This is a genomic window from Stenotrophomonas sp. GD03680, from assembly GCF_029844625.1.
GTDB lineage: Bacteria > Pseudomonadota > Gammaproteobacteria > Xanthomonadales > Xanthomonadaceae > Stenotrophomonas > Stenotrophomonas maltophilia_P.
This window is the reverse complement of record NZ_JAOCKC010000004.1, coordinates 113730-222541: the sequence shown is the minus strand read 5'-3', so window position 1 is coordinate 222541 and position 108812 is coordinate 113730. Positions and strand designations below refer to the sequence as shown.

The window sequence follows — 108812 nt, the reverse complement described above, 5'->3', positions numbered from 1 at the left end:
GTCAAGGTCAAGGTGCTGGAAGTCGACAAGCAGGGCCGTATCCGCCTGTCGATGAAGGCCGTGGAAGAAGGCGAGGGCGCCAGCGCCGAATGATCGACCCACGGTCGATCACGGCAGGTGTCAACCCGGGTTGAGCACCGCCGCTGACATCGCTGGAATGAGAAAGCGGGCTTCGGCCCGCTTTTTCTTTATCCGGCATCCTGAGCGGGCTTGCCGCTATGCTGTTGTCATGGACCTCCTGCGCCTGCTCGACCTGGACATCGACCGCCCGGCGCAGCGCGTGAGCCGGGCCGGTGAGGCCCTGCCCATCAGTGGCCTGAGCTGGACCCTGTTCGACGTGCTGCTTGCACACGGCACCCGTGTGGTGGATTTCGACACGTTGGCGGCCCAGGTCTGGGCACCTGCGGTGGTTGGTGAGGATGCGGTCAGTCAGCGGGTGAAACTGCTGCGGCAGGCACTCGGCGATGACAGCCGTCGGCCGCGCTACATCCGTTCGGTGCGCGGGCGCGGCTATCAGCTGTGCGCCGCACCGATACCGATGGCACCGCCGCCAGTGATCGGATCGTCACGAGGGCGCTGGTGGTGGGCTGCAGCGCTGGTGGCGGTGGGCGGGTTGGCGGTGGCGGTGCTGGCGTGGCCGGACCAGGCTCCGCCCGCCGCAGCGACGTCCCTGCTGCAGCGCGCGGACTATTACGCCGGTATCGGCCAGGCGAGCAACAACGAACGTGCGATCGCCCTCTACCGCCAGGCACTCCAGGTCGATCCCGAATCCAGCGCGGCCCGGCGGGGGCTGGCACGCGCATTGTCGGCGCAGGGATGCCTGTTCAACGGTTCTCCGCAGCAGATGCACGAAGCGCTGGCGCTGGCCGACTCCGAACGTGCACGGGCGCCGCATGACGGTGCTACGTACGCCCTGCGCGGGTATGCGCATGATTGCCTTGGGCGGATGGACGATGCGGTAGCCGACTACGTGCGCGCGATCCAGCTCGATCCTGCGGACGAGCGCACCCGCGCATCGCTGGCCTACCTGCAGCAGGAGCAGGGCCACCTGTCGCTGGCGCTGCGCGCCAACCTCGCACTCAAGGCACCCGAACGCATCCGCTTCCGTGATGTGCAGGTGGCGCGCGAAATGGAACTGCTCGGTTTCACCCAGGCGGCAGCGCAGCGCCATGCGCGCAACTTCCAGCTTTACCCGGACAACGTGTTCGCCAACATCGCGTGGCCGCGCAGCCTGTACGTTGCCGGGGCCGCCGGGCGCGCCCGGGAGGAGCTGGCCATCGCATTGACGCGTGGCACACCACACCCCCAGCTGCTGCGCCTGCAGGGAGAACTGGCATTGCTGGCCGGTGACACCGCGGCGGCGGCCGAGGCGTTCGCGACGGCGCACCGGCTGCGGCCGCAGCAATCGTTGGGAGAGACGCTGGCGGGCCTGTACGGATCGACGGCCATCGATCCGGCATGGGCACGTGCGCGATTGCAGCGCCTGCCGGCGGGGAGGGGTGATGGTTGGGCCGATGCTGCGCTCGAGCGGGCTCTGCTGTTGCAGTCGGTGGGTGATGCGAAGGCCGCCGTGGCCGCGCTGCACCAAGCGGTGGACGATGGCTTCCGCGATGCGGCATGGCTGCGTGCCACGCCGCTGTATGCTCCGCTGCGCAGCGCGCCGGAGTGGGAGCCGCTGCTGGCGCGTATCGATGCGGATGTCGCCAGGCAGCGCGCGCAGGTCCTCGCCGCCGCATGGCGACCCTCCGATCTGTCCGGTCTCAGCGCAGTGCCGGAAGCAGGAACTCAGTGAGAATCCGCCGCGACTGCGGATGGGCGAAGCTGCGGTTGTAGGCTTGGCTGGTGACTACGGCCACGGCATTCCTGTCAGGAATCAGGAAGACATAATTGCCACCGTTGCCGGACATCGCCCACACGGTCCGCTGCCTGCCCTGCACCGTCAGCTGCAGGCCCCACCATTGGTAGCCGTACTCGCTGCCATCGCCAGTGCGGGCCTGTGGCTGGATCATTGCAGCGATGAAATCACGGGGAACCAGTTGCCGGCCATTGCCGCGCCCCTGATCCAGCACCAGCTGCCCCAGCCGCGCCAGGTCGCGGCTGCGGTAGCGCGTGCCGCCGCCTCCCATTCCGATGCCCTCCGGTGAACGGTTCCAGTGGCTCTCGGTGATGCCCAGCGGACGCTCCAGTGCCCGGGCGGCATAGTCCGACAGTGGCATGCCGGTGGCCCTCTCGAGCACGGCGCCGAGCACGAACGAGTCGGCCGTACAGTACGCGAAGGAACGGCCATGAGGGCTGTCCTCCGGTCGCTGCATCCAGGGCGCGAAGCCCTTCACCGGCAGGGACAGGGCGAAGTCCAGCCAGCGCTCGCTCACGTACATGCGCTCTTCGTGGCCGCTCGAGAACGGGTTCTCGTCGTCGCATTCCCACAGGCTGCTCATGGTCAGCAGATCCTGCAGGGTGAGGGCGCGCAGGCGCGGGTCGACGGCGTGGCGCGCGGTGAATCCGGGGAAGTAGTCGTAGACCCGGGCCTGCACGCCCGGCAGCGCCCCCTCGCCGATGGCGGCGCCGATCAGCAGTGCTGTCACGCTTTTGCTGGCCGAGCGCACATCGTGCAGGGTGCCCGCGTCCGCGCCGTTGAAGTAGCCCTCGTAGACGACGTTGCCGTCGACCTGCAGCAGCACGCTGCGGATCTGCTTGAGGTCATCGCGGGCGATGGCCTGCTCCAGGGCGGGCAGGCGGACGGAGGCGGGCGTTGCGGCGCCGGTGGTGTGGGGTATGAATGCCAGCAGCAGAAGGAGGAAGGACATCAACGGACGCATGGTCGGGCTCCATCGGAAAGGAGACTGGATTGAGCCCGGTCCTTCGCTGAAGTGCTGGAAGCGTGTCTGAAGAATTCTGAAGGGCCAGTACCGGCGACGGCAGCGTGCTGTCCTGCCGTGGGGCGTCAGGGACATGCCGATGTCATCCTGCGGGCGTCCGTGCCTGTCCAGTGGACGACATTCGATGAAGCCGCGCCGGGGCGTGATCGGTTTGCTACCGTGGCTGCGCCTTCGAACCGGGAGATCCCATGTTCCGCCAGACCCTGGCCGTCCTTGCCGTACTCGTCACTGCTGCCGTGCCCGGCGCAGTGCACGCTGCGCCGGCGCAGTCGCCGATCTTCGGCGCCTACTACCCCGGTGGCTCGGCCGGGCGCTATCCGGTTTCGAGCATTCCAGCCGAGCGCCTGACGCATCTGTTCTACGCGTTCTCCACCATCGAAGACGGCCGGTGCGCGATCGGTGCGGACGCATCGAAGAACGTTGCCGAGCTGGCTGACCTGAAAAAAGCGCATCCGCATCTGCGCACGCTGATCTCGATCGGCGGCTGGGGCGCCGGTGGGTTCTCCGATGCCGCGCTGACCGAAGCCAGCCGCAGGCGCCTGGTCGACTCCTGCATGGCGCTGTTCTTCGAGCGGCACGCAGGCAGCTTCGATGGCGTGGACATCGACTGGGAGTTTCCGGTCAGTGGCGGCCCGAAGGAACTGGCCCATCGTCCGCAGGACCGGGCCAACATGACGCGCCTGGCGCAGGCGTTCCGTACCGCGCTCGATACGTACGGGCGCAGGGCAGGGCAGCCGATGCTGCTGACCGCCGCGCTGGCCGCTGGCCGGCTGCAGACCGATGGCCCCTATGATCCCGCCGCCAGCTACGACCTGCCGGCGCTGGCCCGGATACTCGATTTCATCAACCTGATGAGCTACGACATGGGTACCGGTTTTTCGGCCGTGTCGACCTTCAACGCGCCATTGCATGAAGTGCCGGCCGACCCGCTGGCGCCGGAACTGCGGCGCTGGAACAACGTGGCCGGTGCGGTGCAGTACTACCGCGAACATGGCGTGCCGGCGGACAAGCTGGTGCTGGGCGTGCCGTTCTACGGGCGCGGCTTCAAGGTGACCGGGGAGACTGCCGACGGCCTGTACCAGGCTTACAGTGCGCCGGCCGATGCCGGCGACTGGCGGGTGATCAAGGCGCGTTACCTCGATCAGCCGGGCTGGACCAGGCACTGGCACCCGCAGGCGCAGAGCCCGTGGTTGTACAACCCGCGGGAGAACGTCTTCATCAGCTATGAAGACCCGCGTTCGATCGGCCTGCGGGCGCAGTTCGCCCGCGAACAGGGGCTGGCCGGTGTCTTCATGTGGGAGCTGACCGGCGACGATGAACAGGCCAGCCTGCTCAACGCGATGCTGGCGCCCTGGCACAAGGCCCGCGTGGGCGATTGAAGGCGCCGCGCTCCGCCGGCATGGCCCGGCGGGGCGGTCAGTCGGCCCAGACGCTGTTGGGGTCGCCGTTGCGCGCCCGGCGTTGGCTGGCCAGCGCCAGGCGCGCAAAGCCGAAGGCCATCGCCAGGGCGACGGCGTCGATCCAGAACAGCGGCCAGTGCCCGGCAGCGGCGGCACGCCACAGCCAGTCACCGTTCAATGCACCATGCAGGACCGGCACCAGCGCGGTCGCGGCCGCAGCGGCCCACAGCAGTTCCCGGGCAGCCTGTGCGGGCCTGCGCAGGAATGCCCACAGCGCGCACGCGGCCCAGCTGCTGAAACAGGCCCAACGGATGCCCGGGTCGACCGCCGCGGGTGCTGCGCGTTCGAGCACCAGCGCCACCACGAACGCCAACGAGATCGCCACGCACAGGCCGATGCAGACACCGACGGTGGCACGCGCCATGTTGACGGCCGCACGCGACTGCTCGGGCTGGCGTCGCTTGCGTCGCGATTCGATCCACAGCAGGTTGCCGGAATAGAACAGGAAGGCGCCGCCGAGCCCCATCAGGAAGTACAACCAGACCACCACGCCGTTGCCGAACTCACCGAAATGAAGCGCATAGGCGGCGCTCAGCGTAGCGTGATTGGCATCGCGCTGGCCCGGCAGCTGCGTGGCCAGCACGTCGCCGGTGGCCACGTCCAGGGCGACCGCCCCCAGCGGGCCCAGCGTGCCGGTGGATTCGCCGGTGATCTCGATGGTGGCCTTGGCGTCGCCACCATTGGCCAGTTTCAGATAGGCCGGTTCGAAGTTGGCCACGCCCTGGGCGCGGGCCACTTCCAGGGCGCGCGCATGCAGGACCTGCAGGCTGCCCGGCGGTGCCGGAACGCCGCTGGCCTCGCGCACCGGAGCGGTATCCATCGCGGTCGGCACGGCCTGCAGCAGTTTGCCATCGAAGATCAGCGGATTGAGCAGTGCCATCTGTACGAACGCCAGGCAGAGCAGGGCGCCGGTAACGGCGAACATCAGATGGAAGGGCAGACTGAGCACGCCGATCACGTTGTGCGCATCCTGCCACTGCTGCTTGAGGTTGCGGCCCGGGCGCAACGCGAACAGGTCACCCAGCAGTTTCGGCAGGTGGATCACCAGGCCGCTGAGCAGGGCCATGCCGTACAGCAGGCTGACGATGCCCATTACATACACGCCGGCCACCGGCAGGCCCAGGCTGTAATGCAGCTCGTTGACCAGTTCGGCCAGACCGGTCTGCGGCGGCGTCGGGCTGCCGGCGGTGTGTCCCGGCCACGCATAGCGCCAGCTGCCGTCATCGGTCTGCCAGTAGGCCAGCGGCTGCGGATGGTCGGTGCCGGGGAAGGTCATGCCGACATGGCGGCGTGCCTCCGCGTGGGCTGCCAGCACGTCCTCGAGCAGGTGCTGTGCGTCATCCAGGTCCGCGGGCAATGCCGTCGCCGCGCCCGGCGTCTGCCACAACGGCAGGTCATGGTGGAAGAGGGTCAGGGCGCCTGCATAGAAGGCCACGAACAGGCCAAAGCCGGCGACCAGGCCGACCCAGGTGTGCAGGGTGGTGAACGTTCGCAGCGTCTGCGAGGAGAACTTCATGGGGACGGTCTCATTGCACCGCACCGGCCAGGCGCAGCAGGCCGAGCACGGCGAAGCCGGCGCCAGCACTGCCGGCCAGGGCCAGCCAGGCGTGTGCGGCGCGGCGGAAGCTGAACGCCCAGAGGGCGGCCAGCATCCACAGCGGGATGAAGGCGATCAGGGCCGGTACCAGGGCGTGCTGCCATGGGCCGGGCGGCAGCCAGGCCACCAGTCCGGTGGCGGCCGCGGCCAGCAGGAAGCCGGCGAAGATGCCGGCGAGGGCGCGGGCCCACATCAGCGCGGCTCCGCGCCGGGGCGGTGCCAAGCGGCGATGGCCGGCAGCAGCATCGCCGCCAGCATCCAGGTGCACAGCATCGCCACCAGCCCGGCGGCGAAGCCCAGTTCGGCCATCCACAGCCACAGTGCGGCCGCAGCGGCAACCAGGCCGATCTGTCGGCCAAGCCGGCCAGCCCGGCGCAGGCGCGGCCAGCGGCAATGCGGCGAGGCGGCATAGAAGGCCGTCGCCGAGAACATCGCAGACAGCACGCCCAGGCTGCAGAAGCCAAGCGTGGAAAGGCCGACAGTGATCATTGCCGGCAGCCTGCGCGGCGCGAGGGCGGCGAACGCGGGACACGGGCGGGGCCGGCGTAGGCCGGTCGGAGCGGGTGGCGCATCACGAGGTCCTGGGGGAAAGCGGGCAGGCTGGCACGGGGCGGGCTGCCTGGATATGGTAATCATTGCGATTTCAGGCTGCCAGCGACGGCCATTCAGGGGCGCGACGGGGAGTGCTTGGGCTTTCCCGCGCACTGGTCTAAAATCGCAGTCATTATCCTGACTGGAACAAGGTGGCCCGCGCCCAGCGCCGGCCGAGCGTGCGACATGAGCACTACCACCGCCCACGGTTGACCTGCCCCCGAAGGCCCTGCGTTCCAGGCGCCCTCGCGGCGCTTTTTTATTGCCCGGGCGCCTGCCCGGAGCCGCTTTCCAGCCCGCAGCGCGGGCCCCCGCACGAAGCCACTGCGATGATCAACATTACCCTTCCCGACGGCAGCCGCCGCGAGTTCGAAAACCCCGTCAGCGTCATGGACGTCGCCCAGTCGATCGGTGCCGGCCTGGCCAAGGCGACCATCGCCGGCTCGGTCGATGGCGTGCTGGTCGATGCCAGCGACGTCATCGATCACGATGCCAGCCTGCGCATCATCACCGCCAAGGACGAGGAGGGCGTGGAGATCATCCGCCACTCCTGCGCCCACCTGGTCGGCCATGCCGTCAAGCAGCTGTACCCGGACGTGAAGATGGTCATCGGCCCGGTGATCGCCGAGGGCTTCTACTACGACATCTACTCCGAGCGCCCGTTCACCCCGGACGACATGGCCGCGATCGAGAAGCGCATGGGTGAACTGATCGCCCAGGACTACGACGTCATCAAGAAGATGACGCCGCGCGCGGAAGTGATCGAGATCTTCAAGGCGCGTGGCGAGGACTACAAGCTGCGCCTGATCGAGGACATGTCCGACGACATCCAGGCCATGGGCATGTACTACCACCAGGAGTACGTGGACATGTGCCGTGGCCCGCACGTGCCGAACACGCGCTTCCTGAAGGCCTTCAAGCTGACCCGCATTTCCGGTGCGTACTGGCGTGGTGACGCGCAGAACGAGCAGCTGCAGCGCATCTACGGCACCGCCTGGGCCGACAAGAAGCAGCTCGATGCCTACATCAAGCGCATCGAGGAAGCCGAAATGCGCGACCACCGCCGCATCGGCAAGCAGCAGGACCTGTTCCACCTGCAGGAAGAGGCGCCGGGCCTGGTGTTCTGGCACCCCAAGGGCTGGGCGCTGTGGCAGGTGGTCGAGCAGTACATGCGCAAGGTCTATCGCAACAGCGGCTATGGCGAAGTGCGCTGCCCCCAGATCCTGGACGTGAGCCTGTGGAAGAAGTCAGGTCACTGGGACAACTACCAGGACAACATGTTCTTCACCGAGTCGGAAAAGCGCACCTACGCGGTCAAGCCGATGAACTGCCCGGGCCACGTCCAGGTGTTCAACCAGGGCCTGCACAGCTACCGCGACCTGCCGATCCGCTACGGTGAGTTCGGTTCCTGCCACCGCAACGAGCCCTCCGGCGCACTGCACGGCATCCTTCGCGTGCGCGGCTTCACCCAGGACGACGGCCATGTGTTCTGCACCGAGGCGCAGATCGAATCCGAAGTGACCGCCTTCCACCAGCAGGCGCTGGCGGTCTACCGGCACTTCGGCTTCGAGGAGATCCAGATCAAGATCGCGCTGCGGCCGGAATCGCGGCTGGGCGATGACGCCACCTGGGACAAGGCCGAGGGCGCACTGCGCTCGGCGCTGGCCAGCTGCGGCGTGGAGTGGCAGGAACTGCCGGGCGAGGGCGCCTTCTACGGCCCGAAGATCGAGTACCACCTGAAGGACGCCATCGGCCGTACCTGGCAGCTGGGCACGATGCAGGTCGACTTCATGATGCCCGGCCGCCTGGGCGCCGAGTACGTGGACGAGAACAGCCAGAAGAAGCACCCGGTCATGCTGCACCGGGCGATCGTCGGCTCCATGGAGCGTTTCATCGGCATCCTGATCGAGCACCATGCCGGCCAGTTCCCGGCCTGGCTGGCGCCGACCCAGGTGGTGGTGGCCAACATTACCGACGCCCAGGCCGACTACGTCTCGGGCGTGACCAAAACCCTTGCGGAGCAAGGCTTCCGCGTCAGCTCGGATTTGCGTAACGAGAAGATCGGCTATAAAATCCGCGAGCATACGTTGCAGCGCGTGCCCTACCTGCTGGTCATTGGTGACCGCGAGAAGGAAAATGGGGCTGTGGCGGTGCGTACGCGTTCTGGCGAAGACCTGGGCAGCATGAGCCTGCAGGCCTTCATCGAGCGGCTCCAGGCCGAGGGCGCGTAAGCAAAGGTCCGGTCCGGGTGCACAGGCACCCGGACCGGTTCGATACCCTTGGGAGAACGTAATATCAGCACCCCTGACAACAAACAGAACCGCAAGAATCAGGAAATCCGTGTGCCGCGCGTCCGCGTGATCGGCAGTGACGGAGAAATGATCGGCGTGTTGTCGCGCGACGAAGCGCTGTCCATGGCCGAAGATGAAGGCCTGGACCTGGTCGAAATCCAGCCGCAGGCCGATCCGCCGGTCTGCAAGATCATGGACTTCGGCAAGTTCAAGTTCGAAGCGCAGAAGAAGGCCAGCGAGGCCAAGAAGAAGACCAAGCAGGTCGAGATCAAGGAAGTGAAGTTCCGTCCGGTCACGGACGAGGGCGACTACCAGATCAAGCTGCGCAAGATGCGCGGGTTCCTTGAAGAAGGCGACAAGATCAAGGTCAACATCCGTTTCCGTGGCCGTGAAATGAGCCACCAGGAACTGGGTCGCGAAATGGCCAACCGGATCGAGACCGATCTGGGCGAGGACATCGTCATTGAATCCCGTCCGCGCCTGGAAGGGCGTCAGATGGTCATGATGATCGCGCCGAAGAAGAAGACCTGAGGCCTGACGGGCCGCCTTCCGGGGCGCCTGGCTGAATGGTTCAGGGTAAGGGGACGCCACTGGCGTCCCTTTGCTTTTGCAGGATGCCGGTGAAATGCCGGCGCAAGGGGTGCTGGGGCTGGTGGCAGGGCGGTTTTGCCTGTATCATGCCCGGCTCGACCCACCCAGGACGGGTCGTACGCCGATCATGGCAGGACGGAAAGAGCGGCCCAGGCCGCCGCCAGATCAGTCAGAAACCAGGGTCAAATCCCATCAAGGACATTGCAATGCCCAAGATCAAGACCAACCGGGCAGCGGCCAAGCGTTTCCGCAAGACCGCCTCGGGCAAGTACAAGTGCGGCCACGCCAACCGTAGCCACATCCTCACGAAGAAAGCGACCAAGCGTAAGCGTAATCTGCGTCAGACGGGCCATGTCCGTGCAGAAGACGCAGGCCGTCTGGACCGCATGCTCCCTTACCTCTGAGGAACTGAAAAATGGCACGAGTTAAGCGTGGCGTACAGGCGCGTCGCCGCCACAAGAAGATTCTGGATCTCGCCAAGGGCTATTACAACGCCCGCCGCAAGGTCTTCCGCGTCGCCAAGCAGGCGGTCATCAAGGCACAGCAGTACGCCTACATCGGCCGTAAGCAGAAGAAGCGCAACTTCCGTTCGCTGTGGATCACCCGCATCAATGCGGCTGCCCGCATCAATGGTCTGAGCTACAGCCGCTTCATGAACGGCCTGCTGAAGGCCGGCATCACCCTGGACCGTAAGGTCCTGGCTGACATCGCCGTGCACGACGCAGCCGGCTTTGCCGCGCTGGCCGAAAAGGCCAAGGGCGCGCTGGCGGCATAAGTCCTTCCCGATGCCGTTGCCGTTCATCCGGAACGGTGTCAGGTCAAGGCAATGCATGGGGAAGGGCGCAAGTCCTTCCCCATTCTTTTTTGGGTCCCGGCGTGGCCACGGCGACGCGGGGACGGCGGTGGCGACAGGGGTCGGCCCTTCGCCTGCCGCGATGGCAGATCGACTGGAGTTCCGGCCCCCCATGAGCGACATCCAATCCCTCACCACCCAGGCGCTGGCCGAGGTGGCCGCTGCACAGAGCCCCGACGTGCTGGAGCAACTGCGCGTGGCCCTGCTCGGCAAGAGCGGCAGCATCACTGCGCAGCTCAAGCAGCTCGGCGCCCTGCCGGCCGACGAGCGCAAGGCCGCCGGTGAAGCGATCAACCAGGCCCGCGACGCACTGACCCGCGCGCTGGGCGAGCGCAAGGCGCTGCTGGAGGATGCGGCACTGGATGCGCGCCTGGCCGCCGAAGCCATCGACATCACCCTGCCGGGCCGCAATGGCGAACGCGCCGGCCTGCACCCGATCACCCGTACCCTGGAGCGCATCACCGGCATCTTCGGCCGACTGGGCTACGAGTTGTCGGAAGGGCCGGAGATCGAGGATGACTGGCACAACTTCGAGGCGCTGAATTTCCCGCCGCACCACCCGGCGCGCGCCATGCATGACACCTTCTACTTCGGTGACGGCCGCCTGCTGCGTACGCACACCTCCGGTGTGCAGGTGCGCTACATGGGCAACCATGCGCCGCCGCTGCGCATGATCGCCGCCGGCAAGGTGTACCGCAGCGACAGCGACCAGACCCATTCGCCGATGTTCCATCAGGTGGAAGGCCTGCTAGTGGACGAGCACTCGACCTTCGCCGACCTGAAGGGCACGCTTGCCGAATTCGTCCGTGCCTTCTTCGAGCGCGACTTCGAGATGCGCTTCCGTCCCAGCTACTTCCCGTTCGTCGAGCCCGGTGCGGAAGTGGACATCGCCTGGCAGCAGCCCGATGGCAGCACCCGCTGGCTGGAAGTGCTCGGCTGCGGCATGGTCCATCCGAACGTGCTGCGCAGCGTCGGCATCGATCCTGAGCGCTACACCGGTTTCGCCTTCGGCATGGGCGTGGAGCGTTTCGCGATGCTGCGCTACGGCGTCAACGATCTGCGCGCGTTCTTCGAGAACGATGTGCGCTTCCTGAAGCAGTTCGCGTAACGCATTCGGCAACGCCGGGCCCAGCCTGGCGGACTCAAACATTCGACGGCCCAGGCGCCTGCGCCGGGTCCACCAGGGTGACAACATGAAATTCTCCGAAAACTGGCTGCGCAGCCACGTCCCCACCCGCGCGTCGCGCGATGAGCTGAGTGCGGTGCTGACCGCGATCGGCCTGGAAGTGGAAGACGTGACCGCGTTGGGCGAGGGCCTGCAGCACGTGGTGGTGGCGCGCATCGTCGAGGCCGTGCGCCATCCCGAAGCGGACCGCCTGCAGGTCTGCCGGGTCGATGCCGGGCAGGGCGAGCTGCTGCAGATCGTCTGCGGCGCACCGAACGCGCGGCCGGGCCTGGTCGCGCCGCTGGCGATGGTCGGTGCGCAGATCGGCGAACTGAAGATCAAGCCGGCCAAGCTGCGGGGTGTCGAGTCCAACGGCATGCTGTGCTCGGCGAAGGAGCTGGGCCTGGACAACGATGCTTCCGGCCTGCTGGAACTGCCCGCGGATGCCCCGGTCGGCCAGGCCCTGGTCGACTACCTGGGCCTGCCCGATGCCAGCATCGAGATCAAGCTGACCCCGAACCGTGCCGACTGTTTCAGCGTGCGCGGCATCGCCTACGACGTGGCGGCCGCCACCCGCAGCCAGGTGCTGGACTTCGCTGCAGCACCGGTCGCCGCCGTCGGCAGCCGCGAGCTGTCGATCCGGCTCGACGCCGGCGCCGAGGCGCCGCGTTACCTGGGGCGCGTCATCGAGGGCCTGAACCCTGCGGCGAAGACCCCGCTGTGGATGGCCGAGCGCCTGCGCCGCAGTGGCGTGCGTCCGGTGTCGCTGCTGGTCGACATCACCCAGTACGTGATGCTGGAACTGGGTCAGCCGATGCATGCCTATGACCTGGGCACCCTGCAGGGCAGCATCGCCGTGCGGCGCGCACGCGCAGGCGAGAACCTGAAGCTGCTCGATGGCCGCGATGCCGTGCTGGACGACAGTTTCCTGGTCGTGACCGATGCTGATCGAGCGGTGGGCCTGGCGGGTCTGATGGGGGGCTTCGATTCCCGTGTGACCGACGCGACCACCAGCGTGTTCCTGGAGGCTGCGCACTTCGCACCGGCAGCGATCATGGGCCGTGGCCGCAAGCTGGGCCTGCACACCGATGCCGGCCACCGCTTCGAGCGCGGCGTCGATCCGGCGCTGCCGCGCACCGCCATCGAGTACGCCACCCGCCTGGTGCTGGACCTGGCCGGCGGCGCCCCGGCACCGGTCACCGAGGCCGTGCGCGAGGCTGACCTGCCCCAGCCGGCCACCATCGCGCTGCGCCGCGCGCGCATTACCCGCGTACTCGGCATCACCATCGAGGATGCCGAAGTGGAGCGCATCCTGCGCGCGCTGGGCATGGAGGTGGTGGCCACGGCCGACGGCTTGCAGGTCACCGCACCGAGCCGCCGTTTCGATATCGCCATCGAAGAGGACCTGATCGAAGAGCTGGCCCGCATCCATGGCTACGAGCAGATTCCCACCACCCTGCCGGGCGGTGCCGCGCGCGTGGCGATGCCGAGCGAGACCCAGCTCGACACCCTCAGCGTGCGTCGCCAGCTGATCGCGCGCGACCTGCAGGAAACCCTCAATTTCGCCTTCGTCGACGATGCGCTGCTGACCCAGTGGCAGCTGCGCGACGATCTGGTGCCGCTGGCCAATCCACTGTCGGCCGAACTGGCAGTGATGCGCCCGTCGCTGCTGCCGGGCCTGGTGGCCACGCTGGGCCGCAACGCCGCGCGCCAGTTGGGCCGGGTGCGCCTGTTCGAGATCGGCCGCGTGTTCGCCCGCCAGGCCGGGGAGGGCCAGCCGGCGCCGCTGGAAACTCCGCGTGTTGCTGCCGCGGTGTGCGGCGATGCGCAGGCGGTGCAGTGGGGTCTGCCTTCCCGCAAGGTCGATTTCCATGACCTGAAGGGTGATCTGGAGTCCCTGGCTGCTGCCAGTGGTGCCTCGCTGGAGTTCCGCCCGTCGAGCCGTGCGCATGGCCACCCGGCGCGCTCGGCCGAGGTGTTCCGCGACGGCGTTGCGATCGGCTGGATCGGCCAGATCCACCCGCGCCTGGCCAAGGCGATGGACATCGAGGCCGACGTCTACGCCTTCGAGCTGGACCTGGAGCCGCTGTCGGCGCGCCGCCTGCCGCGTGCCGGCGAGCTGTCGCGCTTCCCGGCGGTGCGCCGCGACCTGGCGTTCCTGGTGCCGGATCAGGTGGCCTGGAGCGATCTGGCCGCCACGGTCCGCCAGGCCGCCGGCCCGCTCCTGCGCGAGCTGAACCTGTTCGACCGCTATGTGGGCCAAGGGGTCGAGCCGGGATTCAAGAGTCTCGCTATGGGCTTGATTTTGCAGGACAAGTCGCGCACTCTGACGGACCGCGACGTGGATGCGGTGGTGGCCGAGGCGGTCACCGCCATCGAGCGTGAACACCACGCCCGGATCCGCGGCTGAGCGGGCAGCACTCGGGGGTAGCAGGCAATGGCATTGACCAAGGCGGAGATGGCGGAAAAGCTGTTCGACGAAGTCGGTCTGAACAAGCGTGAAGCCAAGGAATTCGTCGACGCGTTTTTCGATGTGCTGCGTGAAGCATTGGAACAGGGACGTCAGGTGAAGCTGTCGGGCTTCGGCAATTTCGACCTGCGGCGCAAGAACCAGCGCCCGGGCCGCAATCCGAAGACCGGCGAGGAAATTCCGATTTCCGCCCGTACGGTGGTCACCTTCCGTCCGGGCCAGAAGCTCAAGGAAAGGGTGGAAGCTTATGCTGGATCCGGGCAGTAACCGCGAACTACCGCCGATCCCGGCCAAGCGCTACTTCACCATCGGTGAAGTGAGCGAGCTGTGCGACGTCAAGCCGCACGTGCTGCGCTACTGGGAAACAGAGTTTCCCAGCCTTGAGCCGGCCAAGCGCCGCGGCAACCGCCGCTACTACCAGCGCCATGACGTGCTGATGGTGCGGCAGATTCGCAGCCTGCTGTACGAACAGGGCTACACGATCGGCGGTGCACGCCTGCGTCTGGAGGGCCCCGATGCCCGCGAGGAATCGGCGCTGAGCAACCAGATCATCAAGCAGGTGCGGATGGAGCTGGAAGAAGTGCTGCAATTGCTTCGCCGGTGACCCAAATCCCGCGTGATCCGCTATACTTCACGCCCCGCCGCACTGGCGGGAACATCGCAGCATCAGTCGGGGCGTAGCGCAGCCTGGTAGCGCATCTGCCTGGGGGGCAGAGGGTCGTCGGTTCGAATCCGGCCGTCCCGACCACTGTGATGGAACAGAAGGCCCGCGCAGCGATGCGTGGGCTTTTTTGTGGGTGAACCGATGGGCGATGCGGCCGTGTACGCCAGCCCATGCGTGACCGACATCCCGTATCATCGCTGCACATCCGATCGCATCGGCTTCTCCTTCCGCCTCTCTTCCGCGTCCGCTGGCGCAGCATGTGGCTGCGGTCACGGGCGTGCAGCGGGTCCGTGGAGGTGGATGCGCGGACCACGACGACCACAGGGGGTTGCGTTGATCAGCAGTACCGTCATTCATCGCTCGGCTGAGGCAGGTGCCGCCGAGGTGCAGGTCCTGGACACCACGTTCAAGGGCAAGCACGTCTTTGTCAGCTGGGGCCTGCGTGGGCCCGAGTTGACCCGCAGTGCCGACCCGGCCGCAACGGTGGCCGCGCGGCGCGCATTGCAGGCCGTTTCCCGGCACAACGAGGGGCCGCGCAGCCCCGAGGTGTTCATCGCCAATCAGTCGGCGGTGGCGATCACGGTCTATCGCTTGTTGACCGAGGCCCGGTCCGGGGATGCGATCTTCTTCCTGTGCGACTCGCAGTCGGTGGTGGATTGGCTGGTCACGGCGCTGGAGGTGCAGGGGGCGGACTGATCGCGTCCGCGCCGGCTGTCTATCCCGCCAGCGCGGCGTCAACCGCTGCCAGGGCGTGCAGGGTGGTGGTGTCGAACAGCGGCACCGCACTGTCTTCCGGGCGTACCAGCAGCATGATTTCGGTACAGCCGAGAATGATCGCTTCGGCACCACGCGCCACCAGCCGCGCGATCACGTCGGCGTAGACCTGTCGCGAGCGCTCGCTGACCACGCCGGCGATCAGCTCCTGGTAGATGATGTCGTGGACCTGCTGGCGATCTTCGGCCTCGGGTACCAGCACTTCCAGCCCGAAGCGACCGGCAAGGCGTCCCCGGTAGAAGTCCTGCTCCATGGTGAAGGCCGTACCGAGCAGGCCTACCCTGCGCCAACCGGCCGCCACGATGGCGGTGGCAGTCGGGTCGGCGATGTGCAGCAGCGGCAACGGGCAGGCTGCTTCGATCTGCGTGGTCAGCGCGTGCATCGTATTGGTGCAGATCAGCAGTACATCGGCGCCACCCGCCTGCAACCGCTCTGCCGCATCCACCATGTGCCGCGCAAGCGCGTCCCAGTCGCCGTCGTGCTGCAACTGCTTGATCGGAGCGAAATCCACCGACCACATCAGCAGCTGCGCCGAGTGCGCGGCCCCCAGGCGACGGCGCACCTCTTCGTTGATGAGGCGGTAGTACTGCGCCGAACTCTCCCAGCTCATGCCGCCGATCAGGCCCAGGGTCTTCATGTGCCGCTCCAGGTGGGGAGGCGACATTGCAGCACAGGCGGGTAGCGATGTCGCCGCGACCGCTGACAGGCGCGATAATGCGGCCATCGATGATCGAGGGCAGGGTGATGGGCGAATGCTGTGGCTGCGGCAGGACGATGGACCTGGCGGCGATGCAGGCGCGTCACCGCCGCGTGCTGCGGATCGTGCTGCTGGTCAACCTTGCCACGTTCGCGATGATGGTGCTGGCCGCCTGGTACAGCCATTCTTCGTCACTGCTGTCCGGTGCGCTGGATAATCTGGGCGACGCGGCCACCTATGCGCTCAGCCTCGCGGTGGTGGGTGCGGGCATCGTCGCCAAGGCACGTGTGGCGCTGTTCAAGGGGCTGCTGATCCTTGCCGCAGCGGTGGCCGTGGCGGTGCAGATCGGTTGGCGCCTGCTGCATCCGGAGGTGCCGCTGTTCGCCAGCATGGGCTTGGCCGCCCTGCTCAATCTGGCAGCCAATGCACTGTGCCTGTGGCTGCTCACACCCTATCGCAACGATGACGTCAACCTGTCGTCGGCCTGGGAGTGCTCGCGCAACGATCTGTACGAGGGCTCGGCGGTGCTGCTGGCTGCAGGGCTGGTGGCGCTGTTCGGTGCGGGCTGGCCCGATCTGCTGGTGGCGGCCGCACTGCTGGTGCTGTTTCTGCGGTCGGCGATGCGTGTGCTGGGTACGGCGTGGTCGGAGCTGCGCGCGGCACGGCAGGTTCATGCGTGAGTGGCCGCCTGTAACCGTCGCATCGGCATCGCGCTGTATGTGACGTCGCGGTGAGCCACCGCCTATGCTGGGACGGTTCTCTTTCGTGGATGGCCGAATGTCCCTGCAGACCTGGTGGTGGTTCCTGGCTACGGTGTTCGTGCTGTGTGGCACCCCTGGACCGAACATGCTGCATATCCTCGGACGCAGCGTCGGCCTGGGATTCCGCGCCAGCCTCCCGGCCATGGCCGGCTGCCTGCTGGCCATGCTGGCGGTACTGGCGGCCTCCGCCGCCGGGTTGAGCGCACTGCTGCACTCCTCACCCATGCTGTTTGAAGTGCTGCGCTACCTGGGCGTGGCCTACCTGGCCTGGCTGGGCCTGAAAGCGTGGCGCGACAGCAGCCGGCCGGCAGCGCCGGTGGACGTTGAGGCCCCGGCGACGGTGCTGTCAGCGGACGGAGCCTGGGCGGTATTCCGCGGCGGCCTGCTGGTGGGCCTGAGCAATCCCAAGCTGCTGCTGTTCGCCACGGCGTTCCTGCCGCAGTTCGTCGATCCCGCGCGGGGGCAGGCCGTGCAGTACAGCGTACTGGTGGCAACCTTCGCCAGCTGCGAGCTGTTCTGGTACGTGATGTATGCCGCCGGTGGCCATGGCCTGCGCCGTTGGCTCGGCCGGCCGTTCGCCCGGCGCTGGTTCGAGCGGCTGGTGGGCAGCGTGTTCCTGGCGTTCGCGGTGGCCCTGCTGCGCTTCCGGCCCCGTTGATCCGTATGCGGCTTCACGCCGCACGCGCGGCTCCCTCACGAGGCTGGCATCGGCTGCGGCCTAGGCTGATCGCACTGTTTTCAGTCCCTGTGGGGAAAGGATCGACATGATCAAGTGGGCCATCATCTTCGCCATCATCGGTGTGATCGCCGGCGTGCTCGGCTTCGGCGGCATCGCGGGTGCCGCGGTGGGTATCGCCAAGTTCCTGTTCTGGGCCGGCATCATCATTGCCGTGGTGCTGTTCCTGCTGGGCATGACCGTCGCGAAGAAGGTCAGCTAGCGGCTGTCTGCGTGGCAGCGCGCGCAGGCGTGCGCTGCCACGCGACACGCGCAGTCTCACGCGACACGCGCAGTCTTCAGTCTTCGATACGTGCGAAACGAGGCTGTGGGCCAAGTGCGCCCGGTACCTGTTCTACGAACATGGCGTACGGTCGCACCCACAATCCGCCTTCGCCATACAGTGCGCGGTACAGCACCATCGGCTGCAGGGTCTCGCTGCTGCGCACGATGTCGATCACTTCATACTCGCCGCCCTTGAAATGGCGATAGCGGCCGCGCGCAAGCGTGGGCAGGGGACTGAGCGCCGTCATGGGTGCGGCACTCATCTGCGCGCCGGCTGTGCCGGCATCGCGCAGTAGGCGTCGATCGCCTCGGCGGTGTTGGCCAGGCCCTGCGCCTGGGCCAGTTCCCAGGGGCGCTCGCAGCGCTGGCTGCGCTCGCACCACTGGTAGCCAGCCGAGCCGATGCAGCCATGGGCATCGCGATCACCGCCGACTACGGGGGCGGAAGTGGCTGCCGCTTCGCGCACGGGCGTCTGTTGCGGTGCCGCGCAGGCGGCCAGGGCCAGCAGCATCGGCGCCAGCATGAGGGCTTTCATCGAGGACACTCCGTGGCCTAAACCATCAGTGTGCGGCGGGCCAGCAGCAGCGGCAAGCGCTCAACTCATCGACGCGCGGATCAGTTCCTCGATCAGGACCAGGTAGCAGGCTGCGAAGTAGAACTTCAGCAGCGTCGAGCGCTGCGGCGGTTGGAAGGTGCGCATGTGGAAGGGGCCCCTGTTGGTGACGATAGTGTGAAGCCAAGCTGACTTCGTGACAAGAATCACGAAAGTCATGGGGTGAACGGGCTCAGGGATGTGACGAAGCGCGAATTCCGATCCGCCGGCGGGGATTTTTCGGACAAATCTGATAGGCCCTGCCTGAAGCGCTCGCTAGCCTGAACAGGTATCGGCGCTCTCACCTCCCGGCGCCGCGTCCATTCCCTCCGTTGGAGTCGATCATGGTGTTTACCGTCCACTGCAATGCCCAGCACTGGTTCGTGCTGGACCCCGAGGCGCGCACCACCGCCTCGTTCGCCCGCGGCGCCGACGCGTTCGATGTCGCCACCGAACTGGCCCAGGAACATCACCGCCGCACGGGCCAGCACTGCATCGTGCGTGTGGAGGCGCTGGGGGGGGCAGTGGATGTACTGCGGATCGGTGCCTAGCGGCCGACCCTGCGGCGCAGTCAGCCGCGGTTGAGCTGTTTGAATGGGGAAAGAACCGACGGTGCGTTGCCCTCTGTGCGCCGCGCCGCGAATCCCGGATGCTTGCCGCCACGCATTCATCTGGAGATCTCGATGGGCAACGCACTCACCTGGCGCACCCTGGCCTGCGCACTGCTGCCGATGCTGGCCGCTGCCGGGGGCGCGCAGGCGCAGAACTATGGTTATGACGACGATCGCCATGGCGGCCGCGACGGGGGCGGCATCGTGCGATGCGAATCGGTCAAGAACCGCAGCAATGAGTGCCGCCTTGAAGGGCGGCCCCGGCTGATCCGCCAGTTGTCCGGCTCGCCGTGCGTGGAGGGCGAGACCTGGGGCCAGTCGCGCTCCGGGGTGTGGGTGACCCGGGGCTGCGGGCCGAGTTCGTCGGCGAGTCGCGTCGTGGCGGCGGCTGGGGTGGTGGATGGGGCAACGGCAATGGCCGCGGTGGCGAAGTGATCGCCTGTCATTCCAATGGCCATCGACAGGAATACTGTGACACCCGCGTCCGCCGCAGCGTACGCCTGATCCGGCAGGACTCCCGCAGTGCCTGTATCGAGGGCCGGACCTGGGGCTGGGACCGCCGCGGCATCTGGGTCAGCGATGGGTGCCGCGCCCAGTTCCAGGTGAACTGATCCTTCTGGCCATCTGCGTCAAAATCAGAAAAATCTGATATTGCTCACAGTTTGAACGCCGTATCGTCTGCAATCAGGGCACGGGTGCCCTGATTGCATCGGCAGTCCGTGCCGGCACCGGTGCACGCCTTCCGCCTTCATCGATACGCTGCCTCAAGGAGTGAGCTGCATGTTGATCCGCCTTCAGTGCGAACAGCGCCAATGGCGTGTTCTGCATCCGGATAGACCGGAGCCGATCGAGTTCCGCGACGGCGCCCGCGCCTTCGATTTCGCCCAGGCCCTGGCCAGGCTGCATTTCGTGGACACCGGGCAGCGCGCCGCCGTGCGCGTGGAAGCCAGCGGCGCGTTCGTGGAAGCGATCAGCTACGGTTGAACAGGGACCGCGCGTCGTTCCGCAGCAGGCGTGGGAAACCGGGCGCCTGCCCGGTTCCACCCGGAACGGTCAGCCCGCCGCGCTCAGCGGAGGAGTGGTGGCAGCCAGCTGCGGCCAGCGCTTGAGCACGGCCGCGCGGATCCCGGCGGCATCGATGCCGGCTTCAGCCAGCAGGTCCTCGCGGCTGGCATGGTGCTGGTAGGCATCGGGCAGGCCGAGATGCAGGATCGGTCGCAGCACCGCTTCGGCATTGAGCAGCTCGGCCACGCCGGAACCGGCGCCACCGGCCACCACGTTGTCTTCGATGGTCACCAGGCCTTCGTGCTGGGCGGCCATTGCCAGCACCAGGTCGCGGTCCAGCGGCTTGATGAAGCGCATGTTGACCACGCTCAGGCCCAACTCGCGGCCGACCTGTTCGGCGGCGGCAACGGTACTGCCGAACGCCAGCAGGGCGATGTGGCTGCCCTGCACGCGCAGCTCGCCCTTGCCGATCGGAAGCGTGGACAGGTCGCTGCCGGCCGCGACGCCGGTACCGCTGCCACGCGGGTAACGCACCGCAGCCGGACCAGCGTACTGCAGGCCGGTGCTGAGCATCTGCCTGCACTCTGCCTCGTTCGACGGGGCCATCACCACCATGTTCGGCACGCAGCGCAGGAAGCTCAGGTCGAGGTTGCCGGCATGCGTCGCTCCATCCGGTCCGACCACGCCGGCGCGATCAATCGCGAACAGCACGTCGAGGTCCTGGATGGCCACGTCATGCACCAGCTGGTCGTACGCGCGCTGCAGGAAGGTGGAATAGATCGCCACCACCGGCTTGCCGCCCTGGGTGGCCATGCCGGCGGCCAGGGTGACCGCGTGCTGCTCGGCGATCGCCACGTCGAAGTAGCGCTGCGGGTATTCCCTGCTGAAGCGCACCAGGCCGGAGCCTTCGCGCATCGCCGGGGTGATGCCGTACAGGCGTGGCTCCGCGGCGGCAGCGTCGCACAGCCAGTCGCCGAACACGTCGGTGTAGGTCGGCTTCTTGGCGCCGGTCTTGGCCACCAGGCCCTTGTCGGGATCGAACGGGCCCACTGCGTGATAACCGATCTGGTCGCCTTCGGCAGGCTCGTAGCCCTTGCCCTTGGTGGTCATCACGTGCAGCAGCTTGGGGCCCTTGGAGGCGCGCAGCGTCTTCAGCGTGGACAGCAGGGCGGGCAGGTCATGGCCGTCGATCGGGCCGGTGTAGTGGAAGCCCATCTCCTCGAACATCGTGGAGGGCACGAACATGCCTTTCCAGTGCTCTTCCCAGCGCTTCACGAAGCGCGCCGGATTGTTCTTCTTGTCGCCCAGGATCTTCTTGCCGCCTTCGCGCAGTGCATTGAGCGTGCGGCTGCCGGTGGCGCGGCCGAGCATCTTGGTCAGCCCGCCGACGGCCTCGGAGATCGACATGTTGTTGTCGTTGAGGATCACCAGCAGATTCGGCTCCGGCTCCATGCCGCCCGCGTGCATCAGCGCCTCGAAGGCCATGCCGGCGGTCATCGCGCCGTCACCGATCACTGCCACGATCTTGCGGTCGTCACCCTGTGACTGGCGGGCGATGGCCATGCCCAGTGCGGCGGAGATCGAGGTCGAGGAATGACCGACCCCAAAGGTGTCGAACTCGCTTTCCTCGCGCTTGGGGAACGGCGCCACGCCGTCCTTCTGCTTGACGGTGTGGATCTCGTCACGGCGGCCGGTGAGGATCTTGTGCGGGTAGGTCTGATGGCCCACATCCCAGACCAGCTGGTCATGCGGGGTCTGGTACAGGTAGTGAAGGGCGACGGTGAGTTCGATCACGCCCAGGCCGGCGGCGAAATGTCCGCCGCTCTTGCCCACCGATTCGATGAGGTAGGCGCGCAGTTCGTCGGCGACCGCCCTCAGCTCGGATTCGTCGAACGTGCGCAGGTCATCCGGCGTCTGGATGTGCGCGAGGCGGGGATAGCGGGCAGAGTCGATCATCATGTTCGCACGTGTTCTGAACGACCATTTTCGCCCTCAAACGGGGGTGGGGCAAGCAAACGCCGCCGTCCGTGACAGGACGGTGAGGGTTGCCGGCCGGCAGGTTCAGGTGCTGAGCTTGGAACGCTTGGGCAGCTGCGCTTTCAGGAACGCCATCTGGTCGGCCAGGATGTTGCGGTTGGACAGGATCAGGTGCTCGATCCAGCTGGGCCGGTAGGGCACCGCCAGCAGCGGCATGCCGGCCTGCTGGGGGGTACGGTCACTCTTGCGCGAGTTGCAGTGGAAGCAGGCGGTGACTACGTTTTCCCAGCAGTCCAGCCCGCCCTTGGACAGCGGCATGACGTGGTCGCGGGTCAGCGAGGGACGGTTGAACTGCTGGCCGCAATACAGGCACAGGTGCGAATCGCGGGCGAACAGGGCCGGGTTGGTCAGGTTCGGGGTAGGGTCGATGGCACGGGATCGCGCGTGGCCGCGCGCGGCGATGATCGGATGCAGGTCCAGGCCACTCTGCAGGCCGCTGAACCGGTTGGTTCCGCCGTGGATGTGCAGGCAGGGGTCGCCAAGGGTCCAGGCGACGGCCTCGCGGGCGTAGAGGCAGGCGGCATCCTGCCAGGTGATCCAGTCCAGTACGCGTCCGTGGGCGTCGAGCGAGAGCAGCCGGACCGAACCGGGGCGGTGCAACGTCGTGACGTTGGGCGATGCTTCGACGCCCGGAGCAGAAAGCGGGGCTCCGGCTTCGATCAGACCCAAGCGTGTAGTGTCTGTCTCCATCGGGAGAACAGCTTATACCTGAATGTTGACGATTTGTGTATCGCCCGTCGGCGATACGCAAATCGCAAGATTCAGGTCCGCGCATTCCTCCTGTCCCCCGCGCCGTTGGCGCGCCCCCCTTAACAAAGGGGGGCTTTTCTCCAGAGGGATCGAGGGCGTTCAGGCCGGGGTCGGATCCCTTTCCGAAGGAAAGGGCTCTGACCCCTCATCCACGCATGGCGTGGATCTACCGGCGGGATGGGCTCAGGCGCCGAAGCGCTCGTCGTCCATCGCCATCAGCGGCGCGGCACCGGCCTGGATCGCGGCAGCATGGCTGAGCGTACGCGGCAGCACACGGGCGAAGTAGAAGCGCGCGGTTTCGCGCTTGCCCTGCGCGAATGCCGCGCCGTGCGCACTAGCGTCGGCGGCGGCGACACTGCGTGCCCACCAGTACGCCAGCACCACGTAGCCGGAATAGAACAGGTAGTCGTAGCTGGCCGCACCCAGCTCGTCCGGGTTGCCGGCGGCGCGCTGTAGCACGTCCATGGTCAGCTTGCCCCATTCGGCGGCCTTGGCGCGCAGCGGGCCGATGAACTCGGCCAGCGCTTCGTTGCCCTCGTGTTCCCTGGCGAAGGCCTCGATCTCGGCCAGCATCAGCTTGAGGCCGGCCCCCTGGCTGGAGGCGGTCTTGCGGCCGATCAGGTCCAGGGCCTGGATGCCGGTGGTGCCTTCATACAGCGTGGTGATGCGTGCATCGCGCGCCAGCTGCTCCATGCCGTGTTCGCGGATGTAGCCGTGGCCACCGAAGCACTGCAGGGCGTTGTAGGTGTTCTCGATGCCCCATTCGGTCTGGCAGGCCTTGGAGATCGGGGTCAGGAAGCTCACCAGGGTGTCGGCGCGCTCGCGCTCGGCAGCGTCGTCGGCGCGGTGGGCGATGTCGATCAGGGTGGCCGCGTGCAGGGCCAGCAGGCGGCTGCCTTCCACCAGTGACTTCACCGTCAGCAGCATGCGGCGCACGTCCGGATGGACCAGGATCGGGTCGGCCGGCCTGTCCGGGAACTTCGCGCCGCTCAGGGCGCGCGACTGCAGGCGCTCACGGCTGTACTTGAGCGCGTTCTGATAGGCGCGTTCGGACAGGCCGATGCCCTGCAGGCCGACGCCCAGGCGCGCAGTGTTCATCATGGTGAACATTGCCTGCAGGCCCTTGTGCGGCTGGCCGACCAGATAGCCCTGCGCGCCGTCGAAGTTCATCACGCAGGTGACCGAGCCCTTGATGCCCATCTTGTGCTCGATGGAGCCGCAGCGCAGCGCGTTGCGCTCGCCGACGTTGCCCTCGCGGTCGACCTTGAACTTCGGGGTGACGAACAGCGAGATTCCCTTTGCACCCGGAGGCGCGTCGGGCAGCTTGGCCAGCACCAGGTGCACGATGTTGCCGGTCAGGTCGTGCTCGCCGGCAGTGATGAAGATCTTGGTGCCGGTGATCGCGTAGCTGCCATCGGCGTTCGGCTCGGCCTTGGTCTTGAGCAGGCCCAGGTCGGTACCGCAGTGCGGTTCGGTCAGGCACATGGTGCCGGTCCAGCGGCCTTCGATCAGGGGCTTAAGGAAGGCGTCGTGCTGCCACGCTTCGCCGTGCTGCTTGAGCGCTTCAATGGCGCCGTGCGAGAGCAGCGGGAAATTGCCCCACGCCAGATTGGCAGCGTTGATCATTTCATTCAGCGGCACGCCCAGGGTGTGCGGCAGGCCCTGGCCGCCCAGCTCGGGTGCGGCGGTCAGGCCGGTCCAGCCGCCGTCGACGAACTGGTCATAGGCCTGCTTGAAGCCAGGCGGGGTAGTGACTTCGCCAGTGGCCTGGTCGAGCACGCAGCCGATTTCATCGCCCACGCTGTTGAGCGGGGCCAGCACGCTCGCGCTGAAACGGCCGGCTTCCTCCAGCACGGCATCGACCACGTCGGCGGTGGCGTCGGTGAAGCCCAGGCGGGCGAACAGCGGTTCGACCTTGAGCACGTCGTGCAGGGCGAAACGGAGGTCGGAAAGCGGGGCGGTGTAGCTGCTCATCGGATACGTCTCGATCAGGGACAGGGAGAGCGGCGCGGTGCGCCGCGATGGAAAGTGGTGTTCAGCGCAGCACGCCCGGCAGGCCCGGCGCCTGGTTCAACGTGCTGCGGCTGCTGACGTCGAAGCTGCGCTGCTTCTTTTCCTGCGGCGTGGCTGTCACCGAACCTTTCAGGCCATAGGCCAGGGTGCGGTTGCCGGCCAGCGCATCGGCCACCACCAGGCGTGCGGCCGAGCTGGGCACCAGGTCGACCGTGATGACGTCGGCGGAGGTGCCGCCGATGGAGATGCCGGGACGGGCCTGCAGGGTGCCGGCTTCGCTGTCGCCGACGCTCAGCGCCAGGGACACATCGTCGAAGGTCATCGGCATCGAGCTGTAGTTCTGCAGGCGCAGCGCCACGGTCCAGTTGCCGTCGGCGCGGACGGTCAGCTGCTGCAGGCTGGCGGCCGGTTCCGAGACGCGCTTGACGATGCCGTCGCTGCAGGCGGCGAGGGCGAGGGTGCACAGGACGATCAAGACGGTACGGAAACGGTGCAACATGGGCGCAAGTCCTCTCAAGGGGGTGCGTTGGCGTAAGCATACTACGGCGTATGGTTAAGTGGATCGCCTGTGGCGACCCGCCGCAGAGGGTAGCGCGTGAAGATGGCGGCCGGGCACGCACAGCGCCGGAGCGGGCGCGTTGCGCGCAGCCGGAGGGCGGCTCAGTCGGCCGGTGCGTCGCGTATCGGCGCCATCAGGCGCAGCGGCGCCAGGTCGTAGCCCATCGCCTCGGCCTTGGCCTTCAGCTGTTCGAACCGTGCGCGGTCCATCTCCGGCAGGCGCGACAGGATCCACAGATACTTGCGGTCAGGGCCGCCGACCATCGCCCACTGGTAGTCCGGATCCAGCGCCAGCACCCAGTAGTCGGCCCAGACCAGCGGCACCCAGCTCAGCCAGTCGGGGACGAAGCGCATCTGCAACTGGCCGGGATGTCCGGCCACGGGCCGGGCCACGCCTTCAGCCACCACGCGTTCGCCGTCGCCATTGCGGCAGGCATTGGTGACGCTGATGCGGCCATCGCGGCGCAATGCATAGTGTGCGGTGATGTCGCCGACGCAGCGCTTCTGGAACGACACGGGCAGGTGGGCGATCTCGTGCCACTGGCCGGCATAGCGGTCGATGTCCAGTGCATCGACGGCACGCACGGGTTCGCTGGCGGTCGCGGACAGCGAAGCCAGCAGCAGGCAGGCGAACAGGGCAGGGCGCAGATGCATCGGCAGACTCCGGCAGGACACTGGAGCGTAGGGGGCGTGCTGCGTGCCGGTGTGAATGTTTCGTCAACCGCCTGCATGGCGCGCCGGAAACAAAAAAAGACCCGCATTTCTGCAGGTCTTCAAGCATGGTGGCCGAGGACGGAATCGAACCGCCGACACGGGGATTTTCAATCCCCTGCTCTACCAACTGAGCTACTCGGCCAGATTGTGCGGCGGACCGCGATCGACAGCGGTGGCCGGAAAAAAAAGACCTGCATCTCTGCAGGCCTTCGAACGTGGTGGCCGAGGACGGAATCGAACCGCCGACACGGGGATTTTCAATCCCCTGCTCTACCAACTGAGCTACTCGGCCACGTGTTTCGTTGCAGCGACGTCGCTGCCAAGGACGCGCATATTACGGAGGTCGGCTGTCTTCGGCAAGCATTTTGGAAAAAAACCTTCACATTGCCGTCTGCGCGGGCGCAAGTGGTTGATCCTGCGTCGTGCCGAGGTGGCGGCGCCGGTCGATGGCGGACGAGGCGGGTGGTCGCGGCGGCGGCGAGGGTCGTCGCCTGCAGCGGAAATCAGCGGGCCGCCCGCATCGGCAAACATGCAGGGGCAAGGCATGCGGCCGCGGTTGCATCAGGCAGGCGATGGAACGCTGTTTTCGCCGCCGCACGCGCCGATCGTCGCGGCGTATTGTCGCCCCTCCTGTCCAATGCTGTCCGCAGCAGAGTCCATCCCATGGCTGATCAACCGACCACCACCCGCATCGTCCTCGCCTCGCGGCCGCAGGGTGCACCGATCGCTGCCAATTTCCGCCTGGAGCAGTCGCCGCTGCCGGCGCCGGCAGCAGGACAGGTGCTGCTGCGCAACCGCTATCTGTCGCTGGATCCGTATATGCGCGGGCGCATGGACGAGGGACCTTCCTATGCGCCTCCCGTTGCCGTGGGTGCGGTGATGGAAGGGCAGACCGTCGCCGAAGTGCTGCAGTCGAATGCGGCGGGAATCGCGGTGGGCGAGTTGTTCCTGGCGCCGGGTGGATGGCAGACCCATGCGGTGCTGGATGCGCAGGTGCTGGGGCGTCGGCTGGACCCGGCGGGCCTGCCGCTGAGCACGGCACTCGGCGTGTATGGCATGCCGGGATTCACCGCGTATTCCAGCCTGCATGAAATCGCCCGGCTGCAGCCGGGCGAGACGCTGGTGGTCGCCGCTGCGACCGGGCCGGTGGGGGCAACCGTCGCCCAGCTGGCCAAACTGCAGGGCGCCCGCGTGGTCGCCATTGCCGGTGGCGATGGCAAGCGTGCCTACCTGCAATCGCTTGGCGTGGATGTGGCGCTGGACCATCGCGCGGCTGATTTCGCCGCGCAGCTGCGCGCCGCCGTGCCGGACGGCATCGACGTCTACTTCGAGAATGTCGGCGGCCACGTACTCGACGCGGTGCTGCCACTGCTCAACGATTTCGCCCGCATTCCGGTCTGCGGCACCATCGCCACCTACAACGCGCGCGGCGTCGAGCATCCCGGGCCCGATCGCCTGCCGGCATTGTTCAGCCAGATCCTGCGGCAGCGGCTGACGGTGCGCGGCTTCATCGTGCACGACTTCAGCCACCTGTGGCCGCAGTTCGAGCGCGAGATGGCGCACTGGCTTCGGGAAGGGCGCATCCAGTACCGCGAGGACGTGGTCGAAGGGCTGCAGAACGCACCGGATGCCTTCTTCGGGCTGCTGCAGGGGCGCAACTTCGGCAAGCTGGTGGTGAAGCTGGACTGAGCCCTCGCCGGTGTCCGCAGGGCATGGCCCGGCGCTGCCACGGCGCGAGAGCCGGCCACGGTCGGCATCCACCGGTCCTGATGGGGCGGCATCAGCCGTTGGCGGCGTTCTCCCGGCGCAGCAGTTCGCGCTTGCGGGCCACACCCCAGGCATAGCCGCACAGATCGCCATCGCGGCGCACCACGCGATGGCATGGCACTGCCACCGCCAGTGGATTGCTGGCGCAGGCACGCGCGACCGCGCGGCTGGAGCGCGGTGCGCCGATGCGCGCGGCAATGTCGGCATACGATGCGGTCTGCCCTTGGGGAATCTGCTGCAGCGCCTGCCAGACGCGCTGCTGGAAGGCTGTGCCGCGGATGTCCAGTGGCAGTGTCGCGCCACGTGCCGGATCCTCGACCAGGCCGATCACCTGCGCCACCAGCTGCTCGTAGCCGCTGTCGGCGCCGACCAGCTCAGCCTGGCGGAAGCGTTGCTGCAACGACTGCAGCAGCGCTTCCGGATCGTCGCCGAGCAGGATCGCCACCACGCCGATGCTGCTGCTGGCCACCAGTACGCTGCCCAGCGAGCTTTCGGCGATGGCGAAATGGATCACCTCACCGCGTCCACCGCTGCGCCATTGCCGGGGCGTCATTCCCAGCAGGCGCGGCGCGTTCTCGTAGAAGCGGCCGCTGGAGCCGAAGCCGGCGTCGTGGAAGGCATCGGTGATGCGCGCCTGCTGTTGCAGTCCTGTGCGCAGCCGATCGGCACGCAGGGCCGCCGCATACTGCTTCGGGGTCAATCCGGTGGCCTGCTTGAACAGGCGATGCAGCCGGGTCGGGCTGCAGCCCGCCAGTTCGGCAAGCTCCTGCAGCGAGGGTTCGTCGAGGCGGGCCTGCAGGTGGCGGCAGACGCGTTCGACGCGGGCATCGGTGGTTGCGATGGCAGTGTCCATGCGTCGATTCTGGCACGTGCCCCGCTGGCGGAAACTCCGTTTCCTGCACGCGCCGGCAGGGCCTGGAAACGGAGTGTCAACGGGGCAGGGGCGCGACATCGTAGGGTCCACTTCACTGCCTGGACCCCGAACATGCGCCTGCACGACAAGATCGCCCTCATCACCGGTGCCAGCGCCGGCATCGGCCGCGCCTGCGCGCTGCGTTTCGCCGCCGAGGGCGCAAGGCTGGTGCTCAACGCGCGGCAGCCGGAGCCGTTGCAGGCGCTGGCCGATCAGATCCGTGCTGCCGGCGGCGAGGCGGTGGTGCATGCCGCCGATGTCGCCGGGCCGGACACTGCACAGGTGCTGGTCGACCTGGCGCAGCGGGCCTTCGGAGGCCTGGACATCGCGATCAACAATGCCGGGATGCTGGGGCCGGGCGTGCCCGCTGCGGAGTTTCCGGTGGACGCCTGGAGGCAGGTGATGGCCACCAACCTCGATGCAGCCTTCCACGCCGCGCGTGCGCAGTTGCCAGCCCTGCTGGCGCGGGGCGGCGGCTCGCTGGTGTTCGTCGGCACCATCGTCGGCCATACCGTCGGCTTGCCCGGCATGGCCGCCTACGCCTCGAGCAAGGCCGGGCTGATCGGCCTGAGCCAGGTGATCGCCGCCGAGTACGGCGCACGGGGCGTGCGTTGCAACGTGCTGCTGCCCGGCGGCACCGACACCGAGATGGGCCGGCAGGCTGCGCCAGACGAGGATGCGCTGGACTTCGTACGGTCGCTGCATGCGCTCAAGCGCCTGGCCGGGCCGGAAGAGATCGCCAACGCTGCGCTGTTCCTGGCCAGCGATGAAGGCAGCTTCGTGACCGGCAGTGCGATGCGCGTGGACGGCGGGATATCCATCAATCGCACCTGAGGGGACGGCCGGCGGCTGCACATGGCGTTCGCGCCGGACTGACCCGTCCGTTACCCGGCGACCTCTAGCGTGGCTCCAGCGCCGGCCTCCGCCGGCGGCGGAGCCACGCATGAGCAGACACGAAAAGGACACGCCCGATCCACGCCAAGGGGTGCAGGAAAGCCGCCAGGACCGGAAGCAGGACGACGTCGCCAAGCAGCGTCCGGGACAGCGCGACCAGCAGGTACGTGACACCCACTCGCGCAGTCCACGGCGCAAGGATGGTGGGCAGGAGCCTGCCTGACGCGTCATTGCTGCAAGCGCCCTCGGCCCGAGCCAGCGGCTGCCCGATGCTGGGTGTGTCGCCACCGGGCTCGGTCATGCGCAGGTCGCGCGTCTCATCGGCCCGTTAGCCCGGGGCGCGCAACGAAAAAGGCCGGACCCTGGGTGTCAGGAGTTCCGGCCTTTTTCATGCCCTGGTGGGCATGTGGATGGTGGAGCCAAGGGGAATCCCGTTACTCGCTACAGGCCTTGTGCTGCAATGGTTTCGATGTGACACGATAGTGACGTGCCCCCAGATGTGCCCCCAGATCACGCGGCTTTCGGCAGACCCCGCTCATCCACGTTGCGGGCCTCCATTTTGGACAGAATCCATGCGTTGATCTCGTCCTCGGACCAGGCGGAACAGTTGCCGCCGAGGTCGATTTGCGCAGGAAACTCGCCGCGGCGGATCCGGTCATAGATGGTGTTCTTGGCCAGCCCGGTCCTTGCGCTAACTTCCTTAAGGCGGAGCAGGTTGGGGACACGGGGCAAGGTGGTCGGGTCGTTCATGCTTCCTCCTTCGGCGCGCCGGCGGCGGCCAGATTGGTGCCGCAGTGGCGGCGTTTCGATACGGGGGCCATGATCCGCTCAGCTTCGGCCCGGTCCCCACGGGATAGTTCGATCAGGGCCAGGCCGCGAGCCTCCCAGGCGCGCACTGTGGCCTTGCTGGCCTTACCGAGGTCGATGCCAGAAAGGCTGGCCAGCACATGCCCCACCTCGCGGAAGTCGGGCACGTTGGCGCCTTGCAGCAGGTCGGCGCTCATGCGGCTTGATCCATTGGGGGCTCCAGGCCTTCGAACAGGTCCGGCATCGACATTTCCCGCTCGGCGGCCTGCAGGTACTTCACCCCATCGAGGAAGTAGCTGGCAGACAGCTCGGCGGCCCGGCCGCGCCGGCGCAGCTTGAGGGCGCGGTACGGGACGGTGAACAGGCCGCCGAAGGGATCGAACACCAGCTCACCAGGGTTGCTGTAGCGCTGGATCAAGCGGTCCACGATGTCGAACTGCAGGGGGCAGATGTGGTTCTCCAGGCCCTTCTTGGTCTGGTCACCGTTGAGTGTCAGCATGCGGTTCACGTCGTGCCACACATCGGGGTGGTGGCTGCCGGGCGCCAGTGACATGAAGTCGGAGGGCAGCGCTCCGCGTGCCTCCAGCTGCTCACCGATGCGCACATGGGCCTCGTAGTCGTAGACCTCTGCCAAACTATGCTGGGTGAAGATCTTGGCCAGCTTTCCCGGGCCCAGCTTGGCCATCTCCTCGGCAGTCATCAGCCGGTTGCCGCTGGAGCGCCAGAACGCATGCGCGTCGACCTGCCACCGCGCCCTGGTGTAGGCGGCTTTCTCCTTTCGCACCGGCTCGTCGGCATAGCCCTTCGAACGGTTGGTCTGCGGCTTCCGCAGCAGCACGATGTACTCCGGGGAGCCGGCGCCCATCTTGGTTCCGTCCTTGCACTGCTCAGACCAGCCCAGGCGATAGGTCTGGTTGTTCTCGCGCACCACGTCCGTGACGACGGTGATCAGGCCCATGTAGTCGAAGCCGTGCTGGCGGTAATGGAAGATCGTTTCGGCATGGAACGGGCTCACGGTCGGGGCGCCCGCGCCGGTGACCGATCCGAACTGAATCCTGTCCTTTACGTGGATGGCGGCGATCCGGCCCGGCTTCAGCACGCGCAGTAACTCCGGCGCCAGATGGTCCATCTGGGCCCAGAAGTGCGCGTTGTCGTCGGTGTGCCCGAAGTCGTTGTAGCTGGGGCTGTACTCGTAATGGTTGGCGAACGGGATCGAGGTCACGATCAGGTCCACGCTATCCTCGGCCATGCCGCGCGTTTCCAGGACGCAGTCGTTGTTGGCCACCGTCCAGCCCTCTCCGCTGGCCTCGATCCGCTCCACTCCGATCGATCGCTGCAGCACCTGCGCCATGGCGGCCTTGCTCAGGCCGTATTCCCGGATGATCTCGCTCATCTTCTCCACCATCTGTTCGTGCCGCTTCCACTTCTCCATGAGGCTGGCCAGCACCTCGCGCTCGCTTTCAGCGTGGACGATCCACACCTCGACGCCGTGCTGCTGCTGGTACCGCTGGATGCGGTGGATCGACTGGATGAAATCGTTGAATTTGAAGCCGATGCCGGCGTACACGGCCAGGTGGCAATGCCGCTGGAAGTTGCAGCCGCTGCCGGCGATGACCGGCTTTGCCGACAGGATCCGGGTCTCGCCGTCGCTGAATGCCACAACCGCCGCCTCGCGCTCATCCAGATCCTGGTCGCCGTAGATGCTGACCGCCTCCGGTACCGCTGCAGCTAGGGCGTGGCGCTCGGCTTCCAGGTCGTGCCAGATCAACCAGTGGTCGTCCGGCCGTGCACCGACGATCTCCTGCACCGCCGCCACTCGCGCCGGCAGGGTGTCGCGCTTCTCGCGGGCGGCATCGATCACCCCCAGCGCGGCATCGCGGAACATCTTGGCCTGGCCGTCCCGTTCGGTACCGGCGCTGCCGTGGTCGACCGGAACCTCATGGAAGTGCACCTGCAGGGCGGGCAGGTCATACCCCTCATCGCTGTAGCCCAGGTCTGACGGCCGCTGCAGGAACAAGGCCCAGCTGGCCACCCACAGCCAGAACTCGCGCTCCTTGTGGGGGTACAGCATCAGGTTGTTCGCCTTAGTGCTGTCGCGCTTGAACCAGCGGGTCAGGGCCTGGCCTGTGTCCATGACGCCCAGGAAACCGGCGTAATGGATCAGCTCCTTGTAGCGGTTCGGGCTCGGCGTCGCGGTGGCGACGAACCGGTACCGGACGTCATCGAACAGGGTCAGGAACTGCTGGTAGGTCTTCGACCCGAAGCTGCGCAGCACCGACGCCTCATCGAGGCTGGCCGCGGTGAACAGGTTGGGATCCAGCTTGCCGTCGCGCACCGATTCGTAGTTCGTCAGGTGCACGCCGTCGAACTCGGGGTCGACCTCGCCGCTGGAGCGCACGAACCGCGTAGCCATGCCCAGCATCGCTGCATCGCGACGGAACTCCTGCCGGACACCCAGCGGGATCACGATGCCGACCGCGCCGCCCTGGTGCTGGCGGGCCAGCCTGCAGATCTCCAGCTGCTGCACGCTCTTGCCCAGGCCGAAGCGCTGGAACAGGGCGCGCCGGCCGCCCTGGCACGCCCACACGACGCTGTCGCGCTGGTGGGGCTTGAGGATCGGGGAAACGTCCTCCGGCTGAACGTCGAAGCCCAGCGACGGGGCGACGCGAACCTTGCGCTCGAGGAAGTCGCGATAGGGGTCAGCCATTGGGCATCTCCTGCGGCAGCAGCTTCTGGTGCTGCACGTGCTCGATGACTGTCTCCCCGCTGGGCAGCAGGATGTGCGACAGGAACGCGGCCTCGAAGGTCAGCATGCCGATCTCGATTGCCGTGACCTGGCCTTTCACCCAGTCGCGCAGGATCGAATAGACGGCCACGCCGCCGATCTTGAGCGCCTTGGCTTCGTGTTCGGCTCGAGTGGCCCGGATCCGGGGGCCGTAAGGATGCTCGCGCAGCCAGGCGGCTGCGTAGCCGCGCGCGCTGGCCTTGAGCTGCACCTGTCGCCCGCGGTGCTCGAACTGGATGAACAGTTCGCCGGTCTCGTAGTCTTCACCGGTGGCGAAGCGCTGGCATCCGAAGGATCGCAGCATCTTTTGGATGTCATTGATCGCGTTGTTGCCGCTGGTGGCGTTCTCGTAGGGGAGGCTCATTTGCCCACCGCCTGGCTGTCGATCCGGGCCCGCGCATCGGTGACCTGTTGCCTCATCGCGCGGCCACTGGCGGCCAGTTCCTCTCGGGAATAGCCATCAACTGAGGCGCAGATGGTTGCCAGCCCCTCAGCGGCCTGCAGCGCCTCGCGCACCGGCCCCAGGTCCACGGCCTGCGCGGGCAGTGCATGCCGCTCCATGATCAGTCGCAGGTCGAGCAGCCGGATGCACACTGTGTCGGCGGCATCAGGGTCCTCCGGGTCCAGCTCGCAAACGTCGCGGATGACCAGCTCGTACCACTCAGGCATCGTCCCCACCGGCTGGCGGGCAGCATCAACGGCCAGTTCTCCGGAATTTCCGGACGGCTTATTTGATGCCATGCGATAGACGGCCCGGTCCCAAGCAACGCCCGACATGCCGCCGTTGTGCTGGCCGCTGTCCACCATCTCGCGGTAGAGGGCATTGAGCCGCGCGTCGATTTCGGTGTCGGTGATCTGCCCCACCGGCTGGCGGGCGGCGAGAGCGTCGGCCTGCCGGTCGATCTTTCCCGCGAACGGTGCCAACGCCTGGCGAAGTCGCGTAGCTCGCTGGGGGCCAAACCAAAGCCCAGTGCTTACCGCGCGGTCGCCACATTCTTCGGTTCCGGCACTAGCGGACTCTACAAGCAGTTCAACACATAAGCGCGCACCTTCCAGCCGGTCAGCCAATCGGCTATGCCCCTTGGCGACAAGCACGTTGCAAGCGCGCGCAAGCACATCGAGCGGGTTCTCGTCCGGTGAGAGGGCCAGCGCATCCCCCTGCCCAGCCGGGGAGGGCTGGGCGGAGAGGGCTGCTTGCCAGCTCTTCCATGTCAGCTGGGCGACCGGATCGGCGTACACGTCCGGATGGACTGAATCGCGGTCGGCCATGATGTTCCCGCCACGGTAGCTCTGAGCATGGGCCCACGCCTCAAACCGTGCCCGCTCGTCCTGACCTGGCTCGCGCGGAACCAGCAGCGCCGGCCCATCCCCGCGCAGCTCGCGCACGCGGTTGGCTACGTCCATCTTGCTCATGCCCGGCTGGCCGAAGAGCGCTTCGGCGATCTGTGCGTCCAGGCGCTGCTCTGCGCCGTCTGCCATCGTGGTGTTCATGCGTGCGTCTCCAGAAGGAATTTGGGGTCGATCTGCCAGCCGGCCTCGCGGGCACCGAGCAGGCGCAGCTCGTTGGTGTCGAACTCGTCCAGGCCGAGCAGCTTCGCGGCGAGCTCGATGTGGGTCGGGGAGATGGGCCGGTCGCGGTAGAAGAGGTCGTAGACGTTGTGCTTCGAACAGCCCCACGCGTCGGCCAGGTCCTGCATGCGCTTGCCTTCTTCGACCAGGTGCCGTTTCAGGTGCGCGCGCACGCTGTCGATCGAGCGGGGGATCCGGATCGGACGGCCACCGGCGGCCATTCCGTTGTTGGCGTGTTGGCGACGGATGCTCATGCGGCGTCCCTCATCAGGCCCATGGCCAGTGCCTTCGCCGTGCGGTTCGGTACCGCGTTGCCGATCTGCTTGGTGATCTCGGTGGCGTTGCCGGCGAAGTCGTAGACCTCGCCCTCGTCATCGAATGAGGTGGCCCGTGCCAGCTCGCGCCAGTGCAGCATCCGGTAGTTGATGTCGATCCGGACCTCGTCGGCGACATCTGCTGCAGCGGCGGCCAGGCCCAGTTCGCCCCGGTTGGCACCGGTGATGGTCGGCAGCGGCTCACCCACGCCTCTTACGCGCTCGCCACCGTGGTGGGTCACCGGCATGGTGAAAGGCTCGGCCAGCGCCAGGGATTCGGAGCAGGTGATGGTGGGCATGGGCTCGCTGGCCGGCCGCATGTCGCCCGTCCGGCCGGTACCGACGTTGCCGCGCATGACGATGGGCTGCGCCATGCTGATGTCGCCACCGGCTGCAGTCGGGGTCGGCAGCGGGCCGTCGAGATCCAGCACGCGGCCGGCGGGGTCCCTGCCGTCGCTGTCGCCGTGCGAGGCGCGCATCAGCACCGGCTCGGCAAGGCCGAATCGGGCCTTGGTGGTGACGGACGGGACCGGCTCGGCCACCGACTGCGCGGTGGCGGTGGCGCCGTAATACTGGGCCACCAGCGGCACAGCCAGCGCCTGGTCGCCGCCCTTGGCGGTGGTCACCGTCCGGATCGGCTCAGCGGCGGAGCGGGGCACGCCGGCGCTGCTGGTGTTCGACGTGGGGACGATGATCGGCTCGACCAGCTGCGGCCGTGCGCAGCCGGGGCGCTCAGCACCCGCGCCGCCGGTGGTGATGGTCGGCAGAGGCTGGTCGAGGTCGCGCGCGGCACCGCCGCTGCTGGTGGCCAGCACCAGACCGACATGGCTGCCGCCGGCGGTGAGCGTGGGCAGCGGCTCGTCGGCGGACTTCGCCGTGGCCTGCAGATGCTGCTCGCTGGTTCCGCGCAGGTGGACCAGCATCGGATCCGCGCTGACCAGGCCCAGGGTCACGGCCTCGGCACGGCTGAACACCAGTCGCGGGGCCTGGCCGTCGAGCAGAGCCTGCACGGCATCGATGTATGGTCGGGGCCAGGAGTACTTCACCGCGCCAGCGAGGATCCGCCGCAGGGTGTTCGGCTTCAGCGGCTTCTTGCGGGTGAAGATGCTCTTGCCGGTCATGGTCCAGTCGATGACCTCGCGGGCGCCACGCCAGCGCGGACGGCTGCCCAGCAGGTCGGTACCGCCCACGCGATCGTGCGTGAACTCCGGCCAGGACAGCCGCTTGCCGTCGCTGCGGCCGATCAGGAAGAAGCGGCGGCGGGTGGTCGGGTCGCCGAAGTCGGCGCAGCAGACGACCTTCCAGTCCACCTTGAAGCCCACGGCCTCCAACGCGGCAACCCACGCGCGGAAGTACTCGCCGCGGCGCGACTTGATCGGCCGGCCGGTGACCAGACTGCACGGGCCCCAGTCCATGAACTCCGGCACGTTTTCCACCAGCACGCGCGCCACGCGCAGCTCCGTGCACCACCGCACGACGTGCCACGGGTCCATGCGCTGCTGGTCGTGCACCGGCCGGCCGCCGCGCGCGCGGCTGTGGAAGACGCAGGACGGGGCAGCCGTGAGCAGGTCCAGGCGACCCTCGGGGACGATGGTCAGCGGCAGGGCCGATTCCAGGTCCGCGCAGTGGATGCGGTCGGCGTGCTCCTTGTGGTTGCGGCGGTTGGTCTCGATGGCGACTGGCCAGTGGTTCACACCGATCATCTGCACCGGCAGGCCCAGCTGGCGCATGGCGCGGGCCGTGCCGTTGGACAGGCCGCCGGCGCCGCAGAACAGGTCGGCCACCAGCATCGGGCGGGTCTTGCGTGCAACGCGGATCTCTGGGGCGCGGGAGCCGTCAGCCATGGTGTTCTCCGTTCAATTCGGCGCGCAGCTGCTCAACGCGCTTGCGCCAGTAGTCGATGGTTTCGTCGCTGCTGCTGCGCAGCGTTTCGTGGTGCCCGAGGGCCGATGCAGCGGTAACCAGGTCTGCGACCAGGCCGGGCCGGGTGGTGCTGGTGCTGCCGCCTGCGCGCAGCTCGGCCACCTCGGCCTGCAGTTGCTGGATGCGCTCGTTGGCCTGGGCCAGCCACTGCCGGTAGGCGTCCTTCGTCGGCTGCCGCATGCGCGCGGGAATGCCAGGATTCTCAGGCGCCGGCACCAGCACCAGGCCGCTCACCCCCGGGCCTCGCGCCTGGCTTCGGCCAGGATCTCGCGCAGGTCGTCCTGCACCTTGCGGTCCTCACCTTGGGCAACGGCAGCGGCCAACGCGCGCTCCAGCGCGTAGACCCGGTCGTTCGGATGGATGTAGGTCATGGCAGAATCGTCTCCAACAGGGACGGGGGTGCAGCGTGGTGGAATATTTCTGGCGGTTGGTGGCGGGTGCGGTCTCTTGCGATCCTCGTGCGCCGACCTGCGTGATCGACTGGGACGTCGTCTCTGCAGTGGCGACAGCGTCCGCAGTGGTCGTGGCCATGGGTGCAATCTGGGTAGAGAACAAGCATCGAAACAGCGAGCGAACCCGGGCTGATAGAATCCGCAAGGATGATCTGGACGCAGCTCTGAGGCGCGAAGAGGCAGAAGCTGAGCGAATTGCCCAAGCTCGAAAATCGCGAGCGAGGCGGCTCGCAAAGATATTTGACCGTGAACTGACTGAGGCAGCTAGGCATCTGACCACGCTGAGCAAACTGCTGGAGGCTGCTACCGCTAAGGACATCTCCCAGTTCGAAAAAATCTATGCAAGACCGTTGGGTCCCGACGTATTTCGGATGCACGAGCGGTTTCTTGATCAGCTTGACGTCTTTCCCGACATGCTGGCCATCTCCATCGTCAACAACATGACCAACTGGTCGAGCATTCCCCTGTTCTCCGAGGGCTTGGCCCAATCTCCCGGTGTCGACCTGCTTCGAATTCGCAACAAGGTGCTGACCGATATCGAAGCGCGCCTGGCACTCTTTGGCGAGACGAAGAAAGAGCTCCTGCAGTACTTCGCCGACCTTCCGGGGCTTAAGTCCTTCACCTTCGATGAGATCCGAACGATGAATGAAGCAGATGCGGAGCGACGCCGCCAACGACGGGAAGGCGGCAGCAGTTCGTAGGTGTGTGAATGAGCAAGGCCTCATGCCGCAACCCCCAACGCCACCAGGTCGATGTCGTCCACCTTGTCGCGCAGGTAGCGGCGCGCGCGGCGAAGGTGCCCGGCGATCACCGCGCGGTCCTGATGGGCGAAGAACGTCAGCTCGTGCATGTGTAGCGCACGGCGGTGGTCTCGGCGGTACAGGCGCCAAGTGATGGCGCTCCCATCCACGGTCGGGAACCGACCCCAGGCGAAGCCCATCGTTTCTTTGGGCGCGCGGCGGGCGATGTGGCGGCTCATGGCGTCACCCCGTGCGCGTCACGCTGATGGTCGGCCAGGCCGATTTCGCGCACCCGGCGCCCGCAGGCGGGGCACGGCACTTTCTTCTGGCGGGCCTGCTCGGCAGTGTGGCGTGCGATGTTCTCGGCCTTGCGTTCTTCCTTCGTCGGCCGGCAGTGGCGGCAGTAGCGGGCGAATCCCTGGCCACAACCCGGCAGGTAGACGCCGCAGCCTTCGCACAAGTCGCCGTCGATCATCATGTCGGCGTACTCACCCATGGCTTGCCCCCTTCTTCCCAGCTCTGCGGCGATCAGCACCACCCTCAACCACCTGCCGGCGGCTGATCGTGCGCCTGTCGATGCCGCTGGTGCCCAGCATCTGGACCTTGTCGCCGGCGGCCTCGAAGCGCGCAATGTCGCTTGCCAGCTTCTGGCGGTCCTCCTCCTTTTCGCGGTCACTCGCCTGGCCGAATACCGGCCGCACGTGAATGCTGCTCATGCTGCTGCTCCTTCGTAGACCCAGCGGCGCACGGTCCCGAACGGGACACCCAGTGCGGCGCTGATCTGGTTGACGGTGTGGCCGCTGGCCCGGAGCTGCCGGGCGCGGCGTTTGGTGGTGACCGGCCAGTACCGGGCGTGCGGCTGGCGCGGTACCGGCATCCCTTGGCAGCGAGCCATGTCCTGGACCGCGCGGGGCGTGCGCCCGAGGGCAGCCGCGACGGTCATCGCGTCGCAGCCCTCCATCTGGCGCAGGGCCCGCAGTTCGCTGGTGCGCCAGAACTCCATCACGCGGCCAGCGGGTACTGGTCGGCCGCATCCTGCAGGCCGTGGATCATGGCCCGGCACATGTCCGGGAACTGCGCCTGGTCGTAGAGCTTCGCGGCACCGGTGGCGTTGATCGGCTTGAACCCCAGCAGGGCCAGCCCATCGGCGCTGATCGAGAGCGGGGCGATGCGCGCGTTGATGTCGCCGAGCTTGATCTTGACCACCTCGCGCGGCGCGGCGTTCGGTGCCGGGGCGCTCGTCACTGCCGTCGGAGCGGTGCGCACCGGTACCGCAGTCGCTGCCGGCGCGGCTGCCACCGGTTCGGTCTGCTGCTGGGCCGCTGCCGTCTGCGCTGCCTGGGCTGCCTGCTCAGCGGCGGCGGCCTTCTGCGCGCGCTCCTCCTCTTCCTTGCGGATCTTCTCGCGCTCGGCGTCCAACCGATCCTGCTCCGCCTGCTGGTGCTGGGAGATGCGCGCCGCCATCAAGTTGCGCAGGTCCTCTGCCGACTTCGTGGAGCACAGCTGCACGCGGTCGGGGAACAGCGCGGCATGGGTGCCGACCTCCATTTCCATCACGCGGATGTTGGCGCGGATCCGCTCGGCTGACTGGCTCGCATCGACCTTCGCGTTGGCGGCGACTGCATCCACCGCTTCCTGCATGCTGGCGAACGAGCGCTTGCCCTTCATCGCGTCGCCGATATCGGCAATCAGCTGCGCCGGCATCGGGATGGCGTGCTCGCCCAGCGTCTCGTTGATGGCCAGCACGTGCTGCTGCACGGCGCGGCGGGCGGCGTTACCGATCTCGGTGCGCCGCTCGTCCTTGCGGGTCTTGACGCGCTTCTCCAGCGCCAAGCGCTTGGAGCGGGCTTCCTCAGCGATCGCGTCGATGGTCTTGAACAGCAGGTCGATGCTCTGGGTCTGGCTGAGGGCATGCTGCTTGGCCGCCTTCAGCTGGTCCTCAATGTCGCCGCACCACTTCACGGTCTTCTCTGCATCGGCGAAGTCCTGGTCGCTGACCAGCTCGGTGCTGATGCCCTGGAACACGGCGATGGCCTGCTCCTTCCATTCGGCGAGGTTTGACGCGGTGACCATGCCGGTCACTTCGATGCGCAGGGCCGGCATCTGGTCCGGGGCGCGGCCGGGGGCCACCGGCTCGGCGACCGGCGCCGGGTCATACGCAAGCACGTCGGCATCGAATTGGGCCCAGCCGGCCACGATCCTGGCGCGTAGCTCCGGGTTCGGGGTGTACCAGCAGTGGCGCTCCTCGACCAGCTCGTCGCCGGCCCACTTCGAGGCCATGAACAGGACGCGCTCGGCGCCGCTGACCATGGCCTGATGCTCCATCTGCACCTGGTAGTGCAGCGGCAGGCAGGCATCGGTGCCGTCCAGCGGCATGGCCAGACGCAGGTCGTCGTTGAGCGACTTATGCTCGAAGGCCGTGTCTTCCAGTAAGGTCAGGCCGTCGAAGCTGGCCGAGAACTTGCCGTCCACACCGACGCAGGGATACAGCTCCTCGCCGATGATGCGCTCTGCCAGCGGCCGGGCCAGGTCTTCGAAGCGGTGGCCGTCGGCGAAGCGCTGCAGCGTGGCAGCGTCGTGCTCGATGGTCGCGCCGGTGGCGAACTCGCGCACCAGTTGGCTGCGGGTTTTATACGGGCTGCAGCCCATCATGGCCGGCGCGTCGCTGGCGTTGAAGTGGCTGGCGCGGTGGGCATGCCATTCCGGCGTGCCCTGGATCAGTTCGACGGTGATCATTCGGCCACCTCCTCAGCCACGGCCGGGCCGGTCCGCTGCTCGCTCTCGGGTTTCTCAGCCAGCGCCAGGATCTGCTCCTTCTGCTGCTCGGTGAGCGTGCCCTTCGTCTGCGCCATCGCGATGATGGCGTCCGGGGTCTTCTTTCCGGCCGCGATAGCCGCTTTCCACTGCGGCAATGCGGCGGTGAACGCTTCCTTGGTATACGGAGGCTTCTTGTCACCACCCGATTGGCCAGACGCTGCTTGATCTGCCTTGTTCTCCATTACGCTCTTCCACGATGCCTCGCCGTCGCGAATCGCACCGTAGATGCCGCGCAGATTGACCAGCTCGGCAGGCGAGCAGGTGTCGAGAGAATGACCGAGGAACTCTGCCAGATCCGCGGCCTTCACTCCGATCTCGCCGAAGGCGTCAGCAATCCGCTTGCGCTCTGCGCTCGGATCAGCCGCGGCAGAGTCCAGGCGAATGGCCTTGATGATGGCCTCGGCTTCGTCCTGCAGGTCCCCCGGGATGATTCGAAGCCCGAGCGTACGGATCGCCTTGGAGATCTGCGCGGAGCGCTTGTTCAGGAGGTCATCATCCGTTGCCGTGACGGTATAGACGTTCCGGCCATAGCTGTTCTTTCGGACGCTGATGTAGCTTCCATCATCAGAGGGGCGTGACCGTTCCACGGTTCGCGTAACGCGAACATCCAGCGGGTAGGTCACGTTGGATTCGAGGTCAGTGACAGAGACGCGGTGGATTTCCTTCGCGTCGTCCTCGTAGACCATAGTGGTCTCGACAAGAACGTTGGTCATGCAGCGAATCGCGACTTCAACGAAGCGAATTCCGAGTCCTTCGACGCCGTCGCCAATCGGCTTGCGGTAGTAGGCCGATTTGTTGTTAGCGAAACTGGGGCGGCGGCATTCACGCAGGAGGTCCTGGCGCACCTGGTCCCAGATGCGCGGCCGTTGCAGCGCCATCACATACCGAGCTTCGACCATGGCCTTGGCCTGAGCGGCGACGGCAGTCGACGCGGTTTCGGATACAGCCAATGTGGTGTTGGTACCGCTGAAATCTTGGCGGGTCGCAATCGCCTGAGCAGGCACGTTCATGTCTATGGTCTCCGGCCGGCGTGGCCGGCGTTGTGGGAATAGGGGGGAGAGGGCCGGTGCTGATCTCCGGCTTGACGGGACTCAAACCCGCCTACGTTCAACGGTCACCGCGCGTCGCTTCGCCAGCATCAACCGGGTCTGCCGGTTCCGCCGTCACCAGCGGATTCGCTTTCGCTACCAGCCCCGAACTACATCGGGGGTTCTTTCCCGGACGTGAGCGCATCAGCCTGCGCATTCCTCTCCGTAGGCGGTCAGGCGGCCAGCTGCTGCTCGGCGACCTTGTGGTACGGGTACTTCTCCGGGAACGGCTTGATGTACGCGGTGAAGTGCTTGCCGATGGATTCGGCGTCCTTGAACGCCTGGAACTCCTCGGCGCTGAAGTTGGCGAAGTGGTAGACCGAGCCCGGGCCGCGCGCATCGCCGCTGCCGCGCTTGAAGCAGATGGCGAGGGTGTTGGTGGCGGCGTCGTGGCCGATGCTGTGGATCTGCGAGCTGTCGACGTCGAACAGCTGGATGCGGCCGGTGGCCGGGGTGGTGCTGGTCATGTTGTGCTCCAGGGCGGGTAGAGGGTTGCCCGTCTTTCCGGGCTGTCAGCCATGCGCCACAGGGGGGGGAGCGCAGGGCGGGGGGATCAGGCAGCGAGGTCTTCCTGCTGCGTGGTTTCATCGGCCTGGCCGGGCTGAAGAGTCAGGACGACGTTTGCGCGGATCAGCGCTTCGGTCAGTTCGGCAACTTCGTCGGGGGTGACGCTGGCGGAGGCCTTGAACGACAGCTCCACGCTGCCGCCTTCCTTCGGGGCAATCACAAAATTCTTGAGCTTCACGTCCACCAGGAAGATCGGCTGGGTGCTGTCCAGCTCACCGTCGATCTGCAGCTCGAAACCCTTGAATTCATGGCCAACCTTGATGGGCTCCAGGCTCGGAATCTTGATCTCGGTCAGGTGGTCGCCGATGGTCGGCAGAGATTGCTGCTCACCCTTGCCCGGCTTTCTGAACAGCGCCTTGCGCAGTTCCTTGTCGAAGTGGTCCAGCACCAGGTTGCTGGTGCTGGTGGTGATGGAAATGTCGACCGCCAAGTGCCGCTCATCGCCATGTTTCTCGATTCGCAGGTTGACGTTGGTGACCGTCGCAGGGATCTTCTTCAGGTGGAACATGTGGACCTCTTCGGTTGAGCCGGGCAGGCCGGCAGTGGGTTACTGCAGGTCGTCCGCCGGCTCACGTGAGGCCGATCCCTGGCTGCTGGTGGAAGGGGACAGCAGTTCGATCAGGTGCTTCCACGCGCCGTAGATGACCCAGATGACCCAGGCGATGAACGCGGCGGCGGCGAAGACGGCAGAGAGGACGTTCCGGAAGACCCACAGGGCCGCGATGGCGGAACCCAGCAGCACGCCGAGGGCAAAGATCGCCAGCACTGCTGAAAGCTGGGCGCGGGTCATGCCATCACCGCCTGCAACATGTCCTGGAAGATCAGTACAGCCGTGCCGCCGACGATGAAGCCGATCAGCGCGCCGTAGACCATGAACTCCGCAGACATGCGGGTGGATTCGGCCAACAGCAGATCCTCAAACTGGGGCGTCTTGTCGCTCATGCGGCCTCCGGGCCCGGCTGGTTGGTGAACTCGTCCCGGAACTGGCGGCGCAGGCGCAGCGCGTTGTCGACCACCGACAGGCCACGATTGCCGAGGCGCTGCTCAGCGTTGAGGCGGCGGAACAGCGGCGCCGGGCTGAGGCCGGTGCTGGCGATCGCATCGCGCACGGCCTGGAACTCGCGGATCTGGCGAACGTTGGTGCTCATGCGGCTTCTCCTTTGACGCGGGCGAGGGCGGCGGCGCGGCGATTCCACGCTTCGCGCGCCGCGAGGAATTCGTTGTGCTTGGAGTGGTCGGCGAGCCATGCCGCGCGGGCACGGTCGTATTCCGAATCGGCGGCGATCAGCTCGGCGACCGCGTCACGGAGTGCGAGGAGTTCAGTGAGCAGGACCTTTGCGTGATCCGCCATGCGGTCGGCGGTGACCTGGCGTGCGCCAAGCTTCACGGCAGCCTTGTCGGCGTGCCTGCCGTAGCGCGCGGCGCGCTCGGCTCGATCCTTGAGTTGGGCATCCAGCATCGCCAGCGCGTTGACTGCGTCGCTCATGCCGCCACCTGCACATCGGCGCCCAGGGCGAACGGGTTGGGCAGGGCACGGTAGGTGTCGATCAGAGCCTGACGGCGCTTCCGCATCGACTCGACCTGGCTCAGGTCCATGCCGGTGTCGGACAGCTCGTCCGGGAACCCGATCATGGTCAAGGCATGGCGGCGAGCCGCCTCCCAGGCCATCTCTTCGGTGGCGCCAGCGAACAGCGCTGCGCGATAGGCGGTCTCCACGCCGGGCATACCCAGGCCAGAGTTCTTCAGGTTGCCGATCAGGACCGGTACGTTCCGGCGCTGGCGGCGGACTTCCACCTCGGGGTGGAGGTCGGTGACGGTGCGGTTGTGGGCGGTTTGGTCCATCTCGGGCTCCGGCGGTCCAGCACGGTGCTGGTCGACGGCCGCAGATTAGGGGGCTAAACGATAGAAGTCAAGCGCCCTAAACGCTATTTGCTAAACGAGGCAGCCCAGAGCGATCCCAAGGCACAAAAAAGCCCCGACAGGCGGGGCTTTTGGATGATCGATCAGGATTGCGTCAAGGGGCTCGCCCCCACCTGGTTTGGAAGTCCTCGCGGAGCTGACTGCAGGCCTTCGCATGGAACTGGAGCATGTCGGGCGTGTACTGCCGATCTGCATTCATCTCCTTGTAGCGTTCCTCGCAAAATTCAATTGTGCGCCGGTCCTTCGCTTGTTCATTTGCCGTGTCTTGGCTTTGGCTCCACGCTCCATTCGATCGCTGGAAGCCGCGGACAAACAGCGCCAGGGAGAACACCGCCACTACAGCGAGGATGATTGCACCCACTGTCATTGGCGTGAACGTTACGGCGCGCGCGGGCGGCGGAATGTGGGCCTTGATCGTGGGGGCTGCATTGACCGGCGCGCCGCATCGTGGACATGCCGCTGCCTTGTCGCTGACTTGATTCCCGCACTCCGCACACTCGATCAGAGCCATCGGTTCCTCCTTGAATTAGCCTTAGAACTCTTCGCCGCGGCGCATGATTGCACCACCAACGATGCGCCCAGCTACATGCAGCGTATCCAGTTCACCTGAAGGGACGACGGCGCTCTGATACTTCGGATTGGTGCTGACAATGTGCAGGCCGTTCGGGAGCATCTGCAACCGCTTAACCATCGTGTAGCCGTTGAGGTTGATGAGGTAAACGCCGTCGCCATCGAAGTAGCGGCGAGCCGTATCGACCATGAGCACGTCTCCCGTGCGAATGTCCGGGTACATCGAATCTCCATGCACCGTGATCAACTGCACACGTCCTTCCTCGGGAAGGAAGCCGATCTGGCTGCGAACCTGCCATTCAGCGACGTCGACCTCGCGGAGGACTGCGGGGAAATCCTGATTCACCATGCCACCTCCGCCGGATGCCTGACCTTCCATCATGTGGAAGCGAACATAACCGGCGGGAATCTCAGGCGCGGAGACAGTAGGCAACGGGCCGGCGTCGCCTCGCATGGGTGCCTCCCCATAGAGCAGCCAGCGTGGCCGAATCGCAAGCGCAGCGCAGATGCTCTCGACGACGTGCGCCTTGATGTTCTCGGGCTGGACCTTTCCTTCGGTCTGCCATTGGCTGACCTGGCCCTTGGTCGTTCCGGCGAGGGTGGCTATCTCCTGCAGGGAGCGTCCGGATTCTCGAACGGCCAGGGCCATGCGGGCGGCGAATGTCTCTCTCATTTAGTGAGCTTAACGAGTTGATCGTTTAGTGAGCTTGTACGAATGCGTTTAGAGCACTACACTCGCGCCATGAACATGACCAAGCGCGCAGTAAGGGAGGCCCTCGGCGGTAAAGACGCCGACGTGGCTCGCTTCTTCGGAGTGACGGCTGGTGCGGTTTCGCAGTGGCCCGACGATGAGCTGCTGCCCGAGGGTCGGCAGTGGCAGGCGAGGGCGTTGCGCCCCGACCTGTTCGGAGACTACCGACAGCCGCCAGCCAACGATCCCGACCACCAAGACGTGGCGGCCTGACCGTGCTCCATGCCCCTCTCCAGCTTTCCCGTGCGTGTGGTGACCGCGGGCCTTGCGCTGGAGAGGGGCGCCTTTCTTCCCTGAGTTGATTTCGTCCATGGCGGCAATGGTGCGCCGCAGAAGTCCGCCAAACCACGTTTAGAGAATCCGCCCATGAACGTACTTGATGCCGCGTATGACACCGTCCACGACTATCCGGGCGGTGCTGGACCCCTGGCAGAACGCCTCACCCGCCTGAACAAGGATGGGGAGCGTGTGCCGATGTCCGAGGCCGTGCTGAACAGCAAGGTCAATCCGAACACCACATCGCACCATCTGACCCTGGCGGAGGCTGATCGCCTGATGGGCCTGACCGGGGACTATCGGATCCTGCACGCCCTCGCGGGGACGCATGGTTTCGTGGTCCAGCGTGTGGAGGCGCCAGAAACGGGCTCGATCATCCACGCGTTGCTGGTGGCGGCCGCCGCCAAGGGCGACCTGGCAGAGACCATCGCTCAGGTCATGGCCGACAACCGCATCACCGGCAACGAGTCGGGCAGGGTCTCCCGCGACGTGATGCGCGTGATCGCGGCCCTTGTGCAGGTGAGCCAGCACGCTGAGGCAGCGGCGGAGCGGGGTGGGGCATGAACGCTACTGCAAAGGCCATGATCCACGTCCGGCAGATTTGGTATCTGGCCGGATGCCTGCTGGTGCTGAAGGGGGCTGCGTGAGCGTCCAGTTTTCCTGGCAGTCTGCCGTGACGAAGTCCGAGTTGGAGGGCACCACGAAGCTGGTGCTGCTGGTGATCGGCACATACATGAATCAGCATGGTGATGGCGCCTTCCCTTCGTATCGGACCATCGCAGCCGGGGCTTCGCTGAACCGTGCGACCGTGATCCGTCACGTGGAGATCGCCGTCACACAGGGGTGGTTGAAGAAGAAGAGCAGGATCCGTTTCGCAGGTCCCTCCGGTCGGCTCGAGGCTGACTCGAACACCTACCAAATTGCGTTCCCGGTAGTCGCACAGGACGACCGGGGTGGTCGCACAGAACAACCACCCCTAGTCGCACAGGACCACCACCCTAGTCGCACAGGACGACCAGGGGTGGTCGCACAGGGCGACCCTAACACCCCATCTTTAACACCCCAAGGAACACAAGAACCCCCCTTACCCCCCAAGGGGGGCGACGACGTGGATCCGAAATCAAAGGGCGGTGGCAAGCCGAAGGCGAAGCGGACGAAGCGCGAGCTGGTCACCTTCCCGAAATTTGTGGAGGCCTGCCGGGCTGCCGGCGAGCGAATGATCCGCACTGACGATCCCATCTTCGACTTCGCTGACGATGCCGGCATCCCGCGGGAGTTCATTGCGCTGGCGTGGCGGGAGTTCGCCCTCAAGCACCGGGACAGCGGCAAGCAGCAGAAGGACTGGCGCGCCCACTTCCGCGATGCCGTGCGCCGGAACTGGTTCAAGCTCTGGTGGTGCCCGCCTGCAGGCGGCTGCGAGCTGACGACCAGCGGCGTTCAGGTCAAGCGCGAACGCGATGCCGAGCGGGAACGTGATCGCCAGGACCAGCAGGAGCAGCAGGCCCAGCAGGAGCAGGCAGCGTGAGCGCGGTGCCCGACTACCTGGACAACGTCGCGCAGCTGCGCGTGCCGCCTCATTCCGTGCCGGCTGAGCAGTCGGTCCTCGGCGCGCTGCTGCTGGTGGGCGAATCGCTGGCTCAGGTCCGCGACCAGCTGGCCCCGGAGGACTTCTATCGCCGCGAGCACCAGCTGATCTATCAGGGCATCTGCGGTGTGGCCGATCTGAAACGCGAGGTCGACGTGGTGACCGTCGGCGACTGGATCATGGCGAACGTCGAGATCGACGCGCAGGAGTTGAATAGCCTGTGCATCGACCTTGCCAGCAGTACGCCATCGGCGGCCAACGTTCGCGCCTATGCCGAGATCGTGCGCAACAAGGCGGTGCTGCGGCGGCTGATCGAAACCACCACCGAGATCGCGAACAGGGCCTACGGTGCCAGCGACGACGAAGCGGAGGAGGTCGTTTCTGCGTCGGCCACGAAGCTGGCGAGCCTCACCGTCAGGTCCAGCGGCAGCGGGGGCCTGGTCATGGTGCGCAGCGGCGTCCAGAAGGCGTGGGACGAAATGGAGGCCCGGTTCCACGGCGAGGGCACGCGGGGCCTGGTCCCGAAGTGGAGCAACGTGCGCCGGAAGATTCCATACCTGGAGCCGACTGATCTGATGGTGCTCGGCGCGCGTCCGTCCATGGGCAAGACCGCGCTCGCCCTGAACTGGGCTGAGGATGCGGCGGCCGGCGGCAGGAACGTCGCGGCCTTCAGCCTGGAGATGTCCGCCTCGCAGTGGAGCCTGCGCCTGATGGCGGCGCACGCTGGGGTCGACCTCAACCGTATGCGCGAGAAGGGTGCACTGACGAACGACGAATGGGCGCGGCTGTCGCAGGCCAGGAACTACATCCAGTCGCTGCCGCTGGCGATCGATGATTGCGGTGCTCTGTCGGTCGATGCCTTGTCCGCGCGGGCATCCCGGATGCACGCCAAGGTACCGGGTGGGCTTGGCCTGATCGTGGTGGACTACCTGCAACTGCTGACCGGCAAGGGGAAGTCGGAGAACCGGAACGACGAAGTGTCGTACATCTCGCGCCGGCTTAAGGGCCTCGCCAAGGACCTGAAATGCCCTGTGATGGCGCTGTCGCAGCTCAACCGCAGCGTGGAGAAGAGCAACGATAAGCGCCCGGGCATGGCCGACCTGCGCGAGTCCGGCGCGATCGAGCAGGACGCCGACGTGATCGCGTTCCTGTTCCGCGACGACTACTACAGCAAGGAAGCATGCGGCGCGCCAGGGATTTCCGAACTGATTGTGGCGAAGAACCGCCAGGGTGAGACCGGCACCTGTTACCTGCAGCATCGGCTGCAGTGCAGTGCGTTCGATGACTACACCGGCCCCCGGCCCAACTACAGCCTGAAGGGCACATCCACCGTCGGCGGTAGCGATGACGACTTTGACGTGCCGGCTTCTGGCCGACGCCGGCGCAGCCGCCACGACATGGTCGCAGGAGACGACGCATGACCGCGATGACAGCAGCAGCGCGGAAGATCCGCGCGAAGCGGGCCAGCCGCCCCATTTACGCCACCTGCATGCGCCTGGTGGATCCGGCAACAGGTGAGGAGCTTGGCGCGTTCGCTCCGAGCAACGACATCGATCGCAGACTGGCCAAGGACCGCGGCTACCGTGTCGGGCATGAGTACCGGCTGGAGATCAAGGCCTCGCGCAATGCCGCGTTCCACCGACTGGCCCACGTCATCGGACACCTGTTGGTGGACAACGTCGAGACGTTCCGTGACCTGGACGCGCATGCCGCGCTGAAACAGGTGCAGCTGGAGTCGGGCATCTGCTGCGAGATGGTGGAGATGGACGCCAGCCCGGTGGTGAAGGCGCTGCTGGATGCGGCCGAGACGGTGTTGGGCGACGGCGCGCGCAAGGTGCTGGCGGCGGTGCTGCCGGAGATCCGCACCATCCCGGTGAAGGTGGCCCAGTCTCTGGCCTTCGATTCGATGGAGGAGGAGGACTTCTCCACGTTCTTCAAGGGCATCACCGCCTGGATCGGTGACCACTACGCGCACGTCATGCTGGACGACGTGCGCGCGGAGTACTGGCGGATGGTCAATGGCCGTCAAGCGGAGCAGGCTGCGTGATCGAACTAACTATCGAGAATCGAATTCAGCTCTGCCAAGGCAAATCTGAGCTTTGTCTGGGTTTCGTTGATCACTTTAGAAACATCATCCGGCTCGTCCATTTCAAACTCTTCCCCAGTATCGTGGTCAACGTAGACACCGGCGTACCTCAGGTAGGAATAGTCGGAGAAGATGGCGATCCGCAGCTTCTGAATGGCAACAATTGCCTCCTGAATGGACTTTCCAGCTTCACCGAGAACGTGCATATCCAAGAGCAGATCATTGAGCGCTGTGGGGACGACCAATCCATCCGTCATAGCGTCGTCGTCGAATTCCGTGTATCCACGGTTCCACCGATATGCAGCCGTGCTGGCGCCGGAAATCATTTCAGTGACCAATGGCTTCAGGACGAAGGCCAAGCCCCGAGCCTTGTATCGTCGGATGCCTTCCAAGCGGCTGTGCTCCTTGGAGGCAATTCTGTTCGGTACCCATACAGCCGCAGATATCGCGAGGAGCGAGCCTACCGCCTGTACCCACGCGGGCCAATCAACATCGATGGGCGGGCGAGGCTGGGGTGGGTGCTTGCTCAACACTGCCCAGGTGACAACCGCCCCGGCGACGCAGGCCATTACCGCAACCATCGCCCAGTCTCTATCCGTCCGTCCCTGTTTCATGGCTTCCCCCTGTCGTTGGCCCGGATTCTACCTCTCGGTGCAGCCGCATGAGGACGAAGAACGCCAAGGCCTTCACGCCGACAGAGAAGCGCCATGTGGATGCGGTGAAGCTGCTGCCCTGCAGCGTGTGTAGCCGACCTGGCCCCAGCGACGCCCACCACATCAACCAGGGCCAGCACTTCACCACCGTGGCCCTGTGCAAGGACTGCCACCAAGGCAGCTTCAACGGCATCCACGGCCAGAAACGCATGTGGCTCGTCATGAAGATGGACGAGCTGGCCGCCCTCAACGTCACCCTTTCCCGACTGCAGCTGAAGGAGGCCGCACGATGATCCACCTGACCCTCCCGTACCCGATCAGCTCGAACCGCTACTGGCGCGCTGTGATCATCAAAGGTCATGCCGTCATGGTCCCGACCAAGGAGGCGAAGGCTTACAAGGCCGAGGTTGCATGGCTGGCCAAGGCTGCAGGGGTCGGCCAGCCCCATGCCGGTCGGATTGCGCTTACCATCCGCCTGTACCCGAACCTGCCGCAGGACTGGGCGAAGCGCGCGCGCCGGGATCCGCACACCTGGGACGACACTGTGCAGTGCATCGACCTGGGCAACTGCGAAAAGGTGCTGTCCGATGCCCTCAACGGCGTGGCGTGGGTAGACGACAAAAAGCACCGCCGCATCCTGCTGGAGCGCATGGAGCCGGATGCCAAGGGCGCCCGCGTCGAGCTGGTCATCGAGCATCTGGCCGCAGAGCCCAGCCTTTTTAGCCAGGCCGCCGCATGACCGGCGCCGAGCTGCGCATGCAGAAGCGGTACCGGTCCTACGTGCAGAAGCACGGCCGATGCTCGGTCTGCCAGTTCCGCATCGCCGGCCCCGCTGGCTTCCACTGCAAGGGCTGGCCTGAGCGGGCCGGTACCTGCGACACCGACCAAAAGCTGCCGGTATTCCGATTCGATGACGCCGTACTGGAGGGCATGCGCGATGCGCAACACTGATCCGCTGACCGAAGATCTGCGACGCTGGGGCCACGCCCAGGTGAATCGGTTTGCACTGAGCCGCGCCGACAGGAGCGTGCATGTCCTGGACAAGGTTCGCGACCACGCCCCGCTGACGCGGGAGCGGGCTATCCAGGATCTGGTTGGCCGCGACGGGACCGACCGACGCCGCCTGATGGCGGCTGGCGCCGGCGTGAAAGGCCTGCGCATCGTGCCACTGTGGGCGGCGGATCCGATTCGCGCCTCCAACGACGCAGATCATCCCCACGACAACCCGGAGATAGCGGTTGATGTAGGTGTCCCCGACGATCTGCGCTGGATCGATCGAGCGCTGGCATCGATGGAGCGGCAGTACCCGATGCGCGCCCTGATCGTTCGGACCGAGTTCACCGTGTCGGCCAGCCAGGCGGTGAAGGCCCGCATGGTCGCGGAGAAGTACAACGGCACGTTGTCGGTCTGGCAGTACCGCCGGGAGCTGCAGCGCGGAGTAGACTTTGTGGGCGGCAGGATGGCCGCGTAGGTGGCCGGTAATGGCGAAGAAAATGCATGTGGCGGATCAAGTCAGTGAGATCTGCCAAGAAATCCGCTCTGCGGTCGAGAGCTATTGGGTTTTCACTGGTATCAGCGAATATGTCGACAATCCGCAGAACCTGAAAGTGAAAGACAGGTTCTGTGAGATCTATATCGTACTGGTGAACAACGCTTTCGACTGCATGATTGTCGCTGTTTTCAATCTGCTCGACCGATCCGGGCGCGGACTCACGTTGGCGAGCATAGCGGCCTCGCTGGAGGCCGAGGGGGCCGATATTTCGGTAACTCGCCAGCTGCGGCAGGTTTACACCCACCATGAAGTTCTGTGGAAGGCGATCTGTCACGTTCGCAACAACGGCGTGGCACACTTAAACGACAAAAAGAGCAGCAGCTCGCATCTTTCCCAAGCAATGCTCGGGACAAAGGAAATCAGGTCGTTCCTCCAAGATGCAATTCTGGCTTTCGACGCACTAGCACCTTACTGCTCTTGGAATGTCGGCCCTCCAAACCGACTGGTTGAAAGCCAAGCATCCCAACTCTTTCACCTTGCGGGCTCTATGTCCGACCAGCTCATAGACGAATGCGCGCGCGATGCGCTTGACAAGTTGCACACCCGAATGCCCTAATTCTGCAACTGTCAAGAATTGTCCCTGAAGCCCCGGCCCTGCGCTGGGGCTTCTGCGTTTCCGGGACCCAGAACACCGATCAACCACCGCGCCGAATCCCCCTCCGCTCGCCGTGAGGCGCTTGGGGCTGGCGTCCACGCAGGCGGGCGGTCTGCGCACGGCCCTTGGAGGCCGGGCAGCGCCTAGGCAGCGGTGGTGATCGGCCCTCTACGCCCGCAGCCCCCCGGACCAACCATACCGTGCATCGAAGCCGGTCGAGGGGCGGGCACCCCCACCTCGCGCGAGGTTCCGCTCCAGAGCGGTGATCGCGCACCTATCGACGGAGACACCATGGTGAGCACCGAAACCGTAGCCGCCGCCATGGGCGCCGGCCAGTACGCCAAGCCGTTGGAGGACGTGTGTATCCAGTTCGGCATCGTGACCGCGCTGCAGAAGGCGCACTTCCTGGCCCAGGTGGCGCACGAATCGGATGGCTTCCGCACGGCCACCGAGTACGCCTCGGGGAAGGCGTACGAAGGCAGGGCCGATCTGGGCAACGTGAAGCCCGGCGACGGCGTGCGCTTCAAGGGACGCGGCCTGATCCAGCTGACCGGGCGTGAGAACTACGCGGCGTTCAGCCATGCCATGGGGCGCGGCGACTACTTCCTGCGAGAGCCGGAGGCGGTGGCGATGCTCCCGTGGGCCGCGGTAGCTGCGGGCTGGTTCTGGAAGCGCAAGGGTCTGAACTCCCTGGCGGACCGCGACGACGTGGTGGCCGTGACGAAGCGTATCAATGGCGGAACCAACGGGCTGGAGGACAGGAAGCTCAGGCTGGCTCAGGCCAAGAAGCTGTTCGGCCTCGCATGATGGCCGCGAAGAGAAAGGCGAAGCTCTCTCCGGTCAACCAGCTGCAGGGCGTGCTGGTGGTGCTGGAGAGTCAGAAGGCCAAGAACCCCACCGCCGAGCTGCTGCTGGCCATCCGCGAGATGGTCAGCGACGCGCTGGCGGTGCTGCAGGAGCCGGACCCGACCAAACAGCGCATTGCGTTCGTGTTGCTCGCGGTCCAGCAGTCCACCCAGGTTGCCGTCAAGGTCGTGCGCGGCAAGCGTCTCACCCGCGTGACCATCATCGACCAGCAGCTCTACCACTGGGCGCTGGAGGAAATCCACTCACTGGCAGGTGCCGCATGACCTTCGCGACCCGCAACATCGGCGCCGCGCGCGTCGGCATCGCCGTGCTGGTGCTGTTCTTGCTGGGGATGGCCATGGCCGCCCTGATCGCGGTGGCCATCCCGCCGGAGAACAAGGACTCGTTCGGCATGCTGATTGGCGGCTTGAACAACGCGACCGGCATGGTCATCGGCTACTTCTTCGGCATGACCCGCAAGGGTCCGGGGGCCTGACGTGAATCGCATCGCCATCTACCTCCTGGTGTTTGTCGCGTGGTCCGCCGGCATGTTCGGTGCCGGCTGGGCCTGGCGCGGCGACCGCGCCGAGACCGGGGAAGCCTTGCAGCAGGCCAGCACCAGCGCAGGCCAAGTCCAGCAGCTCACCGAGACCCGTGCCGTCGAACGCAGCCAGGCCGAGGCGCTGGCCACCATCGGAGCCAAGCATGAAGAAGACCGGACTGCGGCCACGGCCGTCCCTGCTGCTGTTGCTGCTGGCGTGCGTGATGGCAGCCTCCAGCTGCGCGACGACCTCGCCACCTGCAATACCGCTCGCCTGTCCGAAGCCGCCGCCGGCGCCGTCGAACGTGACCAGGCAGCCCAACTACGAGCAGAGGTCGCGGGAGCTCTTGTTCAAATCGGGCGAGACGCGGACGACCACGTCCGCGCCTGCCAGGCAGTGATCGCAACCGACCGGGCCGCGTTTCTGTCGGCCACCTCGCCGCTACCTGCGAGGGCGGCGGCAGTTGATGGCGGTGACCAGTGAAGTCACGGCAAGGATGAGCTGGACTGCAGTGGAGAGGAACTCGTTGCTCAAGGTAATAGCCATGTGCGGTGCTGCTCCGTTTGGGTGAGGACGTAGTACACGACAGCGGAAACCCAATGTTTCGCCGTGAGGTCGACGTTGACGGAACGTGGTTGATCGCTCCACTTCCGCGATTTCCGTTCGCTGCCGAATGGTGGCCTCACCACCAAGCCCACACCACTTGCGGAATTTCCGCCCACGACCATGGCAAAGACCACACCCACCCGGGCAGCGCCGCTGACGCCGAAACAGCAGCGGTTCGTCCAGGAGTACCTGCAGGACCACAACGGCACCCAGGCGGCCATCCGCGCTGGATACAGCGACAAGACAGCCAAGCAGCAAGGCTCACGGCTCCTGACTGAGCCGCGCATCCAGGCTGCGGTGCGCGCCGGCCAGCAGAAGGTGGCCAAGAAAGCCGAGGTGACCGTCGACAGCCTGATGGCCGAGCTGGAGCAGGCCCGCGTGCTGGCGCTGAAGGAGAAACAGGCCAGCGCGGCGGTTACAGCCACGATGGGCAAGGGAAAGCTGGCCGGCCTCCTGGTGGAGAAGCACAAGCACAGCGGTGCGATTGGCACCTACGACCTGAGCAAGCTTTCAGACCATGAACTCGACCGCCTCGAACAGATTCTCGGTCCGCTTGCCGACGCTGGCGGAGATCCGAGCGGAGCGGGCGAGGAGGGCGGCTGATCGAGAACGCGCGCGAATCGCTGAGGACGTCGAAGGTATCCGGGCGCGATCGCAGACGCTGGAGGGCTTCATCAAGGAGCACTGGCGGGTTCTGGAGCCAACCAGACCGCTGAAGTTTGGCTGGGCATTGCGGGCCATGTGCCGGCACCTGGAGGCAGTCACCGAAGGCCGTATCCAGTTCCTGCTGATGACCGTGCCGCCGGGCATGATGAAGTCGCTGCTGATGGTGTTCTGGACGGCGTGGGAATGGGGCCCGGTCGGCCGCCCGGACCTGCAGACGCTCGCCACCTCCTACAGCCAGCCGAACGTCCTGCGCGACAACCTGAAGCTGCGGCGCCTGATCGAGAGCGACCAGTTTCAGGCGGCCTGGCCGATGAAGCTGCGCGGCGACCAGAACGCCAAGGGCAAGTTCGAGAACACCGGCAACGGCTTCAGCGAGGCCCGTCCCTTCAGCTCCATGACTGGTGGCCGCGGCGACCGGGTGAAGGTGGACGATCCGCATTCGACCGAAACGGCAGAGAGTGACGCCGAGCGCAAGACCGCCGTCCGCATCTTCCGGGAGGGCATTACCGACCGCCTCAACGACATCACGTCGTCGGCTATGGTCATCATCATGCAGCGCCTGCACCAGCAGGACGTTGCAGCGGTGGCGATGGAGCTGGACCTGGGCTTCGTTCACCTCAACCTCCCGATGGAGTTCGAGGCAGAGCGGGTCGACAAGGACGGAAAGAAGACCGGCGGCCCGTGCCGCACCTACATCGATGGCGAGCTGTTCTTCGAAGATCCACGTACCGAGGAGGGCGAGCTGCTGTTCCCCGAGCGCTTCCCGCGCGCGGAGATCGAACGGCTGAAGCGGGCGAAAGGCAGCTATGCCTACGCTGGCCAGTACCAGCAGCGGCCCACGCCGCGCGACGGCGGCACATTCAAGCGGGAATGGTTCGAGGTGGTGGAAGCTGCGCCGGCCATTCCAGCTGCACGCAAGGTCAGGCGCTGGGACTTCGCCGCAACTGACCCGAAGGAGACGACCAGCAGCGATCCGGATTACACCGTTGGTCTGTTGCTGGGCGAGATCGGCGGCACCTACTACGTGTTGGACGTTGTGCGCGACCAGGTGTCGCCAGCCGGCGTCGAGCGGATGCTGAAGAACACTGCGCTGCAGGACGGCCGGGCCATCAAGGTCAGAATCCCGCAGGATCCAGGCGCCGCAGGCAAGAGCAACGCCGCGCACCAGATCAGGCTGCTGGCCGGCTGGGACGTGAAGGCGGCGCTGGAGTCCGGATCCAAGGAGGTCCGGGCAACGCCGGTTGAGGCTCAGGCCGAGGCCGGAAACATCAAGCTGGTGAATGGCCCGTGGGTCGCGGCGTTCTTGGAAGAGATCGCCGAGTTCCCCAATGCCAAGCACGACGATCAGGTGGATGCGCTGTCAGGCGCCTTCGCTGAGCTGGTCACCGGCAGCACCTACAACCTGGGGAACGCGCTCTGATGGGCAAGCTCGCACAAATCAAAGACGGGCTGGTCAATCTGGTGGCCAACCTGGGTACGCCGCGCGACAAGGCGGCCTCGACGTTCTACGGCACTCCGACCCTTTCGGAGCAGGAGGCAGACAACGCCTACCGCGGCACCTGGCTGGCGCGGAAGGTGATCGACATCCCGGCGATGGACAGCTGCCGGAAATGGCGCGGCTGGAGCGCCGACCAGAAGCAGATCACCGCGATCGAGGCCGAGGAGAAGCGGCTGGGCCTGCAGCAGAAGGTGCTGAAGGCGATGATCCGCGCTCGGCTCACTGGCGGCGCCGCGCTCTACATCGGCACGGGCCAATCGGACCCTACGCTGCCGCTGAAGCCTGAGTCCATTGGCAAGAGCGGCATCCGCCACATCAACGTGCTTTCAAAGCGCGTGTTGCAGGCCGGCGAGCTGGACCTTGACCCGGAATCGCCGGGTTACGGTCTGCCAGCGCTCTATACCCTGAGCAGCGGCACGGCTGGCCAGGTGCAGATCCATCCGTCGCGGCTGGTGATCCTGCACGGTGCGGAAAAGCCTGATCCGGAGTTCGGCATCGGCGACGGGTGGGGCGATTCGGTGCTGCTGGCGATCAGCAAGGCCATCAAGGACGCCGACGCCAGCTCCGCGAACATTGCGTCGCTGGTATTCGAAGCGAAGGTGGACGTCATCAAGATCCCGAACTTCATGTCCATGCTGGCGGACAAGGAGTATGAGCAGCAGGTGCTTCAGCGGCTGCAGCTGGCGGCCATGGCGAAGGGCATCAATGGCACGCTGCTGCTGGACGCCGGCGAAGAGTATGAGCAGAAGCAGGCGCAGTTCGGCGGCCTGATCGACCTGCTGATGGGCTTCATGCAGCTGACCTCTGGCGCGTCGGACATCCCGATGACCCGCCTGCTGGGCCAGTCGCCAGGCGGCCTCAACGCCAGCGGCGAGAGCGACCTGCGGAACTACTACGACCGTATCAGCAGCAACCAGGAGCTGGTGCTGCAGCCGGCGCTGCAGGTGCTGGACGAGTGCCTGATCCGTTCGGCGCTGGGCCAGCGGCCGCCGGAGGTGTTCTACAACTGGCGCAGCCTGTGGCAAACCACCGACACCGAACGCGCGACCATTGGCAAGACCACTGCGGAGACCATCAAGACCATCTCCGAAACGAGGCTGCTGCCGGATGAGGTGATGTCCACGGTGGCGGTAAACATGCTGACCGAGGCCGGCGTCGCGCCGGGCCTGGAAGCCGAGATGCTCGAGTACAGCAACTCCACCCCGCAGGAATCCACCGATGAGGATGACGACGAGCAGCGCGCCGCCGCCACGCCGGTGACCGACGCTCAGCCGCGATCGCTGTATGTCAGCCGCAAGGTGGTGAATGCCGACGAGATCGTGGCTTGGGCGAAGGAGCAGGGCATCGGAGAGCTGCAGGATGACCTGCATGTGACCGTCGCCTACTCGCGCCAGGCGTTCGACTGGATCAAGGCCGGTAACGCCAACGAGTGGAGCAACGGCGGCAAGGATGAGCTGGTCATCCCCGAGGGCGGCCCGCGCGCGGTTGAGCCGTTGGGTGGTATGTCGGCGGTGATCCTGTTCGCGTCGGCGCAGCTGTGCTGGCGGCATGAAAGCATCATCCGCGCGGGCGGATCGCACGATTACCCGGATTACACCCCGCACATCAGCCTGACCAAGGCGACCGTCGACCTGTCGAAGGTCGAGCCGTACCGCGGCCGCATCGTGCTGGGCCCGGAAATCTTCGAAGAGATCCGCGAGGACTGACCATGGTGTTCCTGACTGATCGTGTCTCGGTGTCGGCTCCACGCCGCACCGCGGACGGCTATCTCGTGGCCGATGCCTACGTGGCCCGCACCGGCATCCAGGAATACCTGGGTGAGGAGTTGGGCAGGCCTGAGCTGCTGAAGGTCAAGGTCTACCGGCCCCCGGAAGAAGTCTTTTCCGACGCGACGCTACGCAGCTTTGCGCACCGGCCCATGACGAATGACCACCCTCCGGAGATGGTCACTGCCGACAACTGGAAGAAGTACGCGGTTGGGCAGACCGGCGACGAGGTTTCGCACGATGAAACCCGCGTACGCGTCCCGCTGGTTCTGATGGACCAGGCAGCCATCGCCGACTGGGAGTCTGGCAAGCGTGAGCTCTCCCAGGGGTACTCGGCCGAGATCGTATGGGAGGACGGCGTAACCCCCGACGGCGAGGCCTACCAGGCCAAGCAAATCAACATCCGCAACAACCACCTGGCCATGTGTCGTCGCGGCCGGGCTGGCTCCCAGTTTCGCATCGGGGATGGGCGCACCCCCGGTGCACCGGATCCGAGCGCCCATCCCCAACCGCAGGAGAACCACATGAGCAACCAGCAGACTCGCATCGTCGTGGTCGACGGCCTGCCCGTCGAGTGCACTGACGCGTCGGCCGCAGCCATTGCCAAGCTGCAGCAGCAGCTCCAGGACGCACACACCGCCGCTGGCACCGCCGCAGCTGCTCACCAGGCGACCATCACCGCGAAGGATGCCGCCATCGCCAAGGCCGAGGGCGAGCGCGACGCGCTCAAGAGCCAGGTCCTCAGCGATGCTGACCTGGACCAGCGCGTCCAGCAGCGCGGCGACCTGGTGGCGAAGGCCAAGGCCGTGCACGACGCCGACTACAGCGGCAAGAGCGACGCCGACGTCCGCAAGGCGGCCGTTGTGGCCAAGCTCGGCGACGCGGCCGTCGCCGGCAAGCATGAGGCCTACGTCGAGGCACTGTTCGACGGCCTGTATGCCCAGGCAAAGCCGCGCGACCCGGTGGCAGTTGCGCTTGGCGACCGTTCCACCCACCGCCAGCCCGTGCAGGACAACGGTTACGCCGCGGCCGTCGCCGCCCTGGATTTCCGCACCGCTGGCCAGAAGGAGGCCTAAGCCATGGCACTGCAGACCAACTACCCGGATACCCAGCCGGTCGCCATCGCTGGCGCGCCGGCCACCATGCTGCCCGCTACCGAGATCTCCCGCACCGTCGAAGGTGCCGCAATCGCCTTCGGCAAGGCCGTGGAGCAGGGCGCCACCGACAAGTCGGTGAAGGCCTTCGCCGGCGGCAAGTACGTCGGCATCGCGATGCTGGATCGTTCGGCATCGGGCCTGACGGTCACGGCGGGCCAGGTCACCGGTCGAGCCACCGACGCGTTCGGCGTGGGCGAGTCCGCCCGTGTCCGCACCAAGGGCGACCTGTGGGTGACCGCCGCAGTGGCGGTGGCCGCCGGCGACGACGTCTACCTCACGGACGCAGGTGCCTTCACCAACGTTGCCACCGACAACACCGCCATTCTTGGCGCCCGCTGGGACACCAGCACCACCGCCGCCGGCCAGCTGGCCGTCGTCCGTCTCGGCTAAGGAGCCCACAACATGAGCGCAATTCCACTGATCGACGCCCAGGCCGCCCTGGGCTTCGTCATCGGCCAGGCTTCGATCATCGAGCCGGGCGTCTACCGCACTGTCTACCCGGACATCCAGTACCGTACCTTGGTACCGGTGGATACCAGCGGCAGCGAGTTCGCCACGTCGGTGACCTACATGTCGCAGGACCAGTATGGCAAGGCCGACTGGATCAATGGCAATGCCGATGACATCCCGAAGGCCGGCACCATCCGCTCGAAGTTCGAGACCCCGGTCTACACCGCTGGTATCGGCTACGGCTTCGGCTGGGAAGAAATCGGCCGTGCACAGAGGCTGGGTATCAATCTGTCCACCGAAGATGCAGCCGCCGCGCGCCGCGCCTCCGAGGAGATGGTGGATCGCGTTGCGCTGCTGGGTGATGCCAGCAAGGGCTTCACCGGCCTGTTCAACGCCGCTGGCGTAACCCCTGTGGCCGCGCCGACCGGTAGCTGGGACGCCACCACCGACCCGCAGCTGATCGTGGCCACGATGAATCAGGCGCTGCTCAACGTGTTCAACGGCACGAACACAGCATCGATCGCCAACACCATGCTGCTGCCGTGGACGAAGTACCTGCTGATCGCTACTCGCAAGATGAGCGACCAGAGCGACATGACCATCCTGCAGTGGTTCCTGGCCAACAACGTATACACCGTGCAGACGGGCCAGCAGCTGACCCTGCGTGGTGTGCGTGGCCTGGATGCTGCCGGCGTCGGCGGCACCACGCGCCTGGTGGCGTACCGCAACGATCCGCAGGTGCTGAAGCTGCACATGCCGATGCCGCACCGCTTCCTGCCGGCCTGGCAGAGCGGCCCGCTGCGCTGGGACGTCCCGGGCGTGATGCGCCTGGGTGGCCTGGACGTGCGCCTGCCCAAGGAAGTCGTCTACCTCGACGGCATCTGATCCGCTTGGCCCCGGCCGTGCGCCGGGGCCTCACTGGAGCGAAGCATGAAGATCACGAACAACCACAAGGGCCCGCTGGGCCTGCCGGACGGCACCATCCTGCCGCCGGGCGAGGCCACCCCCATCGCGAACTGGGATGCCCTGAAGGGCAATGCGGTCGTGCAGGGCTGGCTGAAGGGCAAGATCCTCACGGCCGAAGGTGGCAAGCCCAGTGCGCCGGCACAGGAATCGCTGCTCGGTTCCAACGTGCTGCCGGCCAACATCGAGCTGGCCGAAGGAGTCACCGTGCAGCTGGGCGAAGTGGTGCGTCGGACGCATGAAGCGTCGGGCCTGAGCGTCGCCGACTGGAATGCGCTGGGCAAGGATGACCGCGAGGCGCGGCTGGCCGCCACGGTGCTCGAACTGCAGGCGGCCGTTGAAGCCGAGGCCGAAGCCAAGAAGGGCGAGGGCACTGCCACTGGCGCGGCTGCCGATGCCGAGAAGGCCAAGGCCAGCGGCGGCACGGGCACGCAGAACCCGCCGGCCGCCGACAAGGATGCGCTGCTGGCCCGCGCCAAGGAGCTGGGCATCGACGCGAAGGGCACCTGGGGCGTGCTGAAGCTGCAGGCGGCCATCGCCGATGCCGAGGCCAAGAAGGGCGAGGGCTGACCATGTACGGCACGCTGGAAGGCGCAGACACCTACCACCAGTCGCGCGGCAACGCAGCCTGGGCTGCCGGGACGGATGACACCCGCACAGAGGCACTGGTCCGCGCCACGGATTACATCGACGGCCGGTACCGGGTGCTGCTGGCGTCTGGCCGGTGGGCGTCGATGTTCCCCGGCGTGCGTACCGCCGGGCGGGGCCAGCCGAACGAGTGGCCCCGCACCGGCGCCGTCGACTACGACGGTGATCCCATCCAGCCGGACGAGGTGCCCGACGAAGTGGAGCGCGCTACCTACGAGGCCGCGCTGCGCGAGCTGACCAACCCCGGCAGCCTGTCGCCGGACTACGTGGCAAGCGCGGCGGTGACGAAGGAGAAGGTAGGCCCCATCGAGGTCGCCTACGCCGACGCCAGCGCCGCCGGGCAGGTACCGAATCGACCGGTGGTCCCGGCCATCGATGAGATTCTGGCGCCGCTGCTGCGGACGCCGGCCACATTCCCTGCGGTGAGGGTTGTCTGATGGACGAGAAGAAGATTGTTCGGATCTACTCCGAGAACACCAAGCCCGGGCCCACGGACGAGCTGAAGGTGGTCGTGGGCGACGAGGTGATTCCCTACGTGCAAAAGGTCGAACTTGGCGAGAACGGTGAGCTGGTGCACGGTGACTTCATCATGGCCCGCATCACAGTCGCCGTGAAGCTGGGAAAATGAGCGCGTTCTACAACCGCCTGCAGGCCACGGCAGAGCGGCTGATTGCCCGCTACGGCTATAGCACGCAGCTGGAGCGCGATGGCGCCCCGACCGGACCGCCGCATAACCCGCAGCCCGGCCCGGCCACCCTGCACGACTGCAAGGTGGTGGAGCTGGAATACAGCCTCACCGACCGCGACACCACCCTGGTGCTGAAGGGCGACAAGCTGGGCTTGATCTCCACCGAGGTCGACATCGACCCTGGCAAGGAGGACCGGCTGCTGCTGGGCGGCCAGCTTTACCACTTCATCGACCTGCAGCCGCTGTCCCCTGGCGGGCAGGTGCTGCTCTACGAGTTCCACGCCCGACGCTGATGGCCGACTACACACCCCGCGAGTTGGAACTGCTGGCCCGGCGCCTGGAGCCGGCCATGCGGCGCGCGTTCGAGCAGGCCGTTGCAGGTGTTCGGTCACAGGTGCAGATGAACCTGCTGGTCAGCCTGTTGCAGGCCGGCCAGGTGGATGCGGTGCTGAAGGCGCTGGGCTTTGACGAAGAGAGGTTCTCGCCGCTGGCGGAGCAGGTGCGACAGGCGTTCGCCACGGGCGCCGAGGTCGGCATGAAGGAGCTGCCCACCCTGTCGCTGCGGCAGCAGGTGCGCGGGCGGTACAACCCGGCCAGCGAAACGCCTCTGCTGCGGTTCGGGTTCGACATGCGCAACCGCGGCGTGGAGAGCTGGTTGCAGGCGAACTCCTCGCGCTTGATCACTGGCGTGGTGGAGGATCAACGCCTGCTGGTGCGGCAGCTGCTGACCCGTGGCATGGCGAGCGGCACCAACCCGCGCCAGACAGCGCTGGAGCTGGTCGGCCGTGTCGGCGAGACCGGGCGCCGCAGTGGCGGTGTCGTTGGCCTGACCGCGCAGCAGGCGCAGTTCGTCGCCAACGTGCGACGGCAGCTGGCCAGCGGCGATCCGGGGGAGATGGCGGACTACTTCGGCCGCATGCGGCGCGACAAGCGCTTGGACGGGATCGTCAGCCGCGCCATCAAGGCAGGCAAGCCGGTGGCGCCGGCGGACGTCGAGAAGATCGCCGCGCGCTATGCGGACAGGCTGCTGGCACTGCGCGGGGAGATGATCGCCCGCACTGAGTCACTGACGGCCATGGCCGCTGGCCGGGAGGAGGCGTTCCGGCAGCAGATCGAGAGCGGTCGCCTGGCGCCGGAGAACGTCGAGGGTACATGGTCGGCCACCGGTGACGACAGAACGCGGCACAGCCATCAGGCGATGAACGGCCAGGTGCGGAGGTTCGGCGAGCCATTCCAGACGCCCAGCGGCGCGCTGATGCGGTTCCCTGGCGACACCTCGCTCGGTGCTGGTGCTGAGGAAACCATCGGCTGCCGCTGCATGAAGAAGTACCGGGTGAACATGGCAGCGGAGGTGAAGCGTGGCCAGTAAGTTCGGGAGCCAGGTCCGGGCCTTTGCGGAGAAGGCCAAGGCTATGCAGGGCGTGATCTTCCGCGAGTCGGCCACCAAGCTGATGGAGGAAGCCAACACGCCGGAGGCACGGGGCGGAAAGATGCCGGTCGACACCGGCTTCCTGCGCAACTCTGCGGCCGCATCGGTCGAGGGCATGCCGTCGGACGGCGCGCAGACGCCGGAACTGGTGTTCGCCACCATGGAGCTGGGACAGGCCGTGTGGGCGGGGTGGACAGCAAAGTACGCCATGCGTATGGAGCACGGCTTCCAGGGCGAGGACAGCTTGGGCAGAACCTACGCCCAAGCCGGCAAGGGCTTCGCGCGCGCGGCGGCACAGCGCTGGGACTTCATCGTGGCCGAGGTCACTGCCGACGTGAAAGGACGGATGGGATGAGCGACACCGCGATCTATGACGCATTCGCCACGCTGGTGGGGCAGTTCGCGGACGCGCAAGCCCTGGCGTGTTCCTACCCCGGGCAGGGATTCACGCCGCCTACGGGGAAGGGCGCCCGGTGGCTGGAGCTGCAGTGGTTCCCGAACCAGACCGAGAACTACGGCATCGAAGACGATGGGCCTTCCCTGATGCAGGGATTCGGCCAGCTGTCGGCCTGCTACCGGCCGGGACCGGGGATCATGGTGGGTACCGCGATCACGGACCAGATCATTGCGGCCTTCCGCAAGGGCACGGCCTTCGCCGGGATGTCGGTGTACCGAAAGCCATGGACCTCCAGCATCATCCAGGACCCGGAGCGGGTCATGCACCCGGTCACCATCCCGTGGCGGGGATTCGTTTCGGGGTGGACTCCGGCCATGAGCCCGAAGCCGCCCAACCTGCACCTGGTCAGCAGCAACGAGATCCCGAACGAGGGGGAGCTGCAGGCCATGCGCGATGCGATCACCCGCATGAAGCGGAACCGGCAGCTGCTGGACGAGTTCTGCGCCGAGCAGGCGCGGTTCGTCCGGGCGGAGTACCTGGCCTACGTGGAGGCGGGATTCACCAGGCCGCAGGCCATGCAGCTGGTGGCGGCGAAGTTGGGCCCCGCCAAGAAGTGACGACAGAACCGACTGCAAATTATTCCCGAATCTATTCCAGAGGCCCGCCCACCAGCGGGCCTTTCCGTTTTCCAACGACCCCGCCCCGTGGCGGGTTTTTTACGCCCATCGCGAGGAGATACGGCCATGGCCGAAGCAAAGACCAACGCAGGTTCCAAGCTCCACATCTGCGTTACCCCCCAGAACGAGGATCTGACCGTCGCCGAGTTCGCGGCCCTCACCTATGTGCAGGTGAAGAAGGTCGGCAGCATCGGTGATCGCGGCATCAACACGAACATCGTCAGCTACGACACGCTGGACACCCAGGTGTCGATGAAGGGCAAGGGGATCACCAACGCCGGCGACCCACAGGTAGAGATGGCCGAGGATCTGGCGGATCCGGGCCAGCTGGCCATGCGTGCCGCTGGTGCGCCGGATGTCCCGGACGCCTACGCGTTCAAGATCGAGAACACCGATGGCACCGTCGAATACCTGCGGGGTCTGGTGGCGGGTCCCAACAAGCCCGGCGGCCGCAACGAGGACTTCCGCCTCAACACCTACACGATCGCGCTGAACCAGCAGCCGATCGATGTGCCGGCGCCCGTCACCCCCTAACGAGAACACCCCAGGGGATAGGGCGGCCGCCTGACAAGCCGGACTTGATCCGGCCGGCTTCCCCCGGGGTTTCTATCCGGATCGCTACAAGGATCACGACATGACCGACCTGAGCACCATCGTCGCCGCCGCGCGCACGATCGACATCAAGCACCCCGCCACGGATGCCCCTGTGGGCCTTGTGTTGACCATCCTCCCCGACAGCCATCCGCAGGTGCGCGCCGCATCCCGGAAGCTCACCAACGAACGCATGCTGGGCCGTGGCAAGGTCACTGCCGAGAAGATCGAAGCCGGCCGGATCGACATGCTGGTGGCCTCCGTGGGGGGCTGGGAGTGGCAGGGCGACCTGAACTTCCACGGCGAGAAGCCCTTCTTCGAGGAGAAGACCCTGCGGCAGTTGTTCAAGGAGCTGCCATGGGTGTGCGAACAGGTCGACGCGGCGCTGGGGGACCGCGCCGAGTTCTTTCGCGGAACTGAGCAGGAAGCTGGCTGACGCCGTCTACCTGACCGTCCGGTACGACGTGCCGGACAGCAGGGGGGAGACCCGTCGCACCCGCAACGAGCGCTTCGGAGAGCCATCCCCAGAGGTAAGGGTCCCCGACAGGGGGGCGCACATCTGGGATTGGTTCTGGCAGCTCTCGGCGCGTCGCAGGAGCGGTCCGGAGGCATTGACCTTTGCTGACGTTGGGGAGTGGTGCCGGCTGCTGCTGGTCGACCCGCTGCCGCAGGAGGTGGAGATGCTGATGGCCATGGACGACACCTACCTCAAAGCCGTGCGGGAAGACCAGGCGGCAGCCCAGCAGCGCGCCATCGAGGAAGCGAGGAACAGGAAATGACCGATATCGCAGAGCTGGGCTACAAGGTCGACAGCAGCGGCTTGGTGGAGGGCACCAAGGCACTGGATGACAACGCCGCAGCTGCCGAGAAGGTCAGCGGCGCCACGGATCGGCTGGAACGGGATTATCAGGCCTTGGCGCGGACGGTCGAGCGTTCCTCCAGCGTGTTGGGGGACCGTCTCGGCGGAGCTCTGGACCGCATCGGCACCGGTACCGGTTCAGTAATCACCGAGCTGCAATCCCTCAACCGGACGAATGCCGAGATCCTGGCCTCGCTGGGCGCACTCGATGGACGACTGGCCAGCGCCGCGAGCCAGGCTCAGGCCTACGGTGCGGCAGGCGCCGCTGCCGCCGCCTCGACGGCACAGGTCGCCACCGCCAGTCAGCAGCTGGAGCAGCAGCTGGCCCAACAGGAGGCGCGCTACCGTGCGGTGGCGCAGCAGGCTATGGCCTGGTCGCAGGGCAACCAGTCGGCCAACCTGTCCGAGCGTGCCCTGGCTGAGGCGGCCCGCGAGGCAGCCTTGGGCATCGACTACAAGGCGCGGGCGATGGCTGCCGCAGGGAGTGAGCAGGATCGGATGGCCGCGCGTGCACGGTCCCTTCAGGAGGCAGAGGCGCGCGCCACCAACGAGGCGCAACGGGCCGCGGCTGCCACTGAGGCGCAGAAGATCAACCTGCAGCAGCTGCTCGGCCAGATCGACCCGACCGTGGGCGCACTGAATCGTCTGGCCGCCATGGAAGAGCGTCTGGAACGTGCGCACAAGGCCGGGCTGGTCAATCCGGCGGTGTTCGATCAGTACCAGACCAAGATCGACGCGATGCGCGCGTCCGTGCTGAATGCCACCAACGCGCAGAACGGCATGGGTATGTCGGCCCGGCAGCTGCAGAACAACCTGCGAATGATCCCCATGCAGGTGACCGACATCACCACCAGCCTGATCAGCGGGCAGCCGGCCTGGATGGTTGCAATCCAGCAGGGTGGCCAGCTGAAGGACGCGTTCGGAGGCATCGGACCTGCGGCCAACGCCGTCGCCAGCTACGTCCTGGGTCTGATCAATCCGGTTACCTTGGCCACGGCGGCGCTCGCGGCAATGGCCCTGGCCGCAAAGCAGAATCAGGATCAGCTCTTCGGGTTCCAGCGTGAGCTGATCATGAGCGGGCAGGGTGCTCTGATTGGCGCCGCTGGATTCGAGGAACTTGCCGACAACCTGGATCGACTGGCTGGTGTATCACGCGGAGGCGCCGTTGCTGCTCTGACCGAGACGGCGAAGGCAGGCCGCTTTGCAGGAGAGCAGTTCGAGCTTGTGGCCGGTGCCGCAGCGCGGATGGAAGCGTCAACGGGTCGCTCAGCGGCGGCTACCGTCGACGCCTTCGAGGCAATCGCAAAGGAGCCTCTGGAAGGCCTGCTGAAGCTCAACGATGCGGAGCGGTTCCTCACGGCCGCACAGCTGCAGCGCATCACGACCCTGCGAGAAGAAGGGCGATCACAGGAGGCGGCGAACGAGGCCATCCGGCTCTACGCGAACCACCTGAACGACGTCGCCAGCCGCACGGAAGCGGTGATGCCGGCCATGTCGAAGGGGTGGCGCGACATCAAGGACGACATCGGTAGCGCGTGGTCAGCCCTGGGCGGCTTCACAAACGCCGTGGTCGATCTGGCTGGGGAATGGGGTGTGCTTGCGCGCTTGCCGCGCCTGAGCGATGTGCTGGGGCTCGGACTGGCGGGCGGCACCCTGGTCAAGAACCTCGGGCTGCCGTCTTTCACCGACGCGCTGAATGGCATTGCCGCCAGCGTGCGTGGCCTACCGCCGCTGCCGAAGCCGATCGATGAGAACGGGGCGCTGGATCCGCAGACCGCGCGAGACCTGGCGGCAGTGACGCAGGAGCGCGCTACAGCGGAGCAGGCTGCGGCCGAGGCCATCAATGCCCAGGTCGCTGGGCTCGACCGGGCATCGGCGAAGGAAGCTGCAAGGCTGAAGATCATCGCCCAGTACAACAGGCTGGCCGAAAACGACGCCCGGCATTTCGATGGTTCGATGCAGCGGTTGATCGCGAAGGCTGAAGCGGATGTGGACAAGCAGTTCAACCGTCGGGACGGTATCGGCAGGAGGAACGGCGACGACAGCGCAGCGCAGAACGTGCTGGCGGCAGCCCAGCGCCAGATTGAGGCCAACAAGCAGCTGGTCGACACCGGCATAAAGGTCACCGAGAGCGAGCGCCAAGCGATGGCGATCGAGCAGCTGCTGGCCAAGAGCAAGAACACCATGACCGCGGCCACACGGGCGCAACTGGAAGCGGCCAAGGACGACCTGCTCGCTTCGGGGCAGAAGGCAGTGGCCTACACCAAGGAGAAGGAGGCGGCAGAGGCTCTGGCTCGACAGCAGGCCATCCTGGCGCAGGCGGGGAGCAACCGCGACCGAGCCAACGAACTGGACCTGCTGGGCATGAGCGGCGGATCCGACGGCGTGGCAATGCTGCGCCGGCAGCTGGATATCCAGCGTGAGTACCAGGAAGAGCTGAAGCGGCTGGGAAGCCGCGACGTTGCCCAGGACAAGGCGACGTGGGATCTGCTGGCGGCCAACGCCGACGCCTTCAGAAACCGGGAACTGGAAAAGGAGAGGGCGTTCCAGGAGCAGCGGCTGGCGATGCTGGGGGACTGGCGGCTGGGTGCACAGGTGGCATGGCAGAACTACGCCTTCGACGCCACCAATTACAACCAGCAGGCCCAGGACGCGGTGCAGTCCACGCTGTCGACCACCACCAGCAGCATCGCTACGCAGATTGACGAGCTGATCAGGGGCAACCAGTCCCTGGGCGACTCGTTCAAGAACGTCGCTGTGGACATGGGTAATGCAGTGATCGGTGCCCTGGAGCAGATGGCTGCGCAGTGGCTGGTGTACAAGGCAGTGCAGCTGGCGGTAGGTGAGTCGACGTCGTCAGCGTCTGCGAACACTCTCGTTGGCAATGCTGCCGCCACCGCTGCGCAGGCAGCCTTGGCGGCATACGCCTCGACTGCGGCTATCCCCATCGTCGGCCCGGCAATGGCACCTGGAGCTGCACAGTTGGCGCTGTCCGCGACGGCGCCGTATGTCGCAGCCGTGGCAGCTGCCGGAGCGGTCGGCATGGCGCACGACGGCATCGACTCCGTGCCGAGAGAGGGGACCTGGCTGCTGGACAAGGGCGAGCGCGTGCTGACCGCCGGGACCGCGGCAAAGATGGACGCGACACTGGATCGCATCGCGGCGTCGCGAGCGGCGGGGCCTGGTGCTGGGGGCAACGTTTACGCCCCGACGATCAACGTCAACGGCGACCCGGACGCCAGGACGCTGGCGATGGTGGAGCAGAGCGTCCGCCGCGGCATGCAGCAGAACTACGACCGCATCTCCTCCGAGCTGACCACGGGACAGGGTCGGGTCGGGAAGGGCTTGCGGAGAGGTAACAACGTGTCGCGCCGGGTCACCTGACCTAGCGCAACCATTGCGAGGCCACACATGGCAGCTGCAGTCCCCTATCCGGCATGGCTACCCCTGCCGCTCCGCGACGGCTATGGCATGAAGCCAGTTACGCCGCTGCTGACCTCCCGCTTCCAGAGCGGCGCATCGCTGACCCGCAGGCGTGCCACCAGCACCCCGTCGATGGTGACCCTGTCGTGGTTGCTGACGGACCGTGTGGCGGCGATGTTCGAGAAGTGGGTGCAAGAGGACCTGGTCGATGGATCGGCCTGGTTCCTTTGCAAACTGAGGACCCCCATCGGCGAGGACTACTACCGCTCGCGCTTCACCGCCGATTTCTACAACGGCCCGTATCTGGTCGACGGTGACTTCTGGCGAATCGATGCAACGCTGGAGATGTTCAGAAGGCCGCTGCTGGCGGATGGCTCGACGGCATATCCGGACGCGCTGTTCAACTCGGACATCGTTGACCTCGCAGCGAACAGGGAGTGGCCCGAAGCATGAGCATCCTGGAACGCCTCTATGCATCCGGTGGCCGTGAAGTGGAGCTGGAGACCCTTGCGATCCAGGTAGGCGCACAGACCTTCTACCTGACCAAGGGCTGGGACGACATCACCGCGACCTTGGAGACCGGAGAAGTGGTCACGTTCACTGCCTGCGGCATGGATATCGCCAAGCCGGCACGCAACGCGGATGGGGTGCAGGATCTGCGCTTCGCGATCAGCAACATCTCCGGCGTCGTGAGTACCCAGATCCGCGCGGCTCTGGAGGCCAAGGTTGAGATGGTGGCCACCTTTCGGCTGTACCTCAGCACCGATCTACTGGCCCCGGCACAACGCCCCTTCAGCGTGGTGGTCAAGGGTGGCCAGTGGACCGCCACGGAGGTGCAGATCACCGCGGGATTCATGAACGTTCTGGACACGGCGTGGCCACGCGATCGCTACGTCCTGTCGAAGCACCCTGGACTGAGGTACATGTGATGAACATTGATCTGGAGAAGTACCTTGACGTGCGCTGGGTGCGCGGTGGGCGGCAATTCCCCGAACTGGATTGCTACGGGGTCGTGAACGAGGTTCGTCGTGACATGGGGTTGGAGCCCTGGCCCGACCATGCCGGCGCCACTGTGCAGGAACTGCCAGACCTGGCCGCGGACGCCACGAGCGAACGTAGCGGAAGCGACATGGTCCCCGGCGCGGTGGCGTTCTGCTATCAGGGCAGTCTCGTCCAGCATGTGGCCGTGCTCGTCGAGGCCGACGGTCGCCTAATGGCGCTGGAATGCAACGAGCACCACGACGTTACTGTGCTGCCGGTCGCGCGCTTCGAGTGCCGCTTCACCCGAGTGGAGTACTACGCGTGATCCGAATCTTCCCATCCCGCATGCCCGGCGAGCCGCTGGAGACGCATGATCACGGCCGGACCACTGTGGAAGGCTGGTTGCGCTCGTCGGTCCCGAGCTTCAGCTCGGCCGGGCCGCATCCGATCGAGGTCGAAGTCGCCGGCGTTCCTGTGCCGCCGGAGGCGTGGCCGTCCACATGGATCGACAGCGACACAGACGTCGTCATCTACCCTGTCGCTTACGGCGAGGGCGTCGCCGCAGTCGTGTACTGGGTGGTGGTGGCCGTGGCGGCGGCGTATGCCATCTACATGGCAAGCAACCTGCCTTCCGGCAACCGGTACGGGCAGGGCGACTCCCTCAGCCTGGACACCGCGCGGGCGAACAACGCCAGGCTCGGCAGCCCGATCCGTGAAGTGCTGGGGCGCTATCGGGTCTATCCAGACTACCTGGTGCAACCCGTCTCCCGGTTCATCGATCTGCACAGCTACCAGACCAGCATGTTCGTCTGTGTGGGGAAAGGGCAGCATGTGATCCCGCTGGGCGATGCGCGCATCGGCAACACGCCGATCAGCTCCTTCGGGAGCGACGTGCAGATGACCATCTATCCGCCCGGCGCTGACGTCAGCGGCGATCCGCGGTCGGAGAACTGGGTGAACTCCACCGAGGTTGGGGCGACGGCATCAGGCACGGCCGGCCTGGACCTGAGCGACACCGCGGATGTGTCAACCAGCATCAATGCCGCATCGGTCACGGTCTCGGGCAACGTGCTGTCGCTGAACAATGCGACCGTTACCGGTGCCGATGGCAAGGAGCGGCCTGCCACGGAGGTACCCCCAACCTGGACGGTAGGCGCTGTGCTCACGATCAAGGTCGCCGCGGTGTTCGTGATCAGCACCAGCGGCCTCTACTCACAGATTGCAGGCAGTGCCGTGGACGAGCTGGCCCCATTCGTCGGAATGCCGGTTCTGCTGACCTACAGCGGCGCCGACTATGCACTGTTCGTTGCCAGCTACGCACCCGGAAGCCCGGCGGTGCCTGGTGTGGGCGGCAGTCCGGCAAAGGTCACCGGATCCGCGCCAGCCAGCAGCTTCGATTTCAGCGGTTCGCCGGTCTCCTTCAGCTTCACCTGGAATGGCACCACCTACGGCGTGGCACTGGAGGCGAACTACATCACCATCGGCGTGATGCTGGGTGCCATCAACGATCAGCTGGTCGAGAGCGGTCTGGTGGCCACACAGACTGGCGGCGTGGTGACGGTCGGGGAGGGCTCAAGCCCGTACCTTGGCGGCTCGATCAGCTTCAGCGGGCTGCCCGCCGCAGTGTTCGGCGCCAGTCCAGTCGCCACGGCGGGTGAAGCAACGTCTGGGGGAGCGCCAGCCACGCCCCCAAGGATCACCTTGGCCTACGACAGCGCGGCGGGGACCGCCTTCGGCGGGCTGCCAGTCGGGTCCGCTTCCCTGGCGATGGCTCGCGGACTGAGCGAGTACCGCATTGCGTCCGTGTCTGGCCTCACCCTCTCGGTGGAGCGACTGACCGAAGCCGGGATAGGGGACGCGTCGTGGCCGGGTTGGCTCAGCCGCACGGCGACCGACTACACCGTGACGGGGTTGGAGGAAGGCGAAGAGTGGCTGGGACCGTTTCTGGTTTGCCCCGATGGGGAAACGACGGATGCGTTCGAGTACGACTTCAGCTTCCCCGGCGGTCTGATCTGGTACACGGACAAGGGGAATAAGCGCACCTTCACCGTAACACTGCGCGTGGGCTACCGAGTGTTCGGATCCGGCGCCGCTTGGACCGTGCGCTCGCACACCTACACGGCGACGTCTGAGGACGCGCTGGGATTCAGCGAGAGGGTGACGCTCGGGGCACCTGGGCAGATCGAGGTGCGGATCCGCCGCGTCACCGAGCGGGGAGGCAATTCAGCGCGGGACGCATGCTACTGGCAGGGCCTGCGTGCCAGGTTGTCGCAGCGGCCGAGCCGTTACGACGATCTGACCACCATCGGCCTCACGGTGACGACGGGCACGAAGCTGGCAGCACAGTCGGATAGGCGTTTCAACGTGCTGGCGACCAGGCAGTACGCCACCGGCACCGCACGTACCATCAGCGCGGCGATGAAGCACGTGATGCGTTCGCTTGGCCTCCCCGAGGATCAGATCGACAACTCCACGCTGGACCATCTGGAGGCGACCTACTGGACTCCGCGCGGCGAGTTCTTCGACTACAGCGCTGAGCAGTCAGGCGGTAGCGCGCTGGATGTGCTGCAGCTGGCCGCGCAGGCCGGGATGGGGTACTTCCTGCTGACCGATGGTATGTGTTCGGCGGGGCGCGAGGGGATCAAGACCTGGCGCGGCGCCATCTCCCCACAGAGACAGCTGGAGCCGCTGGCAACGGCATTTACCGCCCCCGGTCCTGACGATTTCGATGGCGTGGACGTTGTCTACATCGATGAGGTCACCTGGGCTGCGGAAACGGTGGAATGCCGCCTGCCAGGGATTGACACGCCAAAGAAGGTGGAGACGTTCGAACTCAAAGGTGTCGGGAGCCGGACGCGAGCCTATCGGTTCGGCATGCGCCGGCTGCTGAAGCACCAGGGACAGCGCCTGACCTTCACCACCAAAACGGAGCTGATGGCCCTGCGGTTCGACTTCGGCGACCGCGTGAAGCTGACCGACGATATCCCCGGGTCCAGCACGATCAGCTGCATGATCGACCACGCCGAGCTGCAGGGCACGCAGGTGCTGATCGAAGTCGGCGAGTACCTGGACTGGAGCCTGCCGGAACCGAGATGCCTCATTCGGTTCCAGGACGGATCGGCATCGACAGTGATCGTGCCGACGCGGGTGGACGATCACACCCTGACCATCGCCGCTTCATCGCTGCCGGCGGAGAACGCCTTCAGCACCTGGATCCTTGATGACCCTACCGTCGATCCGCCGGAGCTGATCTTCTGCGACAGCTCTCGGGTGGGCTATGACGCAGTCCTTTCAGAGTTGACGCCCGGCGATGACGGTTCGGTGGAGATCACCGCGCTGCAGTACTCCCCGGCTTTCTACCAGTACGACGACGCGGCCGCGCCGTAACATCAACGGAGAAACACCACGATGACGACCTTCAACACTGGGAATCCGGTGCCGTCGACCGCTGTCAAGGATTTGTACGACAACGCCGAGAACCTGGATGCCGGCATCAACGGATCTGCTCGGACGTGGGTTGATCGCAGGGGCGAGACCCGTCGCAGCTGGAACGGGATTGAGGCGGATTTCGATGAGTTCCTGGCCAACGGCAGCACCATCGAGTTCCCCACTTGGGCTGCGGCCAGCGCTGCGGCGGGAGCGGGCAGCATCCCCTTGAACCGCCAGGTAGCGGTGATCGGTGACACCGGCAGCCACACCGACCCCGTATCGGGCCAGGAGGTGCCGAACAGCGGCCGCTACATCATGGTCGAGGCTGGGCTGCAGTGGGTTTCTGAGGATGTACTGACGCAAAAGGCGGACAAGCAGGAAGTTGCTGAGGTTGCCGGACGGCTCGTGTCTACCATCACAGGGGAATACATCGAGATCGATGGCGATATGGCCGGCAACGTCGCCTTTGCCGTGCATGCCGATGGCACCCGGGAATTTCTGCGAACGAAGGTGGGCGGCATGACGGTCTCGATGGTGGACTCCAGCACCGCGGCGGTAGACGGCCGCATCGACTGGCATGGGAACTACCAGGAGTGGGCGCAGGGGCTTGCGGGCTACCTGGAGAACGCGCTGCTGGTGGAGATCGACAGCGTGGGGCGAGTGGGGCGGATTCTCTGGGCCGACGGGTCGCAGTGGCCGAGCGGAACGCCCGAGCCGACGCAGTTCGTGCTGGTGGACCAGACATCGCTTCCCAACGGCGCGCAGGGCGAGAATGCCAGCGGCGGTTGGACCTGCACCGGCCTGGACGTGATCAGCACGGGGAAGTGGCTGGGCTGCAGGCTGGTCGGTAACGATGGTCGGGCCTATGAGGGTAGTTCGGGCGGCCAGACGGCGCCGTTCCTGTGCTCGATCGTGTGCACCTCGCCGGACATGCGGCGGATCCTCTGGGAGATTCCCTGCAACACGGCTGCCTTCCCGGGCATCCAGTCGATTCAGGGCGTGGCCTGGGACACCTCGGACGACACGATCTGGTTTGCCGACAAGACGAACAAGATCATCCGCCATATCACCCTGGCGGGCGTGAAGCTGCTGGACGAGATCGTGGTGTCGCACACCCTCAACGGCATTGCCTACCGGCCCGACCTGGATGCGATCTACACCCCGGACGAGGGCACCAGCACGATCCGGCTGGTGTCGTGCGCGGACGGCTCGGTGCTTCGCACCCAGACGGGCATCCACCCGCAGGCCGACCAGCTGCACTACGAACAGGGGCGAAATCGCCTGTGGGCCACGGTGGGCGCCAACGGCGTCGACGGCCAGGCCCTGGTCTATGACGCCGACACGATGGCCCTGCTGGAAACGCACACGCTGAAGGGATCGCAGTCGATCGAGGGCATCTGGTACGACCCGGACGCCAAGGCACTGCTGACCGTCAACGACGGCGGCTTCCACCTTTCCGCCAACCCGCCGCTGGCCCTGGCCTGCAAGTACAACTATCTGTGAGGACGACCCAATGCCCACCATCATTCGCCAGTACGCCGCGCCCGCTTCCTTCCCGGACACGATCATCCTCGACCTGGAACCGCCGATCGATTGGGGTGGCGTGGTGCCGGACGGCCACTTCCGTCTGGCCAAGACGCTGAACTTCGCACTGAACAACCGCATCGCGGCAGGGCTGGATGCGCAGCTCTCGAACGGGGGTTCCTACGAGGTCGACTCGCAATCGGTCTCGGTGGCCACCGGCACTGCGCTTTACGTGCCTGCGGCCGCCAACCTGCCGCTGTCGTTCATGTCGGTGTTCCGGCAGACCGCCGGCGGCGTCAACCAGACGCTGATGGGCAACGCCAACACCTCGGGCGGTGACTCCGCCGGCATCGGTGTCAGCAGCGGCGGGAACCTGGTCGCCTTGGCGCGCGCCGGCAGCACCAACTACGCGGCCAGCCTGCCCAAGGATGGCGGTGATCGCTGGGAGATGGTGGTCGGCACCTTCGACAACCGTCCCGGTGCAGGTGCCAGCATCCTGCGGCTGTACCGGCCGCGCACGGGCAGCATGGCGGAGGTGACCAACGCGACCCTGCCGGCCAGCATCGCCACGCATCGAATCCTGGGCGCTTCGGCTGGCACGTTGAACCAGAGCGTGCGCGGCGCGCTGTCGGCCTACTGGTTCGACCGGGTGCTGGCGCAGGCCACGATCCAGAACATGTACGCCTCGGTCAAGGCATCGCTGGCGACCAGCGGCATCGACATCTGACCATGGCGGCTCCAGCGCGGGGCTGCCTCACTCGACCTGCTGCAGCAGATCCTCGCGGTTGTTCCTGGGCGTGTTGACCGCCCGGCTGACCCGGTAGGCCTCCATGGACGGAGGCTCGCTGGCCAGCAGCATCGCCATCGCATCGTCGGGGCTGGCGGCCATCCACTCATCGATCTGGCTGGCCAGCAGCCACACCGGCATGCGGTCGTGGATGTCGGCCGACACGCCGCTGCTGTCCCCGGTGATGACGGTGAAGGTTCCCAGGTTGCCATCTGGCAGCAGGGGGCTGGTGTCCTCCCACAGGCCAGCCGCCAGCAACGGCTCGGCCGCGTGGATGAACCATGGATCCTTCTTCCCGTCGATAGGGCTGACCGACCATTCGTAGTAGCCGGCCATGGGGATGACGCAGCGCCGCTTCTTGAATGCCGTCCGGAAGGCAGGCTTGGTGGCCACCGTCTCGATGCGGGCGTTGATGGTTGAGCCCTGCAGGCCCTTGGCCTTCGCCCAGAACGGCAGCAGGCCCCAGGCCAGCCGGGTGACCTGCCGGCCTTCGCCGCGGTCCAGGATCACCGACGCCCGCTGTGTCGGGGCGAGGTTGTAGCTGGGCTGTATCTCGGCCAGGCCCGGGGCAAGGTCAGCCAGCTCGGCCTGGCCGAAGTTGACGACGGGGAGCTGGACGAATCGGCCGCACATGGCCGGAGCGTAGACCGGGAGGCTGTGGCCGGGGCGTGTAGGAGGCTACGTTTCCGCGGCGGCTCATGGCAGGAATGCTGTCAAGACTGGCCCTGTGACGGCCGTCCGCGTTAGCATCCCGCCCCCCTCTGGCGGTGCCGGGGCAATTGGATACACTACCCCGCATGACGAGCATCACCATCCCCGGTGGCCTGCTGGTTGCCATCGAGGGAATCGATGGGGCCGGCAAGTCGACCTTGGCCAAAGGCCTGACCGAGCGGCTTCGCGCCCATGGCGTGGCCGTTTCGACCAGTAAGGAGCCGACCAATGGGCCGTGGGGCACCAAGCTTCGTCAGTCGGCTGAATCGGGCCGCCTGAGCCCGGAGCAAGAGGTCGAATACCTGCTGGCTGACCGTCGGGATCATGTGGAGCAGTTCATCGAGCCGGCTCTGCAGCGCGGAGAGGTGGTGATCCTCGATCGCTATTTCCCGTCGATGGTCGCCTACCAGGGTGCCGCCGGGCTGCCGGTTGAGGACCTGTCGAAGGCCAACGACTTCGCGCCCCGGCCACACCTGATGCTTCTGCTCGACGTTGAGCCGGCCACGGGCCTGGAACGTATCCGCGCACGTGGTGATAGGCCGAACCACTTCGAGAACGAAGAGAATCTGGCCCTGTGCCGGCAAATCTTCCTGGGGATGGCCGAGCGCACGAAGTGTGTGATCGACGCCTCAAAGTCGGAGGCGGATGTGTTGGAAGACTCATATGCCCAGCTCATCCGCCAGTTCGCGCAGAACATCGGCGGCCTGTCGCTGGAGAACATCGAGAAGGTCGGCACCCTCATGGAAGGGCGGCTGGCTTAATCCGGTCAGGATTCAATCGCAGCATCTGCGACGCCCAGTCGTATCCTTCCGGCCATGCTTCCCTCGCACGGCCACCATGGTTTCCGCACCGCCCCGATCCCCTCTGGCTGGGTCCAGACCGGTGAGCGCTGGGCGCTCTGGTACAACGGCCGGGAAACGGCCGGCGTTGCCCCCGATGGTGGCGCCGGCGTGCGCCTGTGGATGGAAGGCCAGAAGATGTGGCAGGTGAAGGAAGTGCGCGCGGCGAGCGTCCGGCAGGCGAAGCGGTATGCCGAGCGCTGGTGTGCGGCCAGGCTCTATCCCGACCTGCCTCTGCGCGAGGCCGTCGCCCGGCTGACGGACAGCACCCCGATCCGACTGCCACCGCCACTGCCAGGCCTACCGCCAACGCGTGCGCAGCAGCAACAGGCGCGGCGCCTGGCTGAGTCTGGGGCGCTGGATCTGACACGGATCAAGGAAGCGCTGGAGCCGCGCAAACCGCCGGCGGCGACCAAGCCCAGGGCGAGGGATCCTCAGAAGGCGCGGGTGAGGGCGGCGCTGCAGCAGCTGCGGCGAGGTGTATAGCGGTCAGGCAACCCGTAGCTGCACCACGTTGCCGTCGCGCAGCCGGTCGAGGTAGTCCGCCCACTCCTGCATCATCCTGGCGCGCTCCTCCAGATGCTTGGTTCGGTTATACGCCCGTCCGTCGGGGTCTTTGACCATGTGGGACAGCTGGTGCTCGATGATGTCGGGCCGGAACCCGAGCACCTCATCCAAGATGGTGCGCGCGGTGGCGCGGAAGCCGTGCCCGGTCATCACGTCATCCTCGAACCCCATCTTGCGCAGCGCGGTGTTGATCGTGTTCTCGCTGAGCGGCCGCTTCGGGCTGTTGCGTCCCTGAAACACATACTGCCCTTTGCCCGTGAGAGGCTTGATTTCATTGAGGATGGCCAAGGCCTGCCTCGAAAGCGGGATCAGGTGCTCCCTACGCCGCTTCATGCGGCCTGCTGGAATCAGCCACTGAGCCGCCTCCAGATCGAACTCCGCCCATTCCGCCTTCCTCAGCTCGCCTGGCCTCACGAACACCAGCGGAGCCAACGCCAGCGCCCAGCGCGTAACCTGCCTGCCTCGGTAGGCGGGGATCGCGCGCAGCAGCGGCACCAACTCGCGCGCCTCAGTGATCGCCGCATAGTGGTTTCGGGGCGTCGGCTGCAAGGCGCCGCGCAGGTCGGCCACCGGGTTGCGTTTGGCCAGCCCGCACGCGATGGCGTACCGCATCACCTCCCCGCACTTCTGGATGACCCTGTGCGCCGACTCGATGGCGCCGCGCTTCTCCATCCTGCGGGCCAAGGCAAGGAAGTCGGGTGCCTCCAGCTCGGCGGCCTGTCGGCTCCCGATCCACGGCAGGATGTCGTTCTTCATCCAGGCCTCGACCTTTACCCGGTAGTCGTCGGACCAGATCCGGCCATCCATGAACTCGCGCGCGATCGCGCCAAAGGTCTGGGCTTCCATGCCGGCCTTGGCAGCTGCGGCCGCCTTCTTCTGCTGTCCAGGGTCGATGCCCTGAGCGAGCAGCCGCCTCGCGTCTTCGCGGCGGTTTCTTGCCAGCTGCAGGGGGACCTCCGGGTAGACGCCCAACGCCAGGCGCTTCTCCTTCCCGTCGAAGCGGTACTTCATCCGCCACCAGCGGCTGCCGGCCGGCGATATCTCCAAATACAGGCCACCCCCGTCGAACAGCTTCTGGGTCTTTCCAGTCGGTTTTGCGCGCCGAATCGCGAGGTCGGAGAGTGGGGGCATCGGTTTTAGGGGCGGAGGGCAGATGCCCCAAAATATGCCCCCACCGTCTCACCAGCTGCAACGCATCGCACCGGTCTGCACCGTGCAATGAAAAAGGCCGGAAGCCCTGAATTTTCAGGAGTTCCGGCCTTCTAAGTGCGCTGCCGCACTGGATATTGGTGGAGCCAAGGAGGATCGAACTCCTGACCTCGTCATTGCGAACGACGCGCTCTCCCAGCTGAGCTATGGCCCCGTAGTGCGGTGTCATTGTATCGCTGGCGGTCGGCCTTGCCAAGCGACGCGCGGCCGTGGCCATAGGCGACTGTGCCGAGTCCGCCGGCTTTCGTGCGATTCCGTTGCGCGAAACGAAATCGTAACAATTTGGAGGATAATCCCCAGTCTGCGCAGCAGTTCCCTTTCTCGCCGCCCGGCCCGCGCAGGCCGCCCGGACGTCTCCTCAGAGCTTTCGATGCCTTCCCATACCGATTCCCGCCGTCTGTCGGGCATGTCGTCTTCCCTCGTTTCCTTCCGTCGCCATCCGCTCGCGCTGGCCTGCGCAGGCCTGGCGCTGGTCGGCAGCTTCGGCGCCGCGGCGCAGGACAGTGCGCCGACCCCCACCGGGCTGGATACCATCACCGTGACCGCCGAACACCGTGAGCAGAACCTGCAGGAGGTGCCGGTGTCGGTGGGCGTCGTGCAGGGCGAGCGCATGCGCGACTTCACCGCCGGCGGCGACGACACCCTGCTGGCGCTGTCCGGCCGCGTGCCGAGCCTGTATGCGGAAACCACCACCGGTCGCATCTTCCCGCGCTTCTACATCCGCGGGCTGGGCAACATCGATTTCTATCTGGGAGCTTCCCAGCCGGTGTCGATCATCCAGGATGACGTGGTGCTGGAGCACGTGGTGCTCAAGTCCAATCCGGTCTACGACGTGGACCAGGTGGAAGTGCTGCGCGGCCCGCAGGGTTCGCTGTTCGGCCGCAACACCACGGCCGGCATCGTCAAGTTCGACACGCTCAAGCCGACGCAGGACTACACCGGCCGCGTCAGCGCCAGCTACGCCAGTTACAACAGCGTGTCGATCGATGGCGGCTTTGGCGGTCCGATCAACGATATCGCCTCGTTCCGCGTGTCGGCCCTGTACCAGCATCGCGACGACTATGTCGACAACACCTACAGCGGCCCGAGTGCGGATGGCACCGTCAGCCCGAAGAAGAACGCCATGGGCGGTTTCGATGACCGCAACGTCCGCGCCCAACTGCTGCTGACGCCGAGCGAGCAGTTCTCGATCCTGGCCTCGGCACACGCGCGCGATTACGAAGGCACCTCGACCCTGTTCCTGCGCGGTGCGCTGACCAAGGGTTCCAACCGCACCGACGTGCCGCGCGACCAGGTCGCCTACGACGAAGCCGACAACAACCCGCAGGCCTACAAGACCTACGGTGGCTCGGTGAAGGCGCGCTATGATTTCGGCGTGATCGACTTCACTTCGATCACCGCGTATGAAACCACCTCCGGTTACAGCCGTGGCGATACCGATGGCGGTGCTGCGGTGAACTATCCGGTCAACGGCGTGCCCAACGGCTACGGCCAGTCGATGGGCCGGATCCGCGACCTGGACCAGTGGACCCAGGAATTCCGTCTGGCCAGCCATGACGACAGCGCGTTGCAGTGGCAGGCCGGCGCGTTCTATTTCAACGGCAGCGACACCACCGACTTCTACCAGCGTGCCTGGTTCCTGCAGGGCGCTGCGCGCAATCCCAACAACTGGGTACGCCTGCGCAACAAGAACACCTCCTGGGCCGGTTTCGGCCAGCTCAGCTACGCCTTCACCGACAGGTTCACGGTGACCGCCGGCCTGCGCCAGACCCGCGACGAGAAGCACACCCGGCTGCTGAAGACCGCCGACACCGCTGCCGGGGTGGTGACCTACAAGGGCCGCACCGACGTCAGGATGTCCGATACCACGCCCAGCTGGGACCTGAGTGCGATGTACCAGATCACGCCGGACGTCAGCGTCTATGCGAAGGTGGCGCGCGGCTTCCGTGGGCCCACCATCCAGGGCCGTTCGGCGGTGTTCAATGCCGACTTCACCACCGCCGACTCGGAGACCATCCTGTCCTGGGAGGCCGGCGTGAAGAGCAGCCTGTGGGACAACCGCCTGCGCCTGAACGCCACCGCGTTCACCTACACCGTCAACGATATCCAGCTCAACGGTAACGATTCGGACGGCAACGGCGTGCTGTTCAACGCAGACAAGGCCAAGGCGTATGGTTTCGAAGCAGACATGGAACTGCGTCCGGTTCCCAACCTGACCCTGAGCGCCGGTGTCAGCCTGCTGCACAGCGAAATCAAGGACAAGCGCGTGTACGCGCAGGTCTGCGGCCTGAATGGCCAGGTGGTGTGCACGGTGGATGATCCGACCATCAAGGTGGGTGCGAACACCTTCGCGCAGATCGACGGCAACCCGTTGCCGAACGCACCGAAGTACAACGTCAACCTGGCCGCACGCTACGATTTCCCGGTCAGCGACGCGGCCACGATGTTCGTGTCCACTGACTGGAACAAGCAGGGCTATACCAGCTTCGTGCTGTATGACAGCAAGGAGTTCAACTCCAAGGGGGACTTCGAGGGCGGCCTGAAGATCGGTTACTCCGGCAACTACGGCGCCTATGAAGTCGCGCTGTTCGCACGCAACATCACCAACGAGAAGAATCTCAAGGGCGTGATCGAGAACTACATGGCCGCGGTGTACAACGAGCCGCGTACCGTGGGTGTGTCGCTGAACATGAACTGGTAATCGAACGGTTGCGGGAAGGGGCGGCCCGGTGATCCTGGCCGCCCCTTCCCGTTGCTGCAGCGGGTTGTCAGCGCACCGGCAACAATGGCTGCAGGCGCGATTCCAGCGCCTGCTGGCGCCATCCGGCCAGCGCCGACGGCCACTGGCGGTGCTCCAGGTAGCTTTCCAGGTGCTTGCGCGAGGCCAGTACGCCGTCCGCCAGGCCCAGCTCGCGGCTGCATTCGGCCACGGCGTCCTGCATTTTCTTCAGCGTCTTCTTGCTGCTGTCGGTGGGCTGGGTGGCCAGCGGCGCGTCCTGCTCATCGGCCAGCGGAGTGTCCAGGGCCTGCCACACGGCGGCTGTCAGCTTGCGCGGCGCCTTCGGGAACGGCTCGAACAGCTTGGCGAGCGCGTCGACATCGGCCGGTGGCGAGCGCGCCAGCAGGGCGGCAAGTTCGTTGTCCAGGATCCAGCTGCGCGGCCGGTCGCTCTGGCGTGCCTGCACATCGCGCCAGCGCAGCAGGCGCAGCAGGCGTCGCTGTGCCTCGGCATCGAGGAACTGGGCCGAGCGCATGGACAGGTGCGGCCAGCGGTCCTCATCGTTGGCGACGCTGGCCAACAGGCGTTCAGCGTCGTCGTGCAGCCACTGCTGGCGTCCCATCGCCTGCAGTCTCGCGTCGATCGCGTCATGCAGCGCGAACAGGTGCTCGACGTCATCGGCGGCATACTGCAGCTGCGACTCGGAGAGCGGGCGGCGCATCCAGTCCGAGCGGGTCTCGCCCTTGGCCAGGGTCACGCCGGTGATCTCCTGCACCAGCTTCTGGTAGCCCATGCCGGCACCGATGCCGGCCAGCGCCGCGCCGATCTGGGTATCGAACAGCGGTCGTGGCAGCACGCCGCAGGTCCATTTGAAGGCCACCAGATCCTCGCTGGCGCTGTGCATCACCTTGATGATCGACGTATCGGTCAGCCAGGGGGCCAGTGCTTCGGGCATGCCGGGAATCAGCGGATCGATCAGCAGGATGTCCTCGCCGACCGCCATCTGCACCAGCGCCAGTTGCGGCCAGAAGGTGCGTTCACGGATGAATTCGGTGTCCAGACCGATGCGGGTGGGACGCTGCTGGTAGTACGCATCCAGCTCGGCGGGGGTGGTGATCCAGATTGCCACGGGTCAGGGCCTGCTACTCGGGTTTGCTCAGGCAGGGGAGAATAGCCTAACGTCGGTCCGCGTCCGTGCCGAAGGAGGCTCTGCTTGCGTTTTCCGCTGTCGTCCGCGCTGTGCGCCAGCCTGGCCCTGGCTCTGGTCGCCTGCACCCCGTCACCGCCGACACCGGCAGGCAAGGCCGGCGAGGGTTCCGGCCAGGCGGCATCGCCGCCGGCGCCGGAGGATCGGCCGGCGGTGCAGGGCAGCGTGACCATCGCCGGTCAGGATGCCGCCGAAGACGTGCAGCAGTGGACGCCGCCCCGTGTCGATCGGGAGGGGCGCAGTCTGGCGCAGCTGCGCAGGGGCGCCGAGCAGGCGTTTGCCCAGGATCGGCTGTACGAGGATGGCGATGCCGCCATCCCGCTGTGGCTGGCGGTGCAGGAGGAGGTGCCTGACGACCGCCAGGCCCGTGCTGGCCTGCAGCGTGCCCGCCAGCGCCTGCTGCAGCAGACCGATGCCTTGCTGGTGCGGCCGCTGCAGCAGCGCGAGGCGCTGGCCGAAGCGGGACGCCAGGCGCTGGTGTTGCTGACCCTGGCCCCTGACGATGAAAAGGTGCGTGCCCTGCAGGCGCGGGTGGAGATCGCGCAACGCGTGGTGGCCTACAACCGGGCCGGCGAGGAGGACCTGCGCGCGGACCGGATCGGCGAGGACGGTGACGGCGCGATCGGCAGTTTCCGCGAGGCGTTGGCGCTTGACGAGGGCAACCGCCGCGCACGCCAGGGCCTTGCTGCGGCGGAGAGCGGCCTGATCCGGCGTGCCGAGGAGGCCGCCCGCCGCCGTGACTTCGCCAGTGCCGGCATCTGGCTGGCCGAAGCCAGCAAGGTCCGTGATTCCTCGCCGACCATCGCCGACGCCTTCGAGCGCATCGAGCAGATCCGGGCCAACACCCTGGCGCAGCTGCGCGACGAGGGCCTGCGCGACCTGGCGACGCCGCAGGGCCTGAAACCTGCACGCGAGAAGCTGGCCGAAGCACTGCGCATCGCGCTGCCCGGCGACGCGGTCGTGGCGCAGCTGCGCGAGCGCATCGATCTGGCAACCCATTACGGCAGCTTCCGTCCCGGCCAGGTGTTCAGCGACGCGATGCGCGATGGCGGGCGTGGCCCGCAGATGGTGGTGGTGCCGCATGGCGGCTTCCAGATGGGTGCAGGGGATGCCGAGCCCGGCGCCACCGATGCCGAGCGCCCTTCGCATTACGTGCGGTTTGACCGCGGTTTCGCGATGGCCATCACCGAGGTGACCGTCAGCGATTTCGAGCGCTACGTCAAAGCCACCAATGCCCGCCCACGCGCGACCCGTCGCGGTCATTCGGTGGTCTATGACGAGCGCAGCGGCAACTTCATCCGCCGCAGCGGTGTCGACTGGCGCTCGGATTACGACGGCGCGCGCGCGCTGGGCAACGCGCCTGTGATGCATGTGAGCGTGCGCGACGCGGAAAACTATGCCGCGTGGCTGTCCGAGCAGACCGGCTACAGCTACCGGCTGCCCAGCGAGGCCGAGTTCGAGTATGCGCTGCGCGCCGGCAGCAGCGGCCGTTATCCCTGGGGGGATACAGGCACGCCCCCGCCGGGCAGCGGCAACTTCACCGGCAGCAAGGATGTCTCGCCGTCTGGCCGGCATTGGCACAACGCGTTCATCGGCTATGGCGATGGCTGGTGGGGCCCGGCGCCGGTGGCGAACTTCCGGGCCAACGCGTTCGGCCTGCACGACATGGCCGGCAATCTCAGCGAATGGGTGGCCGACTGCTGGCATTCCAGCTACCGGCGTGCGCCCTCCGACGGCGTGGCCTGGTTCAACCCGGGTTGTCGGGCGCGGGTGATCCGCGGAGGCAACTGGGCGAACTCTCCCGAGCAGACCCGGGCGGCCTGGCGGCAGTCGCAGGACTCGGACACCACCAATGCCCGCATCGGGTTCCGCCTGGTACGCGGCATCTGAGCGGCCGGCTTCACCCGGCGCGGGCTCCGGCACACTAAGATTGCGCCGTGCCCGCCGGCCGGCGGGGCCAGCCGGAAGACCACCGCATGCGCAACGACCCATTTTCCCGCTCGCCGCAGGGCCCGCAGCGGCGTGGCCTGTTCGGCAACATCCGCTGGTGGGTACTGCTGCTGGCGGCGGGTTACGCGGCCTTTTACTGGTTTTCGAACCGGACGGTCGATCCCTATACCGGCGAGAAGGTCATGATCGACAGCAGCCTGGATGCCCAGCAGGAAACCGCGCTGGGCCTGCAGGCCTACCAGCAGATCCTGGCGCAGGAGCGGCCACTGGACCCGAACGCGCAGATCTCGCGTGACGTGCGTGCGATTGCCGAGCGGTTGATCGCCAAGGTCGATGTGGTGGAGACCGCATTGGCGCGGGAGCATGGCGTGGAGCCGGCCCATTTCGCGCGCAGCTTCCAGTGGGAGGTGAACGTGATCCCCTCCGAGCAGGCCAACGCCTTCTGCCTGCCGGGCGGGAAGATGGCGGTCTATACCGGTCTGGTGCCGGTGGCGCGGACCAAGGATGCGATGGCGGTGGTGATGGGGCATGAGATCGCCCATGCGCTGCTGCGCCATGGAGCGCAGCGCATGGCACAGCAGAAGCTGACCCAGATCGGGCAGATGGCCGGGGCTGCCAGTGGCATGGATGCGCAGCAGCAGCAGATGGTGATGTCGGCGATGGGTTATGGCTATCTGCTGCCCTACGCACGCAGCCACGAGACCCAGGCCGATGAGGTGGGGCTGATGCTGGCTGCGGCTGCCTGTTTCGATCCGCGCGAAGCGGTGCCGCTGTGGCAGCGGATGGGCCAGGCCAGTGGTGGTCAGTCGCCGCCGGAGTTTGCCTCCACCCATCCCAACCCAGGAACCCGGATCCAGAATCTGCAGGCCCTGATGCCGAAGGCGCTGGAGTACCGGAAGCAGTTCTGCGAGGCGGCCAGGTAGGAAGGCGCACGCCGGGCTGCGCCTTGGCCCCCGCTTACCTGACCGAGGTGACCTGCACGTCGATGACGCCGTCGCCCACGCGTGCCTGCAGTGCGTCGCCGGGCTGGACCTGTTCAACCTGTCGTACCAGTGCACCATCATCGGCACGGGTCACGATGCTGTAACCGCGTGCCACCGTGGCCAATGGACTGACCGCTTCCAGGGACCGGGCCAGGCCGCGCAGGCGCAGCGCATCGCGTTGCAGCAGCCGCTGCATCGCTGCATGGGGGCGTCCGCGCAGGGCCGACAGGCGACGCTGCATCGCGTCCAGCTGGCGCTGCGGATGATGGCCACGCAGCACCGCGGCAGCATGGCGCAGGCGCGCGGCACGGCGCTCCTGCTGCTGGTTGAACGCCGCGTGCAGCCGCCGGCCCAGCTCCAGCTGACGGCGCCGCAACAGGTCCAGCCGGGCCTGTGGACTCTGCGCATTCAATCGCAACAGCGCACGGTCGGCGCGCTGCATGGCCTGTCCTACCGCGTGGCGCTGCAGCTGTGCCAGCCGCGCGGCATAGCGGCGCAGGCGCAGGGCCAGGTCACGCTGGTCGGGGACCAGCAGCTCGGCCGCCACCGAAGGTGTCGGCGCGCGCAGGTCAGCGGCAAAATCACTCAGGCTGAAGTCGGTCTCGTGGCCGACGGCCGACACGACCGGCGTATCGCTGGCGGCGATCGCGCGCGCCAGCGCTTCGTCGTTGAACGCCCATAGATCTTCCAGTGAACCGCCGCCGCGGGTCAGCAGGATCACGTCGTAGCGACCACTGGCATCGGCTGCCTGCAGCAGGCGGGTGATCTGCGCGGCGGCGCTGGAGCCCTGCACCAGGGTCGGCAGCAGGTCCACCTCCAGCAGCGGGAAACGACGGCCCAGTACGCTCAGCACATCGCGCACGGCGGCGCCGGTCGGCGAGGTGATCACCGCCAGCCGCCGCACATGCGCGGGCAGTGCCCGCTTGCGTGCAGGATCGAACAGGCCTTCGGCGTCCAAGCGCGCCTTCAGCTCCTCGAACGCCCGCCGCAGCGCGCCTTCACCGGCTTCCTCCATGTGGTCGAGCACCATCTGGTACTCGCCGCGTGCGTCGTACAGGGTCACCCGGCCACGCACCAGCACGCGCATGCCCTCGCGCGGTACGAACTTCAGGTACTGCGCCTTCATCCGGAACATCGCCGCACGCAGCTGTGCCCGTGCGTCCTTCAGGGTGAAGTACAGGTGCCCGGACGCAGGGCGGGCCACGCTGCCCAGTTCGGCTTCGACCCAGATCGCCGGGAAGCTGCCCTCCAGCAGATCGCGTGCCAGCGTGTTGAGCTGGCTGGGAGTGAGAATGTCGTTGTTGCGTGGCTGCATGGGTACGGCGCGCTGCGGGTGGAGCGGGCACTCAGGATCGCACGTTGGCGCGCGCCGGGCACGCCCGGCTCAGGTCGTGCGGTGCTGTGCCAGCGCCCACTGCACGTGCTCGCGCACCAGCGGCGAGGGATCATCGATGCGGGTCTGCAGTGCGGCCAGGGTCTGCGGTGCTGTCGGCGCGTTGCCCAGTGCCACGGCGATGTTGCGCAGCCAGCGCTCATGGCCGCTGCGACGGATCGGGCTGCCTTCGGTGCGGCGCAGGAATTCCGCCTCGTCCCAGGCGAACAGCTGATCCAGGCGCGCGGTGTCCAGGTTGTTGCGTGCGCGGAAATCGGCTTCATCGGTGCGCTTGGCAAACTTGTTCCACGGGCAGACCAGCTGGCAGTCGTCGCAGCCGTAGATGCGATTGCCGATCAGCGGCCGCATGTCCTCGGGGATCGCGCCGTCATGCTCGATGGTCAGATAGGAAATGCAGCGGCGCGCATCCAGCCGCTGCGGGCTGGTGATGGCGCGCGTGGGGCAGATGTCGATGCAGCGCGTGCAGGTGCCGCAGTGCGCAGTGGCGGGCGCGTCGACCGGCAACGGCAGGTCGATGTAGATCTCGCCGATGAAGAACCATGAGCCTCCCTGGCGATCGATCAGGCAGGTGTGCTTGCCGATCCAGCCGAGCCCGGCGTTGCGGGCCAGGGCCCGTTCCAGCACCGGTGCCGAATCGACGAAAACGCGGTAGCCCAGTGGCGCGACTTCATCGTTGATCCGCGCAGCGAGCTTCTGCAGGCGGTTGCGCATCAGCTTGTGGTAGTCGCGCCCCAGCGCGTAGCGCGCCACGTAGGCGCGGCCGGGATCGGCCAGGGTCGCCCAGGCTTCGGTATCGTCGCGGTGGCTGTAGTCCATGCCCACGGAAATGACCCGCACCGTGCCCGGCAGCAGTTCGGCCGGGCGTGCGCGCAGCGTGCCGTGGCGTGCCATCCAGTCCATGGTCCCGTACAGGCCCTGGCCCAGCCAGTCGGCCAGGTGTGCCTCGTCCTCGCCCAGCTCGATGCCGGCAATGCCGCAGCGCTGGAAACCGTGTGCACGGGCCAGTTCGCGGATGCGCTGCACGGCCTGGACCGGGTCGGCTGGGGCAGGGGCGGGGACGGAGGACATGTGCACCAGTATAAAATCCCGGCATGCCCGATCTCTCTCTTCTGTTCGACACCGCTGCTGCGCGCGCGCTGGATGCCCGCGCGTCGGTGCTTGCCGGTGATGGTGGCTGGAGCCTGATGGCGCAGGCTGGCCTGGCGGGCTGGCAGTGCCTGCTGCAGCAATGGCCGGATGCCCGCAGTCTCTATGTGGTGGCTGGCGCCGGTAACAACGGCGGCGATGGCTACGTACTGGCGACCCATGCGCTGCAGGCGGGCCGCCAGGTGCAGGTGATCACCCTGCCGGGCAGGCTGCCCGCCACGTCGCTGGCGCAGCAGGCGGCGGCGGCATTCGCTGCCGCCGGCGGCAGCAGCATCGAATTCGACGGCCAGCTGCCGGTCGCCGACGTCGGCGTGGATGCGCTGTTCGGTCTCGGCCTGGATCGGGCCCCGGCCGGCATGGCGAAGGCGCTGATCGAAGCACTCAACGCCTCTCCGGCGCCGGTGCTGGCACTGGATGTACCCAGCGGTGTCGATGCCGATCAGGGCGGCGTTCCCGGCGTTGCGGTGCGCGCGGCGGTCACCCTGCAGTTCATTGTCTGCCACCGGGGCCTGTACACCGGCGACGCGCTGGATCATGTCGGCCAGCGTCGGCTGGCGCCGTTGGACCTGCCGGAGGCGGCGCGGGAAGGCATCGCGGCCAGCGCGGAACGCTGGGTCGGCGACCGTCTGCGGGCGCTGCTGCCGCCGCGCCGGGCCAATACCCACAAGGGCGAGTCCGGGCATGTGCTGTGTGTGGGCGGCAACCGCGGCAGTGGCGGCGCAGCGGTGATGGCGGCCGAGGCCGCACTGCGTGCCGGTGCTGGACTGCTCAGTGTCGGCACCCGTCGTGAGCATGTGGGGGCGATGCTTGCGCGCCTGCCCGAGGCGATGGCGCATGCGCTGGAAGATGGCGCGGCGTTGCCTGCGCTGCTGGACCGCGCACGGGTCGTTGCGATCGGGCCGGGCCTTGGCCAGGACGACTGGGCGCGTGCGCTGCATGCCAGCGTGCTCGCCTGCGGGCGTCCGCTGGTGATCGACGCCGATGCCCTGAATCTGCTGGCGCAGAACCCGCACGCGGTGCCTGATGCCATCCTGACGCCGCATCCGGGAGAGGCTGCACGCCTGCTGGGCTGCAGTACCGCCGAGGTGCAGGCCGATCGCTTCGGCAGCGCGCAGGCGCTGGCCGAGCGCTATCACGCCACGGTGGTGCTGAAGGGTGCCGGCAGTGTAGTCGCGGCACCTGCGCGGCTGCCGCGGCTGATCGCGGCCGGCAATCCGGGCATGGCGGTCGGTGGCATGGGAGATCTGCTGACCGGCGTCATTGCTGGACTGCGCGCGCAGGGATTGGACGCATTCGATGCCGCAGCAGGCGGCGCCCTGCTGCACGCGCTTGCCGGCGACGCCGCTGCCATCGACGGCGCGCGTGGTCTGCTTCCCACCGACCTGCTGGCGCCCCTGCGGCGGCTGGCCAATCCGGAACGCTCCCCATGAACGAATTCTTCCTTGCCGACAGCGATGCCACCGAACGTCTCGGGCAGTGGCTGGCGGCCACGCGACCGCCGCAGGCGTTGATCGAGCTGCGCGGCGACCTCGGCGCCGGCAAATCCACCACCGCGCGTGCGCTGCTGCGTGCGCTGGGCGTGCAGGGTGCGATCCGCAGCCCGACCTACACCCTGGTCGAGCGCTATCCGCTGGCCAGTGGCGGCGAGGCGTGGCATCTGGACCTGTACCGCATCGGCCAGGCCGGGGAACTGGATTTCCTGGGCCTGGACGAGGGCAGTGCGGTGCTGTGGCTGGTCGAGTGGCCGGAACGGGGGGCGGGCGCATTGCCGCCGACGGACCTGGTCGTGGCGCTGGAGATCGAGGGCCAGGGGCGCCGGGCGCGTCTCAGTGGGCTCAGCGACGCTGGCCGGGAATGGCTGCAGCGGCTGGCCGAAGGTGGAGACTTGCGGCCTGTTTCTGTCGCCTGACGAGAACAAAGATCGGCAGGTTACGGATTATTAAGGAAAAAGGTATTGCATTCCGTTCAGCGCGGTGATTGAATCCTGAGCCATGCGCCTGGGGAACCGTCTCATCGCCATCTGTGCCGCCGTCGGACTGGGTCTGGCGAGCCTCAGTGCGTGGGCGGGTGAAGTCCGTCAGGTACAGCTGAATACAGGCTCCACCGGCACCCGCGCGGAAATCTCGCTGGTCGGCAGTGGCGGCTACAAGACGCTGTCACTGGCCAACCCGAACCGGCTGGTGGTCGATTTCCCGGATTCCACTGCCGTGCGCAACCTGAAGATGCCCGCTGCGCAGGGCGTGGTGACGGCAGTGCGCACCGGACAACCGGTTCCGGGCACCTTCCGTGTTGTTTTCGATCTTGCGGAATCCGTGGCGCCGTTCCGCCCGCAGATGCAGCGCGAAGGAGAGGCGTCAAAGCTGGTGATCGAATGGCCGGGTGACAGCCCGGGCGTGGCCGCTGCGGCGCCGGCGCCGGCTCCGGCTCCGGTTGCCACGACCACGCAGACGACGGCACCCAGCATGCAGACGCGCAGCGACGCCGCCCGCGCTACCGCGTTGTTGACCGCGCAGGTGCAGCAGCAGGCCAGTGCCACGGCTGCCGCCCCGGCCGCGCCCACGCCGGCGCCGTCCACCGCGCCCGTGCAGGTGGCCGCTGCGGGCACCAGCGCCAGCAGCACCCCGCCGGCATCGTCGCCCGCGGCGATCCTGGCCGGCCAGCGCACCGCTGCGGTGGTGAGCAATCCGCCAGCCCCGGCACCGGTACCGGCATCGCCGCCGCCCGAACCGCCGCGTCCGGCGATGCCCAGCGACGCTTCGCGCATCCGTATGCAGCCTGGCATGCGGCACCTGGTGGTGGCGATCGATCCCGGCCACGGCGGACAGGATCCGGGCGCGATCGGACCCACCGGCAAGCGCGAGAAAGACGTTACCCTGGCGGTGGCGCGTGAGCTGGCCCGTCAGGTCAATGCCACGCCGGGCCTGAAAGCCTATCTGACCCGCGACAGCGACGTGTTCATCCCGCTGCCGATGCGCGCACAGAAGGCCCGCGCGAACAAGGCTGACATCTTCATCTCGATTCATGCGGACGCCGCCGAGAACCGCTCGGCGACCGGTTCATCGGTGTACGTGCTGTCCACCAAGGGTGCCTCGTCGCAGCGTGCGCGCTGGCTGGCGGACAAGGAAAACGCCGCCGATCTGGTCGGTGGTGTGCGCCTGCAGCAGACTGAAGGCACGCTGGCCAACGTTCTGCTCGATCTGGCGCAGAGCGGTTACATGAAAGCGTCCGAAGATGCGGCCGGCCACGTACTGGGTGGACTGAAGCGGATCGGCAACAACCACAAGCCAAACATCGAGCGGGCCAACTTCGCGGTGCTGCGCACCTCGGACATGCCGGCGATGCTGGTGGAAACCGCCTTCATCTCCAATCCGGACGAGGAGCGCCGCCTGATCGACCCGGGCTACCAGCGCAAGATCGCCGGTGCGGTGCTCGATGGCGTGCACACGTTCTTCAGCCGGCAGCCGCCGCCGGGGACGCTCTACGCGGCCCGCGCACAGGCCGAGATCGACGCGGCTGCCACCATGGCCGGCGGCAGCAAGTAGGCCGCACCCTGTTGGACCGGCCATGCCTGGGGCGTGGCGCATCATCGGCATCGCACAGGTGATCCGGCTCGACTCTCCACGCGGTACCTCCGCTATCATCGGCGCATGAAGTCTGCTGCCTACCTTGCCCCATGAGCGCGCCCGGCCCGCGCCCGATCCGGCCCCTGCCGGACATCCTGATCAACCAGATCGCCGCCGGCGAGGTGGTCGAGCGCCCCGCGTCAGTGGTCAAGGAACTGGTCGAGAATGCGATCGATGCCGGCGCCAGCCGTGTCGACATCGACCTGGAAGAAGGCGGCGTGCGCCTGATCCGCATCCGCGACAACGGCAGTGGCATCGCAGCGGAGCAGCTGCCATTGGCCGTCTCGCGGCACGCCACCAGCAAGATCGCCAACCTGGACGATCTGGAGTCGGTGGCCACGCTCGGGTTCCGCGGCGAAGCGCTGCCATCGATCGCGTCGGTCAGTCGTTTCACCCTGGCGTCGCGCCGCGCAGATGACGAGCACGGTTCCGCGCTGCAGATCGATGGCGGCAAGATCGGCGAGGTCACGCCGCGCGCGCACGCACCGGGTACCACGGTGGAAGTGCGCGAGCTGTTCTACAACGTGCCCGCGCGACGCAAGTTCCTGCGCGCCGAGCGCACCGAACTGGGGCACATCGAAGAATGGCTGCGCTCGCTGGCGCTGGCGCGGCCGGACGTCGAGCTGCGGGTCTCGCACAATGGCAAGGCATCACGCCGCTACAAGCCGGGTGACCTGTATTCGGACGCGCGGCTGTCCGAGACACTGGGCGATGATTTCGCGCTGCAGGCGGTGCGCGTGGACCACAGCGGCGCGGGCCTGCGCCTGCACGGCTGGATCGCGCAGCCGCATTATTCGCGGGCCAGTACCGACCAGCAGTACCTGTACGTCAACGGCCGTTCGGTGCGCGACCGCAGCGTTGCCCACGCGGTGAAGATGGCCTACGGCGATGTGCTGTTCCATGGCCGGCAACCGGCCTACGTGCTGTTCCTGGAACTCGACCCCACGCGCGTCGACGTCAACGTGCATCCGGCCAAGCACGAAGTGCGTTTCCGTGATGCGCGGCTGGTCCATGATTTCGTCTACCGCACGCTGAAGGACGCGCTGGCCGATACCCGAGCCGGCGTGTCGGCGCAGGAGATCGGTGCAGGTGCCGGGCAGGCAGCGGAAGCGGGGGCAGCAGCGGCGGCATCGACCGTGGGCGCGTCCGGATTCGGTCTGGTCCGTGGTCCTGCTCCGGGGGCGGGCGGCGGTGGCGGATATCAGGGATGGCGCCCGCAGCAGCCGCTGGGCCTGCAGGTTGCCGATGCGCCGGCCGCCTACGCCGCGCTCTATGCCACGCCTGCTGCAGGCGAAGGCGACACCGCGCAGCCTGCGATGCAGAGCGGAAACGGCCTGCCGGACACCCGTGCAGACGCGGGCGTGCCGCCCCTGGGGTATGCGATCGCGCAGCTGCATGGCATCTACATCCTGGCCGAGAATGCCGAAGGCCTGATCGTGGTCGACATGCACGCGGCGCACGAACGCATCGGCTACGAGCGGCTGAAGAACGCGCACGATGGTATCGGCCTGCAGTCGCAGCCGTTGCTCGTGCCGATCACGCTGGCGGTGGGCGAACGCGAAGCGGATACCGCAGAGAGCGAGGCCGCGACGCTGGCCGCGCTTGGTTTCGAGGTGACGCGGGCCGGCCCGGGCTCGCTGCATGTGCGCAGCATTCCCGCGCTGCTGGCCCACGCCGAGCCGGAGGGGCTGCTGCGCGATGTGCTGACCGACCTGCGTGAGCACGGCCAGAGCCGCCGCGTAGCGAGCGCGCGCGATGAACTGCTGTCGACCATGGCCTGCCATGGCGCTGTGCGTGCCAATCGCCGGCTGACGGTGCCGGAAATGAACGCCCTGCTGCGCGACATGGAGATCACCGAGCGATCCGGCCAGTGCAACCACGGCCGGCCGACCTGGGCCCGTTTTTCGCTGGCGGAGATCGACCGCTGGTTCCTGCGCGGACGTTGAGGGGAGCATCGATGGCGTATCGGGGAATGGGCGGCCTGCTGGCTGTCTTGTTGCTGGCAGCCTGCAGTCCGGTGCCGCCGCCGGCGCCTGCGGTGGTGGAAGACCCGGCATACGCCGCAGCGCAGCAGCAATGGCGCGTGGCGCGTTATCAGGATCTGACGCGGCCTGATGGCTGGACGGCGCTGGTCGGGCTGCACTGGCTGCAGAACAGCTCGCACTTCGTTGGCAGCGGTGCCACCAATGGCATCCGCCTGGCAGTGGGGCCGGGCAAGCTCGGCCTGCTGCGGCGCGAGGGCCGGCAATGGTGGTTCACGCCGGAAGCCGGGGCGGAGCTCACTCACAATGGCCAGCCGGTGAGGGGGCGCATCCGCATGGATACCGACAAGGATCCGCAGCCCACCCTGCTTGCCTTCGACGGTGGCAAGGGCCAGCTCAGCCTGATCCGGCGTGGTCCGCGCGATGCGCTGAGGGTCAAGCATGCCGACGCGCCTGCACGCCGGGATTTCGCCGGCCTGCAGTACTGGCCGGGAGGTCCCGACTGGCAGGTGCAGGCGCGCTTCGTTGCGCACGCACCGGGCAAGACCTTGCCGATCGTCGACATCACCGGACTGACCACCGACATGCCCAATGCCGGTGCCGTCGAGTTCGAGCGTGATGGCCGGACCTGGCGGCTGGAGGCGATCGGTGCCCCCGGCGAGCCCCTGTTCCTGATCTTCGCGGACCGCACCAGCGGCCGCGGCAGCTATCCCGCTGGCCGCTATCTGGATACCGGCGCCCCCGGCGCCGATGGCCGCGTGCTCATCGATTTCAACCACGCCTACAACCCGCCCTGCGCGTTCACGCCCTACGCGACCTGTCCGTTGGCACCGCCGGAGAACCGGCTGGACCTTCGCGTGGACGCGGGCGAAAAGGCCTACCACCTGCCTGAAGGAGAAGGCTGACATGACGATCAGACACCTGTTCCACGCCGCCCTGTTGCTGCTGGCCTGCGCGGTGGCGCCACTGGCGCAGGGCCGCAATGCCCCGGCCGCTGAAGGTGCGTCGGTCAAGCCGCCGGTACCGCTGCTGTGGAAGGTCACCGGCCCCGGCGATTCACGGCTGTATCTGCTCGGCTCGTTCCATCTGTTGAAGCCGCAGGACTATCCGCTGTCGGCTGATGTGGAGCAGGCCTTCGGGGCCTCGCAGCGCGTGTTGTTCGAACTGTCGCCGGAAGACATGCAGTCCCCGCAGCTGGCCAGCCGCATGGTGCAGGCCGCCGTGCGCACCGACGGCAGCGAACTGAAGCGTGATCTGGATGCAGCGACCTGGCAGAAACTGCAGGCGTTCGCCACCGTGAACAAGCTGCCGCTGGCGCAGATGCAGGGCATGAAACCCTGGTTTGTCGGCCTGAGCATTTCAGTGGGGCAGATGCAGAAGATGGGCCTGGACCCGGCGCTCGGTCTGGACCGTCACTTCATGGAGCGCGCACAGGCAACCGGGCGAAGCACCGGTGGTCTGGAGGACATCGATACGCAGATCGGCATGCTTGATGGGATGTCGATGCAGGAGCAGCGGCAGATGCTGTCCGAAGCCCTCGATCAGGCCGACAAGGGCGATGAGCAGGCGCGCATGCTGCACGACGCATGGCGCCGCGGTGACGAGCGCCTGCTGTGGACGAAAATGGCTGCCGAGATGCGCCAGCAGTATCCGCAGCTGTATCAGCGCATCAATACCGGCCGCAATGATGCCTGGGTGCCGAAGCTGGTGCCTTATCTTCAGGCGGGGCAGGGTGGCACGCTGGTGGTGGTTGGCACGCTGCATCTGCTCGGCAGCGATGGCGTGGTCGAGAAGCTCAAGGCGAAGGGCTACAAGGTCGAGCGCGTCTGCACGGCGTGCAAGGCGAAGCGCTGACGTCTGCCTGCGTATGACCCGCAGACAAAAACGGCGCGCCAGTGGCGCGCCGTTTTCATGTCAGTCCCTGCCGTAGCTCAGCGGCGGGTCTTGCCGCCGGTGCCGGTGCCCGGTTCGTTCGGCTTGCTGCCGGTTCCGGTTGCCGTGCCGGTTCCGCCGGGGCGGGGGCCGCCGAAGCCGGTGCCCATGCTGCGCTGGAATTCCTGCCATAGCTCCAGGTTGCGTTCGGTCAGCTGGTTCATCATCGCCCACGGCGTCTGGCCCAGCAGGTTGCCCATCTGCTGGCGGAACTGCTGCTGCTGGTCCAGGAACACCTGCATGCTGCGTTCCAGGTAGTTGCCCATGAATCCCTGCAGGGAGTCGCCGTAGAAGCGGATCAGCTGGCTCAGCAACTGGGTGGAGAGCATCGGCTCGCCGTCCTGCTCCTGGTCGGCGATGATCTGCAGCAGGACCGAACGGGTAAGGTCGTCGCCGCTCTTGGCGTCGCGGACCTCGAAGTCTTCACCGTCCAGTATCAGCTGGCGGACGTCCTCGATGGTGATGTAGCTGGAAATCTCGGTGTCGTAGAGACGGCGGTTCGGATACTTCTTGATGATGCGGGTCGCAGCCATGAAGCGGTCACTCGTCACAGTAGACGCGCAGCATGGCGCAGTGCAGCAGCCGTTGCAACCGCCCCAACCCCCGCCAGGCTTGGCTTTCACGGCGGATCATGTTGCGCAACAAGGGTTTGCGTGCTGCGCAGCATGACCGCAGGCAGGTGCGGTCCGGCACGTGACCGGCCGCCCCCCGCGCGGCTCACCAGCCCATGTGGTGGCCGCCGTTGATGTCCAGGTTGCTGCCGGTGATCCATGAGGCCTCCTCGGCCACCAGGAAGGACACGCCGTAGGCGATCTCCTCCGGCTTGCCCAGGCGCCCGGTCGGAATGTCGGCGATGATCTTGGCCCGCACTTCCTCCGGCACGGCCATGACCATGTCCGTGGCGACATAGCCCGGCGAAATGGTATTGACGGTGATGCCGAAGCCCGCGTTCTCGCGCGCCAGTGAGATGGTGAAGCCGTGCATGCCGGCCTTGGCGGCGGCGTAGTTGGCCTGGCCGTACTGGCCCTTCAGACCGTTGATCGAGCTGATCTGGATGACCCGGCCCCAGCCGCGGCGACGCATGCCTTCGATGACCGGGCGGGTGACGTTGAACACCGAATTGAGGTTGGTGTTGATCACGTCATGCCACTGGTCCGCACGCATCCGGTGGAAGGTCGTATCGCGGGTGATGCCGGCGTTGTTGACCAGGATCTCCACCGGGCCCAGTTCGTTTTCGACGGCGCGCACCATCGCTTCGGCACTGTCCGGATCGGACACGTCGCCGGCGAAGATGGACACGCTGTAGCCGCGTTCGGTCATCGCCTGTTGCCAGGCGCGGGCCTTGGCTTCATCACGATAGTTGGTGGCGACCCGGTGGCCCTGGTCGGCCAGGCGTTGGCAGATGGCGGTGCCGATGCCGCCGGTTCCGCCGGTGACCAGTGCGACGCGAGATGTCATGGAATGCAGTCCGGGTTTCAGGTGGGGGAAGGGGGATTCTGCAACATCGGCGCGGAAAGTGCGCCCGTCGGCAACAGGATGTCCGTGCGTGGCAGGCGGGCCGGATCGAATGCCTGCCGGGCCGCCGCGAGCAGGTCGTGCAGATCGTCGTGACCCTCGAGTGCGGCGGGCGACTGGCCGAGCAGGCCCCACAACTGACGCAGCACCGGCACCGGGCGGGCGCTGTCGACCGGCAGCGCGGCCAGCGACTTGGACAGCTTGTGCCCGGGCGCGTCCAGCAGCAGGGGCAGGTGCCAGTATCGCGGCACTGCCAGTCCGAGTGCCTGCTGCAGCAGGATCTGCCGCGCGGTGGAGTCGAGCAGGTCGGCGCCGCGCACCACGTCGGTGACGCCCTGCGCGGCATCGTCGACCACCACCGCCAGCTGGTAGGCCCAGCACCCGTCGGCGCGGCGCAGCACGAAATCACCCACCTCGGCGTGGACGTCCTGCACCTGACGGCCGCGCAGGCCATCGTCGAACTGCACCACGCTGCCGGCCGGTACGCGGAAGCGGACGGCAGGGTCCGGTCGGGGCTGCCGCGCGACGCAGCGATGGTGGATGCCCCCCCGGGCTGCCAGTTCGCTGCGGCTGCAGTGGCAGATGAAGGCCAGCCCGCTGGCCAGCAGCCTGTCCAGAGCCTGCTGGTAAGCATCGCCACGTTCGCTCTGCCACAGCACCGGACCATCGTGGGCCAGGCCGAATGCCGCCAGTGCCTGCAACTGCGCGTGCGCAGCCCCGGGCACGGTGCGTGGGGGATCGATGTCCTCGATGCGCAGCCGCCACAGGCCATGGTGATGGCGCGCGAGCAGCCAGCTGCCGAATGCAGCCAGCAGGGAGCCGGGGTGTAGCAGGCCGGTAGGCGAGGGCGCGAAGCGGCCGCAGGAAAGGGGGGAGGTCATGCTGGCTGAATCGTCGGTCAGGTTGGTGCTTGAATTCAAGCTGACCGCACCGCAAATTGGCGGATATCGACCCCTTCCGAGCCGGAATTTCCCATGTTTACCCGCATCGCACTCTTTCTAGCCACCAACTTTGCAGTGCTGATCCTGGCCGGCATCGTGATGTCGCTGCTGGGGGTCAATCCGAACCAGATGAGCGGCCTGCTGGTGATGGCTGCGATTTTCGGCTTCGGCGGTTCCTTCATCTCGCTGCTGTTGTCCAAGTGGATGGCCAAGCGCTCCACCGGCGCGGTGGTGATCACCGAGCCACGCAACCAGACCGAGCGCTGGCTGCTGGCCACCGTCGAGCGCCAGGCCAAGGCGGCCGGCATCGGGATGCCCGAAGTGGCGGTCTACGATGGCCCGGAGATCAACGCGTTCGCCACCGGCGCCAACCGCAACAACGCGCTGGTGGCGGTGTCCACCGGTCTGCTGCAGAACATGAGCGAAGACGAGGCCGAAGCCGTACTGGGCCACGAGATCGCCCACGTGGCGAATGGTGACATGATCACCATGGCGCTGCTGCAGGGTGTGCTGAACACCTTCGTGATCGTGCTGGCGCGCGTGGTCGGCGGCGTCATCGACAGCGCGCTGTCGGGCAACCGCGAAGGCGGCGGCCGCGGGTTCGCCTACTACATCATCGTGTTCGTGCTGGAGATGGTGTTCGGCCTGTTCGCGACCATGATCTCGATGTGGTTCTCGCGCCATCGTGAGTTCCGCGCCGATGCCGGTGGCGCCTCGCTGGCGGGTCGCCAGAAGATGATCGCCGCGCTGGAGCGCCTGCAGCTCAACCACGGCCAGAGCACGCTGCCGACCCAGATCGCCGCCTTCGGCATCGCCGGTTCGACCGCGAAGAAGCTGTTCATGAGCCATCCGCCGCTGGAAGAGCGCATCGCCGCGCTGCGGGCCTCGACGGTGGTGTAAGCCTCCGCTTGCAACGCACTGCTACAGGAACGCCCGGCCCCGTGCCGGGCGTTTCTGTTTGCGCGTCGGCAGCATCGACGCGTGCCCGCAGGATCGTTTCCGCGACTGCGGAGGGGTGTCACTTTCAAGGTCGAAGGCGAAGCGGCCGCTTCGCTCGCCGGGCATGGCCCGGCGCTACCCGTCATCGTCGTGCAGCTGTGGTTCTTGACCTTGGGTCCGCCTTGAGCGAGCCGAGCACCGCAGGTCCGGCGAGGGCGAAGAGGTGCGGGTGTCTGAGCGCAGCGAGTTCCCGCACCGTCCCTAGACGGACCGAGGAGCGCAGGGAACCGGCGTGCACAGCACGTCGGCTCGCGTCCTGGCGGCGTGTTTCTTTGGTTACTTTCTTTGCACGAGCAAAGAAAGTGACAAGCACGATCACTGCGGATACGAAAACGGCACCTTCACAGGTGCCGTCTCCATGAACCGCTTTACAGGGAAGCTCAGAACTTCGCGTCGAACTCGGCTGCATAGCCCGTGTTGACCAGCACCTTCTGCAGCGACTCGGCCACCTTCAGGTTGCCCGCCACCACCTGCTGGGTTTCCGGACCGCGGTTGTCCATGCGTGCAAGCGGCGCTCCCTTGAAATCGCACACCTTGCCACCGGCCTCGCGCACCAGCAGCACGCCGGCCGCGATGTCCCAGGCCTTCACCCCGGCCTCGAAGTAGGCGTCGGCGCGACCGCAGGCGACGTAGGCCAGGTCCAGCGCAGCGGAACCGGTACGGCGGATGTCCTCGGCCTGCACCAGCAGGGCATCGACCGCCTTCAACTGGGCGCCGGCACGGGCGCGCTCGCGCGGAGCGAAGCCGGTCTGGATCATGGTGCCGCCCAGGTCCTTGCGATCCGCCACGCGGATGCGACGGTCGTTCAGCACGGCGCCCGCGCCACGGCTGGCGGTGAACAGCTCGTTGCGCAGCGGATCGAAGATGACCGCGTCGGTCGGCTCGCCGTTCTCGACCAGGGCGATCGATACACAGTAGTGGGGCACGCCGCGCAGGTAGTTGCTGGTGCCGTCCAGCGGATCGATGACCCACATGTGGCGATGTTCGCCCTGCACGCCGCCTTCCTCGCCAAACACGCCGTACTCGGGATATGCGCGCTTGAGCTCCTTGACGATGACCTTTTCCGCATCCGCATCGACTTCGCTGGCGTAGTCCATCCGCCCCTTCTGCACCACGTTCAGTGCCTCGAGCTTGTTGATGTTGCGCAACAGGACGTTGCCGGCGAGGCGGGCGGCCTTGACCATGACGGTGACGGCGGGTTTCTGCATGGCGTGGGCTCCCGGAAAGGCAGAAGGGTAGGACTGGCGGGGGAAAAGAGCGGGTCCGGCGCAGTGGCCGGCCACACAGTTTACCATTGGTCATCGTCCAGCTCGACCTTTTCCCTGTTCATGTCCCAGTTCCCCGCCGCCACCCGCCTCCGATTCGTCCTGGTCGGAACCCAGCATCCCGGCAACATGGGCGCCGCCGCCCGCGCCCTGAAGACCATGGGCCTGGCCCGCCTGGTACTGGTGGCCCCGGAAAAACCGCTGGACGAGGAGGCATTCCGCCGCTCGGCCGGCGCCGAGGACGTGCTCGGCGATGCGCCCGTGGTGGCCACCCTGGCCGAGGCCGTCGCCGACTGCCGTCTGGTGCTGGGGTGTACGGCCCGCGCACGCCGGGTCCAGCTGGAGGAGTACCTGCCCGCCGACGCAGCGGCCCGTGCGGTCGCCAAGGCCGGTGAGGGTGCCGAGGTGGCGCTGGTGTTTGGCCGGGAACGGACCGGCCTGACCAACGAGGAGCTGCAGCTGTGCCACGCGGCGGTGCACATTCCGTCCGATCCGGCGTTCAGTTCGCTCAACCTCGCCGCCGCCGTGCAGGTGTTGGCCTACGAGGTGCGCATGCAGCTGCTTGGCGCCCAGCCTGCCGTTGGCGCCGAACCGGGCTTTCGTGAGCAGGTGGCCAGCCACGAACAGATGGAGAGCTTCTTCGCCCAGCTTGGCGACACCCTGGACGAGATCGATTTCCACAAGGGCCGTGCGCCGGAGTCGGCGATGCGCAAGCTGCGCCGCCTGTTCCTGCGCAGCGAGCCGAGCGAGCAGGAAGTGCGGTTGCTGCGCGGCATCCTGGCCGATGCCCAGCGCATGGCGCGTCTGGCCAAGCCGGGCAGTCACAACGGCTGACGACGTTCTCATTTTTTCGGGTAGTCTGTCCGGATACCCAGGGGGGGATGAAACCGGTGTCGGGTCTGCGAACGGCAATGCAGGGGGCGCTGCTGAGCCTGGCCATGGTCCTGCTGGCCGGAACGGTGCGTGCTGCGCCGGATCCGGTGCTGGTGCTGGGGCGGATCAGCGACGATCCCAAGGCCCATTACCAGCAGCTGCAGCCGCTGCTGGACTACGTGGTGGCACGCATGCACGACGTCGGCATCCAGGAGGGGAGGATACTGATGGCGCGTGATCCGCAGCAGATGGCCAGCTATCTGCGGCGGGGGCAGGTCGACTGGGTCACGGAAACCGCCGGAACCGCAGTGGCGTTGGGGCAGCGCAGCGGTGCGCGGCCGTTGCTGCTGACCGAGCGCAATGGCGTGCGTGAGTACCAGACCGTATTCTTCGTGCGCCGCGACAGCCCGTTCCAGCGGCTGGAGGACCTGCGGGGCCACCGCCTTGCGCTGCAGAACACCGCATCCACCAGCGCCTACCTGGTGCCGGTGATGACGTTGCTGGGCCACGGGTTGTCCCCACAGATCCTCGCGGGTACGTGGGACGCTCCGGGCACGGACAGCGTCGGCTATGTGTTCGCCCGTAGCGAGCTGAACATCGCCACCTACGTGCACAAGGGCGTGGCCGATGCGGGCGCGGTGAGCAGCGTGGACTGGAACGATGAGCGGCGCATGCCGCGGGCGTTCCGGCGCGACTTCCGCGAACTGTTGCGCACGGAGCCCTATCCTCGCGCCGTGGAGGTGGTGCGCGCCGACCTGGATGCACGCGTCCGTGATCGCCTGCAGGAGGTCCTGCTGCAGGCGGCCAGTGATCCGCAGGCACAGGCAGCGCTGCACCGTTTTTTTGGTACTTCCGGTTTCCACCGCGTCGACGCGCATGCGCAGCAGCGGCTGGATGAATTGAAACAAGGATTGACGCGCGTGCGGATGGAAGTGGAATGAAGTGGCTCGGCTCGGGAATGCAGGCGCGGTTCCTGCTCGCGATGGGCGGGGCGATGCTTGTGGTGGTGGCGATCCTGGCGGTGCTGCTGGGGCGGCAGGCGGCGATGCAGAGCGAGGTGCGCAACCTCAGCGGCGGCGTCATCCATGAACTGTTCGACCGCAGCGTGCGCAGCCGCGGCGAAGCGATCGCCCGTGAGCTTTCCGATGCGCTGGCCAACCCGCTGTACTACCACGATCTGGACCAGGTCGGCGCACTCGTGCGCAGCACGTCGCGGCAGCCCGTGGTGCGCTATGTGCTGGTGTTCGACGAACGTGGCCGGCTGGTGCACGACGGTTCGGTGGAGGTCGCCGCCTTCGGTCAGCCGATGGGAGACCCCCTTGCACCGGGCGCGATCGCCGCGCGGACGCTGGTGGTGCAGCAGTCGCCAAAGGTGCTCGACAACACGATGCCGATCATGGTCGGCAACCAGCGCATCGGCGGCGTCCGCGTCGGCATGGCGCTGGACGAAGTGCAGCAGCGCGAGCAGGCCGCCAACGCAACGCTGGGCGAGCGACTGCAGCAGGTCGGCAGCCGTCATCTGGGCTGGCTGCTGCTGATGCTCGGCCTGCTGGTGGTGATCGGCGTGGCGGTGATCTTCTACGTGCAGCGCACCTTGGTCGCGCCGATCCGCGACCTGGCGGTGGCGGCCCGTCGCATCGAAGCCGGCGACTACCAGGCGCCGCTGCTGGAGAATACCCGCGACGACGAGGTCGGCGAACTGGTGCGGGGATTCGCCCGCATGCGTGATGCCATCGCCCGCCACGACCGCGAGGTGCGGCACATGGCCTACACCGACGCACTGACCGGCCTCACCAACCGCTTGGCGTTCCGCGAAGCCCTGGACCACCGGCTGATGGCCGCGCGTGCGTCCAAGCAGCGGTTGGGCCTGTTGTTTGCGGACATCGACGATTTCAAGCGGGTCAACGATACCCTCGGGCATGAAGCGGGCGACGAAGCACTGCTGCAGTTTGCCCAGCGGATCGGCCGCGCCGTCGCCGAGGCCGGGGGCGATGAGGCGCTGCTGGCCCGTTTTGGCGGCGACGAGTTCGTGATCCTGGTCGGCGACGGCGATGTCGCTGCCAATGCGCGGCTGCTGGCCGAGGTGCTGGTGCGCGAACTGGGCAAGCCGCTGGTGGTGCAGGGCAGGGAGCTGTTCCTGGGCACCTCCATCGGCGTGACCCTGTTCCCGGACGATGCCGCAGACGCGACCACACTGCTGAAGAACGGCGACATCGCCATGTACCAGGCGAAGATGGCCGGCAAGAATTGCTACCGGTATTACAGCCGGGCGATGGACCATGCTGTCGAGCGCCGCGTGCACATGGAACAGGAACTGCGCGGCGCCTGGGAGCGCGGCGAGCTGCGCCTGGCCTACCAGCCGATCTTCCGCACCCGCGACCGGCGGATGGTCGGCGTCGAGGTGCTGCTGCGCTGGCAGCACCCCACTCTGGGCACGATCCCGCCGTCGGTGTTCATCGAAGTGGCCGAGCAGAGCGGGCTGATCGAGGTGATCGGGCCGAAGGTGCTGCGCGCGGCCTGCATGGAAGCGTCGCAGTGGCCGCGCAGTGCGGGCGGCGATGATCTGTTCGTGTCGGTGAACGTGTCGCCCCGTCAGCTGCGTGGCGGCGAGCTGCCGTCACTGGTCGCACAGTGCCTGCATGAGTCGGGGCTGCCGGCTTCGCGCCTGCATCTGGAACTGACCGAGACCGCCGTGATCGGTGATGAGATGGTGGCCGCGCAGTTGCTGGACAAGCTGCATCGCACCGGCGTCAAGGTGTGGCTGGACGACTTCGGCACCGGCTTCTCGGGCTTGAGCCACCTGCGCCAGGTGCCCGTGGACGGCGTGAAGATCGACAAGAGTTTCATTGCCGACATGCAGCGTGATCCGGACGACCTGGCGCTGACCACGGCGATCATCGCCATGGCCCACGCGCTGGGCATCACGGTGGTTGCCGAGGGCATCGAGCAGCAGGCGCAATTCGAGCTGCTGGCCCAGCGCGGCTGCGATCTTGGCCAGGGCTACTGGCTGAGCCACCCGGTCACCGCGACCGAAGTGGTGCGGATGATCGAGTCCGGCGTCTGAATCCTGGTTCAGGGGTCAGATCCCTTTCTGCAGGAAACGGCTCTGACCCCGGCGGGATCGTTACAGCGGGCGCTTGCTCGGGTCGCCGGGCAGTTCCCGCACCAGCTTGGGAACCAGGTAGCCGGACAGGCGCGCGGTCAGGCCGGCGATCAGCTCCCTGGCGCGGGTGTCATCCACCTCGAAGTGGGCCACGCCCTCGACCCGGTCCAGCTGGTGCAGGTAATAGGGCAGCACGCCGGCGGCAAAGCTGCGTTCGCTCAGCTCCTGCAGCGCCTGCACGCTGTCGTTGACGCCACGCAGCAGCACTGCCTGGTTCAGGAGCTGGGCGCCGGTCCCACGCAGGCGCGCCATTGCCGCGTCCACGCTGGCATCGAACTCGTTGCGATGGTTGGCATGGACCACGATCGCCAGCGGCCACGGCAGGCTGCCCAGCCAGGCCAGCAGCTCGTCGTCGACCCGTTCCGGCAGCACGATCGGCAGCCGGGTGTGGATGCGCAGGCGACGGATGTGCGGAATCCGCCGCAGCGCGTCGGTCAGTTCGACCAGCTTGTGGGTGGCCAGCGACAGCGGATCCCCCCCGGACAGGATCACTTCGTCGATATCCGGATCGGCGGCGATGGCGTCCACCGCTTCCCACCAGCCGCCCTTGGCGGCATTCTCAGCGGCGTAGTCGAAGTGCCGGCGGAAACAGTAGCGGCAATTGATTGCACAGCTGCCGGTGGCGATCAGCAGCGCCCGGCCCCGGTACTTCTGGATGACCCCGGTCGCCTTCCTGGCCGCACCATCGCCCACCGCGTCGAAGCTGAACCCGGGAACGACCTGCATCTCGTCATCGACCGGCAGTACCTGGCGCAGCAGCGGGTCGGCCGCGTCGCCCTTGCGCATGCGGGCCACGAATCCCTCCGGTACGCGCAGCGCGAACTGGGCCATGGCCGCCTCGGACACGCCCAGTGCGACCGGATCCAGCTCCAGCCGCGCCAGCAGTGCGTGCGGGTCGCGCAGCGCCTGGCGCCAGAGTTCCTGCCAGCGTGCGGGTGCACCCGGCGACGACGGGCGGGGAAAGGCGGAAAGCTGCATGGAGAGGGGGCCTGCGGTTATCATGGGGGCAGAAAAACAGTCGCCCACCGGCATCCGGTGGGCTTTCCATTCTACCGGCTCGCCGCACCCGCGGCGGTTTTGCCATTTGAGGAGCTTGAGCATGGCCACTGTGGGCATGAATGACGTCAAGAACGGGATGAAGATCCTGGTCAACAATGAACCGGCGGTCATCACCGATACCGAATACGTCAAGCCGGGCAAGGGCCAGGCGTTCACCCGCGTCAAGTACCGCTTCATCCGTTCGGGCCGCGTGGTCGAACTGACCATGAAGGCGACCGACGACCTGGAAGTGGCCGACGTGGTCGACACCGACATGAACTACATGTACAGCGATGGCGAGTACTGGCACTTCATGGATCCGGAGACCTTCGAGCAGGTCCAGGCCGACAAGGCCGGCATGGGCGGCGCCGAAAAGTGGCTGAAGGGCGAGGAAGCCTGCATCGTGACCCTGTTCAACGGTGCGCCGATCTTCGTGCAGCCGCCGAACTTCGTCGAGCTGAAGATCACCGAAACCGATCCGGGCGTCCGCGGTGACACCTCCGGCGGTGGCGGCAAGCCGGCCACGCTGGAAACCGGTGCCGTGGTCCGCGTGCCGCTGTTCGTCAACCAGGATGAAGTCATCCGGGTCGACACCCGTTCGGGCGAGTACTCCTCGCGCGTGAAGTAATCCGGCGCAGCCGGATGACCTGTGAGCCGGGCCCAGGCCCGGCTTTCCGGGCATCGCCCGGAATCCGTTGCCGGCGTCCACGGCGCCGCAACGGACAGCCGCCGGGCATGGCCCGGCGCTACCGCCTCCCGTGAGGTTCTCCCCCCAGCCAAGTGAGCCTGCATGAGCGACAGCCCGCACCTCCCCGAAGCCTGCGACCTGCTCATCGAAGCCGGCTACGTCGTTCCGATCGAACCGCATGCCGTGGTGCTGGAAGACCATGCCGTAGCCGTGCGTGGCGGCGAGATCGTGGCCGTGCTGCCGCGTGCCGAAGCGCGGGCGCGCTTCCGTGCCGCGCAGGTGGTCAGCCGTCCGGACGCCGCGCTGATGCCGGGCCTGGTCAACGCGCACACGCACAACCCGATGACCCTGCTGCGCGGCGTTGCGGATGACCTGCCACTGATGACCTGGCTGCAGGAGCACATCTGGCCGGTGGAAGCGGCGGTGATCGGCCCCGAGTTCGTCGCCGACGGCACCACGCTGGCGATTGCCGAGATGCTGCGCGGCGGCACCACCTGCGCCAACGAGAACTACTTCTTCGGCGACGTGCAGGCGGCGGTCTACAAGAAGCATGGTTTCCGCGCGCTGGTGGCGGCGGTCATCATCGATTTCCCGACCGCCTGGGCGAAGAGCGACGACGAGTACTTCGCCAAGGCCGGTGAACTGCACGACCAGTGGCGCAACGACAGTCTGATCGGCGTCGCGTTCGCACCACATGCGCCCTACACGGTCAGCGATGCCAATTTCGAGCGGGTGCGGATGCTGTCCGACCAGCTCGACATGCAGGTGCACCTGCATACCCATGAGACCGCGCAGGAAGTCAGCGACTCGATCAGGCTGCATGGCCAGCGTCCGCTGGCGCGACTCGATCGCCTCGGCCTGGTCAATGACCGGTTGATCGCGGTGCACATGACCCAGCTGACCGACGCGGAGATCCACCTGTGCGCCGAGCGTGGCGTCAGCGTGGTGCACTGCCCGGAATCGAACCTGAAACTGGCCTCCGGTTTCTGCCCCGCCTGCGCCTTGCAGCGCGCAGGCGTGAACCTGGCCATCGGTACCGATGGCTGTGCCAGCAACAACGACCTGGACATGTTCAGCGAGAACCGCACCGCGGCGATCCTGGCCAAGGCTGTCGCCAACGACGCCACTGCGCTGGACGCGGCCACCACGTTGCGCGCTTCCACGCTCGGTGGTGCCCGTGCGCTGGGCTTCGGCGAACGGATCGGCTCGATCGAGGTGGGCAAGCAGGCCGATCTGGTCTGCGTGGACCTGTCCGCGCTGGAAACCCAGCCGCTGCACAACGTGCTTTCGCAACTGGTGTACGCCACCGGCCGGCAGCAGGTGAGCGACGTCTGGATTGCCGGCAAGCCCAAGCTGGTGCAGCGCGAGCTGGTCGGCATGGACCTGCCGGGCATCATCGCCAACGCGCGCCAGTGGCGCGAGCGCATCCGCCATATCCGCGCCTG

123 protein-coding genes, 4 tRNA genes and 1 pseudogene (2 of these 128 cut by a window edge) are annotated in these 108812 nt (G+C 66.7%); 77 read left to right on the top strand and 51 right to left on the bottom strand.

Annotation, left to right across the window (positions count from 1 at the left end; genetic code table 11):
• Both pnp and N5J29_RS07360 read left to right on the top strand, forming a co-directional pair.
• Positions 1–93: the 3' portion of a polyribonucleotide nucleotidyltransferase gene (pnp, locus tag N5J29_RS07365; protein WP_053518678.1), read on the top strand. 2016 nt of this gene lie to the left of the window's left edge; the window shows 93 of its 2109 coding nt (coding positions 2017–2109); its start codon lies beyond the left edge, outside the window; the stop codon is at positions 91–93.
• A gap of 136 nt (positions 94–229) precedes the next feature.
• Positions 230–1792 carry a winged helix-turn-helix domain-containing protein gene (locus tag N5J29_RS07360; RefSeq protein WP_164150618.1) on the top strand — a complete coding sequence of 521 codons (1563 nt, stop codon included), beginning with the start codon at positions 230–232 and terminating at the stop codon, positions 1790–1792.
• Here N5J29_RS07360 and N5J29_RS07355 read toward each other — a convergent pair.
• Positions 1761–2807, bottom strand: a complete 1047-nt coding sequence (locus N5J29_RS07355) for a serine hydrolase (RefSeq protein ID WP_239519740.1) — start codon at positions 2805–2807, stop codon at positions 1761–1763. The two genes, N5J29_RS07360 and N5J29_RS07355, sit on opposite strands and share 32 nt — an antisense overlap.
• A gap of 260 nt (positions 2808–3067) precedes the next feature.
• On the opposite strand from N5J29_RS07355, the gene N5J29_RS07350 reads away from it, so the two are divergent.
• Positions 3068–4258 (top strand): glycoside hydrolase family 18 protein, encoded by a 1191-nt coding sequence (locus N5J29_RS07350; RefSeq protein ID WP_164150614.1) that lies wholly within the window; start codon positions 3068–3070, stop codon positions 4256–4258.
• 37 nt (positions 4259–4295) lie between these two features.
• Here N5J29_RS07350 and N5J29_RS07345 read toward each other — a convergent pair whose 3' ends face one another.
• Genes N5J29_RS07345 through N5J29_RS07335 form a run of 3 tightly spaced genes read right to left on the bottom strand, consistent with a single transcriptional unit; the run spans position 4296 to position 6425 of the window.
• A complete protein-coding gene (locus N5J29_RS07345; protein ID WP_128988813.1) occupies positions 4296–5855 on the bottom strand; it encodes a PepSY-associated TM helix domain-containing protein in 1560 nt (519 codons plus the stop codon).
• Between the two features lie 10 nt (positions 5856–5865).
• Complete coding sequence (locus N5J29_RS07340; protein WP_053518684.1) at positions 5866–6129, bottom strand: hypothetical protein; 264 nt, start codon at positions 6127–6129, stop codon at positions 5866–5868.
• Complete coding sequence (locus tag N5J29_RS07335) at positions 6129–6425, bottom strand: hypothetical protein (protein ID WP_053518685.1); 297 nt, start codon at positions 6423–6425, stop codon at positions 6129–6131. Before N5J29_RS07335 ends, N5J29_RS07340 begins: the two co-directional genes overlap by 1 nt.
• A gap of 431 nt (positions 6426–6856) precedes the next feature.
• Between N5J29_RS07335 and thrS the strand changes: the two genes are divergently transcribed.
• From thrS to N5J29_RS07285, 10 genes are all read left to right on the top strand, one after another.
• Entirely contained in the window at positions 6857–8758 is a 1902-nt protein-coding gene (gene thrS / locus N5J29_RS07330; RefSeq protein WP_065175534.1) for a threonine--tRNA ligase, read from the top strand.
• Between the two features lie 63 nt (positions 8759–8821).
• The gene (infC, locus tag N5J29_RS07325; RefSeq protein WP_075076340.1) at positions 8822–9349 is read left to right on the top strand and encodes a translation initiation factor IF-3; all 528 of its coding nucleotides are present in this window, start codon (positions 8822–8824) and stop codon (positions 9347–9349) included.
• Positions 9350–9615: 266 nt separating this feature from the next.
• Positions 9616–9813, top strand: coding sequence for a 50S ribosomal protein L35 (gene rpmI, locus N5J29_RS07320; protein ID WP_005410436.1), 198 nt, complete (start codon positions 9616–9618; stop codon positions 9811–9813).
• An 11-nt stretch (positions 9814–9824) separates the two neighbouring features.
• Positions 9825–10184: a 50S ribosomal protein L20 gene (gene rplT / locus N5J29_RS07315; RefSeq protein ID WP_005410435.1), complete on the top strand. Its 360-nt coding sequence runs from the start codon at positions 9825–9827 to the stop codon at positions 10182–10184.
• 190 nt (positions 10185–10374) lie between these two features.
• A complete protein-coding gene (locus N5J29_RS07310) occupies positions 10375–11370 on the top strand; it encodes a phenylalanine--tRNA ligase subunit alpha (protein WP_164150613.1) in 996 nt (331 codons plus the stop codon).
• 85 nt (positions 11371–11455) lie between these two features.
• On the top strand, positions 11456–13837 hold the full coding sequence (gene pheT / locus N5J29_RS07305) for a phenylalanine--tRNA ligase subunit beta (RefSeq protein ID WP_164150611.1): 2382 nt from the start codon (positions 11456–11458) through the stop codon (positions 13835–13837).
• Positions 13838–13864: 27 nt separating this feature from the next.
• On the top strand, positions 13865–14164 hold the full coding sequence (locus N5J29_RS07300) for an integration host factor subunit alpha (RefSeq protein ID WP_005410432.1): 300 nt from the start codon (positions 13865–13867) through the stop codon (positions 14162–14164).
• Positions 14145–14501, top strand: a complete 357-nt coding sequence (locus tag N5J29_RS07295; RefSeq protein WP_053518690.1) for a MerR family transcriptional regulator — start codon at positions 14145–14147, stop codon at positions 14499–14501. Before N5J29_RS07300 ends, N5J29_RS07295 begins: the two co-directional genes overlap by 20 nt.
• 67 nt (positions 14502–14568) lie before the next feature.
• Positions 14569–14645 (top strand) — tRNA-Pro (locus N5J29_RS07290).
• Positions 14646–14861: 216 nt separating this feature from the next.
• Complete coding sequence (locus N5J29_RS07285) at positions 14862–15257, top strand: hypothetical protein (RefSeq protein ID WP_164150609.1); 396 nt, start codon at positions 14862–14864, stop codon at positions 15255–15257.
• 19 nt (positions 15258–15276) lie between these two features.
• On the opposite strand, the gene N5J29_RS07280 is transcribed toward N5J29_RS07285, so the two are convergent.
• Positions 15277–15972 carry an aspartate/glutamate racemase family protein gene (locus N5J29_RS07280; protein ID WP_065175530.1) on the bottom strand — a complete coding sequence of 232 codons (696 nt, stop codon included), beginning with the start codon at positions 15970–15972 and terminating at the stop codon, positions 15277–15279.
• Between the two features lie 107 nt (positions 15973–16079).
• Here N5J29_RS07280 and N5J29_RS07275 point away from each other — a divergent pair, with 107 nt between their 5' ends.
• The 3 genes from N5J29_RS07275 to N5J29_RS07265 all read left to right on the top strand — a co-directional run bounded on the left by N5J29_RS07275 (position 16080) and on the right by N5J29_RS07265 (position 17731).
• Complete coding sequence (locus tag N5J29_RS07275; protein ID WP_197624191.1) at positions 16080–16712, top strand: cation transporter; 633 nt, start codon at positions 16080–16082, stop codon at positions 16710–16712.
• Positions 16713–16809: 97 nt separating this feature from the next.
• Complete coding sequence (locus N5J29_RS07270; protein WP_053518693.1) at positions 16810–17451, top strand: LysE family translocator; 642 nt, start codon at positions 16810–16812, stop codon at positions 17449–17451.
• Positions 17452–17557: 106 nt separating this feature from the next.
• Complete coding sequence (locus N5J29_RS07265) at positions 17558–17731, top strand: DUF1328 domain-containing protein (RefSeq protein WP_006380555.1); 174 nt, start codon at positions 17558–17560, stop codon at positions 17729–17731.
• A 76-nt stretch (positions 17732–17807) separates the two neighbouring features.
• Here N5J29_RS07265 and N5J29_RS07260 read toward each other — a convergent pair whose 3' ends face one another.
• Together N5J29_RS07260 and N5J29_RS07255 are read right to left on the bottom strand one after the other, a co-directional pair.
• The gene (locus N5J29_RS07260) at positions 17808–18041 is read right to left on the bottom strand and encodes a DUF1653 domain-containing protein (RefSeq protein ID WP_053518695.1); all 234 of its coding nucleotides are present in this window, start codon (positions 18039–18041) and stop codon (positions 17808–17810) included.
• 11 nt (positions 18042–18052) lie between these two features.
• Entirely contained in the window at positions 18053–18328 is a 276-nt protein-coding gene (locus N5J29_RS07255) for a hypothetical protein (RefSeq protein WP_053518696.1), read from the bottom strand.
• Between the two features lie 401 nt (positions 18329–18729).
• On the opposite strand from N5J29_RS07255, the gene N5J29_RS07250 reads away from it, so the two are divergent.
• The 3 genes and pseudogenes from N5J29_RS07250 (at position 18730) to N5J29_RS07240 (ending at position 19980) form a co-directional block, all read left to right on the top strand.
• Complete coding sequence (locus tag N5J29_RS07250; protein WP_065175527.1) at positions 18730–18936, top strand: hypothetical protein; 207 nt, start codon at positions 18730–18732, stop codon at positions 18934–18936.
• A gap of 132 nt (positions 18937–19068) precedes the next feature.
• Positions 19069–19607 (top strand): annotated as a pseudogene (locus N5J29_RS07245) (DUF3011 domain-containing protein).
• A 169-nt stretch (positions 19608–19776) separates the two neighbouring features.
• Entirely contained in the window at positions 19777–19980 is a 204-nt protein-coding gene (locus tag N5J29_RS07240) for a hypothetical protein (RefSeq protein WP_053518700.1), read from the top strand.
• Positions 19981–20049: 69 nt separating this feature from the next.
• Here the strand turns inward: N5J29_RS07240 and dxs are convergent, their stop codons facing one another.
• From dxs to N5J29_RS07205, 7 genes are all read right to left on the bottom strand, one after another.
• Entirely contained in the window at positions 20050–21957 is a 1908-nt protein-coding gene (gene dxs / locus N5J29_RS07235; RefSeq protein WP_065175547.1) for a 1-deoxy-D-xylulose-5-phosphate synthase, read from the bottom strand.
• Positions 21958–22062: 105 nt separating this feature from the next.
• Positions 22063–22728 (bottom strand): HNH endonuclease, encoded by a 666-nt coding sequence (locus N5J29_RS07230; RefSeq protein ID WP_053518701.1) that lies wholly within the window; start codon positions 22726–22728, stop codon positions 22063–22065.
• Between the two features lie 243 nt (positions 22729–22971).
• Positions 22972–24762: an acyl-CoA dehydrogenase C-terminal domain-containing protein gene (locus N5J29_RS07225; RefSeq protein WP_053518703.1), complete on the bottom strand. Its 1791-nt coding sequence runs from the start codon at positions 24760–24762 to the stop codon at positions 22972–22974.
• A 61-nt stretch (positions 24763–24823) separates the two neighbouring features.
• On the bottom strand, positions 24824–25300 hold the full coding sequence (locus N5J29_RS07220; RefSeq protein ID WP_065181910.1) for an LEA type 2 family protein: 477 nt from the start codon (positions 25298–25300) through the stop codon (positions 24824–24826).
• 161 nt (positions 25301–25461) lie between these two features.
• Entirely contained in the window at positions 25462–26013 is a 552-nt protein-coding gene (locus N5J29_RS07215) for a lipocalin family protein (protein WP_164150607.1), read from the bottom strand.
• A gap of 126 nt (positions 26014–26139) precedes the next feature.
• A tRNA-Phe gene (locus N5J29_RS07210) sits at positions 26140–26215 on the bottom strand.
• Between the two features lie 74 nt (positions 26216–26289).
• Positions 26290–26365 (bottom strand) — tRNA-Phe (locus tag N5J29_RS07205).
• Positions 26366–26736: 371 nt separating this feature from the next.
• Between N5J29_RS07205 and N5J29_RS07200 the strand changes: the two genes are divergently transcribed.
• A complete protein-coding gene (locus N5J29_RS07200; protein ID WP_164150605.1) occupies positions 26737–27762 on the top strand; it encodes an NADP-dependent oxidoreductase in 1026 nt (341 codons plus the stop codon).
• A 91-nt stretch (positions 27763–27853) separates the two neighbouring features.
• Here the strand turns inward: N5J29_RS07200 and N5J29_RS07195 are convergent, their stop codons facing one another.
• On the bottom strand, positions 27854–28693 hold the full coding sequence (locus N5J29_RS07195; protein WP_164150603.1) for a methylated-DNA--[protein]-cysteine S-methyltransferase: 840 nt from the start codon (positions 28691–28693) through the stop codon (positions 27854–27856).
• Between the two features lie 132 nt (positions 28694–28825).
• On the opposite strand from N5J29_RS07195, the gene N5J29_RS07190 reads away from it, so the two are divergent.
• Together N5J29_RS07190 and N5J29_RS07185 are read left to right on the top strand one after the other, a co-directional pair.
• Positions 28826–29587, top strand: a complete 762-nt coding sequence (locus tag N5J29_RS07190; RefSeq protein ID WP_164150601.1) for an SDR family oxidoreductase — start codon at positions 28826–28828, stop codon at positions 29585–29587.
• A gap of 109 nt (positions 29588–29696) precedes the next feature.
• Complete coding sequence (locus tag N5J29_RS07185) at positions 29697–29870, top strand: hypothetical protein (RefSeq protein ID WP_164972374.1); 174 nt, start codon at positions 29697–29699, stop codon at positions 29868–29870.
• Positions 29871–30157: 287 nt separating this feature from the next.
• On the opposite strand, the gene N5J29_RS07180 is transcribed toward N5J29_RS07185, so the two are convergent.
• From N5J29_RS07180 to N5J29_RS07140, 9 genes are read right to left on the bottom strand one after another with little or no spacing between them, the layout of a single operon-like run.
• Complete coding sequence (locus N5J29_RS07180; RefSeq protein ID WP_049402489.1) at positions 30158–30397, bottom strand: AlpA family phage regulatory protein; 240 nt, start codon at positions 30395–30397, stop codon at positions 30158–30160.
• The gene (locus tag N5J29_RS07175; RefSeq protein WP_197623076.1) at positions 30394–30651 is read right to left on the bottom strand and encodes a hypothetical protein; all 258 of its coding nucleotides are present in this window, start codon (positions 30649–30651) and stop codon (positions 30394–30396) included. Before N5J29_RS07175 ends, N5J29_RS07180 begins: the two co-directional genes overlap by 4 nt.
• Positions 30648–33161, bottom strand: coding sequence for a DNA methyltransferase (locus tag N5J29_RS07170; RefSeq protein ID WP_197623078.1), 2514 nt, complete (start codon positions 33159–33161; stop codon positions 30648–30650). Before N5J29_RS07170 ends, N5J29_RS07175 begins: the two co-directional genes overlap by 4 nt.
• Positions 33154–33603: a hypothetical protein gene (locus N5J29_RS07165; protein WP_197623080.1), complete on the bottom strand. Its 450-nt coding sequence runs from the start codon at positions 33601–33603 to the stop codon at positions 33154–33156. Before N5J29_RS07165 ends, N5J29_RS07170 begins: the two co-directional genes overlap by 8 nt.
• A complete protein-coding gene (locus N5J29_RS07160) occupies positions 33600–34730 on the bottom strand; it encodes a hypothetical protein (RefSeq protein WP_197623147.1) in 1131 nt (376 codons plus the stop codon). The genes N5J29_RS07165 and N5J29_RS07160 overlap by 4 nt, the downstream gene beginning before the upstream one ends.
• A complete protein-coding gene (locus N5J29_RS07155) occupies positions 34727–35062 on the bottom strand; it encodes a hypothetical protein (RefSeq protein WP_279924271.1) in 336 nt (111 codons plus the stop codon). The genes N5J29_RS07160 and N5J29_RS07155 overlap by 4 nt, the downstream gene beginning before the upstream one ends.
• On the bottom strand, positions 35059–36966 hold the full coding sequence (locus tag N5J29_RS07150; RefSeq protein ID WP_279924270.1) for a DNA cytosine methyltransferase: 1908 nt from the start codon (positions 36964–36966) through the stop codon (positions 35059–35061). Before N5J29_RS07150 ends, N5J29_RS07155 begins: the two co-directional genes overlap by 4 nt.
• Positions 36959–37279, bottom strand: a complete 321-nt coding sequence (locus tag N5J29_RS07145) for a hypothetical protein (RefSeq protein ID WP_279924269.1) — start codon at positions 37277–37279, stop codon at positions 36959–36961. Before N5J29_RS07145 ends, N5J29_RS07150 begins: the two co-directional genes overlap by 8 nt.
• Positions 37276–37416, bottom strand: a complete 141-nt coding sequence (locus N5J29_RS07140) for a hypothetical protein (protein WP_154583161.1) — start codon at positions 37414–37416, stop codon at positions 37276–37278. The genes N5J29_RS07145 and N5J29_RS07140 overlap by 4 nt, the downstream gene beginning before the upstream one ends.
• A 35-nt stretch (positions 37417–37451) precedes the next feature.
• On the opposite strand from N5J29_RS07140, the gene N5J29_RS07135 reads away from it, so the two are divergent.
• Entirely contained in the window at positions 37452–38198 is a 747-nt protein-coding gene (locus N5J29_RS07135; RefSeq protein ID WP_197623084.1) for a hypothetical protein, read from the top strand.
• Positions 38199–38218: 20 nt separating this feature from the next.
• On the opposite strand, the gene N5J29_RS07130 is transcribed toward N5J29_RS07135, so the two are convergent.
• From N5J29_RS07130 to N5J29_RS07060, 15 genes are all read right to left on the bottom strand, one after another.
• Positions 38219–38476 (bottom strand): hypothetical protein, encoded by a 258-nt coding sequence (locus N5J29_RS07130; protein ID WP_197623087.1) that lies wholly within the window; start codon positions 38474–38476, stop codon positions 38219–38221.
• On the bottom strand, positions 38473–38775 hold the full coding sequence (locus tag N5J29_RS07125) for a hypothetical protein (protein WP_279924268.1): 303 nt from the start codon (positions 38773–38775) through the stop codon (positions 38473–38475). Before N5J29_RS07125 ends, N5J29_RS07130 begins: the two co-directional genes overlap by 4 nt.
• Complete coding sequence (locus N5J29_RS07120; RefSeq protein WP_197623091.1) at positions 38726–38953, bottom strand: hypothetical protein; 228 nt, start codon at positions 38951–38953, stop codon at positions 38726–38728. Before N5J29_RS07120 ends, N5J29_RS07125 begins: the two co-directional genes overlap by 50 nt.
• The gene (locus N5J29_RS07115; protein WP_197623093.1) at positions 38950–39243 is read right to left on the bottom strand and encodes a helix-turn-helix domain-containing protein; all 294 of its coding nucleotides are present in this window, start codon (positions 39241–39243) and stop codon (positions 38950–38952) included. Before N5J29_RS07115 ends, N5J29_RS07120 begins: the two co-directional genes overlap by 4 nt.
• On the bottom strand, positions 39240–40973 hold the full coding sequence (locus tag N5J29_RS07110; RefSeq protein WP_279924267.1) for a YqaJ viral recombinase family protein: 1734 nt from the start codon (positions 40971–40973) through the stop codon (positions 39240–39242). The genes N5J29_RS07115 and N5J29_RS07110 overlap by 4 nt, the downstream gene beginning before the upstream one ends.
• Positions 40970–42064, bottom strand: coding sequence for a hypothetical protein (locus N5J29_RS07105; RefSeq protein ID WP_197623097.1), 1095 nt, complete (start codon positions 42062–42064; stop codon positions 40970–40972). Before N5J29_RS07105 ends, N5J29_RS07110 begins: the two co-directional genes overlap by 4 nt.
• Positions 42065–42315: 251 nt before the next feature.
• A complete protein-coding gene (locus N5J29_RS07100) occupies positions 42316–42609 on the bottom strand; it encodes a KTSC domain-containing protein (RefSeq protein ID WP_197623099.1) in 294 nt (97 codons plus the stop codon).
• Between the two features lie 86 nt (positions 42610–42695).
• Complete coding sequence (locus N5J29_RS07095) at positions 42696–43217, bottom strand: hypothetical protein (RefSeq protein WP_197623101.1); 522 nt, start codon at positions 43215–43217, stop codon at positions 42696–42698.
• 39 nt (positions 43218–43256) lie between these two features.
• Positions 43257–43499: a hypothetical protein gene (locus N5J29_RS07090; RefSeq protein ID WP_197623102.1), complete on the bottom strand. Its 243-nt coding sequence runs from the start codon at positions 43497–43499 to the stop codon at positions 43257–43259.
• The gene (locus tag N5J29_RS07085; protein WP_197623103.1) at positions 43496–43651 is read right to left on the bottom strand and encodes a hypothetical protein; all 156 of its coding nucleotides are present in this window, start codon (positions 43649–43651) and stop codon (positions 43496–43498) included. The genes N5J29_RS07090 and N5J29_RS07085 overlap by 4 nt, the downstream gene beginning before the upstream one ends.
• Complete coding sequence (locus N5J29_RS07080; RefSeq protein WP_197623104.1) at positions 43648–43857, bottom strand: hypothetical protein; 210 nt, start codon at positions 43855–43857, stop codon at positions 43648–43650. Before N5J29_RS07080 ends, N5J29_RS07085 begins: the two co-directional genes overlap by 4 nt.
• Positions 43854–44195, bottom strand: a complete 342-nt coding sequence (locus tag N5J29_RS07075) for a hypothetical protein (RefSeq protein WP_197623105.1) — start codon at positions 44193–44195, stop codon at positions 43854–43856. The genes N5J29_RS07080 and N5J29_RS07075 overlap by 4 nt, the downstream gene beginning before the upstream one ends.
• Entirely contained in the window at positions 44192–44551 is a 360-nt protein-coding gene (locus tag N5J29_RS07070) for a hypothetical protein (RefSeq protein WP_197623106.1), read from the bottom strand. Before N5J29_RS07070 ends, N5J29_RS07075 begins: the two co-directional genes overlap by 4 nt.
• A 172-nt stretch (positions 44552–44723) precedes the next feature.
• Complete coding sequence (locus tag N5J29_RS07065) at positions 44724–45140, bottom strand: zinc-ribbon domain-containing protein (RefSeq protein ID WP_197623108.1); 417 nt, start codon at positions 45138–45140, stop codon at positions 44724–44726.
• A gap of 21 nt (positions 45141–45161) precedes the next feature.
• Positions 45162–45872 carry a helix-turn-helix transcriptional regulator gene (locus N5J29_RS07060; RefSeq protein WP_197623110.1) on the bottom strand — a complete coding sequence of 237 codons (711 nt, stop codon included), beginning with the start codon at positions 45870–45872 and terminating at the stop codon, positions 45162–45164.
• A 69-nt stretch (positions 45873–45941) separates the two neighbouring features.
• Here N5J29_RS07060 and N5J29_RS07055 point away from each other — a divergent pair, with 69 nt between their 5' ends.
• The 5 genes from N5J29_RS07055 to N5J29_RS07035 all read left to right on the top strand — a co-directional run bounded on the left by N5J29_RS07055 (position 45942) and on the right by N5J29_RS07035 (position 49858).
• Positions 45942–46163 (top strand): hypothetical protein, encoded by a 222-nt coding sequence (locus N5J29_RS07055; protein ID WP_197623113.1) that lies wholly within the window; start codon positions 45942–45944, stop codon positions 46161–46163.
• 153 nt (positions 46164–46316) lie between these two features.
• Complete coding sequence (locus N5J29_RS07050; RefSeq protein WP_197623114.1) at positions 46317–46790, top strand: phage regulatory CII family protein; 474 nt, start codon at positions 46317–46319, stop codon at positions 46788–46790.
• Between the two features lie 79 nt (positions 46791–46869).
• Positions 46870–47751 (top strand): helix-turn-helix domain-containing protein, encoded by an 882-nt coding sequence (locus tag N5J29_RS07045; protein WP_197623115.1) that lies wholly within the window; start codon positions 46870–46872, stop codon positions 47749–47751.
• Positions 47748–49232, top strand: coding sequence for a replicative DNA helicase (dnaB, locus tag N5J29_RS07040; protein ID WP_279924266.1), 1485 nt, complete (start codon positions 47748–47750; stop codon positions 49230–49232). Before N5J29_RS07045 ends, dnaB begins: the two co-directional genes overlap by 4 nt.
• Positions 49229–49858 (top strand): hypothetical protein, encoded by a 630-nt coding sequence (locus tag N5J29_RS07035; protein ID WP_197623117.1) that lies wholly within the window; start codon positions 49229–49231, stop codon positions 49856–49858. Before dnaB ends, N5J29_RS07035 begins: the two co-directional genes overlap by 4 nt.
• A gap of 5 nt (positions 49859–49863) precedes the next feature.
• On the opposite strand, the gene N5J29_RS07030 is transcribed toward N5J29_RS07035, so the two are convergent.
• Positions 49864–50511 (bottom strand): hypothetical protein, encoded by a 648-nt coding sequence (locus N5J29_RS07030; RefSeq protein WP_279924265.1) that lies wholly within the window; start codon positions 50509–50511, stop codon positions 49864–49866.
• Between the two features lie 47 nt (positions 50512–50558).
• Here N5J29_RS07030 and N5J29_RS07025 point away from each other — a divergent pair, with 47 nt between their 5' ends.
• The 32 genes from N5J29_RS07025 (at position 50559) to N5J29_RS06870 (ending at position 76564) form a co-directional block, all read left to right on the top strand.
• Complete coding sequence (locus N5J29_RS07025) at positions 50559–50843, top strand: hypothetical protein (RefSeq protein WP_197623120.1); 285 nt, start codon at positions 50559–50561, stop codon at positions 50841–50843.
• Positions 50840–51289, top strand: a complete 450-nt coding sequence (locus N5J29_RS07020) for a RusA family crossover junction endodeoxyribonuclease (protein ID WP_197623122.1) — start codon at positions 50840–50842, stop codon at positions 51287–51289. Before N5J29_RS07025 ends, N5J29_RS07020 begins: the two co-directional genes overlap by 4 nt.
• Positions 51286–51501 carry a hypothetical protein gene (locus tag N5J29_RS07015; protein ID WP_197623124.1) on the top strand — a complete coding sequence of 72 codons (216 nt, stop codon included), beginning with the start codon at positions 51286–51288 and terminating at the stop codon, positions 51499–51501. Before N5J29_RS07020 ends, N5J29_RS07015 begins: the two co-directional genes overlap by 4 nt.
• Positions 51488–52021 (top strand): hypothetical protein, encoded by a 534-nt coding sequence (locus tag N5J29_RS07010; protein WP_197623126.1) that lies wholly within the window; start codon positions 51488–51490, stop codon positions 52019–52021. The genes N5J29_RS07015 and N5J29_RS07010 overlap by 14 nt, the downstream gene beginning before the upstream one ends.
• A gap of 10 nt (positions 52022–52031) precedes the next feature.
• Entirely contained in the window at positions 52032–52658 is a 627-nt protein-coding gene (locus tag N5J29_RS07005; protein ID WP_197623128.1) for a hypothetical protein, read from the top strand.
• 330 nt (positions 52659–52988) lie between these two features.
• The gene (locus N5J29_RS07000) at positions 52989–53504 is read left to right on the top strand and encodes a hypothetical protein (RefSeq protein WP_197623131.1); all 516 of its coding nucleotides are present in this window, start codon (positions 52989–52991) and stop codon (positions 53502–53504) included.
• Positions 53504–53827 carry a hypothetical protein gene (locus N5J29_RS06995; RefSeq protein WP_197623133.1) on the top strand — a complete coding sequence of 108 codons (324 nt, stop codon included), beginning with the start codon at positions 53504–53506 and terminating at the stop codon, positions 53825–53827. The genes N5J29_RS07000 and N5J29_RS06995 overlap by 1 nt, the downstream gene beginning before the upstream one ends.
• On the top strand, positions 53824–54039 hold the full coding sequence (locus tag N5J29_RS06990; protein ID WP_043034789.1) for a hypothetical protein: 216 nt from the start codon (positions 53824–53826) through the stop codon (positions 54037–54039). The genes N5J29_RS06995 and N5J29_RS06990 overlap by 4 nt, the downstream gene beginning before the upstream one ends.
• Position 54040: 1 nt before the next feature.
• A complete protein-coding gene (locus N5J29_RS06985) occupies positions 54041–54568 on the top strand; it encodes a hypothetical protein (RefSeq protein ID WP_279924264.1) in 528 nt (175 codons plus the stop codon).
• A gap of 243 nt (positions 54569–54811) precedes the next feature.
• Positions 54812–55294: a terminase small subunit gene (locus N5J29_RS06980; protein WP_197623135.1), complete on the top strand. Its 483-nt coding sequence runs from the start codon at positions 54812–54814 to the stop codon at positions 55292–55294.
• Positions 55209–56777, top strand: coding sequence for a phage terminase large subunit (terL, locus tag N5J29_RS06975; protein WP_279924263.1), 1569 nt, complete (start codon positions 55209–55211; stop codon positions 56775–56777). The genes N5J29_RS06980 and terL overlap by 86 nt, the downstream gene beginning before the upstream one ends.
• Complete coding sequence (locus N5J29_RS06970) at positions 56777–58561, top strand: phage portal protein (RefSeq protein WP_197623137.1); 1785 nt, start codon at positions 56777–56779, stop codon at positions 58559–58561. Before terL ends, N5J29_RS06970 begins: the two co-directional genes overlap by 1 nt.
• Before the next feature lie 2 nt (positions 58562–58563).
• The gene (locus N5J29_RS06965; protein ID WP_197623138.1) at positions 58564–59697 is read left to right on the top strand and encodes a DUF2213 domain-containing protein; all 1134 of its coding nucleotides are present in this window, start codon (positions 58564–58566) and stop codon (positions 59695–59697) included.
• A 3-nt stretch (positions 59698–59700) separates the two neighbouring features.
• Complete coding sequence (locus tag N5J29_RS06960) at positions 59701–60168, top strand: hypothetical protein (protein ID WP_279924262.1); 468 nt, start codon at positions 59701–59703, stop codon at positions 60166–60168.
• Positions 60169–60180: 12 nt separating this feature from the next.
• On the top strand, positions 60181–61113 hold the full coding sequence (locus N5J29_RS06955; RefSeq protein ID WP_279924261.1) for a major capsid family protein: 933 nt from the start codon (positions 60181–60183) through the stop codon (positions 61111–61113).
• Positions 61114–61158: 45 nt separating this feature from the next.
• Entirely contained in the window at positions 61159–61761 is a 603-nt protein-coding gene (locus N5J29_RS06950) for a hypothetical protein (protein WP_197623140.1), read from the top strand.
• 2 nt (positions 61762–61763) lie between these two features.
• Positions 61764–62276, top strand: coding sequence for a DnaT-like ssDNA-binding protein (locus N5J29_RS06945; protein ID WP_279924260.1), 513 nt, complete (start codon positions 61764–61766; stop codon positions 62274–62276).
• Positions 62276–62467 carry a hypothetical protein gene (locus tag N5J29_RS06940; protein ID WP_197624581.1) on the top strand — a complete coding sequence of 64 codons (192 nt, stop codon included), beginning with the start codon at positions 62276–62278 and terminating at the stop codon, positions 62465–62467. The genes N5J29_RS06945 and N5J29_RS06940 overlap by 1 nt, the downstream gene beginning before the upstream one ends.
• Entirely contained in the window at positions 62464–62820 is a 357-nt protein-coding gene (locus tag N5J29_RS06935) for a hypothetical protein (RefSeq protein WP_197624584.1), read from the top strand. The genes N5J29_RS06940 and N5J29_RS06935 overlap by 4 nt, the downstream gene beginning before the upstream one ends.
• On the top strand, positions 62820–63896 hold the full coding sequence (locus tag N5J29_RS06930; RefSeq protein ID WP_197624587.1) for a phage minor head protein: 1077 nt from the start codon (positions 62820–62822) through the stop codon (positions 63894–63896). Before N5J29_RS06935 ends, N5J29_RS06930 begins: the two co-directional genes overlap by 1 nt.
• Positions 63886–64311 carry a hypothetical protein gene (locus tag N5J29_RS06925; protein WP_197624590.1) on the top strand — a complete coding sequence of 142 codons (426 nt, stop codon included), beginning with the start codon at positions 63886–63888 and terminating at the stop codon, positions 64309–64311. The genes N5J29_RS06930 and N5J29_RS06925 overlap by 11 nt, the downstream gene beginning before the upstream one ends.
• Complete coding sequence (locus N5J29_RS06920) at positions 64308–64970, top strand: phage tail terminator-like protein (protein ID WP_279924259.1); 663 nt, start codon at positions 64308–64310, stop codon at positions 64968–64970. The genes N5J29_RS06925 and N5J29_RS06920 overlap by 4 nt, the downstream gene beginning before the upstream one ends.
• Positions 64971–65096: 126 nt before the next feature.
• A complete protein-coding gene (locus N5J29_RS06915) occupies positions 65097–65564 on the top strand; it encodes a hypothetical protein (protein WP_197624596.1) in 468 nt (155 codons plus the stop codon).
• Positions 65565–65664: 100 nt separating this feature from the next.
• Positions 65665–66057 (top strand): hypothetical protein, encoded by a 393-nt coding sequence (locus N5J29_RS06910; RefSeq protein ID WP_197624600.1) that lies wholly within the window; start codon positions 65665–65667, stop codon positions 66055–66057.
• Between the two features lie 175 nt (positions 66058–66232).
• A complete protein-coding gene (locus tag N5J29_RS06905; protein WP_197624602.1) occupies positions 66233–66400 on the top strand; it encodes a hypothetical protein in 168 nt (55 codons plus the stop codon).
• A complete protein-coding gene (locus N5J29_RS06900) occupies positions 66397–69864 on the top strand; it encodes a phage tail length tape measure family protein (protein ID WP_197624604.1) in 3468 nt (1155 codons plus the stop codon). Before N5J29_RS06905 ends, N5J29_RS06900 begins: the two co-directional genes overlap by 4 nt.
• A 27-nt stretch (positions 69865–69891) precedes the next feature.
• The gene (locus N5J29_RS06895; protein ID WP_197624606.1) at positions 69892–70356 is read left to right on the top strand and encodes a hypothetical protein; all 465 of its coding nucleotides are present in this window, start codon (positions 69892–69894) and stop codon (positions 70354–70356) included.
• On the top strand, positions 70353–70832 hold the full coding sequence (locus N5J29_RS06890; protein ID WP_197624608.1) for a DUF1833 family protein: 480 nt from the start codon (positions 70353–70355) through the stop codon (positions 70830–70832). Before N5J29_RS06895 ends, N5J29_RS06890 begins: the two co-directional genes overlap by 4 nt.
• Positions 70832–71209: a nitrite transporter gene (locus N5J29_RS06885; protein ID WP_197624610.1), complete on the top strand. Its 378-nt coding sequence runs from the start codon at positions 70832–70834 to the stop codon at positions 71207–71209. Before N5J29_RS06890 ends, N5J29_RS06885 begins: the two co-directional genes overlap by 1 nt.
• The gene (locus N5J29_RS06880; RefSeq protein WP_197624612.1) at positions 71206–74271 is read left to right on the top strand and encodes a host specificity factor TipJ family phage tail protein; all 3066 of its coding nucleotides are present in this window, start codon (positions 71206–71208) and stop codon (positions 74269–74271) included. Before N5J29_RS06885 ends, N5J29_RS06880 begins: the two co-directional genes overlap by 4 nt.
• Before the next feature lie 21 nt (positions 74272–74292).
• Complete coding sequence (locus N5J29_RS06875; RefSeq protein WP_279924258.1) at positions 74293–75816, top strand: WD40 repeat domain-containing protein; 1524 nt, start codon at positions 74293–74295, stop codon at positions 75814–75816.
• Positions 75817–75826: 10 nt separating this feature from the next.
• Complete coding sequence (locus N5J29_RS06870) at positions 75827–76564, top strand: hypothetical protein (RefSeq protein ID WP_065175921.1); 738 nt, start codon at positions 75827–75829, stop codon at positions 76562–76564.
• Between the two features lie 27 nt (positions 76565–76591).
• Here the strand turns inward: N5J29_RS06870 and N5J29_RS06865 are convergent, their stop codons facing one another.
• On the bottom strand, positions 76592–77257 hold the full coding sequence (locus N5J29_RS06865) for an SOS response-associated peptidase (RefSeq protein WP_197625209.1): 666 nt from the start codon (positions 77255–77257) through the stop codon (positions 76592–76594).
• Positions 77258–77421: 164 nt separating this feature from the next.
• Here N5J29_RS06865 and tmk point away from each other — a divergent pair, with 164 nt between their 5' ends.
• Both tmk and N5J29_RS06855 read left to right on the top strand, forming a co-directional pair.
• Positions 77422–78096 (top strand): dTMP kinase, encoded by a 675-nt coding sequence (gene tmk, locus N5J29_RS06860; RefSeq protein WP_065177559.1) that lies wholly within the window; start codon positions 77422–77424, stop codon positions 78094–78096.
• 54 nt (positions 78097–78150) lie between these two features.
• Entirely contained in the window at positions 78151–78660 is a 510-nt protein-coding gene (locus N5J29_RS06855) for a hypothetical protein (RefSeq protein WP_197625206.1), read from the top strand.
• A 3-nt stretch (positions 78661–78663) separates the two neighbouring features.
• On the opposite strand, the gene N5J29_RS06850 is transcribed toward N5J29_RS06855, so the two are convergent.
• Both N5J29_RS06850 and N5J29_RS06845 read right to left on the bottom strand, forming a co-directional pair.
• Entirely contained in the window at positions 78664–79872 is a 1209-nt protein-coding gene (locus N5J29_RS06850) for an integrase arm-type DNA-binding domain-containing protein (protein WP_197625204.1), read from the bottom strand.
• Between the two features lie 156 nt (positions 79873–80028).
• A tRNA-Ala gene (locus N5J29_RS06845) sits at positions 80029–80104 on the bottom strand.
• 252 nt (positions 80105–80356) lie between these two features.
• Between N5J29_RS06845 and N5J29_RS06840 the strand changes: the two genes are divergently transcribed.
• Positions 80357–82651 (top strand): TonB-dependent receptor, encoded by a 2295-nt coding sequence (locus tag N5J29_RS06840; RefSeq protein ID WP_331250510.1) that lies wholly within the window; start codon positions 80357–80359, stop codon positions 82649–82651.
• A gap of 67 nt (positions 82652–82718) precedes the next feature.
• Here N5J29_RS06840 and rnd read toward each other — a convergent pair whose 3' ends face one another.
• Positions 82719–83798 (bottom strand): ribonuclease D, encoded by a 1080-nt coding sequence (gene rnd / locus N5J29_RS06835; RefSeq protein ID WP_053520336.1) that lies wholly within the window; start codon positions 83796–83798, stop codon positions 82719–82721.
• Between the two features lie 84 nt (positions 83799–83882).
• On the opposite strand from rnd, the gene N5J29_RS06830 reads away from it, so the two are divergent.
• Positions 83883–85766 (top strand): formylglycine-generating enzyme family protein, encoded by a 1884-nt coding sequence (locus N5J29_RS06830; RefSeq protein WP_279924253.1) that lies wholly within the window; start codon positions 83883–83885, stop codon positions 85764–85766.
• A gap of 86 nt (positions 85767–85852) precedes the next feature.
• On the top strand, positions 85853–86749 hold the full coding sequence (locus tag N5J29_RS06825) for a M48 family metallopeptidase (protein WP_053520218.1): 897 nt from the start codon (positions 85853–85855) through the stop codon (positions 86747–86749).
• A 34-nt stretch (positions 86750–86783) separates the two neighbouring features.
• Here the strand turns inward: N5J29_RS06825 and xseA are convergent, their stop codons facing one another.
• Positions 86784–88124, bottom strand: coding sequence for an exodeoxyribonuclease VII large subunit (xseA, locus tag N5J29_RS06820; protein WP_164150597.1), 1341 nt, complete (start codon positions 88122–88124; stop codon positions 86784–86786).
• A gap of 69 nt (positions 88125–88193) precedes the next feature.
• Positions 88194–89270 (bottom strand): tRNA epoxyqueuosine(34) reductase QueG, encoded by a 1077-nt coding sequence (gene queG, locus N5J29_RS06815; RefSeq protein WP_164150595.1) that lies wholly within the window; start codon positions 89268–89270, stop codon positions 88194–88196.
• Between the two features lie 23 nt (positions 89271–89293).
• Here queG and N5J29_RS06810 point away from each other — a divergent pair, with 23 nt between their 5' ends.
• The 6 genes from N5J29_RS06810 to N5J29_RS06785 all read left to right on the top strand — a co-directional run bounded on the left by N5J29_RS06810 (position 89294) and on the right by N5J29_RS06785 (position 96807).
• Positions 89294–90778, top strand: coding sequence for an NAD(P)H-hydrate dehydratase (locus N5J29_RS06810; protein ID WP_164150593.1), 1485 nt, complete (start codon positions 89294–89296; stop codon positions 90776–90778).
• On the top strand, positions 90775–91257 hold the full coding sequence (gene tsaE, locus N5J29_RS06805; RefSeq protein WP_111186443.1) for a tRNA (adenosine(37)-N6)-threonylcarbamoyltransferase complex ATPase subunit type 1 TsaE: 483 nt from the start codon (positions 90775–90777) through the stop codon (positions 91255–91257). The genes N5J29_RS06810 and tsaE overlap by 4 nt, the downstream gene beginning before the upstream one ends.
• Before the next feature lie 82 nt (positions 91258–91339).
• On the top strand, positions 91340–92890 hold the full coding sequence (locus tag N5J29_RS06800; RefSeq protein ID WP_164150591.1) for an N-acetylmuramoyl-L-alanine amidase: 1551 nt from the start codon (positions 91340–91342) through the stop codon (positions 92888–92890).
• Positions 92891–93021: 131 nt separating this feature from the next.
• On the top strand, positions 93022–94917 hold the full coding sequence (mutL, locus tag N5J29_RS06795) for a DNA mismatch repair endonuclease MutL (RefSeq protein ID WP_164150589.1): 1896 nt from the start codon (positions 93022–93024) through the stop codon (positions 94915–94917).
• 11 nt (positions 94918–94928) lie between these two features.
• Positions 94929–95858 carry a DUF1684 domain-containing protein gene (locus N5J29_RS06790; protein ID WP_164150587.1) on the top strand — a complete coding sequence of 310 codons (930 nt, stop codon included), beginning with the start codon at positions 94929–94931 and terminating at the stop codon, positions 95856–95858.
• A 1-nt stretch (position 95859) separates the two neighbouring features.
• The gene (locus N5J29_RS06785; RefSeq protein ID WP_164150585.1) at positions 95860–96807 is read left to right on the top strand and encodes a TraB/GumN family protein; all 948 of its coding nucleotides are present in this window, start codon (positions 95860–95862) and stop codon (positions 96805–96807) included.
• Positions 96808–96884: 77 nt separating this feature from the next.
• On the opposite strand, the gene phaR is transcribed toward N5J29_RS06785, so the two are convergent.
• The 3 genes from phaR to gluQRS form a co-directional block, all read right to left on the bottom strand.
• A complete protein-coding gene (phaR, locus tag N5J29_RS06780) occupies positions 96885–97418 on the bottom strand; it encodes a polyhydroxyalkanoate synthesis repressor PhaR (protein WP_164150583.1) in 534 nt (177 codons plus the stop codon).
• Between the two features lie 184 nt (positions 97419–97602).
• Positions 97603–98343 carry an acetoacetyl-CoA reductase gene (phbB, locus tag N5J29_RS06775; protein ID WP_065175510.1) on the bottom strand — a complete coding sequence of 247 codons (741 nt, stop codon included), beginning with the start codon at positions 98341–98343 and terminating at the stop codon, positions 97603–97605.
• A gap of 17 nt (positions 98344–98360) precedes the next feature.
• A complete protein-coding gene (gluQRS, locus tag N5J29_RS06770; RefSeq protein WP_065181923.1) occupies positions 98361–99281 on the bottom strand; it encodes a tRNA glutamyl-Q(34) synthetase GluQRS in 921 nt (306 codons plus the stop codon).
• Between the two features lie 93 nt (positions 99282–99374).
• Between gluQRS and htpX the strand changes: the two genes are divergently transcribed.
• Positions 99375–100241, top strand: a complete 867-nt coding sequence (gene htpX / locus N5J29_RS06765; protein ID WP_053520093.1) for a protease HtpX — start codon at positions 99375–99377, stop codon at positions 100239–100241.
• Positions 100242–100720: 479 nt separating this feature from the next.
• On the opposite strand, the gene N5J29_RS06760 is transcribed toward htpX, so the two are convergent.
• Positions 100721–101548 (bottom strand): inositol monophosphatase family protein, encoded by an 828-nt coding sequence (locus N5J29_RS06760; RefSeq protein WP_053520092.1) that lies wholly within the window; start codon positions 101546–101548, stop codon positions 100721–100723.
• 120 nt (positions 101549–101668) lie between these two features.
• Here N5J29_RS06760 and N5J29_RS06755 point away from each other — a divergent pair, with 120 nt between their 5' ends.
• The 3 genes from N5J29_RS06755 to N5J29_RS06745 are packed head-to-tail and all read left to right on the top strand — an operon-like array spanning position 101669 to position 105542.
• Complete coding sequence (locus N5J29_RS06755; protein WP_053520091.1) at positions 101669–102439, top strand: RNA methyltransferase; 771 nt, start codon at positions 101669–101671, stop codon at positions 102437–102439.
• Between the two features lie 47 nt (positions 102440–102486).
• Positions 102487–103419 (top strand): phosphate/phosphite/phosphonate ABC transporter substrate-binding protein, encoded by a 933-nt coding sequence (locus N5J29_RS06750; RefSeq protein WP_164150581.1) that lies wholly within the window; start codon positions 102487–102489, stop codon positions 103417–103419.
• Positions 103416–105542 carry an EAL domain-containing protein gene (locus N5J29_RS06745; RefSeq protein WP_053520089.1) on the top strand — a complete coding sequence of 709 codons (2127 nt, stop codon included), beginning with the start codon at positions 103416–103418 and terminating at the stop codon, positions 105540–105542. Before N5J29_RS06750 ends, N5J29_RS06745 begins: the two co-directional genes overlap by 4 nt.
• A gap of 60 nt (positions 105543–105602) precedes the next feature.
• Here the strand turns inward: N5J29_RS06745 and epmB are convergent, their stop codons facing one another.
• Positions 105603–106619: an EF-P beta-lysylation protein EpmB gene (gene epmB / locus N5J29_RS06740; RefSeq protein WP_164150579.1), complete on the bottom strand. Its 1017-nt coding sequence runs from the start codon at positions 106617–106619 to the stop codon at positions 105603–105605.
• Between the two features lie 121 nt (positions 106620–106740).
• Between epmB and efp the strand changes: the two genes are divergently transcribed.
• A complete protein-coding gene (efp, locus tag N5J29_RS06735; protein WP_053520087.1) occupies positions 106741–107307 on the top strand; it encodes an elongation factor P in 567 nt (188 codons plus the stop codon).
• Positions 107308–107469: 162 nt separating this feature from the next.
• Positions 107470–108812, top strand: partial view of a TRZ/ATZ family hydrolase gene (locus tag N5J29_RS06730; protein ID WP_164150577.1) — the 5' portion only. 1 nt of this gene lie beyond the right edge of the window; only the first 1343 of its 1344 coding nucleotides appear in the window; the start codon lies at positions 107470–107472; its stop codon straddles the right edge of the window (only 2 of its three bases are visible, at positions 108811–108812).

Bases quoted from the DNA above. Each gene is read 5' to 3' on its own strand.
- N5J29_RS07005 (WP_197623128.1), top strand. From the start codon at position 52,032: ATGGCGAAGAAAATGCATGTGGCGGATCAAGTCAGTGAGATCTGCCAA.
- N5J29_RS06995 (WP_197623133.1), top strand. From the start codon at position 53,504: ATGGCCGCGAAGAGAAAGGCGAAGCTCTCTCCGGTCAACCAGCTGCAG.
- N5J29_RS06920 (WP_279924259.1), top strand. From the start codon at position 64,308: ATGAGCGACACCGCGATCTATGACGCATTCGCCACGCTGGTGGGGCAG.
- N5J29_RS07190 (WP_164150601.1), top strand. From the start codon at position 28,826: ATGCGCCTGCACGACAAGATCGCCCTCATCACCGGTGCCAGCGCCGGC.
- N5J29_RS07175 (WP_197623076.1), bottom strand. From the start codon at position 30,651: ATGAGCGCCGACCTGCTGCAAGGCGCCAACGTGCCCGACTTCCGCGAG.
- N5J29_RS06935 (WP_197624584.1), top strand. From the start codon at position 62,464: ATGAGCGCGTTCTACAACCGCCTGCAGGCCACGGCAGAGCGGCTGATT.
- phbB (WP_065175510.1), bottom strand. From the start codon at position 98,343: ATGACATCTCGCGTCGCACTGGTCACCGGCGGAACCGGCGGCATCGGC.
- N5J29_RS07120 (WP_197623091.1), bottom strand. From the start codon at position 38,953: ATGAGCAGCATTCACGTGCGGCCGGTATTCGGCCAGGCGAGTGACCGC.
- efp (WP_053520087.1), top strand. From the start codon at position 106,741: ATGGCCACTGTGGGCATGAATGACGTCAAGAACGGGATGAAGATCCTG.
- N5J29_RS06810 (WP_164150593.1), top strand. From the start codon at position 89,294: ATGCCCGATCTCTCTCTTCTGTTCGACACCGCTGCTGCGCGCGCGCTG.
- N5J29_RS06840 (WP_331250510.1), top strand. From the start codon at position 80,357: ATGTCGTCTTCCCTCGTTTCCTTCCGTCGCCATCCGCTCGCGCTGGCC.
- N5J29_RS07350 (WP_164150614.1), top strand. From the start codon at position 3,068: ATGTTCCGCCAGACCCTGGCCGTCCTTGCCGTACTCGTCACTGCTGCC.
- N5J29_RS07280 (WP_065175530.1), bottom strand. From the start codon at position 15,972: ATGAAGACCCTGGGCCTGATCGGCGGCATGAGCTGGGAGAGTTCGGCG.
- N5J29_RS07050 (WP_197623114.1), top strand. From the start codon at position 46,317: ATGAACGTACTTGATGCCGCGTATGACACCGTCCACGACTATCCGGGC.
- N5J29_RS07160 (WP_197623147.1), bottom strand. From the start codon at position 34,730: ATGAACACCACGATGGCAGACGGCGCAGAGCAGCGCCTGGACGCACAG.
- N5J29_RS06745 (WP_053520089.1), top strand. From the start codon at position 103,416: ATGAAGTGGCTCGGCTCGGGAATGCAGGCGCGGTTCCTGCTCGCGATG.
- N5J29_RS07060 (WP_197623110.1), bottom strand. From the start codon at position 45,872: ATGAGAGAGACATTCGCCGCCCGCATGGCCCTGGCCGTTCGAGAATCC.
- thrS (WP_065175534.1), top strand. From the start codon at position 6,857: ATGATCAACATTACCCTTCCCGACGGCAGCCGCCGCGAGTTCGAAAAC.
- N5J29_RS07230 (WP_053518701.1), bottom strand. From the start codon at position 22,728: ATGGAGACAGACACTACACGCTTGGGTCTGATCGAAGCCGGAGCCCCG.
- N5J29_RS07275 (WP_197624191.1), top strand. From the start codon at position 16,080: ATGGGCGAATGCTGTGGCTGCGGCAGGACGATGGACCTGGCGGCGATG.
- N5J29_RS06755 (WP_053520091.1), top strand. From the start codon at position 101,669: ATGTCCCAGTTCCCCGCCGCCACCCGCCTCCGATTCGTCCTGGTCGGA.
- N5J29_RS07345 (WP_128988813.1), bottom strand. From the start codon at position 5,855: ATGAAGTTCTCCTCGCAGACGCTGCGAACGTTCACCACCCTGCACACC.
- N5J29_RS07335 (WP_053518685.1), bottom strand. From the start codon at position 6,425: ATGATCACTGTCGGCCTTTCCACGCTTGGCTTCTGCAGCCTGGGCGTG.
- N5J29_RS06870 (WP_065175921.1), top strand. From the start codon at position 75,827: ATGCCCACCATCATTCGCCAGTACGCCGCGCCCGCTTCCTTCCCGGAC.
- N5J29_RS07255 (WP_053518696.1), bottom strand. From the start codon at position 18,328: ATGAAAGCCCTCATGCTGGCGCCGATGCTGCTGGCCCTGGCCGCCTGC.
- tsaE (WP_111186443.1), top strand. From the start codon at position 90,775: ATGAACGAATTCTTCCTTGCCGACAGCGATGCCACCGAACGTCTCGGG.
- N5J29_RS07105 (WP_197623097.1), bottom strand. From the start codon at position 42,064: ATGAACGTGCCTGCTCAGGCGATTGCGACCCGCCAAGATTTCAGCGGT.
- N5J29_RS07020 (WP_197623122.1), top strand. From the start codon at position 50,840: ATGATCCACCTGACCCTCCCGTACCCGATCAGCTCGAACCGCTACTGG.
- N5J29_RS06930 (WP_197624587.1), top strand. From the start codon at position 62,820: ATGGCCGACTACACACCCCGCGAGTTGGAACTGCTGGCCCGGCGCCTG.
- N5J29_RS06910 (WP_197624600.1), top strand. From the start codon at position 65,665: ATGACCGACCTGAGCACCATCGTCGCCGCCGCGCGCACGATCGACATC.
- N5J29_RS07110 (WP_279924267.1), bottom strand. From the start codon at position 40,973: ATGATCACCGTCGAACTGATCCAGGGCACGCCGGAATGGCATGCCCAC.
- N5J29_RS07220 (WP_065181910.1), bottom strand. From the start codon at position 25,300: ATGTTGCACCGTTTCCGTACCGTCTTGATCGTCCTGTGCACCCTCGCC.
- N5J29_RS06850 (WP_197625204.1), bottom strand. From the start codon at position 79,872: ATGCCCCCACTCTCCGACCTCGCGATTCGGCGCGCAAAACCGACTGGA.
- tmk (WP_065177559.1), top strand. From the start codon at position 77,422: ATGACGAGCATCACCATCCCCGGTGGCCTGCTGGTTGCCATCGAGGGA.
- N5J29_RS07065 (WP_197623108.1), bottom strand. From the start codon at position 45,140: ATGGCTCTGATCGAGTGTGCGGAGTGCGGGAATCAAGTCAGCGACAAG.
- N5J29_RS07000 (WP_197623131.1), top strand. From the start codon at position 52,989: ATGGTGAGCACCGAAACCGTAGCCGCCGCCATGGGCGCCGGCCAGTAC.
- N5J29_RS07185 (WP_164972374.1), top strand. From the start codon at position 29,697: ATGAGCAGACACGAAAAGGACACGCCCGATCCACGCCAAGGGGTGCAG.
- N5J29_RS07180 (WP_049402489.1), bottom strand. From the start codon at position 30,397: ATGAACGACCCGACCACCTTGCCCCGTGTCCCCAACCTGCTCCGCCTT.
- htpX (WP_053520093.1), top strand. From the start codon at position 99,375: ATGTTTACCCGCATCGCACTCTTTCTAGCCACCAACTTTGCAGTGCTG.
- N5J29_RS07240 (WP_053518700.1), top strand. From the start codon at position 19,777: ATGTTGATCCGCCTTCAGTGCGAACAGCGCCAATGGCGTGTTCTGCAT.
- N5J29_RS07055 (WP_197623113.1), top strand. From the start codon at position 45,942: ATGAACATGACCAAGCGCGCAGTAAGGGAGGCCCTCGGCGGTAAAGAC.
- N5J29_RS07340 (WP_053518684.1), bottom strand. From the start codon at position 6,129: ATGTGGGCCCGCGCCCTCGCCGGCATCTTCGCCGGCTTCCTGCTGGCC.
- rpmI (WP_005410436.1), top strand. From the start codon at position 9,616: ATGCCCAAGATCAAGACCAACCGGGCAGCGGCCAAGCGTTTCCGCAAG.
- N5J29_RS06885 (WP_197624610.1), top strand. From the start codon at position 70,832: ATGAACATTGATCTGGAGAAGTACCTTGACGTGCGCTGGGTGCGCGGT.
- N5J29_RS07195 (WP_164150603.1), bottom strand. From the start codon at position 28,693: ATGGACACTGCCATCGCAACCACCGATGCCCGCGTCGAACGCGTCTGC.
- rplT (WP_005410435.1), top strand. From the start codon at position 9,825: ATGGCACGAGTTAAGCGTGGCGTACAGGCGCGTCGCCGCCACAAGAAG.
- N5J29_RS06960 (WP_279924262.1), top strand. From the start codon at position 59,701: ATGGCACTGCAGACCAACTACCCGGATACCCAGCCGGTCGCCATCGCT.
- N5J29_RS07090 (WP_197623102.1), bottom strand. From the start codon at position 43,499: ATGACCCGCGCCCAGCTTTCAGCAGTGCTGGCGATCTTTGCCCTCGGC.
- N5J29_RS07150 (WP_279924270.1), bottom strand. From the start codon at position 36,966: ATGGCTGACGGCTCCCGCGCCCCAGAGATCCGCGTTGCACGCAAGACC.
- N5J29_RS07260 (WP_053518695.1), bottom strand. From the start codon at position 18,041: ATGACGGCGCTCAGTCCCCTGCCCACGCTTGCGCGCGGCCGCTATCGC.
- N5J29_RS06945 (WP_279924260.1), top strand. From the start codon at position 61,764: ATGTACGGCACGCTGGAAGGCGCAGACACCTACCACCAGTCGCGCGGC.
- N5J29_RS07140 (WP_154583161.1), bottom strand. From the start codon at position 37,416: ATGACCTACATCCATCCGAACGACCGGGTCTACGCGCTGGAGCGCGCG.
- mutL (WP_164150589.1), top strand. From the start codon at position 93,022: ATGAGCGCGCCCGGCCCGCGCCCGATCCGGCCCCTGCCGGACATCCTG.
- queG (WP_164150595.1), bottom strand. From the start codon at position 89,270: ATGTCCTCCGTCCCCGCCCCTGCCCCAGCCGACCCGGTCCAGGCCGTG.
- dxs (WP_065175547.1), bottom strand. From the start codon at position 21,957: ATGATCGACTCTGCCCGCTATCCCCGCCTCGCGCACATCCAGACGCCG.
- N5J29_RS07155 (WP_279924271.1), bottom strand. From the start codon at position 35,062: ATGAGCATCCGTCGCCAACACGCCAACAACGGAATGGCCGCCGGTGGC.
- phaR (WP_164150583.1), bottom strand. From the start codon at position 97,418: ATGGCTGCGACCCGCATCATCAAGAAGTATCCGAACCGCCGTCTCTAC.
- N5J29_RS06980 (WP_197623135.1), top strand. From the start codon at position 54,812: ATGGCAAAGACCACACCCACCCGGGCAGCGCCGCTGACGCCGAAACAG.
- N5J29_RS06955 (WP_279924261.1), top strand. From the start codon at position 60,181: ATGAGCGCAATTCCACTGATCGACGCCCAGGCCGCCCTGGGCTTCGTC.
- N5J29_RS07295 (WP_053518690.1), top strand. From the start codon at position 14,145: ATGCTGGATCCGGGCAGTAACCGCGAACTACCGCCGATCCCGGCCAAG.
- N5J29_RS07215 (WP_164150607.1), bottom strand. From the start codon at position 26,013: ATGCATCTGCGCCCTGCCCTGTTCGCCTGCCTGCTGCTGGCTTCGCTG.
- N5J29_RS06990 (WP_043034789.1), top strand. From the start codon at position 53,824: ATGACCTTCGCGACCCGCAACATCGGCGCCGCGCGCGTCGGCATCGCC.
- N5J29_RS06750 (WP_164150581.1), top strand. From the start codon at position 102,487: ATGAAACCGGTGTCGGGTCTGCGAACGGCAATGCAGGGGGCGCTGCTG.
- N5J29_RS07080 (WP_197623104.1), bottom strand. From the start codon at position 43,857: ATGAGCACCAACGTTCGCCAGATCCGCGAGTTCCAGGCCGTGCGCGAT.
- N5J29_RS07355 (WP_239519740.1), bottom strand. From the start codon at position 2,807: ATGTCCTTCCTCCTTCTGCTGCTGGCATTCATACCCCACACCACCGGC.
- N5J29_RS06915 (WP_197624596.1), top strand. From the start codon at position 65,097: ATGGCCGAAGCAAAGACCAACGCAGGTTCCAAGCTCCACATCTGCGTT.
- N5J29_RS07165 (WP_197623080.1), bottom strand. From the start codon at position 33,603: ATGAGCCTCCCCTACGAGAACGCCACCAGCGGCAACAACGCGATCAAT.
- N5J29_RS06900 (WP_197624604.1), top strand. From the start codon at position 66,397: ATGACCGATATCGCAGAGCTGGGCTACAAGGTCGACAGCAGCGGCTTG.
- N5J29_RS06875 (WP_279924258.1), top strand. From the start codon at position 74,293: ATGACGACCTTCAACACTGGGAATCCGGTGCCGTCGACCGCTGTCAAG.
- terL (WP_279924263.1), top strand. From the start codon at position 55,209: ATGAACTCGACCGCCTCGAACAGATTCTCGGTCCGCTTGCCGACGCTG.
- N5J29_RS07025 (WP_197623120.1), top strand. From the start codon at position 50,559: ATGAGGACGAAGAACGCCAAGGCCTTCACGCCGACAGAGAAGCGCCAT.
- N5J29_RS07250 (WP_065175527.1), top strand. From the start codon at position 18,730: ATGGTGTTTACCGTCCACTGCAATGCCCAGCACTGGTTCGTGCTGGAC.
- N5J29_RS07035 (WP_197623117.1), top strand. From the start codon at position 49,229: ATGACCGCGATGACAGCAGCAGCGCGGAAGATCCGCGCGAAGCGGGCC.
- N5J29_RS07095 (WP_197623101.1), bottom strand. From the start codon at position 43,217: ATGTTCCACCTGAAGAAGATCCCTGCGACGGTCACCAACGTCAACCTG.
- N5J29_RS07130 (WP_197623087.1), bottom strand. From the start codon at position 38,476: ATGAGCCGCCACATCGCCCGCCGCGCGCCCAAAGAAACGATGGGCTTC.
- gluQRS (WP_065181923.1), bottom strand. From the start codon at position 99,281: ATGACCTCCCCCCTTTCCTGCGGCCGCTTCGCGCCCTCGCCTACCGGC.
- N5J29_RS06855 (WP_197625206.1), top strand. From the start codon at position 78,151: ATGCTTCCCTCGCACGGCCACCATGGTTTCCGCACCGCCCCGATCCCC.
- N5J29_RS07310 (WP_164150613.1), top strand. From the start codon at position 10,375: ATGAGCGACATCCAATCCCTCACCACCCAGGCGCTGGCCGAGGTGGCC.
- N5J29_RS06965 (WP_197623138.1), top strand. From the start codon at position 58,564: ATGGTGTTCCTGACTGATCGTGTCTCGGTGTCGGCTCCACGCCGCACC.
- N5J29_RS06865 (WP_197625209.1), bottom strand. From the start codon at position 77,257: ATGTGCGGCCGATTCGTCCAGCTCCCCGTCGTCAACTTCGGCCAGGCC.
- N5J29_RS06940 (WP_197624581.1), top strand. From the start codon at position 62,276: ATGGACGAGAAGAAGATTGTTCGGATCTACTCCGAGAACACCAAGCCC.
- pheT (WP_164150611.1), top strand. From the start codon at position 11,456: ATGAAATTCTCCGAAAACTGGCTGCGCAGCCACGTCCCCACCCGCGCG.
- N5J29_RS06790 (WP_164150587.1), top strand. From the start codon at position 94,929: ATGGCGTATCGGGGAATGGGCGGCCTGCTGGCTGTCTTGTTGCTGGCA.
- N5J29_RS06785 (WP_164150585.1), top strand. From the start codon at position 95,860: ATGACGATCAGACACCTGTTCCACGCCGCCCTGTTGCTGCTGGCCTGC.
- epmB (WP_164150579.1), bottom strand. From the start codon at position 106,619: ATGCAGCTTTCCGCCTTTCCCCGCCCGTCGTCGCCGGGTGCACCCGCA.
- N5J29_RS07170 (WP_197623078.1), bottom strand. From the start codon at position 33,161: ATGGCTGACCCCTATCGCGACTTCCTCGAGCGCAAGGTTCGCGTCGCC.
- N5J29_RS06760 (WP_053520092.1), bottom strand. From the start codon at position 101,548: ATGCAGAAACCCGCCGTCACCGTCATGGTCAAGGCCGCCCGCCTCGCC.
- N5J29_RS07010 (WP_197623126.1), top strand. From the start codon at position 51,488: ATGCGCAACACTGATCCGCTGACCGAAGATCTGCGACGCTGGGGCCAC.
- N5J29_RS06890 (WP_197624608.1), top strand. From the start codon at position 70,353: ATGAGCATCCTGGAACGCCTCTATGCATCCGGTGGCCGTGAAGTGGAG.
- N5J29_RS07300 (WP_005410432.1), top strand. From the start codon at position 13,865: ATGGCATTGACCAAGGCGGAGATGGCGGAAAAGCTGTTCGACGAAGTC.
- N5J29_RS07265 (WP_006380555.1), top strand. From the start codon at position 17,558: ATGATCAAGTGGGCCATCATCTTCGCCATCATCGGTGTGATCGCCGGC.
- N5J29_RS06970 (WP_197623137.1), top strand. From the start codon at position 56,777: ATGGGCAAGCTCGCACAAATCAAAGACGGGCTGGTCAATCTGGTGGCC.
- N5J29_RS07100 (WP_197623099.1), bottom strand. From the start codon at position 42,609: ATGACCAGCACCACCCCGGCCACCGGCCGCATCCAGCTGTTCGACGTC.
- N5J29_RS07270 (WP_053518693.1), top strand. From the start codon at position 16,810: ATGTCCCTGCAGACCTGGTGGTGGTTCCTGGCTACGGTGTTCGTGCTG.
- N5J29_RS07225 (WP_053518703.1), bottom strand. From the start codon at position 24,762: ATGAGCAGCTACACCGCCCCGCTTTCCGACCTCCGTTTCGCCCTGCAC.
- N5J29_RS06950 (WP_197623140.1), top strand. From the start codon at position 61,159: ATGAAGATCACGAACAACCACAAGGGCCCGCTGGGCCTGCCGGACGGC.
- N5J29_RS07030 (WP_279924265.1), bottom strand. From the start codon at position 50,511: ATGAAACAGGGACGGACGGATAGAGACTGGGCGATGGTTGCGGTAATG.
- N5J29_RS06895 (WP_197624606.1), top strand. From the start codon at position 69,892: ATGGCAGCTGCAGTCCCCTATCCGGCATGGCTACCCCTGCCGCTCCGC.
- N5J29_RS06800 (WP_164150591.1), top strand. From the start codon at position 91,340: ATGCGCCTGGGGAACCGTCTCATCGCCATCTGTGCCGCCGTCGGACTG.
- N5J29_RS07075 (WP_197623105.1), bottom strand. From the start codon at position 44,195: ATGAGCGACGCAGTCAACGCGCTGGCGATGCTGGATGCCCAACTCAAG.
- N5J29_RS06825 (WP_053520218.1), top strand. From the start codon at position 85,853: ATGCGCAACGACCCATTTTCCCGCTCGCCGCAGGGCCCGCAGCGGCGT.
- N5J29_RS07200 (WP_164150605.1), top strand. From the start codon at position 26,737: ATGGCTGATCAACCGACCACCACCCGCATCGTCCTCGCCTCGCGGCCG.
- N5J29_RS07015 (WP_197623124.1), top strand. From the start codon at position 51,286: ATGACCGGCGCCGAGCTGCGCATGCAGAAGCGGTACCGGTCCTACGTG.
- xseA (WP_164150597.1), bottom strand. From the start codon at position 88,124: ATGCAGCCACGCAACAACGACATTCTCACTCCCAGCCAGCTCAACACG.
- N5J29_RS07085 (WP_197623103.1), bottom strand. From the start codon at position 43,651: ATGAGCGACAAGACGCCCCAGTTTGAGGATCTGCTGTTGGCCGAATCC.
- N5J29_RS07070 (WP_197623106.1), bottom strand. From the start codon at position 44,551: ATGGACCAAACCGCCCACAACCGCACCGTCACCGACCTCCACCCCGAG.
- N5J29_RS07360 (WP_164150618.1), top strand. From the start codon at position 230: ATGGACCTCCTGCGCCTGCTCGACCTGGACATCGACCGCCCGGCGCAG.
- N5J29_RS07285 (WP_164150609.1), top strand. From the start codon at position 14,862: ATGCGCGGACCACGACGACCACAGGGGGTTGCGTTGATCAGCAGTACC.